The 114,768-nt window shown below is 68.0% G+C and carries 100 protein-coding genes, 4 tRNA genes, 4 pseudogenes and 1 riboswitch (1 of these 109 cut by a window edge); of the genes and pseudogenes, 53 read left to right on the top strand and 55 right to left on the bottom strand.

All coding sequences use genetic code 11. The features are described 5' to 3' along the window. A protein-coding gene (locus GR168_RS05415; RefSeq protein WP_159371837.1) for a dynamin family protein crosses the window boundary here: on the top strand, window positions 1–1,719 show its 3' portion. The gene continues 135 nt to the left of window position 1, outside the view; only the last 1,719 of its 1,854 coding nucleotides appear in the window; its start codon lies beyond the left edge, outside the window; the stop codon is at window positions 1,717–1,719. 45 nt (window positions 1,720–1,764) lie between these two features. Beyond that, a complete protein-coding gene (locus GR168_RS05420) occupies window positions 1,765–3,534 on the top strand; it encodes an Hsp70 family protein (protein ID WP_159370229.1) in 1,770 nt (589 codons plus the stop codon). Window positions 3,535–3,561: 27 nt separating this feature from the next. On the opposite strand, the gene GR168_RS05425 is transcribed toward GR168_RS05420, so the two are convergent. Continuing rightward, a complete protein-coding gene (locus GR168_RS05425; protein WP_159370230.1) occupies window positions 3,562–4,230 on the bottom strand; it encodes a hypothetical protein in 669 nt (222 codons plus the stop codon). A 305-nt stretch (window positions 4,231–4,535) separates the two neighbouring features. Here GR168_RS05425 and GR168_RS05430 point away from each other — a divergent pair, with 305 nt between their 5' ends. Together GR168_RS05430 and GR168_RS05435 are read left to right on the top strand one after the other, a co-directional pair. Next, entirely contained in the window at window positions 4,536–5,240 is a 705-nt protein-coding gene (locus tag GR168_RS05430) for a hypothetical protein (RefSeq protein ID WP_159370231.1), read from the top strand. A gap of 41 nt (window positions 5,241–5,281) precedes the next feature. Then, window positions 5,282–6,412 carry a DNA polymerase IV gene (locus GR168_RS05435; protein WP_159370232.1) on the top strand — a complete coding sequence of 377 codons (1,131 nt, stop codon included), beginning with the start codon at window positions 5,282–5,284 and terminating at the stop codon, window positions 6,410–6,412. 412 nt (window positions 6,413–6,824) lie between these two features. Here the strand turns inward: GR168_RS05435 and GR168_RS05440 are convergent, their stop codons facing one another. The 3 genes from GR168_RS05440 to GR168_RS05450 form a co-directional block, all read right to left on the bottom strand. Continuing rightward, window positions 6,825–8,201, bottom strand: coding sequence for an IS1380 family transposase (locus GR168_RS05440; RefSeq protein WP_275892326.1), 1,377 nt, complete (start codon window positions 8,199–8,201; stop codon window positions 6,825–6,827). Between the two features lie 460 nt (window positions 8,202–8,661). After that, on the bottom strand, window positions 8,662–9,861 hold the full coding sequence (locus GR168_RS05445; RefSeq protein WP_159370233.1) for a nucleotide pyrophosphatase/phosphodiesterase family protein: 1,200 nt from the start codon (window positions 9,859–9,861) through the stop codon (window positions 8,662–8,664). After that, window positions 9,858–10,709 carry a GNAT family N-acetyltransferase gene (locus GR168_RS05450; protein ID WP_159370234.1) on the bottom strand — a complete coding sequence of 284 codons (852 nt, stop codon included), beginning with the start codon at window positions 10,707–10,709 and terminating at the stop codon, window positions 9,858–9,860. The genes GR168_RS05445 and GR168_RS05450 overlap by 4 nt, the downstream gene beginning before the upstream one ends. 70 nt (window positions 10,710–10,779) lie before the next feature. Here GR168_RS05450 and GR168_RS05455 point away from each other — a divergent pair, with 70 nt between their 5' ends. The 4 genes from GR168_RS05455 (at window position 10,780) to GR168_RS05470 (ending at window position 13,559) form a co-directional block, all read left to right on the top strand. Next, window positions 10,780–11,295 carry a YtxH domain-containing protein gene (locus GR168_RS05455; RefSeq protein WP_159370235.1) on the top strand — a complete coding sequence of 172 codons (516 nt, stop codon included), beginning with the start codon at window positions 10,780–10,782 and terminating at the stop codon, window positions 11,293–11,295. 85 nt (window positions 11,296–11,380) lie between these two features. Beyond that, the gene (locus GR168_RS05460; protein ID WP_159370236.1) at window positions 11,381–12,112 is read left to right on the top strand and encodes a YcnI family protein; all 732 of its coding nucleotides are present in this window, start codon (window positions 11,381–11,383) and stop codon (window positions 12,110–12,112) included. Further along, window positions 12,105–12,653 (top strand): copper resistance CopC family protein, encoded by a 549-nt coding sequence (locus GR168_RS05465; protein ID WP_137809793.1) that lies wholly within the window; start codon window positions 12,105–12,107, stop codon window positions 12,651–12,653. The genes GR168_RS05460 and GR168_RS05465 overlap by 8 nt, the downstream gene beginning before the upstream one ends. Window positions 12,654–12,659: 6 nt before the next feature. Next, complete coding sequence (locus GR168_RS05470) at window positions 12,660–13,559, top strand: CopD family protein (RefSeq protein ID WP_159370237.1); 900 nt, start codon at window positions 12,660–12,662, stop codon at window positions 13,557–13,559. 247 nt (window positions 13,560–13,806) lie between these two features. Here GR168_RS05470 and GR168_RS05475 read toward each other — a convergent pair whose 3' ends face one another. Next, window positions 13,807–14,730: an alpha/beta hydrolase gene (locus GR168_RS05475; RefSeq protein ID WP_159370238.1), complete on the bottom strand. Its 924-nt coding sequence runs from the start codon at window positions 14,728–14,730 to the stop codon at window positions 13,807–13,809. Window positions 14,731–14,760: 30 nt separating this feature from the next. On the opposite strand from GR168_RS05475, the gene GR168_RS05480 reads away from it, so the two are divergent. Continuing rightward, window positions 14,761–15,654, top strand: coding sequence for an alpha/beta fold hydrolase (locus tag GR168_RS05480; RefSeq protein WP_203235898.1), 894 nt, complete (start codon window positions 14,761–14,763; stop codon window positions 15,652–15,654). A 109-nt stretch (window positions 15,655–15,763) separates the two neighbouring features. On the opposite strand, the gene GR168_RS05485 is transcribed toward GR168_RS05480, so the two are convergent. From GR168_RS05485 to GR168_RS05495, 3 genes are all read right to left on the bottom strand, one after another. Continuing rightward, window positions 15,764–17,023: an HNH endonuclease signature motif containing protein gene (locus tag GR168_RS05485; protein ID WP_159370240.1), complete on the bottom strand. Its 1,260-nt coding sequence runs from the start codon at window positions 17,021–17,023 to the stop codon at window positions 15,764–15,766. A 37-nt stretch (window positions 17,024–17,060) separates the two neighbouring features. Continuing rightward, complete coding sequence (locus GR168_RS05490) at window positions 17,061–18,299, bottom strand: ISL3 family transposase (RefSeq protein WP_203235899.1); 1,239 nt, start codon at window positions 18,297–18,299, stop codon at window positions 17,061–17,063. Between the two features lie 147 nt (window positions 18,300–18,446). After that, window positions 18,447–19,763, bottom strand: a complete 1,317-nt coding sequence (locus GR168_RS05495; RefSeq protein ID WP_238995027.1) for an IS256 family transposase — start codon at window positions 19,761–19,763, stop codon at window positions 18,447–18,449. An 802-nt stretch (window positions 19,764–20,565) separates the two neighbouring features. On the opposite strand from GR168_RS05495, the gene GR168_RS05500 reads away from it, so the two are divergent. Then, window positions 20,566–20,733, top strand: coding sequence for a hypothetical protein (locus GR168_RS05500; RefSeq protein WP_159370241.1), 168 nt, complete (start codon window positions 20,566–20,568; stop codon window positions 20,731–20,733). 454 nt (window positions 20,734–21,187) lie between these two features. On the opposite strand, the gene GR168_RS05505 is transcribed toward GR168_RS05500, so the two are convergent. The 3 genes from GR168_RS05505 to GR168_RS05515 all read right to left on the bottom strand — a co-directional run bounded on the left by GR168_RS05505 (window position 21,188) and on the right by GR168_RS05515 (window position 22,881). Further along, a complete protein-coding gene (locus tag GR168_RS05505; RefSeq protein WP_159370242.1) occupies window positions 21,188–22,027 on the bottom strand; it encodes an SGNH/GDSL hydrolase family protein in 840 nt (279 codons plus the stop codon). Window positions 22,028–22,279: 252 nt separating this feature from the next. After that, window positions 22,280–22,474 carry a hypothetical protein gene (locus GR168_RS23860; RefSeq protein ID WP_238995028.1) on the bottom strand — a complete coding sequence of 65 codons (195 nt, stop codon included), beginning with the start codon at window positions 22,472–22,474 and terminating at the stop codon, window positions 22,280–22,282. 331 nt (window positions 22,475–22,805) lie between these two features. Further along, a tRNA-Lys gene (locus GR168_RS05515) sits at window positions 22,806–22,881 on the bottom strand. Window positions 22,882–23,063: 182 nt separating this feature from the next. On the opposite strand from GR168_RS05515, the gene GR168_RS05520 reads away from it, so the two are divergent. From GR168_RS05520 to GR168_RS05530, 3 genes are all read left to right on the top strand, one after another. Next, window positions 23,064–23,136: transfer RNA gene (locus tag GR168_RS05520), tRNA-Glu, on the top strand. A gap of 47 nt (window positions 23,137–23,183) precedes the next feature. Next, a tRNA-Asp gene (locus GR168_RS05525) sits at window positions 23,184–23,260 on the top strand. Between the two features lie 33 nt (window positions 23,261–23,293). Beyond that, a tRNA-Phe gene (locus GR168_RS05530) sits at window positions 23,294–23,370 on the top strand. 600 nt (window positions 23,371–23,970) lie between these two features. Here GR168_RS05530 and GR168_RS05540 read toward each other — a convergent pair. Next, on the bottom strand, window positions 23,971–25,455 hold the full coding sequence (locus tag GR168_RS05540; RefSeq protein ID WP_159370243.1) for a PE-PPE domain-containing protein: 1,485 nt from the start codon (window positions 25,453–25,455) through the stop codon (window positions 23,971–23,973). Window positions 25,456–25,797: 342 nt separating this feature from the next. Further along, window positions 25,798–26,428 (bottom strand): annotated as a pseudogene (locus GR168_RS05545) (DUF222 domain-containing protein); the annotation flags it as partial. A 696-nt stretch (window positions 26,429–27,124) separates the two neighbouring features. Between GR168_RS05545 and GR168_RS05550 the strand changes: the two are divergent. Next, the gene (locus GR168_RS05550) at window positions 27,125–28,171 is read left to right on the top strand and encodes a hypothetical protein (protein WP_159371841.1); all 1,047 of its coding nucleotides are present in this window, start codon (window positions 27,125–27,127) and stop codon (window positions 28,169–28,171) included. Continuing rightward, window positions 28,168–28,770 (top strand): CoA pyrophosphatase, encoded by a 603-nt coding sequence (locus GR168_RS05555; protein WP_159370244.1) that lies wholly within the window; start codon window positions 28,168–28,170, stop codon window positions 28,768–28,770. Before GR168_RS05550 ends, GR168_RS05555 begins: the two co-directional genes overlap by 4 nt. A 4-nt stretch (window positions 28,771–28,774) precedes the next feature. Here the strand turns inward: GR168_RS05555 and GR168_RS05560 are convergent, their stop codons facing one another. Further along, a complete protein-coding gene (locus tag GR168_RS05560) occupies window positions 28,775–32,026 on the bottom strand; it encodes a BTAD domain-containing putative transcriptional regulator (RefSeq protein WP_159370245.1) in 3,252 nt (1,083 codons plus the stop codon). Window positions 32,027–32,100: 74 nt separating this feature from the next. Between GR168_RS05560 and GR168_RS05565 the strand changes: the two genes are divergently transcribed. From GR168_RS05565 to GR168_RS05590, 6 genes are all read left to right on the top strand, one after another. Beyond that, window positions 32,101–32,796 carry a hypothetical protein gene (locus GR168_RS05565; protein ID WP_065631737.1) on the top strand — a complete coding sequence of 232 codons (696 nt, stop codon included), beginning with the start codon at window positions 32,101–32,103 and terminating at the stop codon, window positions 32,794–32,796. Between the two features lie 125 nt (window positions 32,797–32,921). Beyond that, window positions 32,922–33,473: a YceI family protein gene (locus tag GR168_RS05570; RefSeq protein ID WP_159370246.1), complete on the top strand. Its 552-nt coding sequence runs from the start codon at window positions 32,922–32,924 to the stop codon at window positions 33,471–33,473. A 307-nt stretch (window positions 33,474–33,780) separates the two neighbouring features. Next, complete coding sequence (locus GR168_RS05575) at window positions 33,781–35,496, top strand: adenylate/guanylate cyclase domain-containing protein (RefSeq protein WP_058253918.1); 1,716 nt, start codon at window positions 33,781–33,783, stop codon at window positions 35,494–35,496. Window positions 35,497–35,616: 120 nt separating this feature from the next. Beyond that, complete coding sequence (locus GR168_RS05580; RefSeq protein WP_078113519.1) at window positions 35,617–36,507, top strand: oxidoreductase; 891 nt, start codon at window positions 35,617–35,619, stop codon at window positions 36,505–36,507. 89 nt (window positions 36,508–36,596) lie between these two features. After that, on the top strand, window positions 36,597–36,932 hold the full coding sequence (locus tag GR168_RS05585) for a hypothetical protein (RefSeq protein WP_159370247.1): 336 nt from the start codon (window positions 36,597–36,599) through the stop codon (window positions 36,930–36,932). Continuing rightward, entirely contained in the window at window positions 36,893–37,252 is a 360-nt protein-coding gene (locus GR168_RS05590) for a hypothetical protein (RefSeq protein WP_238995029.1), read from the top strand. Before GR168_RS05585 ends, GR168_RS05590 begins: the two co-directional genes overlap by 40 nt. A 20-nt stretch (window positions 37,253–37,272) precedes the next feature. On the opposite strand, the gene GR168_RS05595 is transcribed toward GR168_RS05590, so the two are convergent. Next, window positions 37,273–37,791, bottom strand: coding sequence for a hypothetical protein (locus GR168_RS05595; protein ID WP_058253916.1), 519 nt, complete (start codon window positions 37,789–37,791; stop codon window positions 37,273–37,275). Between the two features lie 390 nt (window positions 37,792–38,181). Here GR168_RS05595 and GR168_RS05600 point away from each other — a divergent pair, with 390 nt between their 5' ends. Together GR168_RS05600 and GR168_RS05605 are read left to right on the top strand one after the other, a co-directional pair. Continuing rightward, on the top strand, window positions 38,182–38,466 hold the full coding sequence (locus tag GR168_RS05600; RefSeq protein WP_065631742.1) for a GIY-YIG nuclease family protein: 285 nt from the start codon (window positions 38,182–38,184) through the stop codon (window positions 38,464–38,466). A gap of 41 nt (window positions 38,467–38,507) precedes the next feature. Continuing rightward, on the top strand, window positions 38,508–39,137 hold the full coding sequence (locus GR168_RS05605) for an alpha-ketoglutarate-dependent dioxygenase AlkB (RefSeq protein ID WP_159370248.1): 630 nt from the start codon (window positions 38,508–38,510) through the stop codon (window positions 39,135–39,137). A gap of 407 nt (window positions 39,138–39,544) precedes the next feature. Here the strand turns inward: GR168_RS05605 and GR168_RS05610 are convergent, their stop codons facing one another. Genes GR168_RS05610 through GR168_RS05620 form a run of 3 tightly spaced genes read right to left on the bottom strand, consistent with a single transcriptional unit; the run spans window position 39,545 to window position 43,420 of the window. Further along, window positions 39,545–41,263 carry a GMC family oxidoreductase gene (locus tag GR168_RS05610; protein ID WP_159370249.1) on the bottom strand — a complete coding sequence of 573 codons (1,719 nt, stop codon included), beginning with the start codon at window positions 41,261–41,263 and terminating at the stop codon, window positions 39,545–39,547. After that, window positions 41,260–42,846, bottom strand: coding sequence for an NAD(P)/FAD-dependent oxidoreductase (locus GR168_RS05615; protein ID WP_159370250.1), 1,587 nt, complete (start codon window positions 42,844–42,846; stop codon window positions 41,260–41,262). The genes GR168_RS05610 and GR168_RS05615 overlap by 4 nt, the downstream gene beginning before the upstream one ends. Next, window positions 42,839–43,420, bottom strand: coding sequence for a TetR/AcrR family transcriptional regulator (locus tag GR168_RS05620; protein WP_159370251.1), 582 nt, complete (start codon window positions 43,418–43,420; stop codon window positions 42,839–42,841). The genes GR168_RS05615 and GR168_RS05620 overlap by 8 nt, the downstream gene beginning before the upstream one ends. A 75-nt stretch (window positions 43,421–43,495) precedes the next feature. On the opposite strand from GR168_RS05620, the pseudogene GR168_RS05625 reads away from it, so the two are divergent. Beyond that, a pseudogene (locus tag GR168_RS05625) lies at window positions 43,496–44,478 on the top strand (LLM class F420-dependent oxidoreductase). A 394-nt stretch (window positions 44,479–44,872) separates the two neighbouring features. On the opposite strand, the gene GR168_RS05630 reads toward GR168_RS05625, so the two are convergent. Further along, window positions 44,873–46,039, bottom strand: coding sequence for a pyridoxal phosphate-dependent aminotransferase (locus GR168_RS05630; protein ID WP_159370252.1), 1,167 nt, complete (start codon window positions 46,037–46,039; stop codon window positions 44,873–44,875). A gap of 97 nt (window positions 46,040–46,136) precedes the next feature. Here GR168_RS05630 and GR168_RS05635 point away from each other — a divergent pair, with 97 nt between their 5' ends. The 3 genes from GR168_RS05635 (at window position 46,137) to GR168_RS05645 (ending at window position 48,625) form a co-directional block, all read left to right on the top strand. Then, window positions 46,137–47,810 carry a serine/threonine-protein kinase gene (locus GR168_RS05635; protein ID WP_159370253.1) on the top strand — a complete coding sequence of 558 codons (1,674 nt, stop codon included), beginning with the start codon at window positions 46,137–46,139 and terminating at the stop codon, window positions 47,808–47,810. 141 nt (window positions 47,811–47,951) lie between these two features. After that, window positions 47,952–48,224 (top strand): type II toxin-antitoxin system prevent-host-death family antitoxin, encoded by a 273-nt coding sequence (locus tag GR168_RS05640; protein ID WP_159370254.1) that lies wholly within the window; start codon window positions 47,952–47,954, stop codon window positions 48,222–48,224. Then, window positions 48,221–48,625, top strand: a complete 405-nt coding sequence (locus GR168_RS05645) for a type II toxin-antitoxin system VapC family toxin (RefSeq protein ID WP_137810536.1) — start codon at window positions 48,221–48,223, stop codon at window positions 48,623–48,625. The genes GR168_RS05640 and GR168_RS05645 overlap by 4 nt, the downstream gene beginning before the upstream one ends. A gap of 1 nt (window position 48,626) precedes the next feature. Here GR168_RS05645 and GR168_RS05650 read toward each other — a convergent pair whose 3' ends face one another. The 4 genes from GR168_RS05650 to allB form a co-directional block, all read right to left on the bottom strand. After that, entirely contained in the window at window positions 48,627–50,294 is a 1,668-nt protein-coding gene (locus tag GR168_RS05650; RefSeq protein ID WP_321179980.1) for a DNA repair helicase XPB, read from the bottom strand. 75 nt (window positions 50,295–50,369) lie between these two features. Continuing rightward, window positions 50,370–51,299, bottom strand: coding sequence for an oxygenase MpaB family protein (locus GR168_RS05655; protein WP_159370255.1), 930 nt, complete (start codon window positions 51,297–51,299; stop codon window positions 50,370–50,372). 55 nt (window positions 51,300–51,354) lie between these two features. Beyond that, complete coding sequence (locus tag GR168_RS05660) at window positions 51,355–53,703, bottom strand: helicase-associated domain-containing protein (protein WP_159370256.1); 2,349 nt, start codon at window positions 53,701–53,703, stop codon at window positions 51,355–51,357. A 63-nt stretch (window positions 53,704–53,766) separates the two neighbouring features. After that, window positions 53,767–55,140 (bottom strand): allantoinase AllB, encoded by a 1,374-nt coding sequence (gene allB, locus GR168_RS05665; protein ID WP_159370257.1) that lies wholly within the window; start codon window positions 55,138–55,140, stop codon window positions 53,767–53,769. Between the two features lie 309 nt (window positions 55,141–55,449). On the opposite strand from allB, the gene GR168_RS05670 reads away from it, so the two are divergent. Together GR168_RS05670 and GR168_RS05675 are read left to right on the top strand one after the other, a co-directional pair. Continuing rightward, on the top strand, window positions 55,450–56,961 hold the full coding sequence (locus GR168_RS05670) for an NCS1 family nucleobase:cation symporter-1 (RefSeq protein ID WP_159370258.1): 1,512 nt from the start codon (window positions 55,450–55,452) through the stop codon (window positions 56,959–56,961). Window positions 56,962–56,979: 18 nt separating this feature from the next. Next, the gene (locus tag GR168_RS05675; RefSeq protein ID WP_159370259.1) at window positions 56,980–57,702 is read left to right on the top strand and encodes an aspartate/glutamate racemase family protein; all 723 of its coding nucleotides are present in this window, start codon (window positions 56,980–56,982) and stop codon (window positions 57,700–57,702) included. On the opposite strand, the gene GR168_RS05680 is transcribed toward GR168_RS05675, so the two are convergent. After that, entirely contained in the window at window positions 57,699–58,307 is a 609-nt protein-coding gene (locus GR168_RS05680) for a TIGR03086 family metal-binding protein (RefSeq protein WP_159370260.1), read from the bottom strand. The genes GR168_RS05675 and GR168_RS05680 overlap by 4 nt on opposite strands. Window positions 58,308–58,408: 101 nt before the next feature. On the opposite strand from GR168_RS05680, the gene GR168_RS05685 reads away from it, so the two are divergent. Then, window positions 58,409–59,173, top strand: a complete 765-nt coding sequence (locus GR168_RS05685; protein ID WP_159370261.1) for an alpha/beta hydrolase — start codon at window positions 58,409–58,411, stop codon at window positions 59,171–59,173. Window positions 59,174–59,183: 10 nt separating this feature from the next. Here the strand turns inward: GR168_RS05685 and GR168_RS05690 are convergent, their stop codons facing one another. Together GR168_RS05690 and GR168_RS05695 are read right to left on the bottom strand one after the other, a co-directional pair. Next, window positions 59,184–59,594: an STAS domain-containing protein gene (locus tag GR168_RS05690; RefSeq protein WP_058251643.1), complete on the bottom strand. Its 411-nt coding sequence runs from the start codon at window positions 59,592–59,594 to the stop codon at window positions 59,184–59,186. 87 nt (window positions 59,595–59,681) lie between these two features. Continuing rightward, entirely contained in the window at window positions 59,682–60,137 is a 456-nt protein-coding gene (locus GR168_RS05695; RefSeq protein WP_238995030.1) for a hypothetical protein, read from the bottom strand. 94 nt (window positions 60,138–60,231) lie between these two features. On the opposite strand from GR168_RS05695, the gene GR168_RS05700 reads away from it, so the two are divergent. From GR168_RS05700 to GR168_RS05715, 4 genes and pseudogenes are all read left to right on the top strand, one after another. After that, window positions 60,232–60,624: a helix-turn-helix domain-containing protein gene (locus GR168_RS05700; protein WP_058251692.1), complete on the top strand. Its 393-nt coding sequence runs from the start codon at window positions 60,232–60,234 to the stop codon at window positions 60,622–60,624. A gap of 146 nt (window positions 60,625–60,770) precedes the next feature. Further along, window positions 60,771–61,088, top strand: a complete 318-nt coding sequence (locus GR168_RS05705) for an AraC family transcriptional regulator ligand-binding domain-containing protein (RefSeq protein WP_159370262.1) — start codon at window positions 60,771–60,773, stop codon at window positions 61,086–61,088. A gap of 23 nt (window positions 61,089–61,111) precedes the next feature. Next, window positions 61,112–61,339, top strand: coding sequence for a helix-turn-helix domain-containing protein (locus tag GR168_RS05710; RefSeq protein ID WP_159370263.1), 228 nt, complete (start codon window positions 61,112–61,114; stop codon window positions 61,337–61,339). 151 nt (window positions 61,340–61,490) lie between these two features. Beyond that, window positions 61,491–61,879: pseudogene (locus GR168_RS05715) on the top strand (DUF222 domain-containing protein); the annotation flags it as partial. A 65-nt stretch (window positions 61,880–61,944) separates the two neighbouring features. Here GR168_RS05715 and istB read toward each other — a convergent pair. Together istB and istA are read right to left on the bottom strand one after the other, a co-directional pair. Beyond that, on the bottom strand, window positions 61,945–62,730 hold the full coding sequence (gene istB / locus GR168_RS05720; protein WP_159370264.1) for an IS21-like element helper ATPase IstB: 786 nt from the start codon (window positions 62,728–62,730) through the stop codon (window positions 61,945–61,947). After that, complete coding sequence (istA, locus tag GR168_RS05725; protein ID WP_137811536.1) at window positions 62,727–64,238, bottom strand: IS21 family transposase; 1,512 nt, start codon at window positions 64,236–64,238, stop codon at window positions 62,727–62,729. Before istA ends, istB begins: the two co-directional genes overlap by 4 nt. A gap of 165 nt (window positions 64,239–64,403) precedes the next feature. Between istA and GR168_RS05730 the strand changes: the two are divergent. After that, a pseudogene (locus tag GR168_RS05730) lies at window positions 64,404–65,414 on the top strand (HNH endonuclease signature motif containing protein); the annotation flags it as partial. A 16-nt stretch (window positions 65,415–65,430) separates the two neighbouring features. Here the strand turns inward: GR168_RS05730 and GR168_RS05735 are convergent. From GR168_RS05735 to GR168_RS05770, 8 genes are all read right to left on the bottom strand, one after another. After that, window positions 65,431–66,417 (bottom strand): alpha/beta hydrolase, encoded by a 987-nt coding sequence (locus GR168_RS05735; protein ID WP_159370265.1) that lies wholly within the window; start codon window positions 66,415–66,417, stop codon window positions 65,431–65,433. 3 nt (window positions 66,418–66,420) lie between these two features. Then, window positions 66,421–67,071, bottom strand: a complete 651-nt coding sequence (locus GR168_RS05740) for a hypothetical protein (protein WP_159370266.1) — start codon at window positions 67,069–67,071, stop codon at window positions 66,421–66,423. A 73-nt stretch (window positions 67,072–67,144) separates the two neighbouring features. Next, the gene (locus tag GR168_RS05745) at window positions 67,145–68,083 is read right to left on the bottom strand and encodes a TAXI family TRAP transporter solute-binding subunit (RefSeq protein ID WP_068972647.1); all 939 of its coding nucleotides are present in this window, start codon (window positions 68,081–68,083) and stop codon (window positions 67,145–67,147) included. Between the two features lie 9 nt (window positions 68,084–68,092). Beyond that, the gene (locus tag GR168_RS05750) at window positions 68,093–69,484 is read right to left on the bottom strand and encodes an MFS transporter (RefSeq protein ID WP_137810527.1); all 1,392 of its coding nucleotides are present in this window, start codon (window positions 69,482–69,484) and stop codon (window positions 68,093–68,095) included. 115 nt (window positions 69,485–69,599) lie between these two features. After that, the gene (locus GR168_RS05755; protein WP_068972649.1) at window positions 69,600–71,042 is read right to left on the bottom strand and encodes a HAMP domain-containing sensor histidine kinase; all 1,443 of its coding nucleotides are present in this window, start codon (window positions 71,040–71,042) and stop codon (window positions 69,600–69,602) included. A 3-nt stretch (window positions 71,043–71,045) separates the two neighbouring features. Continuing rightward, window positions 71,046–71,708: a response regulator transcription factor gene (locus GR168_RS05760; RefSeq protein WP_159370267.1), complete on the bottom strand. Its 663-nt coding sequence runs from the start codon at window positions 71,706–71,708 to the stop codon at window positions 71,046–71,048. Window positions 71,709–71,745: 37 nt separating this feature from the next. Further along, entirely contained in the window at window positions 71,746–72,561 is an 816-nt protein-coding gene (locus GR168_RS05765; RefSeq protein ID WP_159370268.1) for a bifunctional allantoicase/(S)-ureidoglycine aminohydrolase, read from the bottom strand. Then, window positions 72,558–73,832, bottom strand: coding sequence for an aldolase/citrate lyase family protein (locus GR168_RS05770; RefSeq protein ID WP_159370269.1), 1,275 nt, complete (start codon window positions 73,830–73,832; stop codon window positions 72,558–72,560). Before GR168_RS05770 ends, GR168_RS05765 begins: the two co-directional genes overlap by 4 nt. A 153-nt stretch (window positions 73,833–73,985) precedes the next feature. Between GR168_RS05770 and GR168_RS05775 the strand changes: the two genes are divergently transcribed. Continuing rightward, entirely contained in the window at window positions 73,986–74,747 is a 762-nt protein-coding gene (locus GR168_RS05775; protein WP_058251688.1) for an IclR family transcriptional regulator, read from the top strand. Window positions 74,748–74,758: 11 nt separating this feature from the next. On the opposite strand, the gene GR168_RS05780 is transcribed toward GR168_RS05775, so the two are convergent. Both GR168_RS05780 and GR168_RS05785 read right to left on the bottom strand, forming a co-directional pair. Next, complete coding sequence (locus GR168_RS05780) at window positions 74,759–77,131, bottom strand: protein kinase (RefSeq protein WP_159370270.1); 2,373 nt, start codon at window positions 77,129–77,131, stop codon at window positions 74,759–74,761. Between the two features lie 126 nt (window positions 77,132–77,257). After that, window positions 77,258–79,372: a protein kinase gene (locus GR168_RS05785; RefSeq protein ID WP_159370271.1), complete on the bottom strand. Its 2,115-nt coding sequence runs from the start codon at window positions 79,370–79,372 to the stop codon at window positions 77,258–77,260. Between the two features lie 100 nt (window positions 79,373–79,472). On the opposite strand from GR168_RS05785, the gene GR168_RS05790 reads away from it, so the two are divergent. From GR168_RS05790 to GR168_RS05805, 4 genes are read left to right on the top strand one after another with little or no spacing between them, the layout of a single operon-like run. Beyond that, complete coding sequence (locus GR168_RS05790) at window positions 79,473–79,745, top strand: hypothetical protein (protein ID WP_058251633.1); 273 nt, start codon at window positions 79,473–79,475, stop codon at window positions 79,743–79,745. A gap of 5 nt (window positions 79,746–79,750) precedes the next feature. Continuing rightward, a complete protein-coding gene (gene moaC, locus GR168_RS05795; protein WP_159370272.1) occupies window positions 79,751–80,302 on the top strand; it encodes a cyclic pyranopterin monophosphate synthase MoaC in 552 nt (183 codons plus the stop codon). Next, window positions 80,295–80,786: a molybdenum cofactor synthesis domain-containing protein gene (locus GR168_RS05800; RefSeq protein WP_159370273.1), complete on the top strand. Its 492-nt coding sequence runs from the start codon at window positions 80,295–80,297 to the stop codon at window positions 80,784–80,786. The genes moaC and GR168_RS05800 overlap by 8 nt, the downstream gene beginning before the upstream one ends. Next, complete coding sequence (locus GR168_RS05805) at window positions 80,783–81,229, top strand: molybdenum cofactor biosynthesis protein MoaE (RefSeq protein ID WP_159370274.1); 447 nt, start codon at window positions 80,783–80,785, stop codon at window positions 81,227–81,229. Before GR168_RS05800 ends, GR168_RS05805 begins: the two co-directional genes overlap by 4 nt. Before the next feature lie 150 nt (window positions 81,230–81,379). Here the strand turns inward: GR168_RS05805 and GR168_RS05810 are convergent, their stop codons facing one another. The 5 genes from GR168_RS05810 to GR168_RS05830 form a co-directional block, all read right to left on the bottom strand. Then, the gene (locus GR168_RS05810; protein ID WP_058251629.1) at window positions 81,380–82,000 is read right to left on the bottom strand and encodes a transglycosylase family protein; all 621 of its coding nucleotides are present in this window, start codon (window positions 81,998–82,000) and stop codon (window positions 81,380–81,382) included. 6 nt (window positions 82,001–82,006) lie between these two features. Then, window positions 82,007–82,223: riboswitch (cyclic di-AMP (ydaO/yuaA leader) on the bottom strand. A 225-nt stretch (window positions 82,224–82,448) separates the two neighbouring features. Next, a complete protein-coding gene (locus tag GR168_RS05815; RefSeq protein ID WP_065631945.1) occupies window positions 82,449–82,697 on the bottom strand; it encodes a molybdopterin synthase sulfur carrier subunit in 249 nt (82 codons plus the stop codon). A gap of 11 nt (window positions 82,698–82,708) precedes the next feature. Continuing rightward, the gene (gene moaA, locus GR168_RS05820) at window positions 82,709–83,797 is read right to left on the bottom strand and encodes a GTP 3',8-cyclase MoaA (protein WP_058251627.1); all 1,089 of its coding nucleotides are present in this window, start codon (window positions 83,795–83,797) and stop codon (window positions 82,709–82,711) included. A gap of 13 nt (window positions 83,798–83,810) precedes the next feature. Continuing rightward, window positions 83,811–84,356, bottom strand: coding sequence for a flavin reductase family protein (locus tag GR168_RS05825; RefSeq protein WP_058251687.1), 546 nt, complete (start codon window positions 84,354–84,356; stop codon window positions 83,811–83,813). 5 nt (window positions 84,357–84,361) lie between these two features. Next, a complete protein-coding gene (locus tag GR168_RS05830) occupies window positions 84,362–84,571 on the bottom strand; it encodes a hypothetical protein (RefSeq protein ID WP_058251626.1) in 210 nt (69 codons plus the stop codon). Window positions 84,572–84,801: 230 nt separating this feature from the next. On the opposite strand from GR168_RS05830, the gene GR168_RS05835 reads away from it, so the two are divergent. Next, on the top strand, window positions 84,802–85,215 hold the full coding sequence (locus tag GR168_RS05835) for a cold-shock protein (RefSeq protein ID WP_004020198.1): 414 nt from the start codon (window positions 84,802–84,804) through the stop codon (window positions 85,213–85,215). Window positions 85,216–85,221: 6 nt separating this feature from the next. Here the strand turns inward: GR168_RS05835 and GR168_RS05840 are convergent, their stop codons facing one another. Together GR168_RS05840 and GR168_RS05845 are read right to left on the bottom strand one after the other, a co-directional pair. Further along, on the bottom strand, window positions 85,222–85,734 hold the full coding sequence (locus GR168_RS05840; protein WP_159370275.1) for a DUF2771 family protein: 513 nt from the start codon (window positions 85,732–85,734) through the stop codon (window positions 85,222–85,224). After that, a complete protein-coding gene (locus GR168_RS05845) occupies window positions 85,731–87,584 on the bottom strand; it encodes an MFS transporter (protein ID WP_238995079.1) in 1,854 nt (617 codons plus the stop codon). Before GR168_RS05845 ends, GR168_RS05840 begins: the two co-directional genes overlap by 4 nt. 240 nt (window positions 87,585–87,824) lie before the next feature. On the opposite strand from GR168_RS05845, the gene GR168_RS05850 reads away from it, so the two are divergent. Together GR168_RS05850 and GR168_RS05855 are read left to right on the top strand one after the other, a co-directional pair. Then, complete coding sequence (locus GR168_RS05850) at window positions 87,825–88,631, top strand: DUF3027 domain-containing protein (RefSeq protein ID WP_078113542.1); 807 nt, start codon at window positions 87,825–87,827, stop codon at window positions 88,629–88,631. Between the two features lie 17 nt (window positions 88,632–88,648). Beyond that, on the top strand, window positions 88,649–91,453 hold the full coding sequence (locus GR168_RS05855) for a hypothetical protein (RefSeq protein WP_159370277.1): 2,805 nt from the start codon (window positions 88,649–88,651) through the stop codon (window positions 91,451–91,453). On the opposite strand, the gene GR168_RS05860 is transcribed toward GR168_RS05855, so the two are convergent. Further along, window positions 91,410–92,006 carry a TetR/AcrR family transcriptional regulator gene (locus GR168_RS05860; protein WP_068971694.1) on the bottom strand — a complete coding sequence of 199 codons (597 nt, stop codon included), beginning with the start codon at window positions 92,004–92,006 and terminating at the stop codon, window positions 91,410–91,412. The genes GR168_RS05855 and GR168_RS05860 overlap by 44 nt on opposite strands. A gap of 89 nt (window positions 92,007–92,095) precedes the next feature. Here GR168_RS05860 and GR168_RS05865 point away from each other — a divergent pair, with 89 nt between their 5' ends. After that, window positions 92,096–93,235 carry an acyl-CoA dehydrogenase family protein gene (locus GR168_RS05865; RefSeq protein ID WP_068971693.1) on the top strand — a complete coding sequence of 380 codons (1,140 nt, stop codon included), beginning with the start codon at window positions 92,096–92,098 and terminating at the stop codon, window positions 93,233–93,235. 19 nt (window positions 93,236–93,254) lie between these two features. Here GR168_RS05865 and GR168_RS05870 read toward each other — a convergent pair whose 3' ends face one another. Continuing rightward, a complete protein-coding gene (locus GR168_RS05870; protein ID WP_159370278.1) occupies window positions 93,255–93,986 on the bottom strand; it encodes a hemerythrin domain-containing protein in 732 nt (243 codons plus the stop codon). A 111-nt stretch (window positions 93,987–94,097) separates the two neighbouring features. On the opposite strand from GR168_RS05870, the gene GR168_RS05875 reads away from it, so the two are divergent. Continuing rightward, complete coding sequence (locus GR168_RS05875; protein ID WP_159370279.1) at window positions 94,098–94,679, top strand: phosphatase PAP2 family protein; 582 nt, start codon at window positions 94,098–94,100, stop codon at window positions 94,677–94,679. 125 nt (window positions 94,680–94,804) lie between these two features. On the opposite strand, the gene GR168_RS05880 is transcribed toward GR168_RS05875, so the two are convergent. Continuing rightward, window positions 94,805–96,064, bottom strand: coding sequence for an HNH endonuclease signature motif containing protein (locus tag GR168_RS05880; protein ID WP_159370280.1), 1,260 nt, complete (start codon window positions 96,062–96,064; stop codon window positions 94,805–94,807). Window positions 96,065–96,381: 317 nt separating this feature from the next. Between GR168_RS05880 and GR168_RS05885 the strand changes: the two genes are divergently transcribed. The 4 genes from GR168_RS05885 to GR168_RS05900 all read left to right on the top strand — a co-directional run bounded on the left by GR168_RS05885 (window position 96,382) and on the right by GR168_RS05900 (window position 102,906). Next, window positions 96,382–98,952 (top strand): PQQ-binding-like beta-propeller repeat protein, encoded by a 2,571-nt coding sequence (locus GR168_RS05885; RefSeq protein WP_159370281.1) that lies wholly within the window; start codon window positions 96,382–96,384, stop codon window positions 98,950–98,952. A gap of 70 nt (window positions 98,953–99,022) precedes the next feature. Next, on the top strand, window positions 99,023–100,273 hold the full coding sequence (locus tag GR168_RS05890) for an acyl-CoA dehydrogenase family protein (protein WP_159370282.1): 1,251 nt from the start codon (window positions 99,023–99,025) through the stop codon (window positions 100,271–100,273). A gap of 13 nt (window positions 100,274–100,286) precedes the next feature. Continuing rightward, window positions 100,287–101,357, top strand: a complete 1,071-nt coding sequence (locus tag GR168_RS05895) for a phosphotransferase family protein (protein WP_068972497.1) — start codon at window positions 100,287–100,289, stop codon at window positions 101,355–101,357. Between the two features lie 22 nt (window positions 101,358–101,379). Beyond that, on the top strand, window positions 101,380–102,906 hold the full coding sequence (locus tag GR168_RS05900) for an amino acid permease (protein WP_159370283.1): 1,527 nt from the start codon (window positions 101,380–101,382) through the stop codon (window positions 102,904–102,906). On the opposite strand, the gene GR168_RS05905 is transcribed toward GR168_RS05900, so the two are convergent. After that, window positions 102,903–103,151: a DUF2530 domain-containing protein gene (locus tag GR168_RS05905; protein WP_159370284.1), complete on the bottom strand. Its 249-nt coding sequence runs from the start codon at window positions 103,149–103,151 to the stop codon at window positions 102,903–102,905. The two genes, GR168_RS05900 and GR168_RS05905, sit on opposite strands and share 4 nt — an antisense overlap. A 24-nt stretch (window positions 103,152–103,175) precedes the next feature. On the opposite strand from GR168_RS05905, the gene GR168_RS05910 reads away from it, so the two are divergent. Then, a complete protein-coding gene (locus tag GR168_RS05910) occupies window positions 103,176–104,744 on the top strand; it encodes an NCS2 family permease (protein ID WP_065630755.1) in 1,569 nt (522 codons plus the stop codon). A gap of 105 nt (window positions 104,745–104,849) precedes the next feature. Further along, a complete protein-coding gene (locus tag GR168_RS05915) occupies window positions 104,850–105,314 on the top strand; it encodes a MarR family transcriptional regulator (RefSeq protein WP_159370285.1) in 465 nt (154 codons plus the stop codon). Window positions 105,315–105,447: 133 nt separating this feature from the next. Here the strand turns inward: GR168_RS05915 and GR168_RS05920 are convergent, their stop codons facing one another. After that, window positions 105,448–106,671 (bottom strand): GNAT family N-acetyltransferase, encoded by a 1,224-nt coding sequence (locus GR168_RS05920; RefSeq protein WP_159371842.1) that lies wholly within the window; start codon window positions 106,669–106,671, stop codon window positions 105,448–105,450. An 80-nt stretch (window positions 106,672–106,751) separates the two neighbouring features. Between GR168_RS05920 and GR168_RS05925 the strand changes: the two genes are divergently transcribed. Together GR168_RS05925 and GR168_RS05930 are read left to right on the top strand one after the other, a co-directional pair. Beyond that, window positions 106,752–107,606 carry an RNA methyltransferase gene (locus tag GR168_RS05925; protein ID WP_159370286.1) on the top strand — a complete coding sequence of 285 codons (855 nt, stop codon included), beginning with the start codon at window positions 106,752–106,754 and terminating at the stop codon, window positions 107,604–107,606. Further along, window positions 107,603–107,902 (top strand): DUF2537 domain-containing protein, encoded by a 300-nt coding sequence (locus GR168_RS05930; RefSeq protein WP_058251607.1) that lies wholly within the window; start codon window positions 107,603–107,605, stop codon window positions 107,900–107,902. The genes GR168_RS05925 and GR168_RS05930 overlap by 4 nt, the downstream gene beginning before the upstream one ends. Here the strand turns inward: GR168_RS05930 and GR168_RS05935 are convergent. From GR168_RS05935 to GR168_RS05955, 5 genes are all read right to left on the bottom strand, one after another. Further along, entirely contained in the window at window positions 107,899–108,666 is a 768-nt protein-coding gene (locus GR168_RS05935; protein WP_068970273.1) for a hypothetical protein, read from the bottom strand. The genes GR168_RS05930 and GR168_RS05935 overlap by 4 nt on opposite strands. Next, window positions 108,667–109,632: a septation protein SepH gene (gene sepH / locus GR168_RS05940; protein WP_159370287.1), complete on the bottom strand. Its 966-nt coding sequence runs from the start codon at window positions 109,630–109,632 to the stop codon at window positions 108,667–108,669. Between the two features lie 233 nt (window positions 109,633–109,865). Next, window positions 109,866–111,011: a phosphoserine transaminase gene (serC, locus tag GR168_RS05945; protein ID WP_159370288.1), complete on the bottom strand. Its 1,146-nt coding sequence runs from the start codon at window positions 111,009–111,011 to the stop codon at window positions 109,866–109,868. Between the two features lie 999 nt (window positions 111,012–112,010). Beyond that, window positions 112,011–114,377, bottom strand: coding sequence for a hypothetical protein (locus GR168_RS05950; RefSeq protein ID WP_238995031.1), 2,367 nt, complete (start codon window positions 114,375–114,377; stop codon window positions 112,011–112,013). A gap of 29 nt (window positions 114,378–114,406) precedes the next feature. Further along, the gene (locus GR168_RS05955; protein ID WP_238995032.1) at window positions 114,407–114,730 is read right to left on the bottom strand and encodes an invasin; all 324 of its coding nucleotides are present in this window, start codon (window positions 114,728–114,730) and stop codon (window positions 114,407–114,409) included. Window positions 114,731–114,768 lie beyond the last annotated feature (38 nt).

The following is a 114,768-nucleotide window of genomic DNA, read 5'->3' on the forward strand; positions in this document are numbered from 1 at the left end:
CGCGTCCGCGACCGACCGGCACCGCAGGGGACCGTGGTCGTCATCGGCGAGGTCAGCCGGGGCAAGAGCTCGCTGGTCAACACGCTTCTCGGGGTCGGCGACCTCGCGCCCGTCGACGCCGAGATCACCACCTCGGTGTACGTCCGGTTCACCCCTGCCTCCGACGACCTGCCCGCCGGCACCGCGCTCGTCGAGTTCCCCGGTGCCGCCCACCGCATCCCGGCGACCGAACTGTCCGACTGGGTGACCGTCGGCGGACGCCACGCGGCCGGGGTGCCGGCAGAACGCCTCGCGCCTGGCACGCCCATCGATTCCGTTCTCGTACCGCCGGTCTCGGCCCGGGTGGGGGTCGACGCCACGGTGCTGCCCGGCGTCACCGTCGTCGACACACCGGGCGTCGGGTCGCTGGTCCCCGAACACGTCGAGGCCGCGGTCAGCGCGGCTCGCGGCGCGTCGGTGCTGGTGATGGTGTGCGACGCGACCGCACCGCTCAGCGCGCCCGAACTCGACTTCCTGCGCAGTGTCAGCGAGGAGGTCGCCTCGGTGGTGCTGGTGGTCACCAAGACCGACCTCGTGATGCGGCAGTGGCGGACGATCGTCGCCGAGAACCGAAAGCTGATCGGCGCCAACGCACCTCGCTTCGCGCACATCCCGATCATCGGCGTCTCCAACCGCATCGCCGCCCAGGCCGCGGCGATCGGCGACCCCGACCGTCGCGAACGGGCCCTCGCGGCGTCGGGCGTTCCCGAACTCGTCGACGCGCTGACCCCACTGGTCCGCGACGGGGCCGCGTCGCCGGTGCGCAACGCGCTGCAGCTGACATTCGCCGGGCTCGACGACGTCCGCACGCGCCTGGTCCTGGAGATGAAGGCCGCCACCGCGACTCCCGCCGAACGAGCCGACATCGAAGCCGAACGCGACCGGCTCCAGCGCCTCAAGGATCGTCGTCGGGAATGGCGGGCGCGACTCACGCAGGACATCACCGCGGCGTCGCTGCAGACCGACGACCTCATGCGGGACCGTTTCGACACACTGCTGGGCCAGTGGTCGACGCGCATCGACAAGTTGCGCTTCTACGAACCGCATCGGGCGGGCCAGGAACTGATCGCACAGATGACCGTCGACCTCGAGGCCGCCGCGCGTGAGGTGAGCGCCTCGTTCGTGGCCGGGATCGAGCGGATCGCCGACGCACTGTTCGCCGATGCCGCCATCTCCGACGAGCTGGTCGGGCAGATCGCCGGCAGCGCGGGCGAGCTCAAGCTCCGTGAGCAGGAGAAGATCTCGCCGTGGAAGAACATGGTCGACCCGATCCTGCTCTCCATCGTCGCCGCCGGCGGCCCGCTGGCGATCATCCCGGTGGTCAACGTGGTGGCGGTGCCGGTGTGGGCGGGCGTCGTCGTCGGGTTCCGGGCGTCGAAGGTCGGCAAGGAGAATCATCGCAAGTGGCTGACGAAGGCGGTCGCCGACATGAAGGCCGACGTCCGGTCGCAGCTGCAGTCGATCAAGGCGCAGGCCAGCGGTGACCTGCAGATCGCCTACGACGAACTGCTCGAGCGGCTCCTCGCGGAGTCGACGAAGATCCTGAACGACGCCGCGGCCGATGCCAAGAAGTCGGCGGCGGAGCGGGAGAAGATCGCGCAGGATCTCCGGAACCAGATCATCGCGGTCGACAACGTGCGCAAGTCGATCGCCCGGGTACTTCGAGCGCCCGCCGGATGAAACCCGCTGTCATGTGTAACGATCTGCACCTGAGGAGGTGGCCACGTGGCGCAGGAGAGCAGGCGGCGACTGTGTATCGACTTCGGCACCAGCAACACCGCGGCCGCGTACCGGGTCGGGTTCGGCGAGCCGGTCATCGTGCCGCTCGGCCCTGGTGGACCCGCGATGCCGTCGGCGGTGTTCGCGGCTGACGCGACCGTCGTGGTGGGTCACGACGCGGTGCAGCGGCGATTGCAGGCACCCGACGCCTTCGAGGACACCCCGAAGTCGCGTATCGACGACGGCGAGATCGAACTCGGCGACCGGTTCTGGCCGGTCGAGGATCTGATCGCCGCCGTGCTGCGGCACGTGCACCAGACCGCGTTGCGCCACAGCGGACTGCCGATGTTCGACTCGATCGTGCTGACCCATCCGGACCGCTGGAGCGAGCGACGCAAGAACGTCCTCCGGCGCGCGGCGCAGCGGGCCGGCATCCCCGCCGACGCACTGCGTGTCGCCTCCGAATCACTCGCTGCCGCTTGGTACTACGTGTACCGCGGACATGACGTCAGTGGTGGCGAACGGATGTGTGTCTTCGATTTCGGCGCCGGCACGTGCGACGTGGCGGTCCTCGTCCGCGACGGCGCCGAGGGCTTCACCGTCACCGGCTCGGGCGGCGACAATCACCTCGGCGGCCGGGACCTCGACGCCCGGATGATCCGTTGGGTGCACGACGAGGCCGCCGAACTCGACCCTGACCTCCCGAGCCGACTCCGGGCCCCGGCCGCCGCGATCGCCTTGGCCGATCGGGTGCGGACGGCGAAGGAAGCGCTGTCCGACACCGCGCAGGCCGTCATCGAACTCCCCGGCACCCGGCACACGCTGCTGCTGACGCGACGCGAGTTCGAGGCGATGATCGGATCGTTCGTGGAGCGGGCCGTCGAGCTGACCCGGGACGCGATCGCCCGGGCCGACGCCGCGGGCACCGGTCCGGGCGGGCCGGTCATCGTCTACGTCACGGGCGGGACCAGCAGCATCCCGATGTTGCAGTCCGCGCTGTCGTCGGTCGGCCGCGTCGCCCGGATCGGCGACCCGAAGGTCGTCGTCGCGCAGGGTGGGCTCCTCCGCTCGACCAACGTCGTCCCGGGAGCCGAGGCCAATGGGTTCGACGCCGGGCGCGAGACCGATCCGCGGCGGACCGTGGGCCCGGGGGTCGACACGTCGGGTCGTCGTATCGCGTTCCCCGCGTTGCCGAGTGGATCGGTGATCGCCGCCGTCTCGGTGCGCAGCGGCCAGCCCGTACGGGCGGGAGAACCGCTGGCGACCGTCGATTCCCCGGCCGGACGGGTGACGATCGACGCGCCGGTCGCGGGCACGGTGCACGGCCTCGACCTGCGGTCGGGCGCCGCCGTCCAGCCGGGTGCGGTGTTCGCGGCGGTCGGACCGGTGGACCTGCGGCCGGACCAGTGGCCGCAGCTGCACCGGATGCCCGCCGGCACATCCGCGGTACCGGCGCGGCCCGTCCCGCAACCCCTCGCCCCGCAAGCCCTCGCCCCCCAGCCCGTTGCCCCACCTGCCCACATCTCGCAACCCGGTTCGGCGCAACCGATTCCGGAATCGGGGAAGGTGAATGCGTTCGGGCTGGCGGGACTCATCGTGGGAATCCTCGGGTTTCCGCTGTGCCTGGGCACGATCGTCGGCCTGGTACTCACGGTCGTGGGCATCACGCGTGCCGGTGGCCGTCGCGATGCCCTCACCACGACGGCGCTCGTCATCAACATCCTGGGCGCCGTGGCCTGGGTGGCGTTCGTCATCTGGGCGGTCGTCAGCGGCTGACCCGCACGCCGCCGCGCAGGTCGTCGGTCAGGGGTGGCTGTCGATGTCGAACTGACGCCACGCGGCGTCCCACTCTCGTGACCGGTGCCGATCGGCGACGAGGCGCACGAGCACGGTCGAGCCCCACCAGACGAGCACGTCGAGCATCACCACCCCGGCACCGGCGATCAGGCCCTCCATCACGGCGTCGGTCGTGGTCACGGGCGGGCCCACCACCGCACCGGTGTCGTCGAGCCAGACGGTTCGGACCCGGCCGACGGCGTCGAGCGGCTCGGCCCCGACGGTCGCCGTGAGTCGGTGACCGTTCGGGTCCCGCCACGCCACGGTGGTGTGGTCGGTGGTGTTCTGGCCGCTGTCGTTCGGCACGTCGACGCTCGGCACGTCGGCGCTCGGAACACCGACGCCCGGGACGCCGGCACTCGATGCACCGATGCGTGGTTCCCCGATGCCCTCGACGGACGTGCGAATGATGGTGGCGCTGACTGAATGTCGGGGTCCCTGGTGCTCGATCGTCGCCTTGTGCGCCGCATAGGTGTTGCCCCCGACGGTCAGGGCGACCATGAGCCCGGCGAGTGCTGCGATCCACAACATCACGAGTGTCGCGGTTTCCAGGCGGTCGGCGCGGCGGACCAGGCCATTCGACGATGCGTGCATCACACGCCAGCAGTGGAGTTCGCGGGCGAGGAATCGCAGCATGTCCCCCTCCTGATGCCTGTCGCCCCTTACATGGTCGTTGCCGGGGGCTCGCCGGGACAGGGCCTTTGGTCCCGAAACGGGCGCAGCACCGGCGTGTTCAGTCATTCGACTCACAAACGATCCTAGCTCAGCGTATCCTCGCACTGCGCCGATGGCCGACATCGTGTGGGGGGTGCCGGGGCGTAGGGGGTCGACTCGAGGGGCGGGATCTCGCTCCTCGTCGGTGTCCACGATCGTCATGGTTCGGCAGGTCGTCGATGGTCGTGGTCTGAGTGGAGGGGTTGACGTTGACCAGCGTTTTGTCTGTGGGCGCATCGAGACGCGGTGCGCGCACGTTTCTCACGTCGTCGGCGATCGGCGAGGCGATCGACATCGAGGAGTCGATCGTCCTGACCGGGTACGCGGCGCTGGCCGAGAGTGCCGCAGACTTCGGGGTGACTCCGGATCTGATGCGTGAGGTCGACGCGGCGGTGCACCGGCACCGGGCGATCATCGCGCGGCTTCGGCTGATGCGAACCGAAGCCGTTGCTGCCGAACAGGTCTCGTCGCCGCACGACGAGGCGCTGGCCGTCCTGGGTCTCGGTGGTCCCGATGGTGATCCGATCGCCACGGACGTCGAGACGTCGAAGGCGGTGCGGGCGTACCGCGCCGCCGGCCACGACGGTCGGCGTCCGGCGCCGGTCGCCGTCGCGTACCTGCTCGCCGCGGCGCACGCGCTGACCGACCCGACGAACTGTGGGACCGCTTCGCCCGCACTCAATCTCATGCCCCCGCCGCTGCATCGGGATCGCGCACTCCTGGAGAAGGTGCTGACCCACGCCGTGGCGATGTCCGACCCGGCCACCCGTGCGGAGCTGGCCGCTCACATCACCGCTGCGAGTGCCGCGTTCGCCGACGCCGGCGGCGTGACCGACCGTTCCCTCTCCGTGCTGCGGTACAACCCGCACTCGTTGCGCACCTCGTGCCGGTCGATGGGTCTGGGCGAGGTCGACATCTGTATCGCCGGCTGATCTGATCGGCCACCGGGCGCGCGGCGATTACTCTGGGCGTCGTGACCACGTCGGTTTCGCAGCGTTATCGGTGGCTCCTGCACGTCGATCTCGACCAGTTCCAGGTCGCGGTCGAGCGGTTGCGGGCCCCCGAACTGGTCGGGGTGCCGGTGATCGTCGGCGGCAACGGCGATCCGACCGAGGCGCGCAAAGTGGTCACCTGCGCGTCGTATGAGGCGCGCGACGTGGGTGTCCGTGCGGGGATGCCGTTGCGGGCGGCGCACCGCAAGCTGCCCGACGCGGTGTATCTGCCGCTCGACATGGGCGCCTACGACGCGGCGTCCGCCGAGGTCATGGAGGTCCTGCGGGCCACCGGTCACCCGGTCGAGGTCTGGGGCTGGGACGAGGCGTACCTCGGGGTGAGCGCGCGCGGGGCGGAGGTCGACCCCTTCGACGACGCGGCCATCGTCGACCTGGCCGAACGGATCCGTTCGGAGATCCTCGACCGGTGCGGGCTCACGAGCTGCGTCGGGATCAGCGACAACAAGCAGCGCGCCAAGATGGCCACCGGATTCGCCAAGCGTCCGCCCGGCGGCGCGCGAAGCGGTGTCGACGCGCCGCGCGTGTTCGTGCTCGACGACCGCAACTGGCTGGAGCTGATGGGGGAGCGGCCCACCCGCGACCTGTGGAGCGTCGGGCCGAAGACGTCGGCAAAGCTCGCTGCCACTGGGATCACTACGGTGACCGAGCTGATCGCCACTGCGCGCGACGACTTGATCGCCACCTTCGGTCCGCACCAGGGCAATTGGCTGTACGTCCTCTGCCGCGGCGGCGGTGATTCGACGATCACCGCCGAACCCTGGCTGGCGCGTTCGCATTCCAAGTCCCGCACGTTCGCGACGGACCTCAGCGACGCCACCGAGATGCGCACCGCCGCCGCGGACCTCCTGCGCGAGTTGCTCGATCAGGTGGTCGGCGAAGAACGCCTGCCGTTCCGGGTCGCGGTGACCGTCCGCACCACCACGTTCTACACCCGCACCAAGTCGAGGAAGCTCCCCGCGCCCAGCCTCGACTTCCCCGAACTCGAGTCGGTGGTCGCCGACCTGCTCACCAAGTTCGACATCGACCGCCCGGTCCGCCTGCTGGGCGTACGCCTCGACCTGGTGACCGACGAGGAGGACGCCCCAACCTGAGGTGCCCCACCGCTCCCTGGTCCGAAAGAAGCGCATAACCCCTGCTCCCGAGCCCGACGGGGGAGCTGGGCCACTGCTCCCTGATACGAAAGAAGCGCAACCCCTGCTCCCCCTATCCGAAAGAACGACCTACCCCTTGCTCCCTGAGGAGCGCCCGGAGCTTGCGGAGGGCGCGTCACGAAGGGTCTTCGCAACCAGACTCACCAAGACCCTTCGTGACGCTCGCAAGCTCGCTCCTCAGCCTGAATCTTTCACGGGTGGGTAGGGTTTCGCCGATCGGTTGTCGGTGTCGCCTTTTGATGGTTGGTGCTGGTGTGTGGGCAGGGTGGATCGCCAGCGTTGGGTTCGCTGGTTGTTCGGGTTCTGAGGTGGGGTGGGCGGCGGTGACGGGGCGCGGTGACCGAGGGGCTGGTTAGGCGGTGAGGCGTTGCCAGCCGTGGCGTATGTGGTGGTTGTAGGGCCAGTCGGTGGGTAGTCGCAGGGTGGTGGTGCGGGCGTGGGTGATGATCTTGCCGCCGACGGTGAACAGGCGGTGGCGCAAGCGTTTGGGTTCCCAGCGGCGGATGGGGTCGTGGCGGTGGTAGCCGAGGGTTTGAGTCCAGGCAATGAGGTCGGAGGCCAGGGCGACGATATCGAGCCACAGTTGGTTTTTGGCGAATGAGTCGAACGGTAGGTTGGCCATGCCGGTGTCTTTGAGGCAGCGGATACGGTCTTCGGCGCGGGCACGTTGACGGTGACGCAGTTCCAGGATCGGCAGTGTCCAGCCGCGGCCGCGGGTGTTGGTGGCGAACACGGTGTAGCGGCGGCCCTCGATGTCGGTGATGAGGTGTTGGGCTCCGTTGTGGGGATATTCGCGGCGCGCGATCAGCCGCATCCCGGGTGGCCAGGGCTCGTAGGCGGTTTCGGTGTCACGGACCGAGCGCGGCATGTGGTCGGTGATCTCGGCGACCTGGGCATCAGCTCGTGGATCGGCGTCGTCGGTGTTGATCGCGGTCACCCAGGCGGCCTCAGGCAGCACGTCCAATGCGTCTTTGACCAGTTCGGAGATGGTGAACCCGACCGAGTACTGCAGGCGTTGCTCGGCCAGGTGGGCCAGGAACTTTTTGGCACACCCGGCCGAATCGGTACGTATGAGCACCTGGGCGCGTTCAGCGGCGGGCAGCTGGGCCAACGCCGCCTCGAGGGCCGCGATGTGCATGTCCGCACCTTTGGGTGAGGCACCTCCACGCCGCAGGTCCAGGTTCAGTGTTTCCCCGGTGCCGAAGGCGCCGTGGTCGACGAACGAACACATCGGGGAATGCCCGAACACCCGCTTATACGTTTTCTGGGCCTGTTCTTTGGCCGAGCCGGCGGTCACGGTCGTGGCATCGAGATCAACGATCACCAGCCCGCCATCGATGCTGCCCGCAGTGCCCTCCAACGGGCGGGCAATGCCCCACACCCGCTCCCGCGCCGCGGCGCGAGCCGCGCTGATCGCGGTACTGACCGCCTCGACATCGGTAGCCAGCCTGCTGATCACCCGCGAAATCGTCGGATCAGAGGCCACCTGCCCGTACAACTGTGGCTGAGCCCGGACTGTGGCCACATCGGCCACACAGTCACCACCGGTCGCCAAGGTGAGCGCCAGATCCAGCACGATCTTGGCCGGATCATGGACCGTCGCCGCGGTCCGCCACGGCGCCATCGCCGCGGTCAGCTCGGCTCCCAGGCCCGAGACCTGCACGGTTTTCGTCAGCAACACCCCGCCCGAGGTCGTCAGCACCGACTCAGTGCGCGTAGGGTCCACCATCAACTCGGGATACACGTTATTCTTCACCTGCGAGGTGCCTTTCTTCTTGTGACTATTTGTTTGTGGTGAATCAATAATCACAAGGCAGACAGGCACTTTCGCGTATCACACGCCGAACACCAGCAACATCAGTGAAATATCCAGGCTCAGGGAGCAGAGGTGGACGCTCGCAAGCTCGCTCCTCAAGGAGCAGTAGAAGGGCTGGTAACTGGGACATCCTCCTGATGTGGTCGTAGGGGCTTGGTTATCCCAACCACAAAAGGAGGATGTCAATGTCTCAGGTTAGTCGTTTGAGTCGGGAAGGCAAGCGTCGTAGTGATCGGTGTAGCCGAAAAGTTCGTCCCTCTCAGCACGATCGAAGGGCACTATGCCCTTCGGTCATGCTGAGGGCGACGAACTGTTCAAAGTCGCCTCCGCGGGGCGGCACGCTGGGTCGTCAACCGTCGCTGGGGCTTGCGCCTCAGGAAGCAGCCCGGGCCACGATGAGCGGCACGAGTTGTTCTGCGGTGGTCCAGGCGCCGTGGTGGCCGAGCATCATCGACTCCATCGTCTCGCGCTTGCTGCGGGTGAGGGTGGTGGCGCCACGGGCCACCGCGACGACGTCGCCGATGCGTTGTGCCACAGCGTCACTGACGATCGGTCCGAACCACTCTTCGTCGATGGTCTGCTCGCGCGAGACCACGTGCGCGGCGTCGCCGAGATACGACGCCCAACCGCTCAGCACGTCGTCGGCCGATCCCGGTGTCGCATAGACGTGCCGGACCCGCGCCTCGCCGGCCACCGCGTCGACGCCGTCGAGCAGGGCGGGGGCGGTGTCGATGTCGATCGCCCGGTCGGCGGTGATCATCCCGTGGTCACCGGTGACGAGAAGTGTTGCGCCATCGCCCAGTTCGGAGGCGAGGTCGGCGACCAGCCGTTCGACGATGCGCAGCTTCTCCAGCCACTCCGCCGACCCCTGGCCGTGGATGTGGCCCGCCATGTCGAGTTCGCTGTAGTAGGCATACACGAAACGCCGATTCCGACTCCGACGCCGCAGGGTGGTCAGCACGGCGTCGCGGATGCCGTCGGGCGTCACGGCGGGCAGGAACTGTCCCGACGCGCGAAAGGCCGCCATCGTCAGGCCGGTTCCGCGGAACTCGCCGGGCATCACATAGGTGACCCGGACACCCTCTGCGGCGAGCTCTTCGAGACTCCCGCGCTCGGTACGTACGAGGGCCGGGGGATAGGTCATCAACGCCGACGGTCCGGAGGCGTCGTCGAGCGTCCAGCGCAGCGCGTTGAGCACTCGTCGTGACCCGCGCGTCCGGCATTCGTCACCCGGGCGGAAGCTGTACCCGATGATCCCGTGCACTCCGCACGACGTCCCGCCCGTCAGGCTCAGGATGCTGGTCGCGGTCGTCGCCGGAAACCCGGCCCGCAGCGTCGTCGAGGTCAGTTCCCTGAGCGTCGGGGCATGCTCGGCATAGTCGTCCAGCAGGGTCGCGCCCAAGCCGTCGATGAGCAGCAGAACCACCGACTCACTCGGCGGGACAACGGGTCCCGCACCCTCGGACGGAACCCCGAGTGCACCCGCCACCGCCGGCAACACGTCGGCGAGCGTGTGCGGATAGCCGTGCCAGTCTGCGGGGGCCAGCTCCAGCGGACCCGCCACTTCTGTCACCGCGCCCCCGAACCGGCCGGTCCGAACACATAGTGTCCCGACCGCAGGAACCGGACCGACCGACGCGCGTCTCCCTCGACGAGCAATGGCGACAACGCATCTCGCAGCGCAATCCGCCACCGCGCGGCGTCGAGTGGCGCGCTGACCCGCATCGACTCGACGTCACGCGGAACCTCGACAACGGCGCCGGCATCCGGGGTGATGCGCTCGTGGTGCGCGACGGGATGGGATGGCCGGTCGACGTCGATGACCGACACGGCGCCACCGGCGAGCGCCTCGTCCACCGACTCCACCGATCCCTCCGACCTCGACGACCCGTCCGGCAACGACGGCGCGGCGGACTTCAGGTCCCACGCCACCAACACCCGGTCGGAGTCGGCATCGCCGCCCAGCTCGTCACCGAGTTCGCCGTAGAAATCCTCGTAGTAGTGCACGGGCTTCGCACCGAGCTTCGCGAGGTTGAAGTAGGCGTTCCGGGCGACCAGGGGATCGAAGGTCCAGGTGATCGTCGACAGTCCGCGCTCCAACGCCCAGCGACGCTGGTGCATCTTCAGCGCATGACCCACCTGATGGCCGCGGCCGCGGCGGGTGACCCCGGTGATGTGGCTGTGCAGGGTCTCGCCGACCGGTGCGCCGAAGAACGCCACGCTTCCGCCCGCGAGGTGGTCGCCGATGAAGGCGCCGGCCACGTAGTTGCCGGCGTGACTGAGCGCCCGCAGCATGTCGGTCCCCACGGGCCGGTTCGTCGGATCGGGCCGCCACACGTCGTCGAAGATCCGCAGGAGGTCCTCGAGCTCGTCGGGCGACGACAGTTCACGAACCTCCACACCGAGGGTTGCATCCGACATGGGGTCGATTCTGTCATCGCCCGGCGACACCGTGGTCGTGGTTCGACCAGCCCGATCTAGGATGAGCCCCATGTCCCACACCGCCCGACCGTCCGACGCGTTCGCGCGCGTCGCTGCGGCCGGTGTGGTCCCCGCGGTCGCGGTCGCCGCGCACGGTGCGGCGAGTGGGGCGATGCCGAGTTCGTCGGGCGTCCTGCTGAGCGCCGCGATCGGCGTGGTCGCGGCGATGCTGCTCGCGCCGCGCCGGGGACGGCTCACGACGGCGGCGGCGTCGACCACGCTGGTCCTGTCCGCGGCGCAGGCGGCGAGTCACTGGGCTCTCGCGCTCGACGCCGGGCACGCCGCCCACGACGCCTCGACGCTGCCGATGCTCCTCACCCACCTGGTGGCGATCCCGCTCAGCGCGGTCGGAATCGTCGCCGGTGCCCATCTCCTGGCGTCGATCGGCTCGGTGATCCGATCGCTGGTGCCGCCGGTCGCCCTCGCGGCACATCCGGCCGCTCCGGTGTTCTGGACGCCGCCTTGTGTTCTTGCCGCACCTGCGTTGTGCGGCACCGGTGTTCGCGGACCACCGGCTGCCTCCTGACGCGCCCGGGCCCCAGACCAGAACGGTGTGGGGTCGACGTGCGCGTGTACGAGGACCGGTCCCGACACATCGAAAGACACAATCCATGAAGCTCAGTTCCCCGCGGGCGACGATCGCCCGCCGCATCACCGCACCCGCCACCGCCGTCGCCCTCGTCGGCCTCGCCTCCTTCGCGGGTGCGGGTGCCGCGTCGGCGCACGTCACCGCCAACGCGCCGACGGTCACCCAGGGCGGGTACGGCGTCGTCACCTTCGTCGTCCCCAACGAGTCCGACGCCGCCGCCACGACCGCGCTGCGGGTGACGCTGCCCGGGCTGACCTCAGCCCGCCCGGAGGTGATGCCCGGCTGGAAGTCCGTCGTCACCAAGAAGGACGACAAGGTCACCGAGATCACCTGGACCGCCGATCCGGGATCACCGGGGGTGCCGGTCGGGCAGTTCGGCCAGTTCCGGTTCTCCGGCGGACCGTTCCCCGAGCAGGAGACCGTCGAACTCCCCGCGCTCCAGACCTACGCCGACGGTGAGACCGCCGACTGGAGTCAGCCGACCCCCGACGACGGCTCCGAGCCGGAGCTGCCCGCACCGACGCTGACCCTGCCCCCGGCCACGGGCGACGGGCATCACGGCGGCTCGCACGCCGCCTCGACGACGGGCACCGCCGACGCATCGGACACCTCCGAGTCGTCGGCATCGTCTGAGGACTCCGCCGCGCGCTGGCTCGGCGGGATCGGCCTGGTGGTCGGCACCCTCGGCGCGGTCATCGGCGTCGCGGCGCTGACAGCCCTGCGTCGCAATGGTCGTGGCGGCGGCGATGCCTGACCGTCGCGCGCCGGTTCGACGCGTCGTCCTGGTCCTCGCGACGCTGCTGTGTCTCGGGCTCGTCGGATCGTGGGCGGCCGCCCCGGCGTCGGCGCACTCGCGGCTGGTCTCCTCCGACCCCGCCGAGGGGGCGACGCTGCAGACCGGTCCGCAGACGGTGACGCTGACCTTCAACGAGCCGATCCAGTCGTCGTACGCGGTGCTCAACGTCGTCGGACCCGACGACCACTACTGGCAGAACGGCGACCCGACGGTCGACGGCCCCAACCTGCGTGTCGGGGTGCGCGAACTCGGCCCGGCCGGTGAGTACGTCGTCAACTACCGGGTGACCTCGGCCGATGGGCACGTCATCAGCGGACAGCGCACGTTCGAGCTCGCGGTCGCCGGCAACGGTGAACCCGGCCCGGCGATCGAAGCGGTCGATGCGTCGTCGGACGAGGGAATCCCGGTGTGGTGGTTCATCGCCGGCGCCGCCGTCGTCCTGATCGCCGGACTCGGTGTCGTGTTCTGGCTGAGCCGGCGACCCTCGACGCGGCGCTGACACCTGATGACCGTCCGCAACGGGTTGATCCTCGCGATGACCCTGGCCGGCGGTCTCGTGGTGAGCTGGTTGCTCGCCCGTCCCGACGGTCCGGATCTGGTCGCCGTGCCCACGACACTCGCGCTCGGCGTCTCCGTGACGCTGCTCGGTCTGGGGGCGCTCCCGACGGTCGACGCCGAGCCCTCGACCCGGGTGATCGGCCTGCTGGCCGGGGTGTGGGTATTGGCCGTGCTGGTCAGCGCCTGGGTGCGGACCGCCGATCGGGCGGGTGTCGAGGTGCTCGACGTGAAAGCCGGCGACTTCGGCGACGTGCTGTTCTCGGGTGCGCCCGAGATGGTCGCGCTGGTGGCCGGGGTCCTGATCCTCGCGTGGGTGGTGCTGGACCTGCTGACGGGGATCGAGATCCCTGTGCTCGTGGTCGGAGCGCTCGCGGCGATCGGGGTGCTGGCCACCTCGATCGCCGGGCACGCCGGCAACGACTCGTGGGGGCCGTTCCTCATCGGTGCCCACGCGCTGGCCGCGGCCTGGTGGTGCGGACTGCTCGCGGCGATGCTGCTCTCGGTGCGCGGCCGGTCGGGGTGGGCGCGCAGTCTGCCGGTCTTCTCCGGCCGCGCGCCCTGGGCCGTCGGGGTCCTCACGGTGACCGGCCTGATCTCCGGCCTGATCGAGGTCGACGGTCCGGCGAACCTGGTGAGCAGCGGTTACGGCCGGATCCTGCTCGCCAAGGCCGCAGTCCTCGCGATCCTCGTGGGTCTCGCAGTCTGGCACCGCCGGCGGTGGCTACCGGCCGTGCAGCGGCATCGCAGCAGCGAGCCCGCCTCCGTGCGCGCGGCTGTCGTCGAACTGGCGATCATGGCCGTGGCGCTGGGCCTCGCGGCCGGGCTGTCGGCGACCCCGCCGCTCTGAGCCGGTTGAGCCACCCCTTCCGCCGGCTGAGCCATCCCTTCCGCCGGCTGAGCCATCCCTTCCGCCGGCTGAGCTTGTCGAAGTCCCCCTTACCCGCTGGTTGAGCCGGCTCCGAGCGAAGCGAGGCGCCGTGTCGAAGCCACTTGCCGCGGTCACCAGGTGGCCTCGACGGGCGCGGCGTCCTCGCTGCGCTCGTTCGACGCTGCTCGACCAGCGGGGGTTGGATCGACCCTGCGCTACCCGCGGATCACTCGCCCAACGGCGGCCGCGATTGGTCCCACAGCGCGAGGAGTTCGTCGATGATGTCGGTCGCCATGTGCAGGGTGCTGAGGTGACTCTCGCCGGGCATCTCGAACAGCTTCGCGTCGGGGAGCAGCGACACCATGTGCTCGCCGTGGGCGTACGGGATGATGTGGTCGGCGTCGCCGTGCCACCAGCGCACGGGCACCGTGACGTCGCCGACCCGGAAGCCCCAGTCCCGCGCGAACACGACGACGTCGGCAAACGGTGCGTTCATCCGCCGGCTTCCGCCGTGGAGCAGGTCGTCGAGGAACATGGCCCGGAACTCGGGGCGCGCCAACAGTTCTCGGTCCGCCTGCGGGGACAGTCGACCGTAGATGGAGATCGCGGGTTCGGCGATCGGCCGGGCGAAGCCGAGGGCGACGCTGAGCACCTGGCCGATCGGCGCGCCGGCCACGCTGACGAGCGGTGCGAGCAGCGTGCCGAGTCGCATGGCCCCGCCCTCGATGCGGTCGGGTCCGACCGTCGGCGCGACACCGCCGAGGATGCCCGCCGCCGTCACCCGATCAGGCATGGCATGGGCGACCCCGAGCGCGTACGGCCCGCCGCCCGACAGCCCGATGATCGCGAAGTCGTCGATGCCCAGGGCCTCGAGAACCTCGGCGAGGTCGGGTGCGAAGGCGGCGACGTTGTCGTACCGATGCGGGGTCGACGACCCCACGCCCGGCCGATCGAGTCCGATCAGGCGGATTCCGCGTTCGAGCGCGTACCCACGAGCTTCGACGGGGATCTGGCGCCGCGCGCCGGGCGTGCCGTGTAACCAGACGATCGCCCGTCCGGTGGCCGAGCCGTACTCGGCGAATCCGATCCGACGATCACCGTCTGCGACGGCGATCGACCCCTCGATTTTCGGACGGGCGATGTCGATCATGTGATCAGCATCTCACGTACCGTTGGTGGCGTGATCCCCGAGTTCGTTCACGGCACCGCGCGCGCCATCCGCCACGTGTTCACCCCGTACCCGGCTCGGGACATCCCGGAGGGCCGGATGGTCGACCTCCCCGGGCGCGGGCGAGCGTTCGTCACCGACTCGGGCCCGCGCGACGCACCCCCCGTCTTCCTCCTGCATTCGGTGCTCACCACCGGGTTGCTCTGCTGGTACCCGACGATCCCGGCGATCAACGACCGCTATCGCGTCATCACCCTGGACGCGCGCTGGCACGGCCGCGGCATCGAGTCCGACACCTTCGACCTCCGTGACTGCGCCGACGACGTCGTCGCCCTCGCCGACGTCCTGGGTATCGACCGGTTCACGGTCGCCGGGTTCTCGATGGGCGGCGGCATCGCCCAGCTGGTGTGGCGACGCCATCCGGGACGCGTCGCCGGTCTGGTGCTCTGTTCGACCGGTCCGTACTTCAGCACGCACGATCCCCGGCACCGCGCGTCGTCGGAACGCATGGGACGCATCCTCCGCCCCGTCTACCGCATCCTGCCGCGGGTGTCCGACAAGAGCCTCGACAAAGCGGCCCACACCACCATCTGGGCGCTCCGGCAGTTCCTCTCGACGCCGCTGTCGCACCTCGGTGACTTCGGAAACGGGCTGGGGGAGTTCGACTCTCGCGACTGGCTCCACGAGGTCGACGTCCCGACCGCCGTCGTCGTCTCCATCCGCGACCGGGTCGTCGAGCCCGAACGGCAGCAGCTGCTGATCGACGGCATCCCCGGCGCACAGCGTTTCGAGGTCGACGGCGGGCACGCCTGCTGCGTCCTCGGCGCGCACTACTTCATCCCACCGTTTGCCGAGGCACTCGACGCCGTGGTGCCTCGGGATCGGTCGTCAGTGGCGGCGCACTGACAGAGCCGCCGTTCACACTGTGGAGTTGTCAAGGGACTGATGCGGTCCCGGGTGTGGCCCGGGTGCGGAAGGTGCTACGCGAAAGTCTGGTGGTCTGTGGCGGCAGCGGTCAGGCGGCGTCGTCGAGTCGCATGGTGCGTCTGTTGTAGGCGGGTAGTGGTCGGCGCTGCGGATCGATGGTCGCGGGTGGGACAAGCCAGGGATGACGGTCGAAACCCATCACGATGTCCCAGCCGTGGTGGTGGACCTGCGTATGGCAGCGCTGACACAGCAAACAGCCGTTGTCGAGGTCGGTGGGTCCACCGTCGGCCCACGACTTGATGTGATGCACCTGTGTATGGGACGGCGGCGCACCGCATTTGATGCAGCAGGCGTCGCGGATGATGATCGCTTTGCGGAGGTGTGCCGGATACAGCCGATGGGTGTGGCCCATCTGCAGTGGTACCCCCTCACTGTCGAGGATGATCTCCGTGAGCGAGCCGTCGCACGACGCCTGTCTTGCGGTCGCTTGGCTGACCGATCCGGTCCACGGCAGCGTGGCCGGGTCTCCGGTCGCGGGGATCGTCAGCATCAACTGGGTGCGCGGGGAACCAACGGTATCGATGCTCGCGCCGACTGCGGCTTGGTCGAGGATCAGTTCGAAGGCGTCGGCTCGGCGTTGCTCGGCGTTGCGCCGGTCCTCGGCGCCGTCGGGTTCGGGTCGTGGGCAGGATCGTTCGTCGATCATGGCCAGGAACTTCTCGCCTACGATCTGGGTGAGGTCGGCGCGGATTTCGACGCGGCCGTCGTCGGTGGTGTGGGCGTTCACCGAGTTCAGAGAGGGGTCGTCGGCTGCGGGAACACCGGTGTCGGAGGCGTCGGCGAGAGCGTTGGCGATCGCGCGGGCGTGTTTGAGGACCTGTGTCGGGGTCGCGCCGGACAACGCTTGTGCGATGAGTTCGCTTTCGTATTGGGGGCGGTCACCGTCGGAAAGCGGCTCACCACAACGCTTGTCGATCTCGTTCATCCCGCGGACGACGGCGTCGACGACCTCGCCGGTCAGCCGCCCGTCGGCGGCGTGACGGGTCAGGGCTGGTAGCGCGGGCAGGGCGTCGACACTGCGCATGGTGCGAAGAGCAGCGGCCGGTGCATGTCCTGACTCGATCAACAACTTCTTGGTGGTGCTGCCGGCTTTCTGAGCGACGCCGAGTTCGTCGAGTTGTGCTGCGTGGTTGACGATCTGGTGGTCGACGGTGTTGCGGATCAAGCGCAGCGTCTCGAGCGCGTCGAATGTTGATCGGCCCGTGGGGTCGTCGGCGGGTGGGGTGGTCTCGATGAGCTGATCGAGGAGAGTGGCGAGCTCTGGCATGACTCCAAGGTACCGGAACATTCGTGGATCTCCTGACCTGAAAGTGGGCGGTTTTCGGTCAGTTTCGATGTGGGAGTTCCGGGCATGCGCCGCCCCTGGTGAGGTTGGCCATCGCGATCAAAGCATCGGGAGTGTGAAATCCGTATGACCGCTTTGTCAATGACCGCAGATGGCAGTTCGTCGCCTCGACTCGAGCGTTGCTCATCTGACACGTGACCGCGTTGTAGATTTGCACCTCTCGTTTACGGATACTCGGCGCCAAGGTGCGAATCTCGGGTATATCGCAGGTCTCTGCCTTCCTCAACCAGCGCCGCAACGGCGCCCAACATGAGGAGTACGCACCTGAAAGTATGTGCCTTATTTCTTCTTTCATCTGATACGCACGGGCCAGCACACTGTTGGCATCGGCGACCACGATGGACTGCAGCCGCTCTTGACTCTCGGTGAGGTTGTCAGGATTCTTCAACAACGCCCACCTCAATCGGCCGCGTTCCACCTTTGACAAGCCAGCTATCCGGCTCATCACCCGAGACCGGCATCGATCCAGCGCCTGATTGACCCACTGCAGCACATGAAATGGGTCCATACACCAGTACGCTCCCGGCGCCCGCTCGGCGAGGACCGCACCGATGTACTCGGCGCCATCAGCACTGATGTGGGTGATCTCGCCGGCTCGCACATCACCCAGTTCATCGAAGAACCGCTCGATGGTCGCCTTCTTGGCGCCCTCACCAGCCCACACCAGTTGCCCTGTGTCATGGTTGACCACGACGACCAAGTACCGGCGGCCCTTGCGATAGGCGATCTCATCGATACCGATGCGCCGCAACCCGTTCAAGCGTTTGGTGAGTCCGACATGATCGTCGACCACACGCTCGACGATACGAGACACCGTCCGCCAGGAGACCCGCAGGTAGGCGCTCACCGCGGTCATCGGGGCGTGCGCACACATCCACGCGACGGTGTCGTCAAACGCCCTGGTCATCTTCACTTCCGGACGTGCCCACGGAACCAACTCAGTCTTCACACCATGGCGAGGGCACCGCACACGCGTCGCGGGCAGCTCGAGGAAACACCGCCAGCCGCCCATATCCAGATGCCGCCACAACCGCGGTGCCGGCGGCTGATCGTAACCCGGGCAGCGCTTCTTGCACTGCGGACACCGTGATCGTGCGTTCTTGTGCAGTTCTAGTGTCGCCACCATGACGTGCCCGCGATCATCCTCATCGAACCTGACACCCACGACACGGGCACGCTCGATTCCAAGCAACTTCTGCAGTACTCTGACAGTGCGCAACGCCCACTCCTCTAGGTCTTTTTCTTCGCAAGTCAAAACCTAAGCGAGACTGGGCGTTGCGTGCATTAGGCTCGCTAAAAGTAGCCCACTTCAGGGTCAGAAGAGCCTCGGGGAGTATCAGATTAACGGTGTAAGTGGCGTTTTCGGTTAGTTGTCTTCGCTGGCCGGCATGCGGTCGGCGAAGGTGATGACGAATGCGTTGAGTGCTGGTTTCCACCGCATTGTCCATCGTTTCTGTCCGGTGCCGGTCGGATCGAGCGACCGGGTCACCAGGTACAGGCACTTTAGCGCCGACTGCTCGTTCGGGAAATGCCCACGAGCCCGCACTGCGCGCCGGTAGCGGGCGTTGAGTGACTCGATCGCATTCGTCGAGCAGATCACCTTACGGACCTCGATGTCGTAGTCGAGGAACGGTATGAATTCTTGCCATGCGTTGCGCCACAACCGGATAGCTGCCGGGTACCGGTGCCCCCACTCGGCGTCGAACGCATCCAGCGCCTCGGCCGCGGCTGCAGCGGTGGGGGCGGTGTAGATCGGTTTGATCGCCTTGGCGATAGCATCGCGGTGCTGGCGGCCGGCATAGCGGAATGTGCCCCGGATCAGATGGATGACACACGTCTGCACCACCGTGTCGGGAAAGACCGCCCCGACCGATTGCGGCAGGCCTTTTAGCCCGTCGCAGACGAGGAAGAAGATGTCGGCTACACCCCGGTTCTTCAGCTCGGTAAGCACCGCCAGCCAGTACTTTGCCGACTCACCATCGCCTTCACCTGCCCACATCCCGAGCACGTCACGATGCCCGGCCAGATCCACCCCGATCGCGGCGTAGATCGGCCGGGGCCCTACCTGCCCATCGCGGATTTTGACATGGATGGCGTCGATGAACACCGCGGCGTAGACGCGTTCGAGCGGACGGGCATGCCAGGTGGCCATCTCTTCGAGCACCCGGTCGGTGATCCGGCTGATCGTGTCTTTGGAGACCGCAGCACCGTAGATGTCGGCGAAATGGGCGCTGATTTCACCGGTGGTGAGCCCACGGGCATACAGCGACAACACCACCTCATCCACATCAGTCAAGCGGCGTTGGCGCTTCTTCACGATCTGCGGCTCGAAGGTGCCCGCCCGATCCCGCGGGACATCGATCTCGACCTGCCCACACGCATCAGTCAGCACGGTCTTCGACCGAGACCCGTTGCGCGAGTTGCCACTCCCGCGACCACGCTGGTCGTGCTTGTCGTAACCGAGATGCTCAGACATCTCTTCATCGAGCGCCGTCTCGAGCACCGTTTTGGTCATCGCTTTGAGCAACCCATCCGGACCGGTCAGGCGGACCCCGGCCTCCCGGGCCTGGCGGACCAGCTCGCGGGCTACCTCGAGTTCATCGACGCTGCGGTCCGCAGGCACCTCGACGATCCCGTCATCGTGTTCATCAGATGGCTCCACAGCCACCAGAGTGTCGGTCATGATGCGACCTTCCTGCCCCCGACACACCGAGGGCGGTAAGGCCACTTACACCGTTCTCACGACAGTCCCGAGCCTCGCGCCATGAGCTGACGTGAGCATGGTCGGGAGGGCTGGCCGCTGCGGCCATTCGAACCGATGTGTTTCGTCGCGGGTGAGCGCAGTTCGCTGGGTCGTGTCCGCAACGGCTCGCGGTCGAGCGGGGTGACGATATGGATTCTGCGTACGAGGTTGTCGTCGCGGGCGATCGAAACTAACTGCGAAAGAGTCCCGACGCGGTGATTGATGGTCGCCGGTGAAGTTGCCGGGTCCATCCCGCAACCACGCACACACATCTCTTCAAGCGGCGGTCAGAGGCCACCACGGGCGGACTGCGAAAGGCGCCCCGCAGAAAGCGGGGCACCTTTCGATGAGTCCTAAGGATCAGCCTGGCAGCAAGCTGCCAAGACTTCCCCACGCCCCGTCGTCCTCGGCGGGGTCTCCCGGGCCAGGGCCGGTTGCTTTCACGACAAAGGTCTCCGTGTGAACTGTGTCATCGCCGGCATAGTTTCCCTGGTCGTCGTAGGGCGTGCACTGGCCTGCAATTGTGTACGTACCCGGCTGCAGAGTGATAGTGATCGTTCGCGGTGTGAAGTAGTGCGGAAATGCTTGAGCCACGCCTCGGAACCGCACAGTGTCTGCTAGTGCCGGCGAATGTGACAGCAGCTGATCGGTGCCGGTCCAGACTAGTTCTCCTACCGGGGGTGCTACGGTCCCCGACGTAACAGCCATCGCGTTGCACACATTCAAGCTCGGCGGTGTCAGCGTGATGATCGCATCCTGCGCGGTGGCGCTGACCGAAAAGATGTCTGCTTCGGCTGCAGTCGCGCTGCCAACGCCCATGGAAGTAACCACACCCGCAGCGGCGATCGCGGCAGCGGTCATTGAGAACAAGCGCATCACGTTTGGACTCCTCATTGTTGGTTCTCTCTGAACTCGTCCACTTTGTCAATACAGTGATCGGCTTAGATAGCGTCCGATCATACGAAAGTGCAGGGGCCGCATCACCTGACGTCCAGGTCGATGGCCGCCGCTCATCCGCCACTAACACATGTTCGGGTGCCCCGGGTCGTCGTCCGGTTGAAGCAACCCAGACGGTTAGCCTGACCGGCCCACGGTTCGGTGCACACTGTCTGTGTTGCTCGTGCGCAAACACCGAGCCCACCGGCCTATACGAACCGTTTCGGCAGTATCGCGACTATCGCAGTAAGACCGTCACCTTTTTGTAGTCACAATTGTCCCACCGGTATTGCCGATTGTCCTGAGCCTGCGTATCACGGAAGGCCGGCGTCCGACGGACGACAAGGATGGGGTACCGCGCCCTTCACTCCGAACGACAATGCGTCGGCGACCGTATTCGGTTCGCGTTCGAAACACTGGCCGCGGGATCAGAGTGCTCGCGCGATCAGATTCGCAATCGCACGGCTGCCGAGGGGCGTCGGGTGGCGGGGTTGGGTCTGGGACTGCGAGGCGTTCCCTTCGAACCAGCGGGTTGCGCCGGCGCATGCGTCGTGCCCGACGGCGGCGGAGGCGACGTCGACGAAGGTCGTCGACCGGGTGACGGCAGCGGTTCGGAGGATGGCGTCGAATCGTTTGAAGAAGGTCTGGAGGTACACGGCGTCGGCGTTGCTGATGTTCGCCTGGCCGGGGCAACCTGTTCGGCCGTAGTAGCCGCCGTGACCGACGAGGACCACGCGAGCGAGGGGCGCGCGGGCGGCGATGGTGCTCAGAGTTGCGCCGATCTTCGGTGCGACTGCGGTGAGGGCCGAGGTCATCCGGTCGGCCATCGCTCGATCGTGTCGACACCGGGCGTCCTGGCCGAAGCTTGGCGTGAAGCAGGAGGAGACGATCGACCACCAGCGGAGGTCGTTGCCGCCGATCGAGAGAGTCACCAGTCGCGTGGACCACGACAGTGCGTTGATCTGGACCGGCCGGGCGCCGAATGATGTCGACTGTCGGCGGGTCGTGACGTCTGCAGTGGTGGCGTTCACGCAGGCAACAGAGGTGTAGCTCATCTGGAGCTGGGAGGCGAGGTGCGTCGGGTAGGCGTCTCGAGTACGTCCGCACCCGTCGGGATGCTGTGCTGAGGTCAGCGTCGGCGCTGCGGCGCGTGAATCTCCCAAGGCGACGTAAGCGGGTGCCGCCGGCGCGGCGAGAACCGACGGTACCGACATGCAGCTGATCGCGATGGCGAGAACGGCGACGAGTGCGAGGCGGAATCGGGTCACGGCAGGAGTATCCCAGCCGTGTCGGTGAACGTTACGAGAGGCCTGACGGTGAGAGTGCCGTAGTAATTAGGCCCGCGATGCCCTGCTGCCTAGCGGGGTCGGGTGGCGGGGTTGGGTCTGGGACTGCGAGAAGTTCCCCTCGAACCAGCGTGCTGCTCCGGCGCATGCGTCGTGCCCGACGGCAGCGGAGGCGACGTCGACGAACGTCATCGATCGCGTGACGGCGGCTGTTCGGAGGATCGTGTCGAATCGTTAGAAGAAGGTCTGTAGGTACGCGGCGTCGGCGTTGCTCATGTTGGCCTGGCCGGGGCAACCTGTTCGGCCGTAGTAGCCGCCGTGTCCAACGAGGACCACACGGGCGTTGGGGGCGCTGGAGGCGATCTTGTCCAACGTCGTACCGATCTTCGGTGCGACTGCGCTCAGGCCGGAGTCGATTCGCCGTGCCATGACCCCGTCGTGGCGACACCGGGCGTCCTGGCCGAACGTGCGCGTGAAGCAGGCCGAGATCAGCGACCCGTCCGGCACTCGGGCCGACGTGCGGGTGGGTGCAGCGGCGCGGGAATCGCCCAGGGCGACGTACTCAGGTGCGCTCGGAACGGCCGATGCCGGTGGTGCGACGATGCAGCTGAGCGCTGACGAGAATGGCAACAACCGCCAAACGGGTTCGGATCACGCGGAGAGTATCCACGGCATTTCACCGAAACTGGCTGTGCTGTCCGGATTTTCGTCCGTTCGGAGGAATTCGGCGCCAGGCGTGTCTCGAACATCGTCGCCCTCGTGGTGCCCCCACCAGGGCTCGAACCTGGGACCTGCGGATTAAAAGTCCGTAGCTCTACCAACTGAGCTATAGGGGCAGGGCCCCGGCAAGCCGGGGCGTCGATGAGTTTACAACGTGTGCAAACGGTGCGAACGAGACCCTCGGTGTGCGTGTCGTCGAGCTGGCCGCGATGCTCCGTTTACGGGTCTGACCAGTCGATTTGTGGTTTGCGCGAGACCTGTCATAAGCTATGCGAGCTCCCAACGGAGAACACGACCGGCCCCCTTCGTCTAGCGGCCTAGGACGCCGCCCTTTCAAGGCGGTAGCGCGGGTTCGAATCCCGTAGGGGGTACGCCTGCGCGGCACTCGGTAACGAGGATCGCGCAAATAATTTAACAAGGCCCTGTGGCGCAGTTGGTTAGCGCGCCGCCCTGTCACGGCGGAGGTCGCGGGTTCGAGTCCCGTCAGGGTCGCCAAAGGTTTCGGTTCATCGTCAACCGGTACCTTCCGGCCAGGTAGCTCAGTTGGTACGAGCGTCCGCCTGAAAAGCGGAAGGTCGTCGGTTCGATCCCGACTCTGGCCACCACAACGATCCCCAGCAGTCTGAGACTGCTGGGGATTTTTTTGTTTCGACAGATGCGGCGTCGTGGGCAGTGCTGGTTCGGGCTGTGTTGGCCGAATCACTCACGGCGACAACGGATTCACCCGAACAGACGACCGTCGGCGGGCTGCGAACCGTGATCTACCTTGCATGATGGTCGCGTGAACGCGATACCGGGGGTACGCCGCGTCTGCCCTCACATGACCAATTCCCGGAACAACCCAGCCACGGCTCGGCGCGGCATGCTGCCGCCGCGAGTTCCAGTCCACCGACCTACCGGTACGAGTACAAAGACCCGTACGCACCCATGTCGACCGCCAAGCAAGTGGTGCTCGGGTGCGCGATCTCGTTGGTGCTCATCGCCTTTGCGGTGGCAGCGTTCCTCATCGGACAGGGGTGATGGGGTCTTTGCAGGGCGCGGCTCTGCTCGACGAATAGAGCCCGCCGCGGGGCCGAGGGGGTGAGTTGACTCGGCCCCGCGCCGGGTCTCGTAGCCGGTCCCTCCGGAGGCGGGGGAGCGGCGATACCGCCAGAGTGGTCTCTTCGTTGACGCCGAACGCTGCGTTGCGCGGTGGGTGTCGGCTGTCAGGCTGCTGCGGTGGACTCGCCGTCGCCCGAGTCGGACGACGAATCGCTCTCGGTCTCCGTGTTCGACACGTCTGACGAGTCCTCCTCGGATGTGGACGTGTCGGTGGAAGCGCCGTCGGCAGAATCGGTGTCAGCGGCATCGGTGTCGGCTGCGTGCCGCCCGCTGCCCGTGAGGCGATGCCGGCCGCCCTCTGATGGGGTCGCCTCGGGGGTTGGCGTGTCAGCGTCGGCAGTCTCAGGCGCGCGATGACGACCGCCTGACAAGACTTCGGCGTCAGAGGCCGGGACGTCAGCGCCAACAGTGGGCGCCGGCGCCGGCGATTCGGTTGGCGGATCTTCGGAGTCGGCAGAGTCCACAAGACGGGCGACGGTTGGTAGGTCGTCCTCAGACGACGACTCGACCGGCACCGCGGCGTTCGACTCGATCGGCGTCACCAGCGGGTAGAAAGCGTTGTTGACCGCGTCCCATCGCTCGAGATCGGCCTCGCTCGGTTTGATGCCCACCGCATCGTTGAGGATCATCGCGACCAGCGTGAGCGGGTGGTGTTTCGGCTGGTAGACGACGTAAGTCGTATTGCCGTCGCGGCTTTTCATCGTCGTCGGCGCTGTGGTGTAGTCGATGAGATTGCCGTAATTCTCTTCGCCCAGGCCCGAATGGATCGCGATGAATCCCGCCGCGTTCACGAGCAGCGAACTCACCGGCCTGAGCGTTCGCCACTGGAAGTTGGCAACCGGATCGCCGACCACGATGACGGACACCACGGGGAGATCGTCGCCGGTGGCACCGGGATCGCGGGCTCCGTTGCTCTCGGCGCCGAACAGCTCGAACACGGAACCGGCGACGTTGTTGTCGGCCCACGCCTTCAGGCCCCACGGGCTCCGCGGGTCGGAGATGAGCAGGATCATCGAGTTGTCGACGTCGATCCCGTTGGGCTGACCGACAGCGACCTCCGCAGCATTGCCCAGAGCTTCAGCTCCCTGCGAGTAGCCGGTGTAGACGATGTAAGGCGGCCCGTCGGTCTGCTGTGCAAACGCCCGCATTACTTTGAGATTGTTGTCGACGGCGACGTCCCGAGAGGCGTCGTAACTTGGGGCGAAGAACGGCAGGATTGCGCCGGACCGGCCGGAGATCAACGGGCCGAGTGCTTCTGGATAGTCGATGACCAGCGTCTGACGACCCGCACGAAGGCCCCTGATGCGCGGATACATGGAGCCGTCGTCGGTTCCTGGGGTCACCACCACGATAGTGTCACCGTTGACATGGGGGAACGTCGTCGATAACCAGTCAGGACCGAGCCCGTCGTCGGGTTCTGCTGGGCGGAACACACCGTCGTCGTTCAGCTCGTCGATGGTGTCGAGCGTCTCGGCCGAAAGGGCCGGTGCGGCCGCAGCGGTCGCGGGCAGGGCCATCGGGACGACCATGCCGAGGCACAGCGCACAACCCACTGTGGACGCGCGCAGCGTCCGTCGAAAACCGTTCATGTGTTTCGCCCCCACTGGCAGTCCGCCAAGCTGGCCACCGGCCATCGGCATGCTTGATTTGGTTTCAAGAATCATGAAATCCGGTCAAGTGTCCATGGCCGCGCGACGCTACAGCAACTTACCGACCGGTTTTCACCCGTTCAGGGGAACGACGTGTCTTCAGAAGGGTGGTGGGTCGAGGCGGTCGAGATCTTCGCGGGCTTGCTTGTTGCGGAAAGTGTCTTCCAGCGTTTCGGCGTCCCCGGGCAGGGTGACTCCTTCGGGGGTCTCGTATTCGGTGACCAGGTGTCCGTCTTCGTCGCGTATTGCACATCGACCCAGTCCCCGTGGTTTTGAGGAGGTGACTGGGACGTTCTCCGCCGACATGACGGAGGTGAGTTCGGCGGTGCCGTCGGGCAGTTCGTGGGTCCACACCCCACGCTGATCCATCGCGTCTTTGCGGCGTTGGCGTACCGCGTCCGGATCGTGGCGGAAGACGAGGCGGTCGACCATGTCCCGCAGGCGCGCCCGGTCCCACACACCCTTGCGGGCGCACAGTATCGGCGATCTAGGCATCCAACGCGGGCGTGATGGGGTCGTCGGTGGGGATCAGTTCGGTGCGGGAGATGACCAACCGGATCTGCCCTTGCGACAGAATCCCGTCGCGCAGGGTGTCGGCAACCTCGGGGAGCCGGTCACGTAGTGCGACGGCCTCGTCGATCAGGGTTTCGGCGCGGCGTCGCGACACCCCGGCTTGGCGGGCGATGCGGGCGGCGCAGTCAGCGTGGCCGTCCATCACGAACCCCGACGCGCTGGTGGTGATCAGGCGGTCGGTCATCACCGCGATCGTCTGATAGCGGTGCCAGGCCAGATAGGACTCGCCTCGTCGGGTGGCGTCGAGACCGGCCATCAACATCACCATGTCGGTCTCGGCGGCGTGGGCAGGATCGACCCCGGCGGTGTACTCGCTCGGTAGATCGGTCCACGCCTTCACTACGCCCCCCGACGCTTGTTTCGTCACCCCGGTGACCGGGGCGTGTTCTGTTACAGACCAATCTAAACCCGACCACCGACAATTCCGGATGAGCCTCCACAGCGCATCATCGTCGTTGACGAAATAATCCCTGCGAGTAGCGATATGGTGCCGTCCGGGTGGGCGCCGGTTGAGATCGTCGGGTCGCCAGGTGGTTTCGACACGGCGCCTCGCTTCGCTCGGGGCCGGCTCAACCAGCGGGGGTGGGCGCCTCGCTTCGCTCGGGGCCGGCTCAACCAGCGGAGGGCAGGGGTGGTCGCCAAGTGGTTTCGACTCGGCGCCTCGCTTCGCTCGGGGCCGGCTCAACCAGCGGGGGTGGGCGACTCGCCCAGCGGCTCGTTGCCGGCTCAACCAGCGGGGGTGGGCGACTCGCCTGGCGGCTCGTTGCCGGCTCAGCCAGCGGGGGAAGAGGTGGTCGCCAGGTGGTTTCGACACGGCGACTCGCCTAGCGGCTCGTTGCCGGCTCAACCAGCGGGGGTGGGCGACTCGCCTAGCGGCTCGGTGCCGGCTCAACCAGCGGGGGTGGGCGCCTCGCTCCGCTCGGGGCCGGCTCAACCAGCGGAGGGGTGCCGGCTCGACCAGCGGCAACGGCGCAATCGTGCCGCTTCCGTTCGTCGGACCGGCCATACTCATTCGATGAGAACTCGCACGACCAGGGTGGTCGTCCGCAGCGTGTACGGCACCGCGGCCGTCGAGTGGTTCTTGATCCTCGCGATCGCGACGATCATCGTCACGCGCCTGTATCTGCACCTCACCGGATATCCACAAGTCGGAAGCGGAACACTGCACATCGCACATGCGCTGTGGGGTGGCGCGCTGATGATGCTGGCGCTCATCACCGGATGGCTGTTCCTCGGGGCGACGGCGCGGATCATCGCGATCGTGCTGGGCGGTATAGGTTTCGGGCTGTTTCTCGACGAGGTCGGCAAGTTCGTCACCCGCACCAACGACTACTTCTACGGGCCGTCGGCGGAGATCATGTACGTGCTCGTCGTGATGATCCTGTTGATCAGCCGCGTCGTCCGGGATGTCAAGCGGCCCACCGGCGCCGAGGCGCTCGCCAATGCGGCGGTCATCGCGGCCGACGGTGTCGCGCACGGGCTTCCGGAACGTCGTCGACGCCAGGCCGAAGAGTTTCTCGTGGTGGCCGAGGGCAAGGGGCTCGACGCCGAGACGATCGGTCACATCCGAGCGCTCCTCGAATCGAGCGAGGGTACGCCGGACCGGTTGATGCGACTCCGCGACCGGGCGGTTGCCCTGATCCCGGACTTCTTCCGCAGTCCCCGATGGATTCCGGTCGTCGGGTGGGGGTTGGTCATCGCGGCCGCACTCACCGTCATCGTCGGCGTGCTGAGCTTCTACTTCTCCGGCGACCGTAGCGAGGAACTCGACATCTACATCGAGCTCACCGGCAGCACGCCCGCCACCTGGATTCTGTTGATCAGCGGGATCGCGACACTAGCCCTGGCGCTTCCGGCGATGGTCGCGCGCCGGCGCGGTGTGGAGCCGGCCGGGCCGCTACGAGGGCTGCGTATCGCCGCCCTGGTGTTCATGCTGTCGAACGCTCTCGTCGACTTCGCGCTCGAGGGCTTCGGTGCCCTGTTCAATCTCGCCCTGGGTTTGTTCGCCCTCAGCATCGTGAGTTACCACCTCGCGCAGGCGTCCGTCGCGTCGGACGGCAGTCGTGATCAACTGAGGGTGTGACTCATCTCGATCGGACTGTGGCCGCCGCGCGTGTCGAGGGCTTCGACCGGCGGACCGCGGACGTCCCGGGCGCACGGGCCGCCTCGGTCGTCCTCGCGGTAGCGGAGAAGGACGGCCGTCAGGGGATCTGGCTGTGCAAGCGTCCCACGACGATGCGACGCCACGCCGCCCAATTCGCACTCCCCGGTGGCCGGCTCGACCCCGGTGAGGACCATGTCACGGCCGGCCTGCGCGAACTCGACGAAGAACTCGGCATCGAGCTGCCGCCGAGCTCGGTGCTCGGGGCGCTCGACGACTATCCGACGCGCTCGGGTTTCGTGATCACCCCGATCGTCTGCTGGGCCGAGGAATACCAGGAGCCGACACCCAACCCCGACGAGGTGGCGCTGCTGTTCTTCGTCACCTTCTCCGAACTGCTCGTCGAACCGCGGTTCCTCACGATCCCGCAGTCGGATCTCCCGGTCATCCAGTTGCCCATCGTCGGCTCCCTCGTCCACGCCCCGACCGCCGCGGTGATCTACCAGTTCGCCGAGGTGGTCCTGCGGAACCGGCAGACACGGGTCGACGGCTTCGAGCAGCCGGTCTTCGCCTGGAAATAGCCGCTCAGCCGGTGACGAGTCGCTGCTCGGCCCGACGCACGTAGGGCCGGGCTCCCGTGTCGCGGGCCACCCGGACGGCATCCTGCAGGTCGGCGGTTCCATCCAGCCCGACGACCTCGCGCGCGGTTCCGCGGTACAGCCTCGCGGGTCCCAGACACACGAGTCCGGGCCATTGCACCACCAGGCCCGACGACCAGTCGGCGGTGAACGGCTCGATGCGGCGGCAGATCTCACCAGCGGCGTCGCGGTGACGGGAATCGCGAGACACCGCGTAGAGCGTCTCGATGAGCAGTGGAACGCGCGCCACCACGCGCGAACCGGCCCACTGGTCGGCGTCCGCGGTCAGCTCCGTCGCGAGTTCGAGGGCACGGTCGAGGTCGCCGCTCTCGGCGGCGCCCAGTGCGATCACCAGGGTGAAATCCTCGTCCACCTCTTCCGCGAGCGCATCGAACGGCGGCAACGCCGAGGCGAGCTCGCCGCGGTGCCACGCGGCGATCGACGCGCTGGTCGCCATCGACGACTCGGCGAGAAGTCGTGCACGGTCGGACAGCCCGCCGACCGTCGCAGCGAACCTCTCGGTCAGTGCCGTGCTGGTGTCGTAGTCGCCACGTAACAGCGCGATCATCACCTGCCACCACAACTGCATCGTCTCCACATCGGTACCGCCGATACGTCCGGCGAGCCGGGTGAACTCGGTGGACAGGCGTCGCGCCAGACGCAGATCAGCCGCCTCCAACGCGCAGACGCGTTGCAGATGCAGAGCGGTGGCGCGTCTGTGGAGGTCGCCGGCCGATAGTTCATACAGCTCCCGGGCGATCTTGCGTCGATCCGCCAGACGGTCGGGAACCCACCGGACGAGGAACTCGGCGAGGTCGATCTCGAAATCCACGGCACCGCTGTCGTGGACGACACGTGCGGCACCGAGATGGTCGTCGGCGCCCGGCAAGCCGAGGACGGTCAACCGGGCTGCCTCCGACGCATGAGGGCGCGCAACCACTTCGGGGTCCAAGGCCTCACCGTGCGTCAGTGCCTCGCGGGCGAGAGCGGCATGGTCGGTCTGGACGACGCCGTAACCGGACCAGTAGCCCGCGACCCCGTTCGGTGCCGACAGCAGTGCGGTCTCGGCGAGCGCGGGCCAATCCCGCGTCAGCCGACTCACCGTCGCCGCCGATTCGAAAGAGTCCGCAGCCGAATCGAACTCCCCGATGCGCAGCGCGGCGGCGCCGGCGATCCGGCGCAATTCGACGGTCGAGTGGGAGTCGAGTCCGGGCAGACCGAGACCACGTCGTGCCAGGTCGAGCGCACGATGATCGGCCGTTGCCGAGAGTGCGCGGTGAGCCGCCCCGATGCATGTGCGAGCGGCGACGGCGGTCGAGTCCTCGTCGACGGCGCACTCGACGCGGTGCACGGCCAGTGACTCGAGATCGTCGGGACGCACCGCTTCGAACGCAGCGGCGAGCCGCGCGTGAGCCTCGATCCGTTGCTCGCGCGAGAGGTTGTCGGCGAGACCCTTCGTGACGCTCGCAAGCTCGCTCCTCAGGGGGCTGGTGGTGATGCTCGCAAGCTCGCTCCTCAGGGGGCTGGTGGTGATGCTCGCAAGCTCGCTCCTCAGGGGGCTGATGAGCCCGCTGCGGACTGCCTCGTCGGCCACGCCCTCACCGAGGGTGCGGGCCACCTCGGTGAACACATCGTCGGGGAGATCGCCGCCTGCGATCGTCACGGCCGTGACGAGCGCACGAGCGGCAGGGGAGAGATCGTCGAACCGCGTCGAGTACATCGATCGGGCGGGATGGTCCCGGTCCGGCGGCGCCCCGGTCCAGGCGATGGCGCACAGTTGTTGCGCCACAGCAGGATTGCCGAATGACTGCGCGACCAGCGCGTCAGCGTCGACCCGGTCCGTGTCACCGAGCTGCTCGAGACGCCGAACGATCAACGCGCGCATGTCGTCGGAGCCGAGTTCGGTCAGACGCACCTCGGCGACCGGCCCGTGCCGGTTCAGTGTCGACCGGAGGATCTCGACGGGCTCGGCGTCGGGGTCGCGGCAGGTGACCAGGACCGTCATCGGTGCCTGTCCGATACCTGCAAGCACGCGTCCCAGCACAAGAGCCGAGTCGGCGTCGAGCCACTGGGCGTCGTCGACAAGTAACACCGACCGCCCGTCCTCGGCGACGTCGGACCAGATGCGGGCGGTGAGGTCGGCGACGATTCGCGCCGTCGGGACGGAGACCGGGGACTCGCCGAAGAGTTCTTCGAGGCCGCCGAACGTCGGTCCGGGCGGGCCGGGTCGGCCGATGAAACGGCGGGCCGCGGCACTGTGCCGTGCGATGAGGTGCTCGACCAGCGCGGTCTTCCCGATGCCCGACGGGCCGATGAGGACCACACCCGCGGGACGGTCCGCGCCGGTTTGCCAGACCTGTTCGAGCACTGCGTGTTCGGCGACTCGGCCGATGAGTTCGCGTACCGGCTGCGGCGTGGCGGAGGTGGCGGAGAGCGGCGAGACCGCGGGAGACGGGTCGAGCAGGTCGTCTTCCAGCGCGACCGTGTCGGGATGCGGATCGAGACCCAAGTCGTCACGGAGGGCCTGCCGGAGTCGGCGCAGTACGCCGAGGGCGTCGACCGTGCGTCCGTCGTCGTGCAGCGCACGGGCGAGGGTCCGCGCGGCGCCCTCGCGGTAGGGGTGCCGTTGACACAGCGGCGTCAGCAACGCGACCGAGCGACGGTACTCGCCGACCGTGCGCAGCGCGTCGGCTGCGGTCTCGGTGAACTCGGCACGTATCTCCGCGAGCCGGACGAGTTCGGGTGCGATGTCGGCGATGTCGGCGATCTCCGGAAGCGGTTCGCCCCGCCATAGGTCGAGCGCTCGGCACAACACCTCGGCGCCGGCCCGGGGGTCGGACCGGATGAGCTGCAATCCCTCCTGGCCGAACTGGTCCAGCAGATCGAGGTCGGTGACTGCGCCGTCGCAGTGCAGTAGGTATCCCGCGGGGACGGTGTCGATGCGGACGACGCCGGTCGGGGCGAGCGAGCGTCGAAGCCGGGACACATACCCGTGCAGCGTGCTCGCCGCCGACGCCGGTGGACGACCACGCCACAGGAGCTCGGTCACCCGCTCAGGCGAGCACGCGGTCCGTTCCGCGGCGAGGATGGCAAGCAGCTCGGCGTGCTTGCGGGCTGTCATCGGGATCGGCGACCCGTCGGCAGCGGTGACCGACAGTGGACCCAGGACCCGGATCGCCAGATGTGGTTCAGAAGCCAACTCACGCGCCGTTCGTCGGGTCGCACCAGTCGCGCACAAGGCTAACACCAGCGCGGGTTGTCAGCGTTGCCGTCATGACAACCACTGCACACACCCAGAACCAGAACCACGACGCGTCGGATGGCGACACACCCGGCCCGTTCCGCAGCCCGAGCTGGCCGGTCCTACGCCATCTCAGCGGCGGGGCCCTGACCCTCGGCGGAGTCGCCTGCATCGCCGGCGGGACGTTGCATCCCATCGTCGACGGCGAGGCCCACTCCGTGGAGGCGCTGCAAGCGGTGGGCTCACCGTGGGCGCAGATCCTGCTCGCCGTCGGCACGACGCTGCTACTGCTCGGCCTGCCCGGGATGTACGCGTGGCTGGCACCCCGGATCGGGATCGCCGGGCTGATCGGCCTCGTCGCCTACGCGGTCGGCAATCTCGTCACCGCGACCGGGCACCTCATCGTCGAGCTGTTCGTCGCGTACCCGTTCGCGAATGACCCGGACAAGGCCGCGCTCATCGCCGCCGACGACTCGATGCTGGGCACCACCGCGTTCGAGCTACTCAACACGGTCGGCGGGCTCGTGATGCTGGTCGGTATGGGGATGTTCGGCGCCAGCCTCATCCGCAACCGGGCGGTCCCGCTCTGGATCGGCATCCTCACCGTCGTCGGCATGGTCGGTTTCATGCTGCCGATTCCCGCGGTCGCCGGAATCTCGGGATTCATCTACGAGGCGCCGCGTGGAATCGCCATCGCCGCGATCGGAGCACTGATGGTTCGCCGGTGATGTAGATCACAACGCCGGTGGGGATGAAATCGGACCGCGGTCCGGTTAGTGTCTGGTGATGGGTCGCGAAGGCCCACCAGCCATCGATCGAGACCCGAACCGAAAATTTCTGGAAGGACCACGACATGACCTCCGCCACCACCGTCAAGGCACCCATCCCCGCCGGCACCTGGATCATCGACACCGTGCACTCCGCGGTGAACTTCTCCGTGAAGCACCTCATGGTCAGCAAGGTCCGCGGCAGCTTCGACACCTTCTCCGGCACCATCACCGTCGACGAGAACGGCACCCCCGCCGTCCAGGCCGAGATCGACGTCACCTCGATCAACACCCGCAACGAGCAGCGCGACGGCCACATCAAGTCCGCTGACTTCTTCGACGCCGAGAAGTACCCGAAGGCCACCTTCGTCTCCACCGGCGTCCGCCAGAACGGCGACGACTACCTCCTCGACGGCGACTTCACCCTCAAGGGCGTCACCAAGCCCGTCACGCTCGAGCTCGAGTTCGAGGGCACCAACCCCGGCATGGGCCAGGGCGCCGTCGCCGGCTTCGAGGCGAAGGTCGTCATCAACCGCAAGGACTTCGGCATCGACATCGAGATGCCGCTCGAGGGCGGTGGCGTCGTCGTCGGCGACAAGATCACCATCACGCTCGAGATCGAGGCCCTGCAGGCCTGATCCGCACGATCCCCGATGGACCGGCACCGTGAGGTGCCGGTCCATTTGTGGTTTCGACACGCCGCGTGGCCGCTTCGCGTCCGCGTGGCGGCTCGACCAGCGGGGGATGGCCGCGTGGCCGCTTCGCGTCCGCGTGGCGGCTCAACCAGCGGGGGATGGCCGTGTGGCCGCTTTGCGTCCGCGTGGCGGCTCAACCAGCGGGGGATGGCCGTGTGGCCGCTTCGCGTCCGCGTGGCGGCTCAACCAGCGGGATGGTCGGCTCTCCCTTGGGTAGGCTTCGGGGAACGCCGTCAGGCAGGAGAAGCCGATGGGACGACCACGCCGGACCCGTCGTGGTGTGCCGTGGACACGTCTGCGTCGACGCACCGCGGGTTTCTTGTGGGGTACCTCGACGGTTCCGAGCCCCCGGGGATGGGCCCGGATCGGCCCGCCCATGCGCAGCAAGATCGCCCTGCACGCCACCGTCACCGCGATGACCGCCGTGATCGCCAGCAATACAGTGATCGGCGTCGAGACCTTCTTGCTCGTCCAACTCGCCTTCAACGGCGGCCAACTCACCTTCGACGAGACGCTGGGCGCGCCGAATTTTCCCGTGGTCGTGGGTGCGATCATCGTCGGCATCCTCACGAATCTGCTGTTGGGGATGCTGGCGGTCCGGCCCCAGCTGCGCTGGTTCATCAGCTGTCAACCCGCCGACCATGCCCGTCGACGCGCCGTACAGCGGATACCGATCGTGCAGCTCGGAGTCACGGTCGTCTCCTGGAGCGCGGCGGCGCTGTTCTACGTGTTCATCGCCGAAGAGCTCACGACCGCGACCGTCGCCGGCGTCGCGGTCGCATTCGCGCTGGCCGGTATGTCGAGTGCCTGTCTCACCTATCTGTTCGCCGAACGCGCCGCCCGCCCCCTGGCCGTCGTCGTCCTCGAGGACTTCCCCACGAACCACGTCATGAACGGTGTGCGCGTGCGGATGCTGGCCGTGTGGGCGGTGAGCTCGGCGGTGCCGATGGTCGGTTTGTTGACGGTCAACGCGGGGCGCTGGACCGGTCTGCTGCCCGATGTCTACGGCGCGGTCGACTGGACGACCGTGATCCTCTGCCTGGTGGGCCTCGCATCCGGAGCCCGTGTCATCGCGCTTGTGGGGCAGGCGATCACCGATCCGCTGACGGAGATGCGCCGGGCGGTGCACCGCGTGGACCACGGTGACTACAAGGCTCGCGTGCCCGTGTACGACTCCTCGGAACTCGGTGTGCTGCAACACGGTTTCAACAGGATGGTCGAGGGTCTCGCCGAACGGGACCGCATGCGTGAGATATTCGCGCGACACGTCGGCGACACCGTGGCCGAGCTCGCGATCTCCGACGGTGTCGGCATGCACGGCACCAATACCCGCGTCGGCGTCCTGTTCGTCGACATCGTCGGATCGACGGGGCTGGCGCAGCAGCGTAGTCCCGACGACACCGCAGCCCTGCTCAATGCCTTCTTCAGCATCGTCGCCGACGTCGTCGATCAACATTCCGGCTTCGTCAACAAATTCGAGGGCGACGCCGCGCTCGCCGTCTTCGGTGCGCCCGTCGAGATCGACGACCCCGCGGGCGCCGCGCTCGGCGCCGCCCGCGACCTCGCCGATCGGCTCGCCAGCAGCCTCGACATCCGTTGGGGGATCGGCGTTTCCTACGGCGAGGCGTTCGCCGGCAACATCGGCGCCGAACGACGCTACGAGTACACCGTCATCGGCGACCCGGTCAACGAGTGCGCTCGACTGTCCGACATGGCCAAGACCGGACGCATCCCGGCTCTGGCCAGCGGCGCGGCGATCGACGCCGCCGGCGAGGAAGCGCAGGAGTGGAAGCTGCTCGGCACGCGGATCATGCGCGGCCGCTCCGAGCCCACCGCCTTCCATGCGCCGATCGAACTCGTCGAGCGGTTGGGGACGTCGACCAACCTCATCGCGGAATTGCTACGGCCCGCACGTCGCATCGTCGGCGCCAACCCGTTGCGGCTGACCACATTCTTCGGCGGGTGAAGCCTTCGCTGCGCTCGGCGGAAGAGATGAATCGTTGACGCCGTCCCTATGCGTCAATAGCGTGGGCCGCACGGTCCCGGTTAGGTTGCCGGGCATGACGACGCATCCCAGGGGGTCGCGATGAGTGGTTGGACGACAGCGGACGTGACGGACCAGACGGGCCGGACGTTCGTGGTGACCGGTGCCAACAGCGGACTCGGGTATCAGACCGCGAAGGTGCTCGTCCGCGCCGGTGCCGAGGTGGTGCTGGCGTGCCGCAACACTGCCAAGGCCGATGCCGTGGCGTCGGAGCTGGGGCCGAAGGCGACCGTCGCCAAACTGGACCTCGCCGACCTCGAATCCGTGCGCGCCTTCGCCGCCGGGGTGACCGGCGCCGACGTGCTGATCAACAACGCGGGACTGATGGCGGTCCCGTTCCGACGCACCACCGACGGTTTCGAGATGCAGATCGGCACCAATCATCTCGGGCATTTCGCCCTCACGGCGCTGCTGCTGCCGAAGATCACCGAACGGGTGGTCACCGTGTCGTCGACGATGCACCAGATCGGCGACATCCAACTCGACGACCTGAACTGGGAACAGCGCCGCTACCGGCGCTGGCGGGCCTACGGCGACTCCAAGATGGCCAACCTGATGTTCGGCAAGGAGCTCGCCGCACGGCTGGCGGCGGCCGGGTCGTCGAAGAAGTCGTTGATCGCCCATCCGGGTTACGCCTCAACGGAATTGCAGGGCAGAAGCGAGAACTTCTCCGACTTCTTCGCGAAGCTGGGCAACAAGCTGCCGATCGCCCAGCCGGCGGCCGACGGGGCGCTGCCCCAGCTGTACGCGGCGACCCTGCCGGATGCGAGATCCGGGACGTTCTACGGGCCGACGCAGTTCTTCGGGATGCGCGGCGCCCCCGGACGCAGCGATTACAAGAAAGCTGCCGACGACGTCGAGTTCCGGACCGCGCTCTGGGAGGAATCGGAGCGGCTCACGGGGGAGAAGTTCGACGTCGGGGCCGTCGGCTGAGCGTAGCGTCGAATGGCTCCGATCCCACGAACGGACGAATCATGTTTGAGGTAGAGAACTTCGGACGCTGCATGGCTTAGATTCGCGGCATGACCCTCTCGAAACGTTCCTTGCGCATCATGCTGGCCGGAGCGGCATGCGTCGCCGGCGCGACTTTCTCCACCGTCGCGGCCCCGTCGGCATCGGCCGAACCCACCGGTTGCGTCGCCGGGGCGGCCGTCGTCGTCGCCGCGTCGTACTGCAGTGGCGGTACGGGGGAGCACCGGGTGCAGGCAGCATGTCTGGACTCGACCATGGTCGCGACACTCACCAACGCAAACGGCCCCTGGCGCGCACCGGGGCAGCTGTCGGTCGTGACCATCGGCGCTCAGACGAACGTCGGGAAGTGCATACTCCCGGTCATCGCGATCACCGGCGTGCGGTGATCCTGGCGCGCACCCTGGTTGTCGGCGCCCTGTGCGTCGGCAGTGCTGCGCTGTCGGCGGTGTCCGCGTCCTCGGCATCGGCCGAACCCACCGGTTGCGTGGCGGGGTCGGCGATCGTCGTCTCGGCGTCGTACTGCAGTGGTGGCACCGGTGAGCACCGGGTGGAGGCGGGCTGCATCGTTCCGGCGCTCTACGCCACGACCTTCGAAGCGTATGGGCCCTGGAGAAGCCCGGGGCAACTGTCGGTCGTGACCACCGGAGCGCCGACGAGAGCGGGGGAGTGCATTCTCCCCATCCAGGTCTTCGTCGGGGTGCGCTGAACCGGTTGAAAAAGGCCCGACTACTGGACGCTGAACGCGATGCTGTTCGACGCGCCCGAGATGGTGTCGGTGACGCGGATCGTGAAATCGCCTGCGCCCTTGAAGAAGTAGGACTTCACCGCGGTGCAGTCCTGGGTCTTGAACAGCGAGGCCTGCTTGGGGACCTTCGGTCCGGACAGGCGGACCTCCATGCGGCACTCGTTGCCGTCGACGATCGGCCCGGCGTCGATGATCGAGTTCCAGCGCACGCCCAGACGCGAGTTCTTCGGATAGGTGTTGGGCACGACGGCCGCGGTGTTGTTCGGTGTGTACACCCAGACGTTGATCGACTTGATGCCGTTCGGTGCGCCGGGGCGGCCGAGCTTGCCGTAGTGCGTGACCTTGTCGCCGCCGGACGAGCCGAGCGCGGCGCTGCCGGAGTCGAGGCTGCCGCTCGCGCTTCCGAAGAGTGTGTCGAGCGGGTTGGCGGTCGCCGGTGCGACGGGCAGTGCCAGTGCGGCGGTGGCGAGCAGGGCGGCGGCGATACGGGTGCGCTTCATCGACTTCTCTCGGTCCTCACGTTTATAACGAAATGATTAAAGCACGAGGATCGGCGTGTGCGTAGACAACTGCCCCCGCTGGTTGAGCCGGCCCCGAGCGGATCTGCTGGACAGAGCAAGCGACGAAGGAGCGCGTCGAGGTCGATGCGCCGTGTCGAAGCCACCCCCGCTGGTTGAGCCGGCCCCGAGCGGAGCGAGGCGCCGTGTCGAAGCCACTTGGTGACCGCCCCTGCTGGTTGAGCCGGCCCCGAGCGGAGCGAGGCGCCGTGTCGAAGCCACTTGGTGACCGATCCGCGAAACCTGCCAACGACCCTGTGGACAGACTCGCCACGATCCGCTGGCTGTGGAGGCATCGACCGATTTGTCGCAGCAATCCTCGACAGTCACACCATGAGTGGCTTTCTCTACATCCTCGAATGCTCCGACGGCACGCTGTACGTCGGGAGTACTCGGAACGTCGAGCATCGAGTCGACCAGCACCAGACCGGAAACGGCTCGCGCTACACGCGTCCTCGTCGGCCCGTCCGGCTCGTATTCCAGCAGGAGTTTCCCAACATAGGCGAGGCTTACGCGGCCGAGCGCCGTGTCCACGGCTGGTCTCGCGCGAAACGGTCCGCCCTCGTCGCAGGACGGTTCGACCTGCTTCCGGAACTGTCGCGCACGAATCCTGGGTAAAGCACTCGAACACACGTGCGACCTGGGTGTAGCCTGAAGTCATGTCTCTCGGCACCCAGGGCTCTTTGTTCTCCGAGCAATCAGCGGAGCCGACGCTCGGCGACCTGTCGACATCGATCTCGCGCCGTCCGCTGACCGAGGGTGCGTGGGTCGACCTGTGTCCCGGTTGGATCAGTGGTGCCGACGAGCTCTTCGACCGCCTCCGCGAATGCGTCCCCTGGCGGGCCGAGCGTCGTCGAATGTACGAGCGGGTGGTCGAGGTTCCGCGGCTCGTCTCGATCTACCAGGCCGATGACCGATTCCCCGACCCGATCATCACCGGCGCACGCGCCGCACTGACCGAGCACTACCGCGACGAACTACCCGAGGGTTTCGCGACCGCCGGGATCAGCCTGTACCGCGACGGCAACGACTCGGTTGCGTGGCACGGCGACCGCATCGGTCGGGCGTCCACACACGACACGATGGTCGCCATCATCTCGCTCGGTTCACCTCGGCCACTCATGCTCAGACCCCGCGGTGGCGGTCGGTCTCTGAAGTTCACCCTGTCGTCGGGCGACCTGCTCGTCATGGGTGGCAGTTGTCAGCGCACCTGGGAGCACGCCGTGCCCAAGGTGCGCGGCGTCGGTGCCCGTATCAGCATTCAACTGAGGCCGCCCGGAGTGTGGTGATCTGGCCGATCAACGCCGACCGGGCGCGGCGCGGACGCCGCGTGCGTTGAGGTCACTTCGCATGATCGGTCGCCAAGTGGCTTCGACTCGGCGCCTCGCTTCGCTCGGTGCCGGCTCAACCAGCGGGGGTTGGCCGAGCGTCGCGGGGAGGTCGCGTGCGTTGAGGTCACTTCGCATTATCGGTCGCCAAGTGGCTTCGACTCGGCGCCTCGCTTCGCTCGGTGCCGGCTCAACCAGCGGGGGTTGGCCGAGCGTCGCGGGGAGGTCGCGTGCGTTGAGGTCACTTCGCATGATCGGTCGCCAAGTGGCTTCGACTCGGCGCCTCGCTTCGCTCGGGGCCGGCTCAACCAGCGGGGGCAGTCACCCAGTGGCTTCGCTCGGTGCCGGCTCAACCCGCGGGGGTCGGGTCAGCCGGCGCGTGTGGCGTCGGAGACCGGCGTGATCGGGAGGCGCAGCGCGCCGGGCGCGTGGGCGGGGACCGTCGGGTGGTGGGGCTCCACCGGCTCGACGGGCCGGTACGCCGCACCGAGCTCAGGCCGCGGGTCGGCCTCGCCGGCATTGGGCCACATCGCCAGGGCGCGTTCGGCCTGCGCGGTGATGGTCAGCGACGGGTTGACGCCGAGGTTGGCCGAGACGGTCGCACCGTCGACCACGTGCAGCCCCGGGTGGTTGAACACCCGGTGATACGGGTCCACCACGCCGTCGGCCGCCGACCGTCCGATCGAGCAACCACCTAGGAAGTGCGCGGTCATCGGGATGTTCAGCAGATCGACGATGGAACCGCCGGCGTCGCCGTCGATCTCGCGTGCGACGGCGCGCACCGCCTCGTGCCCCTCCGGAATCCACGTCGGCGGGGGATCGCCCTCGCCCTGCCGGCTGCGCAGCATTGGGCCGAAACGACCTCGGCGGGAGAACAACTCGAGCGAGTTGTCGGCGGTCTGCATGACGAGTGCGATGATGGTGCGCTCCGACCAGCGTCGTACCGAGAGGCCGCGCAGCGTGATCACCGGGTGACGGACCATCTCGATCAGCGCCTGCAGCAGTCGCGGCAGCGGACCACCCCCGTCGACGAGGATGGCCTGCAGCATGCCGATCAGGTTGCTGCCCTTGCCATATCGCACGGGTTCGATGTGCGTGTGGTCGTTGGGATGGAACGACGACGTGATTGCGACACCCTCGGTGTAGTCGATGTCGAGGTCGCGTGCGGTGGCGGCCAGGACCGCCTCGGAATTGGTGCGGACCACCTTGCCCAGGCGAGACGACAGCCCGGGCAGGTGGCCGCCCTGCTGCATGTCCAGCAGCAGCTTGTTGGTGCCGTAGGTGCCGGCGGCGAACACCACGTGATCAGCGGTGAAGGTGCGGCGCCCACGGCGCGACCAGCGTCGGCCCGACCGGTGCGACTCCACGACGTACCCGTCGCCGGAACGCGGCCGGACGGTGTCCACGGTCGTCATCGGGATGATCTCGGCACCGGCCTGTTCGGCCAGGTAGAGGTAGTTCTTGACGAGCGTGTTCTTCGCTCCCACCGGACATCCCGTCATGCAGGCGCCGCAGTCGGTGCACCCGGTGCGTGCCGGGCCGGCGCCGCCGAAGAACGGGTCGTCGACCGTCTTGCCCGCCTCGCCGAAGAACACGCCGACCGGGGTGTGGACGAAGGTGTCGCCGACGCCCATCTCCTCGGCGACCTTGCGGATCACGCGGTCGGCGGGCGTCACCTTCGGATACGTGGTCACGCCGAGCATGCGTGAGGCCTGGTCGTAATACGGGTCGAGCTCGGATGCCCAGTCGGTGATCGATCCCCAATGCGGGTCGTCGAAGAACGCCGGCAGCGGACGGTACAGGGTGTTCGCGTAGTTCAGCGATCCACCGCCGACGCCCGCACCGGCCATCACGAGCACGTCGCGCAGCAGGTGCATGCGCTGCACCCCGAACAATCCGAGCGCGGGTGCCCAGACGTAGTCCTTGAGGCGCCAGCTCGTCTTGGGCAGGTCGCCGTCGGAGAAACGCCGACCGGACTCGATGACCGCGACGCGGTAGCCCTTCTCGGTGAGTCGCAGGGCCGCAACCGATCCGCCGAAACCGGAGCCGATGACGATGGCGTCGTAATGGTCAGGGGTGGAACTCACGGTGCGACGGTCCTCTCGGTGTCGGATTCGGTGGCGTCGGATGCCGTGTCTGCTCCGGTGGTGACGGCCTGGTCGACGGGTGCGGCGGGGATCGCGGCGTCGAAGCGGTGGTCGGTGGGTTCGAAGGACGACATCATCCGGCGGAAGTCGCTCGTGAACTTCGGCCACATCACCGAGTTGCGACCGGTGGAGTCGAGGTACCAGCTCGAGCAGCCACCCGAATTCCAGACGGTGCGTTCGAGTTCGGGATCGAGTTCGGAGTTGTAGCGGTCCTGTGCATCCTCGGTGACCTCGAAGGTCGACCGGCCGCTACGCGAGAGTTCGGCGAGGGCCTTGCTCATGTAGTACGCCTGCGGCTCCAGCATCAGCACGATCGAGCTGTGACCGAGATTCGTGTTGGGGCCGTACAGGAAGAACAGATTGGGGAAGCCGTGGACCTCGACCCCGCGGTAGGCGCGTGGTGAACCCTTCCACGCCTGGGCCAGCGTGCGGCCGTCGCGCCCGGTGATCGCCGACGCGATGGGCGGCTCGGTGGGGGTGAACCCGGTCGCGAAGACGACCGTGTCGACCTCGTGCTCGCGACCCTGATCGTCGACGGCGCCGCGTGCGGTGAGACGGGTGATCGCGCCGGTGACGGTCGCGTTGTCACGCTGGAGTGCGGGGAACCACTTGTTGGTCAACAACATCCGCTTGCAGCCGATGGTGTAGTCGGGGGTGAGCCGACGGCGTAGCGCACGGTCGCGGACCTGGACACGCAGCTGGGCCAGCGCGATGGTCTTCGCGATCGGCAGCAGCTTGGGATTGCGGGCCATCATGAGGACGTAGGCCTCGCGATAGGTCCACACCATCCGCCGGACCAGGCGGTGGATACCGGGAACCCGACGATAGAGCGCGCGTTCGAGGGTGCCGATGTTGCGGTCCAGACGCGGGACGACCCAGGCGGGGGTGCGCTGGAAGACCGTGAGATGCCCGACCTCGTCCACGATCTCGGGCACGATCTGGATTGCCGACGCGCCGGTGCCGACGATTGCGACGCGTCGACCGTGCAGGTCGTGGGAATGATCCCAGTCGGCGGAGTGGAACATCGTGCCGGTGAACTCGTCGGCGCCGGGGACGGTCGGCAGGCCGGGTTCGGACAGCGCACCGGGCGCCGCGACCAGGTAGCGGCACCGGATCTCACCGTCGGTGGTGTCGACGACCCACTCCTGCGTGCCACCGTCCCAGCGCGCCGACGTCAGCGCACAGTTGTATCGGATCTGATCGGCGAAATCGACTGCGACCGAGCGTAGATACCGATGGATCTCGTCGCGACGACCGTAGGTGTGCGACCACTCCGGGTTCGGCGCGAACGACAGCGAGTACAGCGACGTCGGGACGTCGCAGGCCGCGCCCGGGTAGTCGTTCTCGCGCCAGACGCCACCCGCGCCGTCGCCGCGCTCGATTGCCAGGGTCTGCAGCTGCGGATGGTCCTTTCGCAGACGATGCAGGGCGGCGAGGCCGCCGAATCCGACGCCGACGACGAGGACGTCGACGCGCCGGGGCAGCGTGTTCTGCTGCGGGAGAGTCGGACTGGGTTCAGTCATGAGACAGGAGTTCCTTCCATACGGGCAGGAGTCGGTCGAGCAGCGCGCGGTCGGCGTCGGGCGAGCGCAGGATGCGCGACACCGCGAGTCCGCGTGCGAGTTCGATGGACAGTTCGAGTTCCGCGGCGGTGTACCGGTCGCCGAACAACTCGGCACAACCGACGGCGAGGGCGTCGGAGACCTGTTGTTCGAGCGGGATGATCGCGGTTCGTAGCCCGACGTCGCAGCGGGCGGCGACCCACAACTCGAGAGCGGCGTCGAACAGTGGGCCGCTGAACGCCTCGACGAGGATCTCGAGTCCCTCGTCGCCCGTGCGGGGCCGCGACAGGATCTCTGCCAGTCGCCGTTCGACGAGGTGCCCGACCGCGGCGACCACCAGTGATTCCCGGGTGGGGAAGTGATGCAGGAGCGCCCCGCGGGAGATGCCGGCGCGGCGGTTCACCTCCTGCGTGGTGGTGGCTGCGTAGCCGACGTCGACGAGGGCGTCGACGGTCGCGTCGAGGATGAGCGCACGGGTGGTCGCGGTGCGTTCGGCCTGCGTACGACGACGTGGGGCTCGGGTGGGCTCGGTCACATCAGCGACGATAGCACAAACAGTCCGGACTGCTTGTAAGTTTGTGAAGAGTTTTCCACCGGTACGTTGGACCTCATGCGATTCGGACTCTTCATTCCCCAGGGCTGGCGTCTCGATCTCGTGGGTGTGGAACCCGCGGACCAGTGGGGGGTGATGTCGTCGGTCGCCGACCGCGCCGAGTCGGGCGGCTGGGACTCGATCTGGGTGTACGACCACTTCCACACCGTCCCGCTGCCCACCGACGAGGCCACGCATGAGGCGTGGACTCTCGTGGCCGCCCTGGCCGCCACCACCAGCCGGGTCGACATCGGGCAGATGTGCACCGCGATGGGCTACCGCAACCCGATGTACCTCGCCAAGGTCGCCGCCACCGCGGACCTGATCTCCGGCGGTCGCGTGCAGATGGGCATCGGTGGCGGCTGGTACGAACACGAATGGCGTGCATACGGTTACGGATTCCCGTCGGCGGGTGAGCGGCTGGCGCGGCTCGACGAGGGCGTGCAGATCATGAAGCAGGCCTGGGAGACCGGACGGGCGACACTCGACGGCAAGCACTACACCGTCGACGACGCCATCTGCGCCCCCAGCCCACGGCCGGGCGGCTGCCACTATGGATCGCGGGCGGCGGGGAGAAGAAGACGTTGCGGATCGCGGCGAAGTACGCCAACTACACCAACTTCGACGGCACGCCGGACGGGTTCGCGCACAAATCGTCGGTCCTGCAACAACATTGCGCCGACCTCGGACGCGACTTCGAGTCGATCACCCGCTCGGCCAATTACAACGTGATGCTTGGCGAGACCGAGGCCGACGTGGAGCGCAAACTTGCCGATCTCGAAGCCCGGCTGAGCAAGATCGTCGGGCCCGACGCGGCGTCCGGCAGTCTCGGCGCGTTCCGGGGGATGCCCGCGGTTGGGACGCCCGAGCAGGTCGCCGAGAACCTTCGCGGGCTCGCCGACGCTGGAATGTCCTACGGGATCTGCTATTTCCCGAACATCGCCGTCGACCGCGAGGACCTCGAGATGTTCGAGCAGCGGGTGATCCCGGCGTTGCGCTGAGCTTCAGGCTGTCGGGTCACCAAGTGGCTTCGACTCGGCGCCTCGCTTCGCTCGGGGCCGGCTCAACCAGCGGGGGTGGTCACCAAGTGGCTTCGACTCGGCGCCTCGACCTCGACGCGCTCCTTCGTCGCTTGCTCGGCCCGGCGGCTGCGCTCGGTGCCGGCTCAACCAGCGGGGGTGGTCGCCAGGTGGCTTCGACTCGGCGCCTCGACCTCGACGCGCTCCTTCGTCGCTTGCTCGGCCCGGCGGCTGCGCTCGGTGCCGGCTCAACCAGCGGGGGTGGTCGCCAGGTGGCTTCGACTCGGCGCCTCGCTGCGCTCGGTGCCGGCTCAACCAGCGGGGGCGGGGCCGGTTGAACCAGCGGGGGGTGCCCGCTCGACCAGCGGAGGGGGAGTCACAACCGGCGCAACCGCTCGGCGGCTTCGGCGATCACCTCGTCGCGTTTGGCGAAGGCGAACCGGAGCATGTGGTGCCAGGGTTCGCGGTCGTCGGTGAACACACTGACCGGCACCGCGGCCACGCCGATGCGTTCGGGCAGCGATCGGCAGAACTCGATGCCGTCGTCGACGCCGAGGGGACGAGGGTCGGCACAGACGAAATAGGTTGCCTCGCTACGGTGTACGACGAAACCGGCGTCGGACAGCGCGGTCGAGATCAGGTCGCGTTTGGCCTGCAGCCCCCGCGCCGACTCGCGGACCCAGTCCAACTCGTGCTCCAGCGCGTGTGCCACCGCGGGTTGGAACGGCCCGGAGCCGACATAGGACATGTATTGCTTCGCCGTCCGCGCCGCGCCGACGAGCTCGGGCGGACCGCTCACCCAGCCGACCTTCCAGCCGGTGCAGTTGAAGGTCTTGCCGGAGCTGGAGATACGCAGCGTGCGTTCCCGCATACCCGGTAGCGCCGCGAGCGGGGTGTGCGTCCGTCCGTCGAAGACGAGGTATTCGTAGACCTCGTCGGTGACGGCGATGACGTCGTGCTCGACGCACAGCCGTGCGATCTCGGCGAGGTCGTCGGTCGACAGCACGGTCCCCGTCGGATTGTGCGGGCTGTTCACCACCACCATCGACGTCTTCGGCCCGAAGGCCGCGGCGAGCCGCTCGCGATCAAGACGGAAGCCGTCGCCGTCGGGGACCAGCGGCACGACGCGCCGCACACCCCCGGCCATCGCGACAGCGGCGGCGTAGGCGTCGTAGTAGGGCTCGATCATGATGACCTCGTCACCCGGCTCCACCAGACCGACGACGGCACCGGCGATCGCCTCGGTCGCGCCGACCGTGATCAACACCTCGCGATCGGGGTCGTACTCCAGGCCATACCGGTCACGCTGCTGCCGCGCGACCGCGTGCCGCAACTCCGGCACACCGATACCCGGCGGGTACTGATTGCGACCGTCACTGATGGCCTCGCGCGCGGCATCGAGCATCGATGCCGGCCCGTCGGTGTCGGGAAAGCCCTGTCCGAGGTTCACGGCGTCGTGCTCGACGGCCAGCGCCGACATCTCGGCGAAGATCGTCGTGGTGAACGGACGCAGGCGGTCGACTGTCCGGTTCGCGGATGACATGTTCCCACAGTGGCACAGGTCCTCTCTTCAACGGTCGCGGTGGGCGCTGCGGGGGTGACAGACTGACCCCAGTCGCCGACACGGGTGAGGAGGAGCGATGCCGCGCAATCCCGGCGAGCACTTCGCCGGCTACACCATCATCCGACTCGTCGGCCGGGGTGGCATGGGCGAGATCTACCTCGCGCGGCATCCCCACCTGCCGCGGAACGAGGCACTGAAGGTGTTGCCCGCCGATCTCAGTCGCGACCCGATGTACCGGCAGCGGTTCGTCAAAGAGGCCGAGCACGCGTCGAGCGTCGTCCACCCGTCGATCGTGACGATCTTCAATTCCGGTGAGTACGACGGCCACCTGTGGATCGCGATGGAGTACATCGACGGCATCGATGCGCTGAAGCTGCTTCGGCAGAACCCGCGGGGACTCGACACCGCGACGGTGATCGCGATCGTGCGCGCGGTGGGCGCCGCGCTCGACCGGGCCCACGCGACGGGGCTGCTTCATCGCGACGTCAAGCCGGCCAACATCCTGCTGCAGGGCGCGGGTGGTCCGGAGCCGCGCGTGTTGCTCGCGGACTTCGGGATCGCCAAGTCGGAGCAGGACGTCAGTCATCTCACCTGGACCAACGTCTTCCTCGGCACCGTCGCGTATGCCTCACCCGAACAGTTGCTCGGCGATCCGGTCGACGGTCGCGCCGACCAGTACGCGCTCGCGGCCACCGTCTTCGAACTGCTCACCGGGCGGCCGCCGTTCCAGGGTGCCGGCACCGCCTCGATCATCGCCGGCCACCTGCAGGCGATGCCGCCGCGACCGTCCACCCTGCGTCCGGGTATTTCGGGCGATGTCGACGCGGTGTTCGGTCGCGCCCTCGCGAAAGAGCCGGACCGCCGGTACGGGTCGTGCCGCGACTTCGCCGTCGACCTCGAACGCGCGCTCACCGTTCCTCAGCTGTCCAAGGAGCCGACGGTGCGCGCGCCGTCGCCCGTGCCGCCGGTTCCGGCGGCCCCGCCCGTTCCGGTGAACCCCGTGTCCTATTCCCAAGGGCCGCAGCAGTATTCGCCGTATCAGTCGCAGCCGGGGACCTACCCCGGCGGGTTCCCCTCGCAGGGTGGCTACGCGCCACCACCGAAGAAGCGGTCCGGGCTGCTGATCGCACTGGGGTCGCTCGCGGCCGTCCTCGTGCTCGCGATCGCGGCCGGGGTCGTCTACGTCGCGACGCAGGTGTCGAGCGCCCCGACCGCGAGCGACACCTCCACATCGCGGTCCACCACGGCCGCTGGGCCGCAGACCCCGACCTCCGGTGCCGGCACGTCTGCTCCCCGCACCACCGACTCCTCGACGTCGGCGGTCAACGGACCGGGGGACGTGCAGGTCGGCGAGTGCATCGGCATCGCGACCGACTCCGCGTCGTCGACGAGCGTGAACGCGTCGAAGGTCGACTGTGACTCGGCCGGTCTCAACTTCTACACCGCGTCGAAGATCGCCGCGTCGTCGTCGTGCGCGAGCCCGCAGAACTCGACGCTCACCTTTCCGGGTAGCTCCGACAAGGTCTGTCTCACACCGAATTTCTACGAGGATCTGTGTTACCTGGTGCCGCTGTCGGGCGGCTCCCTCGCCGACTACCGGGAAGCCCCCTGTACGAGCGCCGCAACGGCGCAGACCGTCCTCGCCCGTGTCACGACGCGGTCGGATGCGTCGGTGACTTGCTCGGGCGAGGAGACGACATGGGTCTTCTACGAGCCGGAGTCGATCGGGTACTGCCTCGTAGAGATCTGACCCTTCGTGACGCGCCCTCCGCAAGCTCCGGGCGCTCCTCAGGGAGCAGGGGGCAGGTCGTTCTTCCGGATCAGGGAGCGGAAGGTGAGGCTCCTCCGGAAGCACGGGGTCAAGTAGCACTTCAGGTGCTACCCTGCAGGAATGAGGACAATCGGTATCCGCGAGCTCAGGCAGCACGCCTCGCAGTATCTGGCGCAAGTCGAGGCCGGGGAAGAGTTGGCCATCACCAACCGAGGCCGCACGGTTGCGCGGTTGGTCCCGGTGTCTGCGGGGGAAAGAAGTAGAGAAGCGCTCATCGAGGCCGGGATACTCGTGCCGGCCCGCAGTGCGGGCGGCATAACCGGGCTGCACCCCGAGACGTTGCCGACGCGCGCGCTCACCAAAGTCCTCGACCAGGTTCGCGAGGATCGTTGATCTATCTCGACACCTCAGCGATGGTGAAACTCGTGGTGCGCGAGGCCGAGACCGCACCGCTGATCGAGTGGTTCGCGCTGCGTCCAGGGGTCCCGACCGTGACGAGTGCGCTGGGACGAGTCGAATTGATGCGCACCGCGTTGCGTGATGGCAGCCCGGGCCTTCATGAGCGAGCGCGTGATCTCCTCGATGCTCTGGACGTGATCCCGCTGAGCGCCGCCGTCATCGACATCGCCGAATCGATCGGCCCGTCCTCGCTGCGCTCGCTCGACGCCTTGCACTTGGCCTCGGCAACCGTGATCCGCGCCGAGATGACCGCGTTCGTCGCCTACGACCAACGACTCACGGCGGGTGCGTCTGCGCTCGGTTATCCGGTGGTCGCTCCAGGCGCCGAGTTGTGACTCAGCCGGCTGAACCCTCACCGATCGTCGGGCCCAGGAGGTCGTCGGCGTCGGTGATGCGGTAGGCGTATCCCTGCTCGGCGAGGAACCGTTGGCGGTGCGCGGCGTAGTCGGCGTCGAGGGTGTCGCGCGACACCACCGAGTAGAAATGCGCCTGTCCGCCATCGCGTTTCGGTCGCAACAACCGGCCGAGCCGCTGGGCCTCCTCCTGGCGTGACCCGAACGTCCCCGACACCTGCACCGCGACCGACGCCTCAGGCAGGTCGATGGAGAAGTTCGCCACCTTAGACACGACAAGGGTCTGCAACTCGCCGGAGCGGAACCGGTCGAACAGGACCTCGCGTTCCTTGTTCTTCGTCGAGCCCTGGATCACCGGGGCATCGAGTTCGCGGCCCAGTTCCTCGAGCTGATCGATGTAGGCGCCGATGATCAGGGTCTGCTGACCCCGGTGCTTGTCGAGGATCGCCTTGACCACGTTGACCTTGGTGTGGGCCGTCGAGCAGAGCTTGTACTTCTCCTCGGGCTCGGCGACCGCGTACTGCAGACGCTCCTCGTCGGTCAGCGTCACCCGGACCTCGACGCAGTCGGCCGGCGCGATCCACCCCTGCGCCTCGATGTCCTTCCACGGGGCGTCGTAGCGCTTGGGTCCGATCAGGCTGAAGACGTCGCCCTCGCGGCCGTCCTCGCGGACCAGGGTCGCGGTGAGGCCGAGTCGACGACGCGATTGCAGGTCGGCGGTCATCCGGAAGACGGGTGCGGGGAGGAGATGGACCTCGTCGTAGATGATCAGACCCCAGTCGCGGGAGTCGAAAAGGTCCAGATTCTTGTACTCGCCCTTCGACTTCCGTGTCATCACCTGGTAGGTGGCGATCGTGACGGGACGGATCTCCTTGCGCTCGCCCGAGTACTCGCCGATCTCCTCCTCGGTGAGCGTCGTGCGCGCGATGAGTTCACGTTTCCACTGGCGGCCGGCGACCGTGTTGGTCACCAGGATCAGCGTCGTCGCGCCGGCCTTGGCCATCGCCGCCGCGCCGACCATCGTCTTGCCGGCACCGCAGGGGAGCACCACCACGCCCGAGCCGCCGGCCCAGAACGAGTCGGCTGCCATCTCCTGGTAGTCACGCAGCTGCCAGTCGTCCTGGGCGAGGTCGATGGCGTGTGCCTCGCCGTCGACGTATCCGGCGAGGTCCTCGGCCGGCCAGCCGACCTTCAGCAGCACCTGCTTGAGGCGACCCCGCTCGGACGGGTGCACGATGACCGTGTCGTCGTCGATGCGCGCACCCAGCATCGGGGCGACCTTCTTGTTGCGCATCACCTCGATGAGGACCGCCTGGTCGAGGCTGACGAGGGTCAACCCGTGCGCCGGATGCTTGACCAGTTGCAGGCGACCGAACCGGCCCATGGTGTCCACGACGTCCATCAGCAGCGGCTGGGGCACCGCGTACCGCGAGTACGTCACGAGTGCATCGACGACCTGTTCGGCGTCGTGACCTGCGGCGCGGGCGTTCCACAGCGCGAGGGGGGTGACCCGGTAGGTGTGGACGTGCTCGGGGGCGCGTTCGAGTTCGGCGAAGGGTGCGATCGCCGCGCGCGCCGCCGCGGCGTCGGGGTGATCCACCTCGAGCAGCAGCGTCTTGTCGGATTGCACGATCAGGGGTCCATCGGTCACCCGCTCCATTGTCCAGATCGCACCGACGATTGTCAGCGTCGGGCCTGCGCTGTGACGCGAGAGACCCCGGCGAAGTCAGAAGACGGGGATGCCGAGCTTGCGACGGACCCGCAGGTCGATGATGTTGAGCCGGAAGATCCCGCGCAGAACGGGTGCCACCAGTGGGTCGACGCGGCGGAAGCCGGCAAGCGCCCGCTGATAGCGGCGTTCGTCGCGTTCGGTCCACCGCCACCGCATCATCGTGCGGAACTCCGGCGGCAACCCGGCCTTGATCGCGTAGGCGAGCGACGGCCCGATCGCGGCGTGGAGCAGCGTGCCGAGCTTTCCGACCCGGTACTCCAGGAAGGACAGGTCGGCGAGGCTGCGGAGCTCGTCGCGCACCGGGTCGTCGATGCGCAGTGAGGACAATTCGGCGTTCCAGTAGACGAGCAGTTCGTCGTAGGTCGCCGGCCACTTGTCCCGGGGAACGTTGAGTGCGGTGCCCAGCGGGTGCGCCTCGTCGAGCACCATCTGCTTCTCCTCGGCGCTCAGCGGACCATAGAGCAGTTCGTACTGGTCGATGAAGTACTTGAGCAGACACACCGCGACCCACAGCTGCAGACGCGAGTCGTTCCCGCTGTAGCGGACGGGACTCGACTGGGTGGAGTACACCTCGTCGTGGATGCGGCCGACGGCTTCGTGGATGTAGGCCTTGTCGTCGTCGGAGCCCATCAGTGCGACGGCGAGGAACGTGCCGGTGGTGCGCCCCCGTTTGATGGGCCGCTTGATCGCGTTGCCCGACGGCACGCGGCTCTCGTGGACGCCGTACCCGACCTTCGGGTTGGCGAGCTGCATGATCACGTTGGTGCCGGCGAGAGAAGGCCCGATGGCGGTGACCAGATCGGCGGGTCGGGTCACCCGGGGGCGCTTGCGCGAGGGTTTCATCCGGGTGACGAGGTCGTGCTGATACGTGTCAGCCACGCCGCCGGGTGGTTGTCCTGCGGAGATCTCGCGTGCCGCGGTCATACCCGAGGGTACCAAGGATGAGACGTCTGTCACATGATGTCTCTATCGCCAGGGTTCAGGTGTCGAGCAACTCCACGCTGGTGAGCCGGTGCAGCGAGAACCGCTGCTCGTCGTCGTTGCCCTCCTCGACGGCCACGAGCTGGCCCGCGCCGAGGATCTTCGGGGTCACCACATGCCGGCTCGCCGATCCCTGTGCGTCGACGTATCCCACGCGCAGCCTGCGGTTGGCGCGCAGTGCGAGCTGGATGAGCGCGGTGGCGGATTCGCCTCCGCCGCTCGCACGCACCGGGGTCGTCGTGACGGCGCCGCGCACCGGGGTCGCCGCCGCCGCCCGGTCGGTCGAGCGGATGCGGGTCACCACCGACCGCAGCTGTGCCTCCGACGGCGCGTTCCGGCGTGGCTGGGCCTGCCGACGTGCCCGCGACACCGAAACCCGGCTGCCGCGTTCGCGGAGGTCGACCAGGGCTCCGGACGAATCTTCGCCCGCCGGAGCGAATCCCGCCGCCCGCAGCTGATCGATGACGTCGCGGACCTCCGACGGTGACACCGCGACCGTGGGGGCCAGCGCGCGAAGCGCAAGCGGTTCGGCGGCCGCACTGCGCAGCACGGCGGCGAGCACCGTCGGGTCCTCGCAGCGGATGAACGCCGACGCGACGCCCACGCGCAACTGGCCGTGGCGTCGTGCGACGTCGTCGATGAGATACGTGAGCGATTGTGGCACCGGGGTTCTCGAGTGCTTCGTGAACATCGAGAGCAGTTCGTTGCTGCTGCGGCCCGCGTCGAGCGCCCGGCGCACGCTCTCCGGCGAGACCCGATAGACCGACGCCGCACCACCGGACTCCAGATCGGCGACGAGCTCCACCTGTTCGGCGAGTTCGGGTGTCATCGGGCCGGGGACGGTCAGCGTGAGATCGGCCTGGGTCAGGAAGTGGTCCACCGGTTCGGGCAGGGACTTGCGCATCGCGGCGAGCACCGCTGCGTCGACGTCGGCGGGGTCGGAGTCCGGCGACTCCTCCACTGTGTACGCGCGACCGACGGTGGTCAGGGCATCGTGCGCGACCATGCCCAATTCCCGTGCCTCACGCAAGGTCTCGGCGACGACGCGGCGGCTGAAGCGCCGGATCTGACGGGGGCGGTGCCAGTGCAGGTTCGCGAGGAGGGTGTCGGCGGGGACGCACACCGCGGGGTCGGCGTGGGCGAGGGTGGACAGGATGAGCTGACGCTGCACCGGGGCGTAGGCGTCGTGGAGGTCGGAGCCGAGCGTCGGCAGCGCGTTGCCGTCCCGATCGGGTTCGCCGACCTGCCAGGCGCGGCGCGGCATGTGCATCCAGGCGTCGGCCAGCGCGAGCCACTGGCGCTCGCGCGGCTGGTGCAGCCAGGTGTCGGCGGTGGAGGTGGGCGCGAAGGACTGTTCGCCGGAATCGTTGGGCGGCGGGGGATCCGGGAAGCCCGCGTCGATGAGCCGGAGATAGGCGGCGAGTTCGACGAGGAACGCCACCCGCTGTGTCTCGAGACCGGTCAGCTTAGCCAGACGACGGAGCTCGCGGACGCCGAGCGCGCCGGAGCGGAGCACCGCCGCCGGCGTCGCGCCGAGGACCGCGATCAGCTGGGTGAGGTGACGGATGAGTTCGAGTGCCTCGCCGCCGGCTGCGGCGTCGACCGCCTTGGCCCCGAAACGTGGCTTCGCGCCGGGTTCGTGGAGCGGTGGCGGCTCCAACACGTCTGTGCGCCAAGCAGGTTCCTCGCGGAGCACGGCGCCCACCATCGGCGGTAGCTCGACGGTCTGATCGTCGATGCGCGCGAGGAGGCCCGACGAGATCAGTCGGGCGACGGGGGAGGACGGGTCGGCGTCGTGTGCCGCGTCGCGACTGCGGCCCAGGGCCGGACCGCGGGCGAGGGTGTGCAGCAGACCGAGGGGCCGCTCGTCGAGATCGGCGATCATCGCCGCGATCTCCTCGCCCGACCGCCCGACGAGCGGACCACTGAGGTGCTTGGCCTTCCACGGCATCGCGGAGTCGACGTGTTCACCGGCGCCGAGGGAGGAGTCCTCGCCCCAGAGGATCGCGCGGCGTCGGAGGAGATCGAGACGGGCGCGCACGGCCGCCGCATCGGCGCGGCCGGACAGGGCCTTGACGATCGTCGCGACCGACGGACGCCGCGACTTCTTCGGGCTGCGGCTGTGGCGGGCGGCGACCTCTTCCAGGACCGCGACGGCAAGGACGTCGAGATCCTCGCCGGCCAGGGCCAACGACGCCGCCGACAGCGCCCGTTGCGCCAGTACCCGCGTCCCCGACGGCGTCGGTGAGGCGAGGTCGGGGCGTTCGAGGAGGAGCTCGGTCAGCGCGTCGTCGGAACGCGCGGCCAACTCATCGGCCAGGCCGGTGTGCTGGTCATCCGAACTCATTCGGCCCAGCTTACCGGGGGCTCAGGCAGCGGGGACCGGGGCTCAGGCAGCGGGGACCGGGGCTCAGACGTCGCCGCGGCGGAGCATGCGACCGCGGGCGGTCTCGAAGTCCACCTTCTGCCCGCGAACCCAGGTGCCCCTGACCACGCCGGCGAGCGCACGGCCGTCGTACGGGCTCACCGGATTCTTGTGGTGGAGGCGGTTGACGTCGACGATCTGCGCGGACTCCGGCTCGAAGATCGCGAAGTCGGCGTCGCAACCGAGGGCGATGCGGCCCTTCGTCGGCAGACCGGCGAGGTCGGCGGGCTTCGACGCCATCCACTCGATGACCTGCGGCAGATCGATGCCGCGCTTCTTGGCCTCCGACCAGATGAGCGACAATCCCAGCTGCAACGACGCCACGCCACCCCAGGCGACCCCGAAGTCGCCGTTCTCGGGATCCTTCAGGTCGACGGTCGACGGGGAGTGGTCGGAGACGATGCAGTCGATGGTGCCGGCCAGCAATCCCTCCCACAGCAGTTCACGGTTGCCGGCCTCGCGGATGGGCGGGCAGCATTTGAAGGCCGTCGCGCCGTTGGGCACCTCCTCGGCCAGCAAAGTGAGGTAGTGCGGGCAGGTCTCGACGGTGATCTTCACCCCGTCGCGCTTCGCGCTGGCGAGCATCGGCAGGGCATCCGACGACGACAGGTGGAGCACGTGGGCGCGCACGCCGGTCCAGCGCGCCCGCTCGATCACCTCGGCGATCGCCAGGTTCTCGGCGCCGCGCGGGCGCGAGGCGAGGAAGCGGGTGTACTCATCGCCCTCCGGGGAGGGTGCCTTGTCGATGGCGCGCGAGTCCTCGGCGTGGACGATCATCAGCGAGTCGAACTCGGCGAGCTTCGCCATGTCGGCTTCCATCTCGTCGGCCGTCAGGTGTGGGAACTCGTCCACACCCGAGTGCAGCAGGAAGCACTTGAAGCCGAACACGCCGGCGTCGTGCAGGCCGCGCAGGTCGTCTTCGTTACCCGGGATGGCGCCACCCCAGAAGCCGACGTCGATGTGTGTCTTTCCCTGCGCCGCAGCCCGCTTCTCGGCCAACGCGTCGACGTTGACGGTCGGCGGGATCGAGTTGAGTGGCATGTCGATGAGGGTGGTGACGCCACCGGCTGCGGCTGCCCGGGTGGCCGAGTCGAAACCCTCCCACTCGGTGCGTCCGGGCTCGTTGACATGGACATGTGTGTCGACCAGCCCGGGGATCATCACCTGGTCGTCGGCCAGTTCGATGACCTCGGTGCCGGCCAGGCCACTGCCGAGCGGTTCGATGGCGACCACTCGACCGTCGCGGATACCGATCTCGCGCGCAACGATGCCGGCGGTGGTGAGCGTCTGTTCACCCCGCACCACCAGATCGAACGGTGTGTCGGACGAAGTGCCCGGGGCATCGGGTGCTGCGGTCATGGGGCGGGACTCCTTGTTCGGCCGTGTCCTGGGTCAATCGAACTGCTGGGTCAATCGAACTGCTGGGTCAATCGAACTGTTGGCTCAATCGAACTGCTGGGTCGCAGACTAACCCAGGTCATTCCTCATCATGGAATGAACTGTCGCTATTTCGGAACTCAACTCGCGAGTAGGGCAGGGTCATGCTATTGACAACGCCCCGGGCTGTCAGGCTAACTGTCACGAACGCGGAATCTTCATTCCACATCACGGAACTTCCGCGAGTGTAGGAGCGCGGTCATCGATGACCGTCCGACCGAAAGTGCAGAGATGAGCACTGAGCAGCACACGATCCCCGTCGGCGGCGACGCGTCCGGTGTCACCGGCGCCGTTCCGGCCGGGCTGAGCCCGAAGCTGTACAACGATGACCTGGCGCCGACCAGTCGCGTCGGACGGCGCTGGAGCGCGTACAACATCTTCACGCTCTGGGCCAACGACGTCCACAGCCTGGGGAACTATGCCTTCGCGATCGGCCTCTTCGCGCTCGGGCTCGGCGGATGGCAGATCCTGGCGGCGCTGGTGCTGGGTGGGGTCTTCCTGTTCCTGCTCCTCAACCTCTCGGGGTTCATGGGCGAACAGACGGGTGTGCCGTTCCCGGTGATGAGCCGCATCTCCTTCGGTATCCGCGGGGCGCAGATCCCCGCCCTCATCCGCGGTGGTGTGGCGATCGCATGGTTCGGCATCCAGACCTACCTCGCGTCGGTCGTCCTCCGGATCATGCTCATCGCGTTGTTCCCCGGCGCGGCAGATCTCGACACGAACCGCTTCCTCGGGCTCTCGACCCTGGGCTGGATCTCCTTCGTCTCGCTGTGGGTGATCCAGGTGATCATCGTCAGCTACGGCATGGAGATGATCCGCCGTTACGAGGCCTTCGCCGGTCCGGTCATCCTGATCACGATGGTCGCGCTCGCCGTCTGGATGCTGAGCAACGCGGACTGGACCATCGCCTGGTCGACCCCGGACTCGCTGACCGGTGTCGACATGTGGCTGCAGATCATCGGCGGAGCCAGCTTGTGGGTGGCGATCTACGGCACTTTCGTCCTCAACTTCTGCGACTTCACCCGCAACGCGGAATCGCGAAAAGCGATCGTGCGCGGCAACTTCTGGGGCATCCCGCTGAACATGCTGCTCTTCGGCGCCATCGTGATCACCCTCGCCGGAGCCCAGTTCCGCATCAACGGCACCGTCATCGAGTCGCCGTCGGACATCGTCCAGACCGTTCCCAACACCTTCCTGTTGGTGCTGGCCTGCCTCGCGCTGCTGATCCTCACTGTCGCCGTGAACCTCATGGCCAACTTCGTCGCGCCGATCTATGCGCTGTCCAACCTGTTCCCGCGCCACCTCGACTTCCGGCGCGCGGCGCTCGTCGCCGCGATCATCGGCTTGGTCATCCTGCCGTGGAACCTCTACAACTCGCCGGCGGTGATCAACTACTTCCTCGGCGGACTCGGTGCCCTTCTCGGCCCGCTGTTCGGTATCGTCATGGCCGATTACTGGCTCGTCCGCCGTTCGCGAATCGACGTGCCCGCGTTGTTCACCGAGGCGCCGGGTGCCGCCTACCACTACCGGAACGGGGTCAACATGCGGGCGATCCTCGCGCTCGTCCCGACTGCGGCCATCGCCCTGGTGATGGCCTTCGTCCCGGCCTTCGAGGTGATCTCGGAGTTCTCCTGGTTCATCGGCGCCGGTCTCGGTGCGATCGTGTACCTGGCGGTCGCCGACCGTCGCGGTCCGTTCGCCGAGGTGTCGGGCGAGTCGATCTCCGTCGCCAGCACTCACTGACCCACAAAGGACATCACCGTGCGCATCCTGGTCGCCAACGTCAACACCACCGTGTCGATGACCGAGGCCATCGCCGACTCGGCCCGCTCGGTCGCCTCCCCGGGGACCGAGATCGTCGGTATCACACCGCGATTCGGCGCCGACTCGTGTGAGGGGAACTTCGAGTCCTATCTCGCCGCGATCGCCGTGATGGACGCGATCCTCGCCTACCCCGAACCGTATGACGCCGTCATCCAGGCCGGTTACGGCGAACACGGCCGGGAGGGACTGCAGGAACTCCTGGACGTCCCCGTCGTCGACATCACCGAGGCCGCGGCGTCGACGGCGATGTATCTGGGACACCGGTTCTCGGTGGTGACGACGCTGGACCGAACGGTTCCGCTCATCGAGGACCGGCTCAAGCTCGCCGGCCTCGACCAGCGTTGTGCGTCGGTCCGGGCGTCGGGACTCGGTGTGCTGGAACTGGAATCGGACCCCGAGCGGGCGGTCCGGGCGATCGTCGAGCAGTCCATCCGCGCGGTGGCCGACGACCACGCCGAGGTGATCTGCCTGGGCTGCGGCGGGATGGCCGAGCTCGAGGAACAGGTACGCGAGGCGACCGGGGTCCCGATCGTCGACGGCGTGCGGGCGGCGGTCACGATCGCCGAGGGTCTTGTCCGAATGGGGCTTTCAACCTCGAAGGTCCGGACTTACGCCCCGCCGCGGGAGAAGAAGATCACCGGCTGGCCGTTCAACCGCTAGTCCTGGCCGGTACCGTTCGGCCACCGCGGGTCGCGCCCGGCCAGGCCCGCGAGACGGTCGACGAGCGGTGCGTCATCGGGCACCGCGATCACCGGTCCGAACATGCCGTCGCGTTCTTCCTGCGGTTGCGGCGGATGGTGGAAGTCGAAGACGACCTGGAGGATCTCGTCGGGGATGTCGAATGCGATGTCCGCGGCGCGCGCGACATCCCAGCCGTGCAGGACGAGCTCCGACAGCGCCACCATCCCCATGATCTCGGCCGGCAGGTCGACACCGCCGGCCTGGGTCATGCCGTCCCAGGCGGCGGGGTCGTTCCACGAGTCCGCGAGCTCGCGGACGTGGCGGTGGAGATCATCGCGCCACTCCGATGAGAGTCGGCTCTCCGCCGGGTCCGGCGGCGTCGAGGTCAATGGACCGAAGTCCTTGCGCGCCGCGGCCGCGAACGCCTGCGAGAGTCCATCGACATGGGCGAGCAGCGCGGCAAGTGCCATGTCGGGACACGGGGTCGGACGGTCCAGTTCCGCGTCGGTGATCCGGGCGGTGTAGGCGAGCATGTGATCGGCGGCCTCGGATATCAGACGCGCCTGGGTCGTGTCGGTGGGCATGCGTATCCCTCTCGTCGTCTTTCGAACAGTCACCGGGACCGACTCGCTCGACGCCGATTTCTCATCGGTCGCGCGCATCGATGTCCCCGTATTGTGGTTACGTGACGTCTCCGACACGCGAGTACACGACCATCAGCCATCCGGAACCGAACACCCGTGTGTGGCATGAGATCCAGGGTGACGGGCAGCCGGTCGTGCTGCTGCACGGCGCGTTCTCCGGCGCGTCGTCGTGGGGTGGGCAGGTACCCGCCCTCGTAGAGGCGGGTTGGAAGGTGTTCTGTCCCGAGCGCCACGGCCATGGTCACAGCCCGGACGTGACCGACGAGTTCCACTATTCGGACATGGCCGACGAGACGATCGCCTATCTCGACGAGGTGGTGGGTGGTCCAGCCGAGATCGTCGGGTGGAGTGACGGTGCGGTGGTGGGCGTGCTGGTCGCGCTGCGTCGGCCCGATCTGGTCCGTCATCTCGTCTTGATCGGCCAGTACTACAACAGTTCGGGCCGGGCGGTCGGCGGCATCCTCGACGCGCTCGATTCCGCCGACGACGAGCTGATGGAGTTCTTCGCTGCCGACTACGCGTCCGAATCCCCGGACGGGGCAGAGCATTTCCAGGTCGTCTTCGACAAGACGATGGCCATGATCAACTCCGAACCCGAGATCGATCTCGGTGATCTGGCCGCGATCACTGCACCGACGCTGGTCATGCAGGGTGACCGCGACGAGGTGACCCTCGAGCACAGCCGCGACGTCGTCGCCGCCATTCCGGGTGCCCGGCTGGCCGTGATCCCCGGGACGCACCTCATCCCGATCGAGGCCCCGCAGGCCGTGAACGCGATCCTTGTCCAGTTTCTCGGGGCGGAGTGAGCCGGCGCCCTCAGTCCGGGACCATCGCCGAGAACGCGTCGGCCAGGGTGGGGTAGAGGTCGAGAGTGTCATCCAGGCCCGTCAGCCGCAGGGGCCGAGTGATGGCGGGATGCCCGCCGACGACGCCGAACCGGCCGCCGGCCGGGGTGACGGACGCGTGTGCGGCGAGGAGCGCGGCGATGCCGGACGACGCGAGGAAGTCGGTGGCGGTGAGATCGATGATCAGCCCTCGGGGTTGCTCGCTCACTGCTTCCAGAACGGCGGCACCCAACTGCGGGACGGTGAGCAGGTCGATGCTGCCGTGCACAGTCAGGATTATGAGTTGATCGCGCTGCGTCGAGATCACTGCCAGCGCGCGACCTGCCCGGGACGCGTCCTGGTCATCGTCGACGACCACCGGTTCGAAGCTGTCTGCCCTCATGTAGCCCTGCCTCCCTGTTCGCTCGAAGTCGCCCGTCCGTGAGATGGCAGCGCCTCGAGGTCCGCCTGGTGGCGTCGGCAGTTGGCTTCACCGGTGCCTTGGTGTGTCCTCGATATGACGTTCGGCGCCGTCGAAGACGCGGATGGCTGCGTGCCCCTCCCCGAGCACCGCGACATACCCGGCGACAGCTACTGCGCTGATGAGGAGCAGGTACCAGCCGGCAGCGTGATCGAAGGCCAGCAGGTAGAGCGCGGTCAGTGTCGCGGCGCAGATCGCCGCGGCCGGCAGTGCCGGAAGCCATCGTCTGTCTCGCAGGACGAGTATCGCCGCCTGACACTGCACGGCGATCTGCATCAGGGCCAGGAGCGCCCCGGCGCCGGCCATCCCGAGCAACCCCGGCAGTGTTCCGGTGTCGGAGAGGGCCGCAGTCGCGACGGTCGCGAGAATCGCGACCGAGCCGAGGGCTGCTCCGACCGGCGGGGAGGTGAAGCGCGCGAAGTCCTGGTCTACAGAGTTCTCGGGGTTGTCGACGGAAAGGTGCATGACTTCTGTCTAACGCCTGATGCACTTCGGCGGTAGTATGCACAATATTGTCCATATGGACGAGGATGTCCACGCCGACGGCAGGGGTCTGACGATGGAGAACGAGGGCGAGTCCGTTCTGCGCGACCCGGTTCGACGTGCCTACGAGGTGTGCCCCGTCGAGGTGAGCGTCGCCGTGCTCGGCGGTTCCTGGAAGATGACCATCGTCAAGAACCTTCTCGAGGGGCCGTTGCGATACGGCGCCCTCGGGCGGGCAGTCGGTCCGGTCACGCCACGAGTGCTCACCCGCCAGCTACGTGAACTCGAATGCGACGGCATCGTGCAGCGCACGGCCTATCCCGAAGTCCCTCCGAGAGTTGAGTATTCGCTCACCGAACAGGGACGGGCGCTGCGCCCCTTCGTCACCGCCCTCAACGAGTGGGGGAAGACCTACGCGACCGAGGTGATCGAACCCAAGGTCGCGCAGCGGGAGAGTGCGGCGAGCTGAGTCGAGGTCGGAGTTGGTCCGAGGAGGTGTCAACACAGCGGACCTCCCGGCGACTGCGGCAACCGCCGCGCCGGCGACCTCCGAGCCACCGAGTCATTGAGCCCTTCGCTCCACGTCACCGTACGAAGCGTCGGGTCTCAGAAGGAATGACCGCTGGGACGAAAGCCGAATCCGGGCTACAACCGGCCGATCTGGAGGACGACGATCTCGAGGTCGAGGCGGTTCAAGAGTTGGCCGTTGCGCGCAACCTCGTCGAAACCTGCGGCGTTCGACCCGGTCTCGGCACCGAGATGGCGACGCGCCTCTCGCTCACCAACTTCGGTTTGCTCGGATTCGCAATGCTCAGCAGTGCGAATGCACGGGAGGCGCTTTGGGTCGCCCCGCAGGCGCTACAGATAGGCAACCGGTTCGTCGACATCAGCGTCGACATGAGTCAGTCGGTCGGACATATCGAGTTGCTTTGACGAGACACCCTGCCCGTCTGAACATGGGCCGCCGAACACTGCATCGACGCCTCGAACAGGAGGGGACAACCTTTCGGGTCCTGACCGAGGAGGTTCGTCATGAGGTCGCGGTCGACTTACTCGGCGTCCTCGGCGTCCTCGGCCTCACCGTTCAGGAGGCCGCCTCGCGTCTGGGCTACTCGATTGCCGCGGCCTCCAGCCGATCCTTCACCCGGTGGACGGGCAACCCTCCCAGTACTTATAGAAGGTGATCCCGAAGTGTTCCGCGGAACACTCTCGACCTCGGGTTGAGGCTCGAGGAATTGTCGGTGCCTGGCGATACCTTGTTCCTGTACTTCTCGCTCGGTTCAGGGGGTTGCGTTGGGGTTCAGTGCTTTTCGTTGCGGTGGAGATGCGTCGTCGATGTTCGATGGTGCGGATCCTGAGTCGCTGACGGATGAGGTGCTCGAGGCGCGGGTGCTGGGTATGCCGCTCGGATCACGGCTTTGACAGCGGACTTCCTTGAACTGGTGGCAGAACTGGATGGGCGGGAGTCGTGGCGGGGGCCGGGGATTCATTCGCTGGCGCACTGGTTGTCGTGGAAGGCCGGCATCGCACCGCGAACGGCGCATGAGCAGTTGAGGGTCGCCAAGGCGATACGGGAATTGCCGGTGATCCGCACGGCGTTTCGCGAGGGTCGGTTGTCGTATTCGAAGGTCCGCGCGTTGACGCGAGTCGCCACGCCGGAGCGTGAGGCGGAGTTGGTGAATCTGGCGTTGTCGACGACGGCGAGTCAGTTGGATCGGGCGGTGTCAACGGCCAGTTTGATGTCCCCGCTGGTGGCCAGGTGAAAGTCCCCACCCTGTGCGGGATGTTCTTAGGTTGGCGGTACCTCCGTTCGGTGTGTCATGCGGTAGGAGTCGCCGTCGGTGATGACGATGGTGGCGTGGTGCAGGAGCCGGTCGAGGATGCTGGCGGCGGTGGTGTGTTCGGGGAGGAATCGTCCCCATTGTTCGAAGGGCCAGTGGCTGGCGATCGCGAGTGATCGGCGTTCGTAGGCGCCTGCGACGAGTCGGAACAGCAGTTGGGTGCCGGTGTCGTCGAGTGGGGCGAATCCGATCTCGTCGAGGATGATCAGGTCTTGGCGCAGTAGGGTGTCGATGGTTTTACCGACGGTGTTGTCGGCCAGCCCGCGATACAGGGTTTCCACGAGGTCGGCGGCGGTGAAGTACCGCACTTTGTGCCCGGCGTGCACTGCGGCGATCCCCAGCCCGATCAGGGTGTGGCTCTTACCGGTCCCGGCCGGGCCAATCAAGGCCAGGTTATGTTGAGCCCGAACCCATTCCAGTGACGACAGGTAGTCGAAAGTGTTGGCCGGGATAGAGGATGCGGCCACGTCGAACGATTCCAAGGTTTTGGTGACTGGGAACCCGGCAGTTTTGAGTCGGTTGCGGATGTTGGAGGCATCACGGGCGGCGATCTCGGCCTCGACCAGTGTTCGCAGTACTTCTTCGGGTGTCCATCGCTGAGTTTTCGCGGTGAGTAGGACCTCGGGTGCGCTACGGCGGATCGAGGCCAGTTTCAATCGGCGTAGCGCCAGGTCAAGGTCGGCCGGTAGCGGTGGCACTGTCTGAGGTGCAACAGGTTTCGACGTTGTGGTCATGACACCTCCTTGTCGCCGGCGCCGAGTTTGTAGGCATCCAGCGAGCGGGTGGGCGCGGTAGGCAGATGCCCGAGCAGTGCTGTGCCGGCCGGTCGCGGGTTGGGGGTGCCGGCTCCGGCATCGAGGATCGAACGCACATCGGCGGCCTTGAACCGTCGGAACGCCACCGCCCTGGTCAGGGCGGTGAGCACCTGTTCGTGGCCGTGGGAGGTGATGAGTCCGAGGATGTCATCGAGTTCACCGGCCAGGCGGGTATTACCGATCGCCGCGGCACCGACTAGGAACTGCTCGGCTGGTTCTCCGAGATCGCAGAACTGTTTTTCGGCAGCAGTTTTCGGTCGTGGTGCACGACTAAGGGGTGTGCGTGGCCCGCCGTAATGATCGTCGTTGAGGACCACCTCTCCTGGGGCAGCCAACGCATGCTCGGCGACCACCTCGCCCGAGGCGGGCTCGGCGATCAGGAGCGTTCCACCGTCCTGGAGGAGGGTCACGGTGGCGCCGATGAGCCGGTTAGGAACCGAGTAGCGGGCCGAGGCATACCGGATACAGGAAAGACGGTCGACTTTACGGGTGACAGGCGGCGGGCCGACCTGAGCACGCAGAGACGGTAACGCCGCCAACACTTTCCGTTCACTCACCAGCTGGTCAGTGGGCACCGTCAGCGTATCGCTGTGGCGTCGAGTGTTGACCTCGGCACACCAGTCCCACGCAGCCCGGTTCGCCAGATGCACATCCAGCTGCACGTCGTCGCGACCCGCGGCGATCTTGGCTTCGGTCCACAACGGCTGCGCCAGATCCGACTGCGCGTACCCGCACAGGTTCTCCACGATCCCCTTCGACTCCGGATCGGCGCCGTGACAGAAGTCCGGGGCGAACCCGTAGTGGGTGGCAAACCGCACATACGTGGGGGTGGGTACGACAACGTTGGCGACGACTCCACCTTTGAGGCAGCCCATCCGATCAGCAAGTACCTTGTTGGGCACTCCACCGATCTCCTCGAAGGCTTCAGCAATGAATCCGAGTGTGGTGGTGGCTGTTTCGTTGGTGGCGAACCGAACGAACCGCCAGCGTGAGAACGCCAGCACCGCGCAGAACATGTGTAACCCGCCGATCACCGCCCAATCGATGACCAGGTAGTCACCCGGAGCCCACACTGCCGGGCGACGGCCGCGGTGATGCTCACGGCGCCACTGCGTTTTCTCCTGGGCGACCAGACGACGGAAATTCCGCGCCGACCCCTCATATCCTGCCGCTCGCGCTACCGGTAGCAGCCGTTTGGCAGTGATCCGGCCGTGTGACCGCGCGACTCGCTGCGCGACGAGCTGGGCCACCGCATCGTAGTTGCGGGCCCGTTCCTTGCGATCGGGTGGTTGATCGTCGGCTTCGAACCGATCGACCACGCGCTTGACGGTCTTGTGGGTGGTGCCGCACACCTCGGCTGCGGCGCGATAGCTTCCGAGTTCTCGGTAAGCAGAAATGATGTCCATACGGTCCTTCGCAGACTTCAATGGAACTCCCGGGCGGTGATGGTGATCGGTTGGCACCTTCACCGTCATCGCCTGGGCCTTCAGTTCCGGGTCGACACGACGAACACAGGGTGGGGACTTTTATCTGGCCACCAGCGGGGACCTCGACCTGGCCACCAGTGGGGACTTTCTCATGGCCATGGACAGGCGGTACGGGCGATGGGCCAGATCGACCGCAACTGTGGCGTCGAAGAGGAAAGCCGGCCACCGGTGGAGTCGACCGGTCGGTGGACGTGGAACGATGACGGGTCGTTGTCGGTGTCGTTGCGGTTGAGTCCGTTGGATGGTGCGCGGTTCCTTGCTGGGTCGGTGCGGGCGGAGTATGAACGCACCCGGACCTGCGACGATCCGGATCTGCCTACCGCAGGGAGTGTTCCGCGGAACACTGAATCAGGTTCAGAATCCGAAAATTCGGAGGTGGTTCCGTCTCGGCGTCGGGATCTGTGGCGGCAGGTGCCGTCGAATGTGGCGCCGGCGGTGGTGGCGATGGCCGACATGGTGCATGACGGGATCGCGATGCCCGATCTGGCGCCGGGTGCGGAGATCCTGATCCATGCCGGTGAGGGGGTGGAGTCGGCTCATCTCGATGATGGTCCGGCGTTGTCGGAGGCAGAGGTGGCCGAAGCCCGGTGCGGGGCGTCGACTCGGGAGGTGGTGAGCCGCGGAATGCCTGGGCGGCCGGGAAAGTTGGCGTTGTTGGGGGTGGGGCGTCGGAAGCGGGCGCCGAACAAGGCGTTGGTGCGGGCGTTGTTTGTGCGGGATCGGTGTTGTCAGGTGCCGGGGTGTGGTCGGACGCGTCATCTGCATGCCCATCATGTGGTGTTCTGGTCGGCGGGTGGGCGGACGGATCCGGACAATCTGATCTTGTTGTGTGGGTCGTGTCATCGGGCGTTGCATCGGGGGGAGTTCGCGATCACCGCACACGGTGAACAGCGGTTCAGCTTTCATCGCCCGGACGGCACCGAGATCGACGTGGCGCCACAGACTTCGAAGCCGCCGGAGTGGCAGCCGAACCCTCGAATCGATACAGAGGCGACGGTCCCGATCGGCGGTGGTCGGATGGATCTGGGTTACACCACCGAAGTGCTGTACGCGGTGTGGGAATGGAGGCAGCACAACGAAACTCGCTCGACACCATGGGGTCGAGCGGCTGCGTAGGACCCCGGGGCACCAGCTACTCGTCGCGCAATTCGTCGATGTCGGCTCGCGCGATCTCGGTGAGCCGGTCGAGGATTCGTGTGTAGGCGGGGGACTGGCGATGGACGAGTGAGGTGTGCGTTTCGCCGTCGAACAGGTGTAGATCAGTCGAGCCACCAGCAGCGTCGAGGGCGCGCGTGTACCGGCGGGAGGTGTCCGGATCGACATCGGTGTCGGCCAGTCCGTGGAACAGGGTGACCGGAAGCGCGGGGTCGAGGTTGCGGATGGGATCCACCGAGTCATAGCGGTCGGGGACCTGTCGTGGTGTGCCGCCGAGAACATGGGTGATCACCCGGTTGTTGCCGTGGTCGACGGCGTAGCGCATGTCCAGTGGGCCGGAGATGGACACCGCTCGGGAGGGAACGAACTCAGGCCGCGAGCCCACCTCGTCGTCGGTGAGGCGATGACGGGTGCCGCCCCACACGGCCAGTTGCGCACCGGCGCTGTGACCGACCACCAGCTCGTCGTCGATTCGCAACTGCGGGTAGGTCTCGGCCATCGCGGGCACATGGTCGAGTGCTCGGGCCACGTCGTGGAAGGTCGTGGGCCACCCTCCGCCGGTGCCCAGACGTCGGTACTCCACGTTGTAGACGGCCAACCCGCGGTTGGCGAGATCCCTGGCCATCTCGTCGAATTGCTCTGCACCGGCCCCGCTTTCCCAACCGCCACCGTGGATGATCGTCACCAGCGGCAGCGAGTCGTCGTCGCGGGCGCCCGCAGGCAGGTACAGATCGGCCCAGTTCTCGGCGGGGTCGGCATCGTCGGAATCGAGATACTCGACGCGGACGACGTCGAAGGATTCGGTCCCCGCGGGGACCGGGGGAGCCGTCGCGGGTCCGTGCGCAGCCGATGGCGTACCGAAAGACGGTGACGGGGTTGACGACTGCTGGTCCGGCGGAGTCGAGCAACCACCGGCCACGAGCGCGATCACGCCCACGGCCACCGTGACGATCCGACGTCTCATCGGTTATCGCAGACCGGAGGGCACGATCTTGCCGTTGACCGTCACGGTCACCTCGCCGGTCTCGGTGTTCTCGGAGATCTCGCCGTGCTCGAAGGTGACCACCTCGAGGTCGCCGTCGACCGTCACGTCGCTCGTGGGCACACCGAGCGGTCCGGCCGAGCCGTTGGAGCCGAGGAGCAACGGGGTGCCGTCCGGGGCGCGCTCGGTGTTCCAGGCGTCCCGGATCTTGCCGGAGGTGACGATGTACCCAGGCGTTGCGGGGTCGCTGTTCCTCGCGATGATCACGCCACCGCGGAACTGTTGGTAGACAACGCCACTCTCTCGTGTCCCCGCGTTGTGATCCCCGGTCAACGGCTTGCCCAGGGCGGCCCGCTGTGCCTCGGTCGCCGACGCGTACTTCGTTGCGATCGGACCGGTGAGGGTCACCTCGACATCGTCCTCGCCCATGACCGTCGTCTCGGTGGGCTTCGCGTTTTCCACGACAGGAACGGGGCCCGTCGTGTCGCCGGCCGCTGAGGTCGTCGTCGAACCCCCGGTCGTCGAGGCTCCGGAGGGTGACTCGTCGGCGTCTGACGTGCCGCAACCGGCGGCGATCAGTGTGATCGCGAACAATCCGGCGACCAACTCGGAGCGGCGGGATGCCACCAGTTTCATGTGATCCTCTCGACCCTCGACTCGTCGGCCTAGGTGTATCACGGACCGCGACCCGTCGCCGAGCGGCTGCGGTTCACCCGTGCCGACGGCGGTACTCGCCCGCGGCACCCGGATGCAGGGGGATGGGTCCGGTGAGGATCAACGACTGCGCGTCGAGGAACTGGCTGCCGATCGCCTGGGCGGGCACGAGGTGAGCAGCCTGGTCGAGCAGGACGTCGGCGATGGCCGCGGCGGTCGCATCCGGCACATCCCGACGGGCGAGCAGGAGATTCGCGACCCCGACGGTGGTGACCGCCGGGTGCCGGCCGTAGATGTCGGCGGGGATGCGTACGGGCTCGTACGCGGGTCCGAATCGCTGCCTCAAGCCCGCGACCACGTCACCGAGGTCGAGCAGGACGATCGGCACGCGCGGGTCGGTGAACGCCGGGGTCGGCAGACCGCCCGCCCACATGACGGCGTCGACCTCTCCCGCGGCAAGGGCGGCGCCGGCGTCGGCCATCGTCTGCTGGACCGGGCGGATGTCACGGCCGGTATCGAGGCCGGCCGCGGCGAGTACCCGCTCGGAGAGCCCGGCGGCGCCGGACCCCGGTGCTCCGACACTCACCGACCGCCCGCGCAGGTCGGCGACCGTCGCGATCCCGGACCCTGTGCGGACCGCCACCTGAAAGTAGTTCTCGTACACGCATCCGAGCGCCGTCAGCTGTGGGCCCGCGCGCTCGATGGCCGTGTCGCTGAGACTGATGGCGAGTTCCGCGGAACCGTTCGCCAGGGCGTCGAGGTTCTCGGCCGAGCCGCCGGACTGCCGCGGGCGGATCTCCAGCGCGCCGGACCGGTCGGCCGCCGCGGCGAGGAGACCGGCGAACTCCCAGAAGAAGCCACCGGGCTCGCCCGCCGCGAGGCGGACCGGTGCGCCGCGTTCGGTTTCGCACGCGGTCAGGAGAAGCAGCGCGCCCAGGCCGGTGGCCCCGCGGAGCATAGTCCGCCGGTCCACCGGCCCGCGCGCGAACGACATGATGACACCTTAGGCCCGCCGGGCAACGGCCTCTGCGTCGAGGAAGGCCCGCCCCTGCTCGCGATCGAGTGGGGTCTCCGCCTTGTTGCGCAAGACGAAAATGTAGACCATCAGCGACACCGCGATCACGACGGTGACGTAGGCGATGAACCACGGGACATGACCGCCGTTCTTCGCGGCCTGGTAGATCAGCGGCGCGGTGCCGCCGAAAGCCGAGTTCGCGAGCGCGTAGCCCAGACCCACTCCCAGCGCGCGAACGTGAGAGGGGAAGAGCTCCGCCTTCACGATCGCGTTGATGGAGGTGTAGCCGGTGAGGATGATGTAGCCGACTGCGAGCAGGGTCAACGACGTTGCCACCGAGGTGGTCTGGGGCAGGTAGGTGATCAGGACGTAGGTGTACAGGACACCGCCGACGCCGAAGAAGATGAGGACGGGTTTGCGTCCGACCTTGTCGCTGATCATCCCGCCGATCGGCTGCAACACCATCAGGAAGATCAAACCGATGAGGTTGATCCAGGTCCCGGTGCGACCGTGGTCTTCGTAGGCGGTCTTGACGATGGCCGGTGCGTTGACGCTGTAGGTGTAGAAGGCGATGGTGCCGCCGATGGTGACCAGGAAGCAGACCAGCAGAGGGCGCCAGTAGTTCAGAACGAGTTCGCGAATCGAGCCGGACTCGGAGTCGGCCCCGCTGCGGACGGCCTCCAACTGCTCCGGGGTGAGCGACTCGTCCATGCTGCGGCGCAGCCAGAAGACGACCACCGCGGCCACGCCGCCGATGAGAAACGCGATACGCCAACCGAAGTCGGAGATCTGGTCCTTGTCGAGGAAGCCCTGCATCACCAGCAGGGTGAGCTGCGCCAGTACGTGTCCGCCGATGAGCGTGACGTACTGGAACGACGAGAAGAAGCCGCGACGCTCCCGGGTGGCCGCCTCGGACATGTAGGTGGCCGACGCGCCGTACTCGCCACCGGTCGCGAATCCCTGTACCAGTCGACAGAGCACCAGGACGACCGCCGCCCATACGCCGATCGACTCGCGACCCGGTGTCAACGCGATGACCAATGAGCACGCCGCCATCAGCGACACGCTGAAGGTCAACGCGGCCCGGCGGCCCCGACGGTCCGCGTACCGACCGAAGAACCAGGAGCCGACCGGCCGCATCAGGAAGGTGACGGCGAAGATGGCATACACGTAGACGGTTGAGTTCTTGTCGGCCGAGTCGAAGAACTGGCTCTCGAAGTAGGTCGCGAAGACGGTGTAGACGTAGACGTCGTACCACTCGACGAGGTTGCCGGACGACCCGCGCAGGGTGTTGAGCACGGCACGACGCGTCGCCGCGGCCGACGACGTCGGCGGTGCGCTCCGGGCGTTCGCGGGTTGCCGGGTGGGCGAGTCGGTCATCAGGGTCCTCCAGGTCGTCGAACGTGCACCCGACCCGGTCCGGCGTCGGTGCCCCTAACACTGTGAACGCAGTCACAGGCGGAACGGAAGCCGATCGCGGTTTCCTAACACTCCCTTAGGACAGGTCGTCCACGGCCTCGTGGAATGGGACGTCGGAGGCCGGGATCCAGAGGTCCACCCGCAGTCCCGCGGGGCGTCCGGCGGTCACCTCCAGTTCGCCGCCGGCTCCTTCGACAAGGGCCGCGGCGATGGCCAATCCGAGTCCGGAGCCCGGCCCGCTGCCGGACGACGCGCGGAAGAACCGCTCCGTGATGTGTGGCAAGTCGTCGGCCGTCACGCCCTGTCCGGTGTCGGCGACCCAGACCCGGATACGCGCTCCCTCGGATCGACAGCCCAGCTCTACGTGGGCACCTTCCCCGGCGTGGTTGACCGCGTTGCTCATCAGGACGTCCATCGCCCGGATGAGGTCGTCCTCGTCGAGCGCGGCGATCACCGACCCGGGCCGGGGCGGCGAAGTGATCGACGCCGACATCCCCGCGTCGGCGAGCGCGTCCGCCCAGAAATCGTGGCGCTCGACCAGCACGGCGGCGACGTCGCAGACCCCTGTGGTGGAACCGGCGGGCCGCGACTCGGCGGTGGCGAGGACGAGGAGGTCGTCGACGATGCGGTCGAGCCGGTCGATCTCCACGACGGTCTTCCGATGCGATTCCAGCGAGCGGCCGGTCAATCCGAGGCCGAGGGTGTCGAGGCGAAAGCGGACCGCCGCCAACGGATTACGAAGTGCGTGCGCGGTGTCGGCGACCAGGCGGCGCTGGGCGGCGGTGGCGTTCTCGACGTCGTCCGCCATCGCGTCGAAGATCCGGGCCAGCTCGCGGACCTCCGGTGGGCCGGTGTGGCGTTGACCGGGCGATCCGCCCGGGGTCGTGTCGTTCGCCGACGGGCCGCTGTCGATGATCGAGGCGCGCAGCGAGCGCACCCGTGCCGACAACGCCGTGAGTGGGCGAACTGTCCACCGCGACAACGCAACCGCGATCATCGACCCGATCACGAGCATCGCGAGGGCCCCGGCGGCGATCACGGCCCACGTTCTGACGACATCGCGTTTCGCCGCCGTCGTCGACGCCTCGATGACGACCGCGCCGTCGACCTGGGTGCCCGTGCCGATCGGCATGGCCACGAGTACCGAGTCGGGCGACCAGGGCGTCAGCCCCGACGCGATCCGCGTGCGTTGATTGCGCAATGCCTCGGAGACGGCCTCGGCGACCGCGGGTGACCGGGCTGCGAGGCCGGCCGAGGCGCGCGTCGTGCCGGCTCGATCGACCACCACCACGCCTTCGTCGTAGAGGTCGCGGTAGCGCTCGGCGGCCCGCTGGAGTTCCGTACCCCGCATCTCCGGGTCCCGATCGGCGAGGTCGGCGAAGTAGACCGCGGACGCGGTCCGGCTCTCGGTGAACCGTTGCAGCCGTTCACGACTCGCCGTCGTCGCGAGGGGGACCGCCAGACCCAGGACCACGATCGCCGAATAGACGACGAGCACGAGCAGCACGCGCCGCCACATCGTTCAGGAACCCCAGCGGTAGCCGTACCCGCGGATCGTCTCGATCACGCCGGGCCTGCCGAGCTTCGCCCGGAGCGCGGTCATGTGGACGTCGAGGCTGCGCGAGATGGCGACGTAGGCGTCGCCCCAGATCGCATCCATCAACTGTTCGCGGCTCACGGCCTCACCCCGGCGGGTGACGAGGTGCGCGAGGAGTTCGAACTCCTTGGGGGTGAGGGCGACGTCGGTGCCGGCCACGGTCACCAGTCGCGCGTCGAGATCGACGACGATGTCGCCGGTGGCGATCTGTCGCGCCGCGGGTGCCGGTGCGTCGGCGGTGCGCCGACGGGCGGCCACTTCCAGGCGCGCCATCAGCTCGCCGAGGCGCGCAGGTTTCACCACATAGTCGTCGGCACCCCCGCGGAGTGCCCGCACCACCGACCGCTCGTCCTGCCGCGCGGTGAGCACCACGACCGGCATCTCACTCACCGCCCGCAACCGGCGCAGCACGGTCAGCCCGTCCTCGTCGGGCAATCCCAGGTCCAGCAGTGCGAGGTCGAATTCCCGGTGACCGAGGAGGAGATCGGCGCCGCGACGCATGCGACGGGGCTCGTGGCCGACCTCGTTCAGGGCGTCCACGAGCGCGTCGCCGACCCCGTCGTCGTCTTCCACCACCGCGATACGCATCGTCTCTCACGGTACGACAGGAACCGGAGGCGACCACTCAGAGCACGATCTGCCGATTCACGTCCTTGTACAGGAGGTACCGGAAGTTCGACGGCCCGCCGGCGTAGCAGGCCTGCGGGCAGAAGGCGCGCAGGGACATGTAGTCGCCCTCCTGGACCTCCACCCAGTCCTCGTTGAGCCGGTAGACGGCTTTGCCCTCCAGGACGTAGAGGCCGTGTTCCATCACGTGGGTCTCGGCGAAGGGGATCGACGCGCCGGGCTCGAAGGTCACGATGTTGACGTGCATGTCGTAGGCGAGATCCAGCGGATCGAGCATTCGTGTTGTGCGCCAGGCGCCGTCGGTGTCGGGCATCGGGGAGGGCTCGATGTCGCGCTCGTTGCCGAACTTCGGGGCCGGCTCGTGACCCGCGATGGGCTCGTAACGCTTACGAATCCAGTGGAAGGAGACGGGGACGTCGCCGCGGTTGTGTGCCGACCACGGTGTGCCCGCGGGCAGGTAGCCGAAGCCGCCGTCGGTCAGGACGTGTTCCTCGCCCGCGATGGTCACGGTCAGCGATCCGGCGGTGACGAAGACGAAACCCTCGACCTCCGACTGCGGTTCGGGCGCAGCCGATCCGCCGCCCGGGGCGACCTCGACGATGGTCTGGGCGAAGGTCTGCGCGCCACCGGGTACCGGGCGGTTGAGCACCCAGGCGCGGGTGTCGGTCCACTCCGGGAAGACCGAGGTGACGATGTCGCGGAGCACGCCGCGCGGGATCACCGTGTACGCCTCGGTGACGACCGCGCGGTCGCTCAGCAGGTCGGTCTGCGGCGGGAGTCCACCGGCGGGGGTGTAGTACTGCGTCGCGTTCATCGGGTTGTCCTCTGTGAGTGGGGGAGTGCGAAGTCGCGCACCTTCTCGATGGGCAGATCGGTCGCGGTCTCGACCTCGTCGACGGTCAGTGCGCCGCACACCTCGCCGCGTCGGATGAAGCCGGCGAGTGCGCGGGCCGTCGCCGGTTCGTCGAGCACCGACGACTCGAGCTTGTGCGCGTAGTTGCGCAGACGCACTGCGGCGGAATCGAATCCGTCGCGATAGAAGGCGTATGTGGCCAGGAAGCGGGTGACGAGCTGCGCGGGGTGGAGGTCCCACCCCTGATAGAAGCCGCGCTCGAGGTGGCGCCGGACCAGTCGCGCGTGCAACGCCCAGCCGGCTTCGACGGCCTCGGCGTCTCCGACGGGGAGGATGTTCGTCGATCCGTCCGACAACCGCACATCGGTGCCGGCCGCGGCGAGTTGCATCACGGCCTTCGCGTGGTCGGCGACGGGATGTTCCATCGACTGATACGCCGCGGCGATGCCGAGGGACGCCGAATAGTCGTAGGTTCCGTAGTGCAGTGCGGTCACCCGGCCCTCGCCGGCCTGGATCATCGCCGCCACGGCCGCGGTGCCGTCGGCGCTCATCACCGACTGCGGGGTCTCCACCTGGATCTCGAAACCGATGCGGCCGTCGGAGAGTCCATGGACTCGCTCGAGTTCGCGGGCGACGGCGACCATCGCGACGACCTGATCGGTCGAGGTGACCTTGGGCAGCGTGAGCGTCAAACCCGCCGGGAGGTCCCCGGTGTCCGCGAGGCCGGCGACGAACAGGTCGAGGGTGCGCAGGCCGCGGGCGCGGACGTCGGCCTCGAAACACTTGAAGCGGATGCCGAGGAACGGCGGTGAGGCGTCGCCGGCCGCCCGGATCGCGGCGACGGCGGCGCTGACGTGCGCGTCCTCCTCGTCATCGGCGCGGACACCGTAACCGTCCTCGAAGTCGATGCGCAGATCCTCGATGGGCTCGGTGCGCAGCTTGTTCTCGACGAGATCCGCGAGCGCGGTGGCCGCCGAGTCGGTCCGGGCGACGGTCGAGCGGGCGATCGCGGCGAGGCCGCCGTGGTCGGCGGCTGCCTCCAGGGCGGAATGGCCCCACTCCCGGGCGAGCTCGGCGGTGTACCGGTCGGCGGGAACGTAGACCGTGTGGACCGGCTGCCGGCTCCCGTCGTCGCCCGGATACCGATCGGATAGCACCGCGTCCGACGGTGCGAGGGCGGCCTCGATCTCAGCGAGGAAGGTCGCGCCGAGGCGACCGGGTTGCACGCTCATGGCGCCCCTTCGTGTCGGATCAATGGAAATCAAATTCCGCAGAGCGGAGTTTACTCCAGAACTGTCGGATGCGACCACCCGTGTGCGCAGACGGTCCCTGATTGTGGTTTCACATCATGGAACGTAGCGTGATGCCGGACTGTGGAGGTGGCGATGGCGGGGAACTCCGGCGGTGTGCAATCCGTCGAGCGCGCATTCGAACTGCTCGAGCTCATCGGGCGCGCCGGCGGCGAGTGCTCACTGAGCCATCTGTCGGCGGAGTCCCCGCTGCCGCCCCCGACCATCCACCGGCTGCTGCGAACACTCGTGGGAATCGGCTATGTCCGGCAGCTCCCGAACCGGTCGTACGCCCTGGGCCCCCGGCTCATCCGACTCGGCGAGGTGGCCAACCGGCAGCTCGGCGCGGTCGCCGCACCCGTCCTCGCCTCCCTGGTCGGCGAACTCAGCGAGACCGCCAGTCTCGCCGTCCTCGACGGCGACATGGTCATCTACGTGGCGCAGGTTCCGTCCCCGCACAGCATGCGCACCAACAACGAGGTCGGCCGTCGGGTCACGATGCACAACACCGCGGTCGGCAAGGCCGTGCTCGCCGAACTCGACGACGCGCGCATCCTCAAACACGTCACGCAGGCCGGGCTCACCCCCGCCACCCAGTGGAGCGTCACGTCGCTGTCGGGTGTGTTCGCGGCCGTCGAGCAGGTGCGGGCGAGCGGGGTCGCCACCGACGAACAGGAACACGAGGTCGGCGTCTGCGGGATGGCGGTCGCCGTCCCCGGTGCGCCCACGCCCATGGCGGTCGGGATCTCCGGGCCGGTCGCCCGGTTCGACGACGGGCTCCGGGCCCGCGCGGTCGGGGCGCTCCGCACGGCCGCGGAGACCGTCTCCGAGGCGCTGATCGGGTCGCGCGAGTCCTAGGGGCGGGGCGGCTAGATGGTCAGTTTCGTGGGCGTCGTGCGGTTGGCGCCGTCGCCGCTGGAACCATCGCCGACCTGACCGTCGTTGTTGAATCCCCAGCAGTACACCGACGCGGCCGCCATCGCGCACGACGTCCCGTTGCCGGTCGAGATCGAGGTGACGTCGGTCAGCGTCGAGACCTCGCGGGGGATCTTCACCGACCCGCCGGACGAGCCGAGCTGGCTGCGGTCGTCGTCTCCCCAGCAGAAGGCCCGGTTGTCGGCGACCGCGCAGGTGGTGCCCCAGTCGGTGGAGATGGCCGAGACGCCGCTCAGATTGCCGACCTGAACGGGGGCCTGGCGGGTCTCGGTGGTGCCGTCGCCGATCTGGCCGTAGGCGTTGGAACCCCAGCACCACGCGTCGCCACCGGCGACCGCACAGGTCGTCTGGAAGTACGTGCTGGTGTTGGTGTTCGGATCGTCGTCGTCGGATGCCTCGTGGTAGCCGCCGACGGTGATGTCGGTGACGTCGGTCAGCGCGCCGACCTTCACCGGCGCCGAGCGCGCCGTCGTGCTGCCGTCACCGATCTGTCCGTTGTCGTTGGCGCCCCAGCAGAACGCCGAGCCGTCCGACACCGCGCAGGTGGTGCCGTAGGCGGTGGTGATGTCGGTGACGACGCCGAGTCCGGGAACCTTCGTCGGTGCCGAGACCGGGTCGGTGCCACCGCCGGTGCCGAGCTGGCCGTATTCGTTGTTGCCCCAGCAGTAGGCGTCGGTGCCGGCGACAGCGCAGGTGGTGCCCCAGCCGGTGGAGATCGCCTTGACGTCGGAGATGGCGCCGACCTTGGTCGCGGAGTCCACCGTCGAACCGCTGGAACCGTTGCCTACCTCGCCGTAATGGTTGTTGCCCCAACAGAATGCGTCGCCGGCGGCGATGGCGCAGGCCGTCGAGACGTAGGCGTTCTCGCCGGTGAGGTAGCCGCCGGTGGTGACCGCGGTCGCGTTGGCGACCCCGGTCACCGCCACCGGTCGGGTGTGCGGCGTCGTGGAACCGTCGCCGAGCTGACCGGAGTCGTTGTCGCCCCAGCAGTGCACGCTGCCGTTGACCACGGCGCAGCTGCTGCCGAAGTTCGTGCTCACCACCGGCTGCGCGACGGTCGCCTTCTCCGGGTCGGCGACGGTGCTGCCCAGGACGGCCAGTCCCACGACGGCGGCGACCACCAGCAGCAGCACGGCGCCGAGGACGCCGGCGACGATGAGGCCGGTCCGCTTCTTCTTTTTCGGCGGGACCGGCGGCATACCCGGGTAGCCGACCTGGGGATGCCCGGGCTGCGCGTGCGGGCCCGAGAGGTGAGGGGCCGAGGAGTACATCGGCTGGGGACCCGACGGCTTGTTCATCAGCGGCTGCGGGCCCGACGGCCCGGTCATGGTCGGCTGCGGCGGCGGGGTGTACTGGCCATGGGGTGGGCCGAACTGCTGCTGGGGTCCCGAGGGGTGACCCGTGGACGGGCCGCCGGTGCCACCGCCGACGAGGGTGGGCGGCGGAACCGAACCCGCGATCATCGTGTCGCCCTGCGCGGCAGGGGATTCGAGCGCCGACTTCAAGGCGGCCGCGAAACTGCGGCAGTCGGGATAGCGGGATGCGGGATTCTTCGACAGGGCGCGCTGGAACACCGGGTCGAGGTGCGCGAGGTCGCCGCGCAGCTGGCCGATGTGGGGAACCGGGCGTTGGATGTGGCCCAGCATCACCGACGGTTCGGACTGTCCGACGAAGGGCGGCTGCCCCGCGAGCATCGCGTAGGCCGTGCAGGCCAGCGAGTACTGGTCCGACCGGGCCGTGGCGTCGGCGCCCTCGAGTGTCTCCGGGGCCGAGAAGGCGACCGTCCCGATGAACGAATGGGTGCCGGTCAGGTTGGCCGAGCCGGCGAGCTTGGCGATGCCAAAGTCGAGCACGAGGGCGCGTTCGACGGCGTTCGTCGCCGGGTCGCGCGTGACGAGGATGTTGGCGGGCTTGATGTCCCGGTGCACCACGTGGTGGCGGTGCGCGTAGTCGAGGGCGTCGGCCACCTGTCCGACGACCGTCGACACCTCCGCCGGCGTGAGACGTTCCTCGGTGAGGTCCTTGCCCTCGACGTAACTCATCGAGAACCAGGGCGAACCGTCCTCGATGCCGTACTGGTGGATGGTGATGATGCTGCGATGGTCGAGCTTCGCGGTGGTGCGGGCCTCGTTGGTGAAGCGCTGGTTGAACCCGGGCTGGGCACTGACCGCCGTGGAGATGACCTTCAGGGCCTCTCGCCGCTCGAGTTGCAGGTTCTCGACGAGGTACACCTCGCCCATACCGCCCGCGCCGAGCTGGGAGACCACGCGATAACCGGCGATGTGGGTGCCGGGACTCAACGGCACGGCGTCACCTCTTTCTGGCTTGGCGGGAGAGCGGCTGCCAAATGGCTGCTCTCGCAGACGTATGCAGGGACGATACCGAACCGGGAAAGGTCCGGGGCACCCTTCAACCGGATGACGGAGCCGACGCTAGAACGTGACCTGAGTGGGGGTCAGACGGTCGTCGGTGCCCCCGATGCCGAGCTGTCCGGTGGCGTTGAAACCCCAGCACCACAGGTATGACGACGCGAGCGCGCACGTGGTTCGTTCGCCGGTGGACACCGCGCCGACATCGGACAATCCGTTCACCCGGGTGGGCGCCGGCCGGTCGGTCAGGGTGCCGTCGCCGACCGAGCCCCAGGCATTGGCGCCCCAGCAGTACGCGACCCCGGCCGCGAGTGCGCAGGTGGTGTTCGACGTGCCGGTGCTGATGGCCTCGACTCCGTCCAGGCCGGACACCGGCGTCGCCGTGCGTCGGCCGTAGGTGGTGCCGTCGCCGAGTTGGCCGAACGCGTTGTCGCCCCAGCAATATGCACTCGCCCCGGCGATCGCGCAGGCGGTCGCGGCGCCCGCCGAGACCGACGTCGCGCCGTCCAGGTCGGCGACCCGGGTCGGGCGGGCGCGGTTCGTGGTCGTGCCGTCGCCGACCTGTCCGTTGTCGTTGAGCCCCCAGCAGTAGGCGTCACCGGTCGCGACGGCACACGTGAAGTTCACGCCGACGCTGATGGCGGTCACGTCGTCGAGCCCGGCGACCCGGACCGGCCGGTACTGATTCGCGGTCGAACCGTCGCCGAGCTGGTCGAAGTCGTTGGTGCCCCAGCAGTACGCCGAGCCCGCCGAGATCGCGCACGTGGCCCAGTTGGCGGTCGAGATGGCGGTGACATCGGCGAGACCGGCGACCCGGGTCGGCGTCAGCCGCGCGTCGGTCGTGCCGTCGCCGATCTGCCCGTAGTCGTTGTTCCCCCAGCAGTACGCGAGTCCCTCGGCGATCGCACAGCTGTTGGGTCCACCGGTGCTGATCGCGGTGACGCCGCTGAGATCGGCGACCGGCGTGGGAGTCTGGCGGGTGTCGGTCGTGCCGTCGCCGAGTTGGCCGGCCGCGTTGTCGCCCCAGCAATAGGCGGTTCCGTCCCGGATCGAGCACGTGGCACCGAGCCCGGCGCTGAGCTGGGCGCCGGCATCGGCCGCCGCGATCGGCGACGACGGGGCGTCGGACGCGTCCCCGCCATCGCCGCCGCCGAGGGTGAGGACCCCGATCGCGACGACGACGGCCAGCACCGCGACCACGGCGACCGCGGCGAGGGCGAGCGGCCACCGTCGCCGGTGGGAGGGCGTCGGGGGCGCGGGGGATGGGGAGACCCACGGTTGGGTCGGTTTGGCCGGCGGCGGCGGGGTGATGACCTGGGTCGCAGCCACGGGCGCGGGTGGCCGGTTGTCGGAGTGGGTTCGCCCCAGCGCGGCGCGCAGATCCGCGGCGAACGCACCGCAGGTGGGGTAGCGGTCGAGGGGGCCGCGCGCGAGCGCACGGTCGAAGACGGGATCGAGGGCGGCGAGCTCGGGGCGGTGGGTGCTGATCGGCGCCGGGCGTGTCGTGAGCTTGGCGACGATGTGACGGGTCTGCGTGTCGGCGTCGAACGGGGTTGCGCCGGAGAGCAATTCGTAGGCGGTGCAGGCCAGCGCGTACTGATCCGATGCGGGGCCCGCGGGTTTGCCGTCGAGGATCTCCGGCGCGGCGTAGACGAGGGTGCCCACGAACGACGACGGCGCCGTCAGAGTGGTCGCGGTGGTGAGCTTCGCGATCCCGAAGTCGAGCACGACGACGCGGTCGAGGGCGTCGTCCATCGCGCGGCGCGTGACCATGATGTTGCCCGGTTTGATGTCGCGGTGGATCACGCCGTGCTCGTGTGCGTAGTCGAGGGCATCGGCGACCCGGGAGACGACGGCCACCACCTCGTCCGGGCGGAGCGAGGCGCGTCGGAGGTCACGGCCGTCGAGGTAGGCCATCGTGAACCAGGGGTCGCCGTCGGCGACGCCGTAGTGGTAGATCGTGACGATCGACGGATGGTCGAGGGCGGCCGCGGTCTGTGCCTCGCGACTGAACCGGCGCGCGAACTCCTCGTCGACGGTCTCGGCGATCGAGATCACCTTGAGGGCCTCGCGCCGACGAAGTTGCGGATTCTCGACCAGGTAGACGGTGCCCATTCCGCCGCTCCCCAGCCGCGTGATCACCCGGTAGCCGGCGACCTGGACCGGTTGGGCGACCATGGGCGCCTCCTGGGGCGTGACCTGTGTTGCGACGACCATAGCCCCGGCACGGGACTTCCGCCCCGGACACGGGTCTTGTTCATTCGAACGGCATGGCACAATGCACGACGTGGCAAACAAATCTGGCGCTGAAACACCCTCCTCCGGCGAAGCGGGGGCCGGCACCGGCAAGGTCGTCGAATCTGCCAAGGGCAAGAAGCACTACGTCGACAACGGCTGGCCGCAGGACGAGAACGGCGACGCCGCCGAGCACGCGGTCTCCGAACTCGCGACCCACATCTCGGGTGCGTTGTCGCCGTTCGGCGACACCGAGTTCCCGCTTCCGGTCGACGACCTGCCGTTCGTGCAGTCGAAGACCATCGTCAACCGCTGACGTCGATGCCGCCCACCGGGACTGACGAAGGTGGGTCGGACGCCCGGGACACCGGGCCGGTCGGCGGCTCCCGGTTGAGTCATCTGGACGAGTCCGGAACGGCCCGCATGGTCGACGTCGGCGCCAAGCCGACGACGAAGCGTCGCGCCGTCGCCGCCGGCACGTTCCACACCACCGCCGAGGTGATCGGTCTCCTCAGCGAGTCGCGGCTGCCCAAAGGAGATGTGCTGGCCACGGCGCGCATCGCCGGGATCATGGCGGCCAAACGCACCGACGAGCTGATCCCGCTGTGCCATCAGCTGGCGTTGTCGTCGGTGGAGGTCGACTTCGCGATCGGCGCCGACACCATCGAGGTCACCGCGACCGTGGCCACCTCCGGACAGACGGGTGTGGAGATGGAGGCGTTGACCGCGGTCGCAGTCGCCGGGCTGACACTCCACGACATGGTCAAGGCCGTCGACCGACGGGCGCAGATGGACGGGATCCGCCTCCTCGCCAAGACCGGCGGCAAATCCGGCGACTGGTACCGCGAACCGTCTGACCCGGCTCATGACTGACCGGAATCCTTCCCGCGTGGCGCGCGTCGTCGTCGCGTCGAACCGCGCCAGCAGCGGTGTCTACGAAGACCGGTCCGGACCGATCATCGAGGCCTGGCTGGTCGAGCAGGGTTTCACCGTGGACGAGTGCGACGTCGTCGCCGACGGCCCGCCGGTCGGCGAGGCCCTCCGCGCCGCGATCTACGCCGAGGTCGACCTCGTCATCACCACGGGCGGAACGGGTTTGACGCCCACGGACCGGACTCCGGAACAGACCCGCCCGCTCCTCGACGTCGAGATCCCGGGTCTGGCCGACGCCATCCGCTCGGCCGGGCTGCCGACGGTGCCCACCGCGGTCCTCTCACGCGGACTCGCCGGAATCGCCGGGACGACCCTCGTCGTGAACCTGCCCGGTTCGACCGGCGGGGTCCGCGACGGGCTGGGCGTCCTCGCCGGGGTCGTCCACCACGCGCTCGATCAGATCCGCGGAGGCGACCACCGATGACCCGAGAGGCCGGCTCGCACGTGGTGCACACCGCGGTCGTCGACGAGCCGATCACGCTGGCCGACCACGAGGCGATGGTCATCGACGCCGCCGACGGCAAAGCCGGTGCGGTGGTCGGGTTCGTGGGCGCGGTCCGCGACCACGACGGCGGCCGCACCGTGACCGCGCTGCATTACTCGGGGCATCCCACGGCGACGAAGGTCCTGGCCGAGGTCGTCGCGGAGGTCTCCGCGGTCGACGGGGTGCGCGCGGTCGCGGTGTCCCACCGGGTCGGCGACCTCGTGATCGGCGACATCGCGTTCGTGGTCGCGGTGGCGGCCGACCATCGTCGGGCGGCGTTCGAGACCTGCTCGCGCCTCGTCGACGAGGTCAAGGCCCGCCTGCCGGTCTGGAAACACCAGTTCTTCGACGACGGCACCGACGAATGGGTCAACTCGGCCTGACCCCGCCCCCCGCTGGTTGAGCTGACCCCCGCTGGTTGAGCTGACCCCCCGCTGGTTGAGCTTGTCGAAACCAATGGAAAAGGGCCCCGCACGGATGGTCCATCGTGCGGGGCCCTTCGTCTGGGTCCCAGATCAGGCGTCGAGCGGCGATCAGGGGTTGGGCAGCAGGTGCTTGTTGTCGTTGAACAGCTTGATCTGGTCCTGGTTCAGCGTGACGCCGCTGTCCTTGGCCGCCTGCCAGAGGTTCTTGATCTCGGGGCTGACACCGGCCTCGGTGAGGGCGTCGGTGACCTGGTTGGCGACGTCCTCGGTGGTCTTCGCCAGGTCGACGCTGCCGTTGCCGCCGGGGAGCACCGGGGCGATCTCACGCGGGGTGTCGGTCGGCGCGCTGCGCGGGGTCGAGCCCGACAGGCCGGTGCCACAGGTGGGCCAGGCGCCCTTGCCCTGCGAACCGAGCACACGCTCGGCGACGACGATCTGCTCCTCGCGGGAGGCCTGATCGGCGGTCGGGGCGAACTCGCCGCCGCCGTGGCCGGTCCAGGTGCTCGGGGAGAACTGCAGGCCGCCGTGATAGCCGTTGCCGGTCGCGATGGCCCAGTTGCCACCGGATTCGCACTGCGCGACCTGGTTCCACTCGGCGTCGGTGGCCGCATTGGCGGTACCGGTGCCCAGGAGGGCTGCTCCGCCGCCGAGGACCGCGCCGGTGAGGGCGACCTTGGTGATGGTCTTGGCGGCCGTGCTGGTCGTCTGCTTGCGATGACGTCCGGACATGTCTGTGTTTCCTCTCTCCACGCGCCTACGAAGTCAGCTGTCGGGTTCGAGCGAGAGGTGCTCGGTCCCGGGTCGTCGTGGTGGTCGCCGCGACTTCCGGGACTTAACCCCGAGGACACCTGGTGTGGTGCCCGGTCTCAGGGGATGAGGTTGGGTCCCCCGTCCTCGTTCCTAGATTGCTTGTCGTTCCCACCGGCGGAACGAGGCTCGGCGCGGCCGGTGGGACGTTATGTCTTGGTTGCTGTGTCGTGACCTCCGAGGAGGACGCTTCGAACAGTACGTCGTTTGTTGGACTGAATCACCTGCTTGGACGCAAGCGATTTTCGGCCCGGATCCGGGTCTTCCGACCCACTCCGGCCGTCATCCCAGTTCAACGGGTTAGTGGCCGTCCCGTGCCCATCCTGTTACCGCGCCGTGATGTGATTAAGGTCACAAGCCGGGTGTGGCGTCAGCCACCGGCAAACGGGGGGAGGACGTCGAGTGTCGCGCACGTGCCGAGCGCACGCGTCCGATCGGAGAACGCGATCTCGTCGCGCAGATACGAGCAGCGTTCGAGAACCGTGGCGAGGGAGGGGTTTCCGGCGGCGAGGATGCCCTCGAGGGCGCCGAGCGGGGTCGACGGGTCGACGTCGATCACCTTCTCCTCGGCACCGGCCGCGGCGCGCGCGGCCGCGAAGAAACGAACTGTGAGCTGCATCGGACGCGAGCCTAGCCGCCGATCGCCGACATCGGCCGATCCGGTTGGGTGAAGCCCGCCGCGTTCACCTCGTGGCCCGCCGCCTTCGCCCACATGTTCGCGCGCCACAGGCGCGCGAGGGCGGCGTCGATCTCGTCGTCGGGGAGGGTGCGCAACGCGTGCCGCACGTCGGTTTCCGACGTCGCGAACAGGCAGTTGCGCAGTGATCCGTCCGCGGTGAGCCGGGTGCGGTCGCAGTCCCCGCAGAACGGCCGGGTGACCGACGCGATCACCCCGACGCGTGCCGGGCCGTGCGCGCCGCGGTGGCCGTCGACGAGCCACGTGGCGGCGGGCGCGCTCCCACGTGGCGCAGGGTCGGGCAGCAGGGTGAACCGCTTCCGCAGGGTCGCGAGGATCTCCTGTGCGGTCACCATCTGTGCTCGCTGCCACGCATGGTCGGCGTCGAGTGGCATTTGTTCGATGATGCGCAGCTCGTAACCGTGCTCGAGACAGTAGGCGAGCAGGTCGGGGACTCCGGGCAGGTCGCTGCGGTCGGGTACCACGGCGTTGACCTTGACCGGGTCGAGCCCGGCGCGGCGGGCCGCCGCCAGGCCGTCGAGCACATCGGACAGACGGTCCCGGCGCGTGATCTCGGCGAAGCGGGCCGGGTCGATGGTGTCCAGCGAGATGTTGATACGGCCGAGGCCGGCGTCGACCAGACCGCCGACCCGCCGGGTCAGTCCGAGTCCGTTCGTCGTCATCGCGATCTCGGGCGACTGCGGGAGGCCCGCGACGGCGGCGATGACGTCCTCGAGGTCGCGGCGCAGCAGTGGTTCGCCGCCGGTGAATCGGATGCGCTCGATTCCCAGGTGGCGCACTGCGACGGTGAGCACCCGGATCAGTTCGTCGGTGGACAGCACCTGGTCGGTGGGCATCCAGTCGAGGCCCTCGGCCGGCATGCAGTACGAGCACCGCAGATTGCAGCGGTCGGTGACCGAGACGCGGAGATCCTTCGCGACCCGACCGAAGGTGTCGAGCAACGGCCCGTCGGTGGGCGCGTCGGAGGTCGCTGCTTCCCGCGGGGAGCGGGGCAGCGGCAGTCCGAGGCCGACCGTGCTCATGGTGCTGGGCGACTCACTTCCGGGTCGGGTCCGTGCGCGCCTCCAGGGCGCGGAAGGTGCTGGCGTGGAAGACCAGGGGCTCGATGTCGGGATCGGCGCGCAAGGTCTCGATCTCCAGCAACACGACGGTGTGGTCGCCGGCCTGGATCTCGTTGTGGATCGTGCACGACAGGTGGGCGGCCGCGTCGGGCACGAAGACCGCCCCGCGATCGGTGCTCAGCGGCGTGATGCCGTCGAACCGGTGCTCCGACGACCCGGCGAGTTGCTTGCAGAGTTCGATCTGGTCGCCGGCGAACACGCTGACCCCGATGGCCGGTGCGGTACGGATCCGCGGCCAGGTCGTCGAGGTGTTCTGGACGCAGACCGAGACGAGCGGCGGGTCGAGCGACACGGTGGTGAACGAGCTCGCGGCCATTCCGATCAGCGTGGTCGAATCCCCGTCACGCTGTTCGCAACACACCGCCACGACGCCCGACGGGAAACAGCTGTACGCGTCACGCAGCGCCCGCCCGTCGGAGACGGGGGAGAGGTCGGGGGTGGTGTCGATGGTTGTGGTCACGGTCCTCACCTGGCTCGGCGTCCGGCACGGAGTGCGTACACCAGGCCCAGGACGAAGCCCAGCGGTGCGCACATGGTCAGCAGATAGACGGCGGTCGGCGCGGTGTCGCCGCCGGTCACCAACGGTGTCAGGAACAACGCCACGATCGCCAGAATTCCGATCATGAACACGACCCCGGCAGCCTGCAGCAACCGCGGGGAGGATGTCTTCTGCATACCCGCCACGGTAGTGCAACGCGCGCCGGTGCGACGCCGCGCGATCCGTGCCCGCCGGGTAATGGTGTGACCGCGCGGTGGGGCGTTGGCTAGGATGGTCCGAAGCAGGCGCCTTGCATCCGTCTGGGCTCGCACGGTCTTCCGCCGTACGGGCCGCGAGATGGGTGACGGCGTCTTTTGTCGTGACGGGTCGTTTTTCGACAGATCTAGAACAGATGAGGGTGAGCACAGTGCCGACCGGCAAGGTGAAGTGGTACGACGCGGACAAGGGCTTCGGCTTCCTCTCCCAGGAGAGCGGTGAGGACGTCTACGTCCGTTCGGCAGCGTTGCCCGACGGAGTCGAGGCGCTCAAGCCGGGCCAGCGCGTCGAGTTCGGCATGGCCGCCGGTCGTCGCGGCCCGCAGGCGTTGAGCGTGAAGGTGCTCGAACCGGCACCCAGCGTCTCCAAGAACGTGCGCGAAGCCGCCCGCAAGGACGTGAAGCGGCACACCCCCGACGAACTGCACGGGATGGTCGCCGACCTCATCACCCTGCTCGAGGGCAAGGTGCAGCCGGACCTGCGCAAGGGGCGTTACCCCGACCGTAAGACCGCACAGCGGATCTCCGAAGTCGTGCGTGCCGTCGCGCGGGAGCTCGACTCCTAGGACCGACTACGCGGCGGGCGCGGTCTGAACCGCGAGCTCGCCGCGCGGCAGGATGTCGTCGGCGGGGGTGAGCCGCGCCGACGCCGAGATCACGGTGAACCCGACCAGCACCCGGTCCGGTTCCGACCGGAGCGTCAGGGTGAAGGTGTCGTCCGCACCCTGCTGCTGCTCGTCCTCGACGATCCCGCGCGGAGTCTGATAGACCGCCGCGAGGTTCCACGGACCCTGCGCGATCTCGCTCGAGACCGTCAGCATGATCGTCGAACCCACCGGCACCGGTACGGTCGCGGTCTCGTTCGGCGCGGTGATCTCGGGATCGCACGCGGTCAGCATCAGGTCGCACCACCAGCGCGGATCGACGGTGTGCAACTCATCGCCGACCGCGACGTGCAGGTAGGGCTGATCGTCGTGCGCCGCGTTGCGGGTCAGCAGGAACACCGACGTCCCCACCACCGCGACGAACAGCACGACGACGATCGCGATGATCGACAGAGCCTTCTTCTCACCACTGCTGATCACTGACGACGTTGTCCTGTCTGGTTGGGCGGCGGGTGATCGCCGGGGCTGTACGGGCGCTCACCCCGGGTCTCGAACGGGGCGGTCGACGGGGTCCGGGTGGGCATCCGGGCGGTCGAGGGCCGCGCGGCGTGCGGTCGGGTGTCGGCGTCCGCCGGACCGGTCCGGGTGGCCGATCGGGCTTCTGCCGCGCGGAAGGCGACGGTGGGCGCGGCGTGGTCGGGGCGTCGACCGCCCAGACCGGGGACCAGTGACTTGCCGCGGGTGGTCATCACCGTCTGCAGCAGCCCGAGGCCGAGCAGTACCGAGACGACCGTGAACCCGATCCACAGGGTCGGCGGCAGCAGCACCCCGAGCGAGGCGCCGAAGACCCACGACAGCTGCAGCACCGTCTCCGACCGGCCGAACGCCGAGGCGCGGGACTCGTCGGGCAGGTCGTCCTGGATGGACGAGTCGAGGCACACCTTCCCGATCGCGCTGGTGCCGGAGGCGACCAGGGCTGCCACGGCGGCCGCGGCGATGTTGCCGAAGATGGCGGCCAGGACCGCGACGACGAAGCAGGCGGCGGTCGCGCCGACGACGATGTTCGGCGGGTTCTTCAGCTCGAGGCGGGTGCCGACGCCGTTGCCGATCATGTTGCCGACGCCGGCGGCGGCGCCGACCGCGCCGAGGAGGAGCAGCTGGGTCCAGTCGGAGGCGTCGCCCTGCTGGGCCTTGGCGTAGAACGCCACGAACAGCGTCAGGAAGCCGGTCAGGATGCGGATCGTGCCGTTGCCCCACAACCCGGCGACGACCTTGCGTCCGAGTGGCTGGCGCATCTTCGCCGCGAGCATCTTCGCGCCGTCGCGAGCGCTCGTCGGCTGCTCGGAGTCGCCGGGAGCCGACCGCGCGGGCTCGCCGTGGTACGTGAGGGTCGTCGGGATCTCGCCCTCGGTGGACTCGACCCACGCCGGGATGCGCATGCACAGATAGGCGCCCGCGGCCGCGACGACGGCCAGCCACACCATGGCACCCGGCAGATGCAGCGGGAGCAGCTGGCCGAGGAGGAACTCGATGGCCGCGGCGACCGCGCCGCCCACGACCGTGCCCCCGATGAGGCCGAAAGTGGTCAGCCGTGAATTGACCCGGGGAAGGTCGATGGTCGGCGGCACCACACGCGGCGTGACGGCCGACTTGAGGACGCCGAACGATTTGGACAGCACCAGCAGACCGAGGGCACACGGATAGAGCACCCATGGGTCGTATTCGAGCTGCTGGGTGATGTCGTTCCACTGGACGTTGGCCATGATGAGCAGGGCCAGGACGACGCGCAGGCCGAAGGTCGTGGCCATCGCGATGCGGCGGCCGCGCTGCAGTCGGTCGAGGAGCGGGCCGATGAGCGGAGCGATCAGGGCGAACGGCGCGATTGTCAGTGCCAGGTACAAGGCCACATTGGTCTTCGACTCACCGGTCGCGGCGGCGAAGAACAGCGTGTTCGCCAGCGCGACGGCCATCGCGGCGTCGGCGGCGAAGTTGGCGATCACCGGCAGCGTCAGCGCGGTCAGGCCCGACTGGTCGGCGCCGTCGGCGGTGGCCGCCCGGTGGATCTTGCCGATCCCCCTGCCGGTCAGCTCGCGACTCCGCATCGCCGCGACCCGCATCACCGTCAGCTTCTTGGGTGTACGGCTTCCACCGTTCTGGGGCCCGTGGTCGGTCGGCATCGCCCGGGTCGCCTCGTCGGCCGGCGGACGGGCGCGGTCGTCGAGCGGCGGGAGATGCGGATTGTGGGTCGGCGGGGGGAGGTAGGCGTTGCGGCCGGGACCCGGCCCGGACGGCGGCTCTCCCCATCCCGGCGCCGGTCGCCGGGTCCGCATCTGCCGCGTCTCGTCGGCCGGATAGTTCGTCGAACCGGGGTGCTGCGCGGCGCGTCGTGCACGACCGGCGGGTGGCGGTTGCCGAGGGTGCTGGTCGGCGGGACCCCTGGGGGCCCCGCGCCCCTCGTCGTGTCGGGAACTCCGTGGGATCACGCAGACGATTGTTCCTCATCTCCGACTGTGGTCGCTTGAAGCGGGTCGGTTGTGTGGCACACGTCGGCGGTATTGCACACTGGAGCGGTGACTCAGGTTGGTGACGGCGAACGGCACGGTGAGACCGAACGGCTGCTGGCAGCCGTCGACATCGCGCGTTCCGCGCTGCTCGATGAAGGTCAGCGGCCCGGAGCGCACCGGCGCAGTGTCGCCGAGGGCGACTGGGCCGCCGCGCACTACTTCGATGCCGAGCTCACGGGCTACCGGGGGTGGCAGTGGTGCGTCGTGCTGGCGGGTTCCCCGGGCAGCGACGAGATCACGCTCAGCGAGGTCGTGCTGCTTCCCGGTGACGGCTCGCTGCTCGCGCCGCCGTGGGTGCCGTGGTCGGAGCGGGTCGCGTCGGGCGATCTCGCACCGGGCGATCTGCTCGCCGCCGAACCCGACGACCCGCGTCTCGTGCCGAACCAGATCGACACCGGCGACGAGTTCCGATTCGAGTCCGAGTCCGTGGAACCCGACGACATCGGTCAGGTCGCGGGCGAGCTGGGGCTCGGCCGCAAGAGACTCCTGAGCCCGGAGGGACGCGCCGAGGCTGCGCAGCGCTGGTACGACGGCGACTTCGGTCCCGGCTCGGAGATGGCGCAGGCCGCGCCGTACTCGTGCTGTACCTGTGGTTTCTACGTCCCGCTCGCGGGTGCGCTGCGCGCCGGCTTCGGCGCCTGCACCAACGAACTGGCGGCCGACGGGCGCGTGGTGTCGGCCGAATACGGATGCGGTGCGCACTCGGACGTGCAGGGCCCCAAGGGGAACGGATCGCCCGCGTACGACGCCTACGACGACGGCGCGATCGAGGTCGTCGAGATCTCCCGGGACGCGGAACCGGCCCGGACCTGATCCGGCGCGAACCGACCGTGACCGACGATCCGTTCGGCACCGCGACATTGCGGTCGTCGACCCTGGATGCGTGGGCGGCGTCGCCGACCCGGTTGGCCGAGGACGCGGCCGCCGAAGCGGATCTGGTGACCGTCGGCTACCGGGATCGACTGCTGACCGAACTGGCCGCGAACGCCGCCGACGCGGCCGCGGCGGCCGGTGTCGCGGGGCGGCTGGCGGTCTGGGTGGACGGCACCGAGTTGCATGTCGCCAACACCGGCGCCCCGCTGACCGATGCGGGGGTGCGTTCACTCGCCGCGTTGCGGGTGTCGGCGAAGACCGCGGACGACTCGGGCGCCCGGCAGATCGGGCGGTTCGGGGTCGGCTTCACCGCCACCGCGACGGTCGCCGATCGCATCGAGATCCGTTCGCGCAGTGGGTCGGTGGTCTTCGACCGGGCGGACACGATGGACGCCGCGCGAGCTGCCGGGATCTCCGTCGACGGGCCCGCGGACGTGCCGGTGCTGCGGCTGGCGTGGCCGACGGATCAGACGCCGACCGATGGCTTCGACACCGAGGTGGTCCTGCACCTCCGCGAGGAACCCGGCCCGCTCCTCGACGCCATGCTCGGCCAGGCGCCGGATCTGGTCGTCGAACTGACTGCGCTGCAACGGATCAGTGTCGGTGATGTCGAGGTGTCGGCCGAACGGTCGGCGGGGCCGGACGTCGACGACGATGCCGCGCGCTCGGTCGTGACGACGGTGTCCGTCGTCGGTCCGCCGGACGCGACCGGCCTGCCGTCGACGCGCCGATGGCTCGAGGTCGCCCGGGGCGGCACACGCTGGCTCGTCGACGCCGACGGTGAGCCCGCGGCGGCCGGCGAGGTCCTGCGCGCCCCGACGCCCACCGACATCGAACTCAGCCTGCCGTGCCGGTGCATCACCGACCTGGCACTCACGCCAGATCGACGGCACCTCCATCCACGTACCGAGATCGGCGACGCAGCAGCGGGTTACGTCGATCTCGTCCGGCTCGTCGAACCGGTGCGCAGGGTCGAACTGGTACCCGAACTGCATCTCGCGCGTAATCCCGACGACGCGCGCCTGATCGAGGCGGTTCGTCGCGAACTGCGGGATGTCGCGTGGCTTCCGGCGGCGGCCGGTGCCGACCTGGTGCCACCGCGCGGGGTGATGCTCGTGGGGCTGACCGATCGGCTCGCGGAGATCCTCGGCGACCTGTTCGGTGACCTGATCCACCCAGATCTGTCGCTGACACAACATCTCCCGACGCTGGGCCGGCTGGGTGTGTCGGAGCTCGGGCTCGCGGGGCTCGCCGAACGTCTCGTCGGCGTCGACCGTGAACCGTCGTGGTGGCACGACCTGTACGCCGCCCTTGCGCCCCTGGTGTCGACCGGCCGCGAGGTGGAAGAACTCGGCGCCCTGCCGATCCCGAGATCGGACGGACGGATGGCGATCGGGGTGCGTGGACTCTTTGTCAGTGACCGGATCTCGACCTCCATGCGGTGGATCCCCACCGTGCATCCCGAGGCGCGCCACGAACTGCTGACCCGACTCGGCGTCGCGGATCTGACGGTCGCGCAGGCAGTCTCGGACCCGGCGTTGCGCAGCCTCGTCGACGATGTCGACTTCGACTCGGCCGGCCCCGACGATGACCGGCTCGCCGTCGAGGTGTGTGCGGTGTTGCGAGCCGATCCGGAAGCACCGGTTCCCTCGTGGCTCTCGGCGCTCGCCCTCCCCGACGCCGACGGCGAGTTGCGGCCGGCCGACGAACTCCTGCTGCCGGGCAGCCCGCTGCTCGAGGTCCTGGTCGACGATCACCCGTTCGGTGTGGTCGACGCCGAGGTGGTCGCCGAGTGCGGCGTCGAGGAACTGCGGCGGATCGGCGTCGGCTGGGGTTTCGTGACCGTCGACGACGACCTGCCCGTCGCGCCCGAGCATGACCTGCCCGACGAGGAGGACTGGTGGGCCACCCTCCCGGACGCGCCCGAGAAGATCAGTGCAGTACGGGATCTCGACTTGATCGAGGACCGGCGCTGGCCGGAGGCGTTGACCATGATGGCCACCGACGAACGGATCCGGCCGCTGCTCGCCGACCGGACGGGTTACACCGCGTGGTGGTTACGACGCCATGCGGAGATCGACGGTCTGCTGCTGGGGGAGTACCGGTCGCCGTCGGATGAGGTTCTCGAGAACATCATCGATCCCCTCGACCACCCGTATGCCGACGAGCTCGCCGGCACCCTCGCCCGGCTGGAACCCGACTCCGCCGACGACGCGACGCTGCTGCTGACCCGGCTCGGCGATCGGGAACGTGTGATCAGTGCGGGCGCAACGGTGTCCGTGCATGCCGCCGTCGTCGCGGCGTGCCGGAGCGGCACCGTCGATGCGCACGACGTCGAGGTGCCCGAGCGGGTGCGCACCCTCGCCGGCACAACCGCCGACCGCGCGATGGTCGTCGACCGGCCGTGGTTCCTGCAGACGCTGGCCGACGACGAGGCGGTACTCGCCGGACCCACCGTGGTCTCGGCCGACGCCGACCTGCTGGGCACGCTGCTCGACCTGCCGCTCGCGAGCGAGGAGTATTCGGCGACGGCGTCCGCGCCGGGGGAGGCAGTCGGCTGGGCGCACCCGGCGGTGGTGCGCTTCGGGGCGTCGCGGGGGATCGAGATCCCGCACGGCGATGTCCGGCTACACGACGAACTGTGGATCACACTGCATAGCAACGACAATGACACCGATCGCGAGGTGCGGGTCGACTGGTGGGTCGACGACGCGGGTGTCACCCACCTCGAGCGTCCGGACCGGCGTCGATCCCCGCGGTGAGGATCGACGCGAGCTGGCGGTAGGCGGCCGCGTCGTCGAGTCCGGTCGCGGCCCACACCTCGCGACGCTGGATCCGGCTCATCATCGATGAGGCGAGGTCGGCGGCGAACGCGGCGTCGACGTTGCGGAACTCGCCGGCCGACACCCCGTCGGCGATGAGCGCTTGAACCCGGGACGATGCCGCCGCGGTGTTGCGCTCGTACAGCGCGCGTGCCGGTTCGAACGCGTCGAGATCGCGCATGAACGCCTCCGAGGCCGGTGCCAGCGCCTCACCCACCGCCACCAGGTAGACGATGACCCGTTCGCGCGGACTCGACGACGCCGCGACACGTGACTCGACTTGTTCGGTCGCGCTGCGGAAGAAGTGCGTCACGGTGGCGGTGACCAGTTGTTCCTTGCTGGCGGCGAGGGTGTACAACGTCGACTTCGAGCAACGGAGTTCGGCCGCGATGGAACCGATCGACAGGTGCGCGAACCCCTCGCGCAGGATCAGCTCGAGAAGGGCGTCGAACAGCGCGGCACGTCGGCGGGTGGCGAAACCCTGGGTGGCCATGCGTGCTCCCTTCCGGCTGTACGTACGCTGCCCGAAATAGTACTGTGCAGAAGACCTGAGTACTAGTTTCGTAACCCTGGAGGTCTGGAATGCCGGTCGATCGCCTGCTCCCCAACGACGAGGCGCGCGACCTGATCGCGCTGGTCCGCGACATCGCCGACAAGCGCATGGCGCCGATCGTCGACCAGCACGAGAAGGACCGTCGGTACCCGGACGGGTTGTTCGCCGAACTGGGTGAGGCGGGGTTGCTCGGGCTGCCCTACCCGACGGAGTGGGACGGCGGCGGCCAGCCGTATGAGGTCTACCTGCAGGTGCTCGAGGAGCTCGGCGCGCGCTGGGCTGCGGTCGCCGTGGCGGTCAGCGTGCACGGGCTGGCCTGCCATCCGCTGTTCAACTTCGGCACCGACGAACAGAAGCAGCAGTGGCTGCCGGACCTGTTGAACGGCAAGCTGATCGGGGCCTACAGCCTGAGCGAACCCCAGGCCGGCTCCGACGCCGCGGCCCTCGCGTGCCGCGCGGTATCGACCGACGGCGGCTACTCGATGACGGGTTCGAAAGCCTGGATCACGCACGGCGGCATCGCCGATGTGTACAACGTCTTCGCCCGCACCGGTGAGGGTTCCAAGGGGGTGTCCTGCTTCTTCGTCGCCCGGGACACCGAGGGGCTCAGCTTCGGCAAGCCGGAGGACAAGATGGGTCTGCATGCGGTCCCGACGACCGGCGCCACCTACGACGACGCGTTCGTCGAGGAGGGACGCCGGCTGGGGGCGGAGGGGCAGGGGCTGCAGATCGCCTTCTCCGCGCTTGATTCCGGACGCCTGGGCATCGCTGCGGTGGCCACGGGGCTGGCGCAGGCGGCGCTCGACGCCGCCGTCGACTACGCGCAGGAACGAGCCGCGTTCGGCCGCAAGATCATCGACCACCAGGGGCTGTCGTTCGTGCTGGCCGACATGGCCGCCGCGGTCGACTCGGCCCGCGCGACCTACCTCGACGCCGCTCGACGCCGCGATGCCGGCATCGACTACACGCGAGCGGCGGCGACCGCCAAACTGGTGGCCACCGACGCCGCGATGAAGGTCACCACCGATGCGGTCCAGGTGTTCGGCGGTTACGGCTACACCCGCGACTTCCCGGTCGAGCGCTACATGCGCGAAGCGAAGATCACCCAGATCTTCGAGGGCACCAACCAGATCCAGCGGTTGGTGATCGGTCGGTCGCTGGCGCGGTGAGTTCGCCGGCCGTCGGTGTTCAGCGCGGGTTGTAGTAGAACGCGCGGTCGTCGAGGCGCCGGAATCTCGGTCCGCCGAGTCTGATCATCAGCCGCAGGATGGCGGGGATGCGGGCGTAGACCGCCTCGCGGTCGGGACCGGTCAGCCCTTTCGCCATGAGCGGGCACGTCCGCAGGGTCTCGGCCAGACCGGCGCGCTTGCTCATCTTCTCCTCGAAGGCGTCCCAGTCCTGCGGCGTGAGGCGGCGCTGCACGATGGCGATCGCATCGGTCTCCTCATGGGCCAGGTGTCTGCCGAGGACCTCCTGGGCGCGGTGCAGCGCGTCCGCGAGGGTGACTCGGGTCTGTTCGTCGGCGCGTTCGCTCATCCGCGCGAAGCCGGCCGCGCACTCCTCGAGCAGCGGATCGATCTCGTCGTGCTCGTCCTCCATCGCCTGCAGGATCTCCGCCTCGGCGTTGTCGCACCGCTCGAGCAGCAGCGGCCACAGTTCCAGGTCCTCGCCGGTGTGGTGGTGGTGCAGCGCATGGGCGAACATCGCCCATCGACGGGAGAGCGCACGCCAGGTCCCCGCGTCGTCGACGGGGGTGGCCGGAACGGTGGCGGCGAAGTCGGCGAGGTCTCGCCGGAATCCGTGGTGCAGGACGTACATCATGAACGGGTCGAGCGGTCCGTCGGGAGCGGCCGCCTGGCCGGGGAGCCGGAGCTGGATCGGGTGAGCGGTGTGGGCGGGGTGGGCGGGGTGGGTCGTCATCGCGAGGGTCCTCATCGATACGTGGTCGGGCGGGTTCGAGGACCACAGTGGGCGGTGACGCTTGCGATGTGCTTGAGGGCGACTTGGGCGACGCCTGGATAGGGTGGCGGGATGTTCATCTCTCCGACGACGATCGACGAGAACATCCTGAACTGGGTGGTCGAGAACCGGTCGGAGCCCTGGGTCTCGATCGCCGAAGTGGTGACGGTGCTCGGCAACACGGTGACGATGTTGGTGCTGACATGTGCGGTCGTGGTGACACTCGCCGTGACCCGGCACCGAGTCGACGCGGTCTTCGTCGGCGCCGGAGTGCTTTTCGGATACGGTCTGATGCAGGCACTCAAGTACTCGTTCGCGCGGGACCGGCCACCCGTCGAAGACCGTCTACTGAACATCGACACCTTCTCGTTCCCCTCCGGGCACGCGATGATGACGATGGTCGTGTTCGGGCTGTTCGCTGTCGCCGCGTTTCGCTCCTCGCCCTGGGTGCGGGCGCATCGCTGGATCCTCGTGATCGCCCCCGTGCTGTCGATCCTCGTCGGCCTCACCCGAATACAACTCGCCGTGCACTGGACCACGGACGTCGTGGCCGGATGGTTGTTCGGGGCGATCTGGGTGGTGTTCTGTACCTGGATACTGCTCCAGTACGAATCACGCCGCCGCTCTGGTGGTCTCGTCGGGAACCGGCAATAGGTCACGCCCAGCGTGGTACCCCGGCCGGGTTCACTGTGGAGTTGTCAAGGGACTGATGCGGTCCCGGGTGTGGCCCGGGTGCGGAAGGTGCTACGCGAAAGTCTGGTGGTCTGTGACGGCAGCGGTCAGGCGGCGTCGTCGAGTCGCATCGTGCGTCGGTTGTATGCGGGTAGTGGTCGGCGCTGCGGATCGATGGTCGCGGGTGGGACAAGCCAGGGATGACGGTCGAATCCCATCACGATGTCCCAGCCGTGGTGGTGGACCTGGGTGTGGCAGCGCTGACACAGCAAACAGCCGTTGTCGAGGTCGGTGGGTCCGCCGTCGGCCCACGACTTGATGTGGTGAACCTGGGTATGTGACGGTGGTGCACCACATTTGACGCAACACGCGTCGCGGACGATCACCGCCTTACGTAGGTGCGCCGGATACAACCGATGGGTGTGACCCATCTGCAGCGGTACGCCCTCACTGTCGAGGACGATCTCGGTCAGGGATCCGTCGCAGGAGACCTGCTTCGCGGTGGCATGGCTGACCGTCCCGGTCCACGGCAGCGTTGCGAGTTCTCCGGTGGCGGGGATGGTCAGCAGCAGTTGCGTGCGTGGACTTCCGACGGTATTGATGGTCGCGCCGATCGCGGCTTGGTCGAGGATCAACTCGAAAGCGTCGGCACGGCGCTGCTCGGCGGTGCGACGATCTTCGGCGCCGTCGGGTTCGGGCCGTGGACACGATCGTTCGTCGATCATGGCCTGGAACTTCTCGCCGACGACCTGGGTGAGGTCGGCGCGGACTTCGACGCGGCCGTCGTCGGTGGTGTGTGCATTGACTGAGTTCAAGCTTGCATTGTCCGACGCCGGGACTGCTGTCTCGGAGGCGTCGGCGAGCGTGTTGCCGATAGCCCGCGCATGCCTGCGCACGTCTGTCGGCGTAGCACCTGAGAGCGCTTGGGCAATTAGTTCGAATTCATATCGGGAACGTTCATCCTCGGAAAGAGCGTCGCCACAACGTTTCTCGATTTCATTCATGCCTCGCACGATGGCATCGACGATCTCGCCGGAGAGTCGCCCGTCGGCGGCGTGACGAGCCAGCGCGGGCAACGCCGAGAGGGCATCGACACTCCGCATGGTGCGAAGAGCAGCGGCCGGTGCATGTCCTGACTCGATCAGCAACTTCTTGGTGGTGCCGCCGGCTTTCTGAGCGACGCCGAGTTCGTCGAGTTGTGCTGCGTGGGTGACGATCTGGTGGTCGACGGTGTTGCGGATCAAGCGCAGCGTCTCGAGCGCGTCGAATGTTGCTCGGCCCGTGGGGTCGTCGGCGGGTGGGGTGGTCTCGATGAGTTGATCGAGGAGAGTGGCGAGCTCTGGCATGACTCCAAGGTACCGGAACATTCGTTCGATTTCGAGGGAATTCCACAGGCCGAGAACCGCGAATTCATCGACTGTGCAGCGCTTTTCGTTGACTGGGCGCAGATCGTTGACAGTGATGAACTTCAGTCACACCCGTTTCGATTCCCGGTCGAAAAGTGGTGGGTTTGTCACGAACGAAGGCCTCGACGGTCGCTCGGCGAGCGCCAGTGTGCTCAGCCGGCGGGGCGCACCGGGCTCGCTGTGCAGATGCGGGAGCTGCTCGGTCGGCGTGAGCGGCCGCCGAAATTCCCCCGGGTGGGGGACAGTCGAACCGCGTCGGACTGGGATTCACTGGACGGATGTCGAATGCGGGGCCACCCGACGATGACGCGACCGTGCCCGGACCAGCCGACCGGGACGAGTCGCCGACGACGATCCAACCTGCCCGCCCGACGGTGGTCCCGGGGGTGTCGCTGAACAAGGCCCCGGCGCCGGACCCCTACGCCGCCACGCAGACGGGCCCGACGCCGCAGTACCCACCGCCGTATCAACAGCCGCCGACTGGCTATCCGCCGCCGGCCGGATTTCCCCAGTACGGCTACCCACCGCCGGGTTACCCACGACCGGGGTACCCCCAGCCCGGATATCCCCAGCCCGGGTACCCGCGCAGGTCCAATCGGCGCGCGTACCTGATCACGGGCGTCGCGTTGGTCTGTGTCCTCGCGCTGGTCCTCGGGGGCGTCGTGTGGTGGAAGGTGTCCTCGTCGAGTGGCAATTCCGACGAAACGCCGGACCTCGTCGCCGGTCAGCTCACCGGTTCGTTCCCGACCGCGCCGAGTCCAGCCTGGAGCGTCGACGCGAGTTCGTTGGGTGGTACGGGGTACGTCTCCGGTCTGCCGCTCGAGGCGACGTACAGGACTCAGGGTGCGGTCCACGACGACCACACATTGGTGACGCTCGTGCAGGTAGGTGACTCCACGAACGGCCCGGCACTGCGGCCCATCGGGATAGACGCCGAGTCCGGCCGGGCGTGGTCGTTCGACGAACCCGTGTCCGGGTGCTCGGCCTCCATCGTGGACAGCACCATCGCCTGCCTGGGTCGGGGCGCCGCGTATTTCGTCGACGTTCGGACAGGTCGCGAGATCGGCCGTGCTCCCGCTCCGCCGCAGGCGTTCGGGATCGCGTTCAACGGTAGAGCGGCGTTCGTCCGCGACTTCAGTGGTGGCAACGAACGCCAGGTCGTGTTCCACAAGGTGACACCAGGAGGCGTGGAGTGGCAGCGAACGATCGACCTGCCCGAAGCGCTTCCGAGCGGGGACGCCTCGCAGTTCATCGCCACCGACGAGCTCGTCGCGAGCGCCGACGGCGTGGTCGCCGTCATCTCGGCCGACGACGGCCGGGAGATCTTCACGAGTCCGGGCCGGACCGGGATGTCGCCACGCCCGGACGGATCGATCCTCGTGGTGACGGGCAGCATGACAAGCGGCACACCGACGAATGGTCCGGTCGTCGTGGTCCGGCCGGACGGCACCACCAGCGACTTGGCGGGTATGAGCGTGGAGTCCGCTGCTGTCATGACTCCGACTCAGAGCGGGCGTGTGCTCATCGACGGTGCATACACCGACGTCGCGGACGGCGCGCGGATCTGGACGACGACTGATCTCCCGGCCCACACCTCGCCGACCGTCGTGCTGGCCGATGACCGTGAAGTCGTGTGGACGACGCACGACGCTGTCACCGCAGTCGATGCCATCTCCGGCCAGACGTTGTGGACGACTCCGACCGGGCCGGTCTACGGGTCGACCGGCCACGCCGTCACCGACGGCGAACGCCTCATCGCGCCCATGGCCGACGGCGGCGTGACCGCCCTGGATCTGGTGGGCGGTGCGCCGGTGTGGTCGGTGCCCCCGTCCACGATCGGCAACACCCCCGCTGCGGGTGTCACCGAACCGCGTCCGCCGCTGACGTTCGCCGTCGGCGACCGCCTGATCACGATGACCGCGACCACGATCACCGGCTTCGCGCCCACCGGTCCGGAGGCCATCGTCCCGGGCACGACTCGCGCGGCCGGAACCGCCGACGGCGGCGAACCCGAGTACGTCACGCCGTGCGGGGCGCCCCCGGTGTTCACGCCGCAGTCGTTCCGCACGTCGGCGGGTGGGCTGGGCGTGACGATGAAGGTCACCGCGAAGTGTCCCGGCGGCGACGTCCTGTACGGGCCGCAGACACGCATCACCATCTCCGACGGCAGCGGCATTGTCGCGTCGGGGAACTTCGACTTCCAGCGGGCGCCGGTCGCGGTGCCCTCGCTCGACGGGGCGGGCGAGGCGCTGACGATGGAACTCACCTATCCGCCCGGGAGCTTCTTCCGGCTGCCGGACACGCTCGGTGCCCAGGGGAGCGCGGCCGGCGGCGGCCGCTACCTCGTCGACTGCGACAAGGGCCCGACCTCCGGGGCCGCGCCGAAGCTCGCGACTCCACAGTCGGGAACGGCCGCGTCGTCGACCGCCACCGGGCCGTCGTTCCCGGCCGGAGCCGACGTGACGGCGAGCAGCGTCAGCGCCCTGCGTCTGCAGGCCGACGCCGATCGGGCCTTCATCGTGGCGAACCTGAACAACCGGTGGGTGGCGCAGCTGAGCTCCAAACGGACGGGTCTCGTTGCCGAGGGGCGGACCTGGACCGACCAGGCCATCCTCGACGAGTTCCTGGCACTCCGGTTGCGGTTCAACGACGTTCGGCTCCTGTGGAGCGACGAGTGGCCGGTGTTCTCGTACCGCGGCTGGTGGGTGACGGTGGCCGCGGCGACCTTCCCGGGCCCGGTCGAGGCCAACAACTGGTGTCGCGCTCAGGGATTCGGCCCGGACAACTGCTTCGCGAAACTGGTGAGCACCACGGCCGGACCGGAGCGGACGACCCTGTACTGGAAGTGACGGTGCCCGACGCCGCGCCGGTTTGTTCGGAACGATGACGGGTAATCGGTTCATCGCGATACGGTCGGGTATGGATTTCTCTCCGTCAGCGCGGTCGGCCGAACTCACCGAACGCGTGCGCACCTTTGTGACCACCGAGATCGAGCCGGTCGAACCCGAGATCCATCGGGACATCAAGACCCGCCGCGACGAGAACGGCAACCCGTGGACGCCGTCGCCGATCATCGCCGAACTGCAGAAGAAGGCCCGCTCGGAGGGACTGTGGAACCTCTTCCTGCCCGCCGAGCACGCCGGCCGCTATGCCGCCGACTTCGGCACCGACGGCGGGGCCGGGCTGACCAACTCCGAGTACGCGCCGATCGCGGAGGCGATGGGATCGTCCGGGCTCGCGCCGGTGATCTTCAACTGCAACGCCCCCGACACCGGCAACATGGAGGTGTTGCTGCGCTACGGCACCGACGAGCAGCGCAAACAGTGGCTCGAACCCCTTCTGACCGCCGAGATGCGCAGCGCCTTCTGCATGACCGAGCCGGCCGTCGCGTCGTCGGACGCCACCAACATGGCTGCGACCGCCGTGCTCGACGGCGATGACGTCGTCATCAACGGGACCAAGTGGTTCTCCACCGGCGTCGGCCATCCGGACTGCAAGGTCCTCATCTTCATGGGCGTCACCGACGCCGAGGCCGACCGGAAGTCGCGGCACACGATGGTGCTCATCCCGATCGACGCCCCCGGCGTCACGATCGACCGGATGCTCACCACCATGGGGTACTTCGACGAGCCGTTCGGCCACGGCGAGGTCAGCTTCGACAACGTGCGCGTCCCGGCGTCGAACATCCTGCTCGGACCCGGCCGCGCCTTCGAGATCGCCCAGGGCCGGCTCGGTCCGGGTCGCGTGCACCACTGCATGCGGGCGATCGGACTCGCCGAGCGGGCGCTGGAACTCGGTGTGCGTCGCGCACTCTCGCGGGAGGCGTTCGGCAAGCAACTCGCCCGGCTCGGCGGCAACAGCGAGCGCATCGCCGACGCTCGCATCGCGATCAACCGGTCGCGGCTCCTCGTCCACCACGCGGCCTGGTTGCTCGACCAGGGCATGTCCCGCGAAGCCCTGTCGGCGGTCAGCGAGATCAAGGTCGAGGTGCCCAACATGGCACTCGACGTCATCGACCTCGCCATCCAGTTGCACGGCGGCGCCGGTCTCACCGACGACTTCCCGCTCGCGCAGGCCTGGGTGGGCGCGCGGTCGCTCCGACTCGCCGACGGCCCGGACGAGGTGCACCGCAACGTGGTTGCGCGCATCGAGTTCGGCAAGTACCGCTGATCGGGGGACGAGGATGACCAACGAGGTGGCCGGTGCGGGCGAGGTCCGCACCGAGGATGCATTCGACGTCGAGGCGATGGCCAAGTGGCTGGAGGCCAACGCCGCGGACCCGACCGGTCTCGACGCCGTGCCGGAGGTCCGTCAATTCGGCGGTGGCGCTTCCAATCTCACGTATCTGCTGCGCTATCCGTCCAAGGACCTGATCCTGCGGCGGGCGCCCCGGGGTACCAAGGCGCGGGGCGCGCACGACATGGCACGCGAGTACCGGATCCAGTCCGAACTCGCGACCGCCATCCGCTACATCGCGCCGATGATCGCCTTCTGCGACGACGAGTCGGTCCTGGGCGCGGACTTCTACGTGATGGGCCGCATCGACGGTGTCATCCCGCGGACCGAGTGGCCCGCCGACGTCCCGCTCGACGCCGAGCAGGCACGCCGGCTCTGTCTGAACTTCATCGACACCCTGGTCGAGGTCCACTCGGTCGATCCGAGCACGACCGGACTCGCCGATCTCGGCAAGGGGCCGGGTTATGTGCGACGGCAGGTCGAGGGCTGGTCGGCGCGATTCCGCAACGCGCACACCGATGACGTGCCCGACTTCGAGTCGACGATGACGTGGCTGGCCGACAACCAGCCCGACGACGTCGCCAACTGCGTCATCCACAACGACTTCAAGCTCGACAACGTCGTCCTCGACAAGGACGATCCCACGCGGGTGATCGGCATCCTGGACTGGGAGATGGCAACCCTCGGCGATCCCCTGATGGATGTCGCGGGTTCGATGGCCTACTGGATCCAGGCCGACGACCCGGATGCCATGCAGCTCATGCGACGTGTCCCGACGCACCTGCCCGGCATGCTCAGTCGTGCCGAGTTCGTCGAGAACTATTGCGAGCGCATGGGATTCGACATGACACCGGAACGCTGGCGCTGGTATGAGGTGTTCGGACTGTTTCGGGCGGGGGTGATCGCCCAGCAGATCTACTACCGCTACTACCACGGCCAGACCACCAACAAAGCGTTCGAACGTCTCGGATACGCGGTCGGGATCATCGCGCAACGGCTGGACGACCTGCTCGTGTAATCGCCCGACGAAAGGGACCGCCATGGCGGAGGACGTGGTCACCCCGGCGGGTGCCGGCAGCGGATCACCCGACGAGATCCGCACCAGCGGGTACCGTCCGGAGCTGCGCCGGACGCTCGGCGGGTTCGCGGTGTTCGCGATCTCCTTCGCGTTCATCTCCGTCGCGGTCGGGATCTTCGCCACCTACGGCAGCGTGCTCACCACGGCGGGTCCGGTCGGGATCTGGTTGTGGATCGTCGCCGCAGTCGGCCAGACCCTGATCGCGCTGGTCGTCGCCCAATTCGCCGCCCGGATCGCACTGAGCGGGTCGTCGTATCAGTGGGCGTCGAGGCTGGCGAACCCGAAGATCGGCTGGTTCTTCGGCTGGCTGAGCTTCTGGTACCTCGCGATCGGCGTGGTCGCCATGGACAACGCGCTGGCCAGTCAGGCGCTGATGCCGCTCGCCGGGATGGCCGAGGATGAGGACGTCGCCCGCGTCATCACCCTTGTCGTGCTCGTCATCCAGGCCGTGCTGGTGATCGCGTCGACCCGGTTGCTCGGCCTGTTCACCTCCGGCGCGGTCGCGGTCGAGTTGGCGATCGTGGCGATCCTGATCCTGGTGCTCGCGGCGGTGATGGTGTTCAGCGGAAGCGGTCACCCGGGCAACCTGGTGTCCGAGGGGGTGGCCGCCGGTGCACCGGATTACTGGGCGATCGGTGGCGGGGTGATGGCCGCGATGGTCATGGGACTCACCACCCTGGTCGGGTTCGATTCCGCGGCCAACCTCGCCGAAGAGGCGAAGGATCCGTTCCGCAGCGTGCCCCGGGCGATCGTCGGATCAGTGGTGGCCGCCGCGGTCCTGGGACTGGTCTTCCTCATCGTCCTGACCACGGCGATCGAGGACCTCCGGGCGGTCACGGCCGACGGGTCGCCGGTCGCTGCGATCATCCGGGAACAACTCGGGCCGGTCGCCGAGCGAATCCTGCTCGCCTGCATCGTCTTCGCGATGTTCGGCGCCGGCATGGTGGTGATGGCGGCCTGCGCCCGGCAGGTCTTCGCGATGGCCCGCGACCGGCGCTTCCCGGCGCACCGGCTGATGGCCAGGGTCAACCCCCGGACCCAGACCCCGGTGCCGGCGACGCTGCTCATCCTCGGCGTCGGGGTCGTGCTGATGGTGGCCCTGCCCGGGGCGGCGCTGATCGAGCTGATCATCGCATCGACGATCCTGCCCGCGCTCATCTACGGCGGGACCGTCGTGCTGTACCTGGTCGTCCGAAAGCGTCTGGAGCGCAAGTCGGGTGGGTTCAGTCTCGGACGCCTCGAGATGCCGGTCGCGGTCGCCGCGCTGATCTGGGTGGGGGTCGCCCTGTTCGTACTCGTCACACCCGACGACGCGCGGGTTCCGACCCTGATCGTGCTCGGGCTGATCGCGGCGGGCGGCCTCTACTTCGTCGCCCTGCTGTTCGGACCCGGTCGCGTCCTCGAACACGAACCGGGGGTCGACGAATTCGCCGCGGCCGCAGAACCGGACAGGGCAGAACCGGACAGGGCTGAACCGGACAGAAGCTAGTCGAGACCTTCCTGCGCACCTCGATCACCGCGTCGGACACCGGCGCGCTGGACGAGGACGATCGTCGTCCCGAGCAGACCGACGGCCAGGCCCACCAGGCACACCGGCAGCGCGCGGTCGCCACCGAGATCGGTGACCGCGACGATCACGGTCGCCACCACCCACCCGATCATCCCGACCACGATCACCGGCTCCGGGGCGCGCAACGCGCGGGGGAGTTCGGGGATCTCGAGTGTCGTGGACATGGACAACAGGGTAGCTTTCGGAACGTGCCACACGATGAGCCGAGTGAGTCTCGCGATCTGAGGTCCTCCGACACCCCGGGTGCGGACATGTCGAAGGGGAACCTCCCCACGGAGCCCGACTTCCCCGCGACCACCCCGGGGCCGGATTCTGCGGTCCCGCGCGGCCCGCTCGACCGGTTCTTCAAGATCTCCGAACGCGGTTCGACGATCAACCGCGAGTTCCGCGGTGGCCTTGTCACGTTCTTCACGATGGCCTACATCGTGGTGCTCAACCCGATCATCATCGGCGGTATCCCGGGCGGGGACAAGAACACCGACGTCCTGGGCAACGTCCTGCCGCTGGCGCAGGTCGCCGCGGTCACCGCGCTCGTCGCGGGCGTGATGTCGATCCTGTTCGGCCTGGTCGCCAACTATCCGTTCGCGATCGCGGCGGGTCTCGGCATCAACAGCCTGCTGGCGGTGTCCATCGCGCCGCAGGTGACCTGGCCCGAGGCAATGGGTCTGGTGGTCGTCGACGGCATCATCATCGTCCTGCTGGCCGTCACCGGATTCCGCACCGCGGTGTTCAACGCGGTACCCCCCGAACTGAAAGCCGCGATCGCGGCGGGGATCGGTCTGTTCATCGCCTTCATCGGTTTCGTCGACGCGGGATTCGTCAAGCGCATCCCCGATGCCGCCGGCACCACCGTCCCGGTGCAGCTGGGCAGCGACAACTCGATCTCCACGATCCCCACACTGATCTTCGCGGTCGGGGTGCTGCTGATGGGCGTCCTGGTGGTGCGTCGGGTCCCCGGTGGCCTGTTGATCGGTATCGCCATCACGACGGTGCTGTCGATCGTGCTGGAGCGGATCTTCGATTACGGGTCCAGCGTCGACAACCCCTCCGGCTGGGGTCTCAGCGTGCCCGACATCCCCAGCGCCCTCGGCGGTCTGCCCGATCTCAGCCTGGTCGGTGACGTCGACCTGTTCGGCGCGTTCACCCGGATCGGTGTGCTCGCGGCATCGGTGCTGGTCTTCGCGCTGGTGCTCTCCAACTTCTTCGACGCCATGGGCACGATGACCGGCCTCGGCAAGGAGGCCGGGCTCGCCGACGAGAAGGGCAACCTGCCCGGTATCGGCCGAGCGCTCGTCGTCGAGGGGACCGGCGCCATCGCCGGCGGTGCCGCCTCGGCGTCGTCGAACACGGTGTTCGTCGAGTCTGCGTCCGGTATCGCCGAAGGTGCGCGCACCGGCCTCGCCAACGTGGTGACCGGAATCCTGTTCCTGGTGGCGATGTTCCTGACACCGCTCTACGAGGTGATCCCGCTCGAGGCGGTCGCCCCCGCGCTGGTGGTCGTCGGCGCCATGATGATCGGCCAGCTCACGTCCATCGATTTCAAACGGCTCGACTACGCGCTGCCGGCCTTCCTGACGGTCGTCTCGATGCCGTTCACGTACTCGATCGCCAACGGTATCGGCATCGGCTTCATCAGCTGGGTCGTGATGGCGACCGCGGCGGGCAAGGCCCGCACTGTGCATCCGTTGCTCTGGTTCGTCGCCGCGATCTTCGTCGCCTACTTCGCGCGCGGACCGATCTCCGACCTCATCGGCTGACGGACTTGGTCGTCTGTCCGGGTTTGCCCGTTTCGGTGTCGTCCACCCGGTTCAATTTCGTCGCGGACGGGCAGCGAGGCCGATTTCCTGGCCTACGATTTGGCAATGCATGCACCTTATGGTGACGGAAGTCTGTCCGGTGACCTGTCCCTCGCCGTGGTGCGCCTGGCGCGCCGACTCCGAGGTCGGCGGGAGAACAAGCTGGTCTCGCTCACTCAGCTGTCCGCCCTCAACACGCTGCACCACGAGGGCCCGATGACACCAGGTGCGCTCGCGGCCGCCGAGCGGGTTCGCCCGCCGTCGATGACCAGGGTACTCGCCTCGCTGTCGGATCTCGGGATGATCAAGCGCGAACCCCATCCCACCGACGGCCGTCAGGCCATCGTGACGTTGTCCCCGGAAGGCGTCGAAGTCGTGACCGACGAACTCGCCGCCCGCAAGGCATGGTTGAGCGACCGCCTCGCGGAACTGTCCGCCGAGGAGCGGGACATCCTGCGCGAGGCCGTGCGCATCGCCAACAAGATCCTCGGGCAGGCCGACACCGACGTCCCGCGCTCACGCGCGATCTAATCCCGCTCCCTGAGGAGTCCCGGAGCTTGCGGAGGGACGTCTCACCGCTCCCTGAGGAGTCCCGGAGCTTGCGGAGGGACGTCTCTCCGCTCCCTGAGGAGTCCCGGAGCTTGCGGAGGGACGTCTCGAAGGGTCAGAAGAACGTGCCCGAGAAGGGGGCGCGGTCGGTCATGAACGCGTGGTCCAGCGCGCGCAGCGTCGCCGGGGAGTCGACGCGCAGGCGTCCCGCCGCCGCGAAGGCCGAGGGCCGGATCCCGCCGAGATAGATGCTCGACAACACCGAGATGTCGAGCGAGACGGTGGGCGTCGCTCCCGACTTCGCCGGCGCGACGATCGCCCCGCCCTCGCGTACCGAGATGTCGAAAACGCCTCCGTGCCCGCGGAATTCGTCGGTCACCTCGATCACGGCGTCCAGGTCGGCGGCATAGTGACGGGCGCCGAGGGCGGCCGGGACGTCGAGGATGCGCAGCCACATCGTGTCGGCGGTCCCGGTGACCGACACCGACCGCGGATTCACGAGTTTCTGCGACAGCGGGTCGTCGACCGGGATGGTCGCGGTGAGCGAGGGAATGAGGTCGAGGCTGATCAGGACGCGCCACAGATCGGTGTGTGCGTCGTCGGTGACCGCGAAGACCTCGTTGACCTCGCCGCGCACCGCGCCGGTCTCGTCCTTGTAGATGCGGTAGCTCGCGTAGCCGTCGGCGTGCAGCAGGTAGTGCAGACCGCTCGCCGACAGCGGCCGCTCCGACGCCCGGTCGGCCAGGATGGGATTCCACCAGGCGGGGGTGCGGGTGAGCGCGCCCGGGGTGGTCAGCGTCCACCGTGCGTGGAGGTCGGGGATCGCGGCGGCCACCGCGTCGGCGTCGGCATACCGGACGGTGGCATCGTCGGGCTGGGCCGCGCGCATCTGGGCGCCCGGGCTCAGCGACACCGAGTTCGCGAAGCATGCCGGTCCGAAGCCGAAGCGTTCGTAGATGGTGCCCTCACTCGCGGTGAGGATTCCGAAGGTGTACTTCTCCGATTCCCACTGCTCGACGAGTTCGGTGAGCATGCGGCGGAGGATGCCACGCCGCCGGTGGGTCGACGCCACCGAGACCCACGACAGTCCGGCCGCGTCGGACACGCCACCGCCGGGCAGTGACATCGACATCCGATAGAACATCGCCACCCCGACGAGGGGCTGCGTGTCCAACCCGGTGTCGCGCACCAGCACGACGTCGTCGTCAGCGACCTTGCCGCGCAGATCGGCGACCTCGTCGTCGGGCAGCGGGTTGCGCATGGCGAACGCGCGGGCATCGGTGGTGATGATGTCGGCCCAGTCCGCGTCGGTGGCGCGTGCGAGGGACAGACGTGACATCGGAGTCGAATCGCTGGTCACGCCCTCCACAGTTTCACACCCGTGCGCTGCCGGTTTCGTCCGGGTGGCAGACTGTTGCGGTGCCCGGGCTCGCAGTGAACGTGATCGACATCGACGACCCGGAGGACCCGCGCGTCGACGACTTCCGCGACCTCAACTCCGTCGACCGACGGCCCGATCTCCCGGTTCTGCCCGGCGGGCGCCCGGGCCGCGGTCTGGTCATCGCCGAAGGTGTTCTCGTCGCCCAGCGGATGATCGCGTCACGGTTCGCGACCCACGCCTTCCTCGGTGTCGCGAAACGCCTCGAGGAGTTCGACGCCGATCTCCGTGATCCCGGGCTGGCCGGTGTCCCGTTCTTCCGCGCCACCGCCGAGGTCATGGCCGAGATCGTCGGCTTCCACCTCAACCGCGGCGTGCTCGCCGTGTCGCGCCGACCGCCCGTGCTCACGGTGCCGGAGGTCCTCGAGAGCGCGCGGACCGTTGCGATCCTCGAAGGTGTGAACGACCACGAGAACATCGGGTCGATCTTCCGCAACGCCGCCGGATTGGGCGTCGACGCAGTGCTTTTCGGTCAGGGTTGCGCCGACCCGCTGTACCGCCGATGCGTGCGGGTGTCGATGGGCCATGCACTGCTCGTGCCGTTCGCGAGGTTCGACGACTGGCCGCGCGGCCTGGACCTGGTGCGGGAACGCGACTTCCAGCTGGTCTCGTTGACGCCCGATCCCGCCGCCGTGACCCTGGCCGAAGCCGTCACCGCCGAGAAGGTCGGCTTCCTGGTCGGTGCGGAGGGCCCCGGTCTCACCGCGTCGGCGATGGCGGCCACCGACGTGAAGGCGCGCATCCCGATGAGCCGGGGCACCGACTCGCTGAACGTGGCGACCGCTGCGGCCGTTGCGTTCTACGAGCGCGCCCGGTCGGGCACCATGGGATCGTGACCGTCGAGCGGGAGGGTGTCGAACCGACGCCGTGGGCCCTGGGGCTGATCGTCGGCGCCTCGTGCGCCCTGTTCGCCGCATTCGTCTTGGTCGGCGTCTACCTGCTCATCGGCGAGATCCTGCGGTTCCTCGGAATCGCCGCCGTACTGGTCGTCGCGGGCGGACTCGGGTGGACCCTCTGGGAGTTCCGGGCGCGGCCCGTGTGGCGGTGGGTCGTGTGGGGATTGCTGCTCGGCTTCCTCGCCGGGGTCGCGTCGTCGATCGCGCTGCTCGCGCTGGGACGCCCCGCACCCTAGAACCCGAAGTACTCGCGGATGCGCCCGCGCTTGCGAGCGTCCTGACCTGGCGATCCCGTCCGCTCCCGGGCGCGCGAAGCCGTTGCGGCGCGGTAGTTCTCGTAGTCGGCCGCGGTCGGTTCGTATTCGGTCGGATGCAACGCGAAGCAGGTGACGGTGATCTGGGCCGGGTCGAGATCGGACTCCGCGAGCGGGTGGGTGTAGCGGAACCCGAGCCACGCACGGTTCGATTCCTCGGCGAGGTGCGCGGGATGGAAGGGGAGCGACATGGGTGCGGTGGGCACGCCCTCGGCGTGGCTGAGCGGGTGTTCGCCACCCCAGAACGGCTTCTCGAACGTGAACGGCAGGCCGTGGTCCTCGTGGATGGTGACCGGGTCGGCGGCGAAGGAGCGTCGAAGCGTCCCCGACTCCCACCGGGCGAACACTCCGAGTGAGGAGTCGGGCTCGGTGTAGAGGAGGGTCGTGGTCGCGCTGGGGCGGATCCGCGCAAGCGCGCGGGTCAGCGTCGACGGCGTGGTCGTCTCGAACAGCGAACACGACACGACGGCGAGCGGACCGTAGAACCCGGCGTAGACGTGGGTGTCGCGGACCGCGGCAGCGGATGCGAGATCGGTGTCGACGAGCGGGACCAGGACGCTGTCACCGAAGACGGTCGTCGCAACCTGCTGGGCGTGCTGGGAGTCGTTGGCCGGATGCGAGCGGAGAATCGCGGCCGGGTCGTCGGTGTCGATGAACCAGACCGTGGCCGCGCGCGCGGAGGACACTCAGCTGTTCCCGTTGCTGCGCACGCCGAGCAGGACATCCTCCCAGGCCGGGACCGCCGGTTTACGTGCCTTCTTGCGGCGCGGACGTTCGGGGCCGGACGACGGTGCGGGCACAGATTCGTCGGCGTCGGCGTCGTCGGCGGTGGGAGTGACTGCCGCGTCGTCCGTGTCCGAGGCTTCGGCGGTGGCGGCGGACGGCTCGTCGTCGAATCCGAAGTCGAACGGCACGGCGCCGTCGTCCTCGGCCGCGGTGCGGCGGTCGTGCCGGGCGCGCTGCGCACCGATGATCGAGGCTGCGTCGATGGTGACCTCTTCGCGTCCGTCCGGGGTCGTCTCGACCGCGACTTCGGGGGTGGCGACCGGGGTCAGCCGACGACGGGGCGCGATGGTCTCGGGATGGGTGAGTTCGTCGGCGAGGTCGTCGAGCGGGTCGACGCTGCCACCGTGCGATCCCGGCTGGTAACGCCAGTGCGCCAGGTTGTCGGTGCGTCCGACGCTCCACGCGACCTGAACCACCCAGTACCCGTCGTCGCCCTTCCATGCGTCCCAGTCGGCGTCGTTGGGATTCTGGCCGTAGGCGAGGAGTCCCTCGGCAACCGATTCGACAAGGGTCGCCACTGCCGGGCCGTCATGGCGGATGGGATGCGCGGCGCCGGCGAGTTCGGTGGCGCGGCTGCGTTCGAGGAGGACCGGGTGGGCGAAGCGTTCGATCTTGTCCACACCCACCCCGGCTGCGGCCGCCACCTCGGCGACGGTTGCACCCGCTCGGATTCGTGCCTGGATCTCGCGTGGCCGCAATGCACTCTCCATCTCGATCTCGATCTGTCCCAGTCGTGAGATGTCGCCGCGGGCGGCGGCGCGGAGGCGTTCGTCGGAGGCGATCCGGAATTTCTCGCCCGATTGCGGGTCCTGGCAGATGACATGGGAGCCGTCGGTTTCCACCCCGACGACGCGGAGCTCACGCATCTGCTCCTCCTCCGGTCGGTGCACGCATTGGGGTCACATTAACTCACCGATCTGCCGGTTCACTGTGGGACACGCGGCAAAACCGCAGTTCAGCACGCGTGGGGCGCAAGCGACGCCAGCGATCGATGCGTCATATGTGGTCTGTGGGAACCAGGCTACCGGTTCGGTGAAGCACCACCGGCGCGCCGCAACGATCTGTGCGGCGCGCCGGCGACGAGGTGTCGAGCAGGGGATCAGAGGCGCTCGACGATGTAGTCGATGCACTGGGTGAGCTTGCTGACGTCCTCCGGCTCGATGGCCGGGAACATGCCGATGCGCAGCTGGTTCCGGCCGAGCTTGCGGTACGGCTCGGTGTCGACGACCCCGTGCGCGCGAAGGATCTTCGCGACGGCCGCGGCGTCGACATCGTCGTGGAAATCGATGGTGCCGACGACCTGGCTGCGGTTGGTCGCCTCGGTGACGAACGGCGTCGCGAACTCGCTCGCCTCGGCCCACTGGTAGAGACGCGAGCTGGAATCGGCGGTGCGCGAGACGCACCAGTCGAGGCCGCCGTTGTTGTTCATCCACTCGATCTGGTTGGCGAACAGCAGCAGCGATCCGACGGCCGGGGTGTTGTAGGTCTGGTTCTTGCTGCTGTTGTCGACGGCGGTCGGCAGCGACAAGAACTCCGGGCACCAGCGATCGGTCTCGGCGATCTCGGCGATGCGTGCGAGCGCGCGCGGGCTCATCAGCGCGACCCAGAGCCCGCCGTCGGCGGCGAAGCACTTCTGCGGCGCGAAGTAGTAGACGTCGGCGTCGGCGACGTTGACGGGCAGACCGCCCGCGCCCGAGGTGGCGTCGATGGCGATGAGCGCGTCATCCGAACCGGCGGGACGGACGACGGGCACCGCGACGCCCGTCGAGGTCTCGTTGTGTGCCCAGCCGATGAGGTCGACGCCGCCGAAGTCGTCGACGGTCAGCGCGGCCGGGTCGGGCGCGGTGCCGGGGTCGGTCGAGATGACCGCGGGCGAGTCGAGGAAGGGGGCCTTCTTCGAGACCGTCGCGAACTTCGACGAGAACTCGCCGTAGGTGAGGTGCAGCGAACGCTGCTTGATCAGGCCGAACGCCGCGGCGTCCCAGAATGCCGTGGTGCCGCCGTTGGAGATCACGACCTCGTAGCCCTCGGGCAGCGAGAACAGGTTCGACAGACCCTCGCGGATCGAGCCGACGACGTTCTTCACCGGTGCCTGACGGTGGCTGGTGCCGAACACCGACGCGCCGGTGTCGACGAGGGACTGCAACTGCTCGGGGCGAACCTTCGACGGCCCGCAACCGAAGCGGCCGTCCGACGGCAGCAGGTCGGCGGGCAGGGTGATGGATGCGGTGGCGGCTTCGCTCATGACGGCAATTCTAGGGAGTGGCCCCGGCCACCTCGGGTTCGGTCCCTGCAACCCGGCGAACGGTGCGGGTTCTGGGTCGAATGGCCGCCGCACAGAGACGCTGGCTTCACCGAAAGCTGCGCTGGTTGCGTCCCGACCCCGGGCAACCAGTTGCATATCTCCGTCGTAGTCAGGGTGAAGGCCATGTGGGGTACTGCGGAAGCACAGGAACGAGGTCTCGCTGGACGGGTTCCAGTGAAACCGAAACGGTATCGGCAGTTAGATCGGAGTCGCGGTACGCAGGATGACTTCGTGCCAAGGCAAGCCCATGATCCGCGCATCGTGATAGTCGTGCGTCGTCGAACCGAACGCCCTTATACGAAACTTGCCACGGAAAAAAGGCGTCAAATCGAGGAGCTCGGTCACCAGTTTCATGAATGTCGCCACGCGGACGGTCAGCGCGTGGGTCCTTGGCATCTGCTGGACGGACGGCGTCTATCTCGAAACCCCAACCTGCAAGGGGGCCGCCTACTTTCGGATCGTCCGCGAACTCCGCAACGAAGCCGAAATTGTATAAACATCCAATTGCCTTGATGCTGGTCGGTGTCGACTGAATTGACACCAAATGCATGAAAATCGTTCCGCTGCGCGCGGTTAGGTTCCCAGGGTCACCGCTGAAGTCGTCGCCTCCGAACCTCTCGTATGCCTCGGCGGCAGCGCGTTCCGCGCCGGGGTAGTTGCGGGAACCTGGTACACCTAGCAGCGAAGCGGCTTCACCTGTGGCTCGGACCACCTCGCCCTGGCGCGAGAACAGGCTGATGCCTGGTTCTGCCGACCAGACGACCGTGAAGTTGCCAGCGAGATCTGACGGGAACCTGTAGTCGCGGGCGTCAACAGATCGAGGTTCAGTGACTGGTGTGGCATGTTCTGAGCTTGAGAGGTTCGCTGGTACGTCTGGGCCCGCACAGGCTGCGACAAGGAGTGCCATCGCTGGGAGAAGTGCTGCCGCTTTAGCCAGTTTCATTCTCGAGTTCCGTCCAGAATCCATTCCCGATACGTCGCTAAATCGGACCCGTCATACCGGCTGTTCTCTGGCGTCAAACCTTCCTCTACGCCTTCGTCCCAGTAGTCGGCTTCACCGCCCGGCGCGAACTCTTTCTGGTACTTGGTCGCCAGTACGGTTCTGATCGCTTGATCCAGCTGACTAGCATCACCGTTTGACTGTGTCAACATATCGGATAGTGGTTTGAGAGTGCCGCTTGAGTCGTACCATTCAGCAGGTCCCGAAACACCCGAAGTCGTGAGCATGGAGTAAGCGAAAGATAGCTTTTGCGATTCGCTGTCACCAACTCCGAATGCTTTGTCAGCTGAGGGGAGATTGAATGGAACGTCGTCGTTGATTTCGGGCCCGGAAATCCAGGGGGCCACGCCACCAATGAGGGCGGATGGTACCGCGCCGTGTGGGACCAGCGTCAAGGCGTAACTGGCGGAGGAAAGTATCTTAACGGTGTTCTGAGTCGCGGCTTCTGATCGCTGGACCTCGTTGTCGCGATCGAGTTCTTGATCATATTGAGCACCGTATATTCCGGACTGTCCTAATTGCAGCAATTCGCCGCTGGTCAGGCCGAGGCTCTGAGCCAGGTGTGGTTCGGAGAGAACCAAGGAAGCGTTCATATTGGCGCGGGCGAGTAGGTCCCGATATAGCTCAGTCGCTGCGTTTATCCCGTCGGGATTTTCGTCTGTAGGGTCGCCACCGTTGGGCGAGTCGTCTGACGCGATCAGGCTAAACATGCGGATCGCTCGTGCTCGGAATTCGTTGGGTCGTTCGTGGTCGGCAAGCTCAAGATCGGGATGACCGTGTATCTGCGGTGATGAATCGGGATTCGCGAGGTAATTGAGGTAGGGTAGCGAGGCCTTTCTGAGTGCATCTGCCAGGTGAGGGTTGATCTTTCCTAACGCATCCCCGTCGTCATTGGTGTTCATCAGGCCCTTGAAGTTGTTGTTGCCGTCTGTAGAGGTTGCGAAATCCCACAGACCAGCGTATGCGCGGTCGGCTTGCGCAATCTTTGCAGGATCTCCCGTGCTGCTGTACTCGTGGATCCAGTCGACCAAGCCGCTAGCAGTATGGCCGTGGTCGTCCCAGTCGTGTCGCATCACGTGACCGACGGTCTCGTCTCGGTCATAATCCGCCAGTTTGGCGCCATCCGAGTACTCACCGGTGAGAATCGCCGTCGCCGACTCGTGGTTCCTGGTCCCGACTTCGAGGAACTGTCGGATGGTCGACTCGTATGTACGCTTCAGCTCATTTGGATCGGTTTCGAAAGCCCCGTAGGCGACTTCAGGTCGTTGACCGTCACCGCCGATGTCGCGCGACGCTCCCGCGGCGCCTCTGCGAATGAGCTCGGTGCCCAATCTCTCCCCCGGGGGAACGGAACCAGAGTTGCCTAGCAGGCTCGCAAAGGGAACGTCTTGGTATCTCAGGGTCGCGCCGTCGCTTGCACGGTTCTCGGCCCAGTCCTGCACCCAGCCGGGCAGGTACTGATACCCGGTATTCGCGCCGACGTTCTCGTTCGACAGGGTGAGGAGACCTTGGCCGAGCGCCTTGGACCACGAGTCTCCGACGGGTGTGTGCATGCCGTCGAACTTGGACTTCAAGTCGAAGAGCCCTTCGGAGCCCACAGAGCCGTAGAACGTGTGCAGGTACTCCTGGACACCACGCGGGACGTCGTCCAGCTTCTCGCCGTTCATCAGACGAACGATCTGCTCGTCGCTCAGACCCGCGGCTCGCAAGTTTCGTCCGACCGCGGCAGCCTCTTCGTCGGTCCAGCCATCGGCGGCCAGCTGGCCGTGACGACGCCCGTCCTGCGCGCTGAGCGTGAGCGCCGGCGGTGCGATGGTGTCGAGATTCCCCACCGCGGTCCGGATCAGCGCGGCGTGGTCCGATGCTATGGCGGCCAGCTCGTCGGCTTTCCCCTTAACGTAGCTGGTCATCTCGCGTTCCTTGTCGGCTATCTGACCAGGAGTGAGGTCGTCGTCCTCCTTCGGGACGTACCGCATCTGCCAAGCCGGGTCGGACTCGCTGATGAGCACGAAGCGCTGCATCGAGGCGCCTAGCAGGGCGCCGTTCACGGCAGTCTTCGACGAGTCGATTGCCGAAGCGGCATTGTTCAGCGCCGTCTGGAGGTCGTCGACCTTGCCGGCGACCTTCTTTGCCCATCCGTTCTGGTCGCTCGCCCGCGCATTGGCCGCAGACCTGGCGCCGCCGGCCCAGGACGTGTTCGGCACTTGGTCAACCGTTCGTTCCGCAGCCTCAGAGTTCTCGCGGATGGCGTCGGAGAGTCCGGTCAGCTTTGCTTCCGCCAGCTCCCACGGCCGCCACGAATCCATGATCACCTTGGTGAGAGCCGGGCTCCCACTCATCGGGGCGCCTCGCTGTCCGGGAGCGCGGACAGCGTCCGGAACTTGGTCGCGTTCTCGTCGTCGACGTCCACTGCGATCGTGCGAGCCGCACGCACCGCGGAGGCGAACGTCTCCCACTGCCCGGATACGGCGGTCTGTGCCTGCGTCAGCTTCGCGGTGGCGTCGGCACCCGCGCCGACGAGCGGTGAGTTCGGCATCGCTGAGCTGATGGTCGCGCTGATGTCCGGCCGCGGCGCGGACTCGATGAAGTACCCCATGCCCTCGAGTGCACCTGCGACGCCGTCCATCGCACCTGAGTTGACGACAAAATCCCCGCTCATCGTTCCCCCGACAGTCGTTGTGAGCACGTGACTTGGGG

This window comes from Gordonia sp. JH63 (genome assembly GCF_009856645.1).
Taxonomy (GTDB): domain Bacteria; phylum Actinomycetota; class Actinomycetes; order Mycobacteriales; family Mycobacteriaceae; genus Gordonia; species Gordonia hongkongensis.

Excerpts from the sequence above, each read along its gene's own strand:
- GR168_RS05425 (WP_159370230.1), bottom strand. The coding sequence starts at position 4,230 with ATGCTGCGATTCCTCGCCCGCGAACTCCACTGCTGGCGTGTGATGCAC.
- GR168_RS05440 (WP_275892326.1), bottom strand. The coding sequence starts at position 8,201 with ATGGTGGACCCTACGCGCACTGAGTCGGTGCTGACGACCTCGGGCGGG.
- GR168_RS05450 (WP_159370234.1), bottom strand. The coding sequence starts at position 10,709 with ATGTCGGATGCAACCCTCGGTGTGGAGGTTCGTGAACTGTCGTCGCCC.
- GR168_RS05455 (WP_159370235.1), top strand. The coding sequence starts at position 10,780 with ATGTCCCACACCGCCCGACCGTCCGACGCGTTCGCGCGCGTCGCTGCG.
- GR168_RS05460 (WP_159370236.1), top strand. The coding sequence starts at position 11,381 with ATGAAGCTCAGTTCCCCGCGGGCGACGATCGCCCGCCGCATCACCGCA.
- GR168_RS05465 (WP_137809793.1), top strand. The coding sequence starts at position 12,105 with ATGCCTGACCGTCGCGCGCCGGTTCGACGCGTCGTCCTGGTCCTCGCG.
- GR168_RS05470 (WP_159370237.1), top strand. The coding sequence starts at position 12,660 with ATGACCGTCCGCAACGGGTTGATCCTCGCGATGACCCTGGCCGGCGGT.
- GR168_RS05475 (WP_159370238.1), bottom strand. The coding sequence starts at position 14,730 with ATGATCGACATCGCCCGTCCGAAAATCGAGGGGTCGATCGCCGTCGCA.
- GR168_RS05485 (WP_159370240.1), bottom strand. The coding sequence starts at position 17,023 with ATGTTCCGGTACCTTGGAGTCATGCCAGAGCTCGCCACTCTCCTCGAT.
- GR168_RS05495 (WP_238995027.1), bottom strand. The coding sequence starts at position 19,763 with ATGACCGACACTCTGGTGGCTGTGGAGCCATCTGATGAACACGATGAC.
- GR168_RS23860 (WP_238995028.1), bottom strand. The coding sequence starts at position 22,474 with ATGGCACGGCGAATCGACTCCGGCCTGAGCGCAGTCGCACCGAAGATC.
- GR168_RS05540 (WP_159370243.1), bottom strand. The coding sequence starts at position 25,455 with ATGAACGGTTTTCGACGGACGCTGCGCGCGTCCACAGTGGGTTGTGCG.
- GR168_RS05565 (WP_065631737.1), top strand. The coding sequence starts at position 32,101 with ATGACAACCACTGCACACACCCAGAACCAGAACCACGACGCGTCGGAT.
- GR168_RS05570 (WP_159370246.1), top strand. The coding sequence starts at position 32,922 with ATGACCTCCGCCACCACCGTCAAGGCACCCATCCCCGCCGGCACCTGG.
- GR168_RS05575 (WP_058253918.1), top strand. The coding sequence starts at position 33,781 with ATGGGACGACCACGCCGGACCCGTCGTGGTGTGCCGTGGACACGTCTG.
- GR168_RS05580 (WP_078113519.1), top strand. The coding sequence starts at position 35,617 with ATGAGTGGTTGGACGACAGCGGACGTGACGGACCAGACGGGCCGGACG.
- GR168_RS05585 (WP_159370247.1), top strand. The coding sequence starts at position 36,597 with ATGACCCTCTCGAAACGTTCCTTGCGCATCATGCTGGCCGGAGCGGCA.
- GR168_RS05595 (WP_058253916.1), bottom strand. The coding sequence starts at position 37,791 with ATGAAGCGCACCCGTATCGCCGCCGCCCTGCTCGCCACCGCCGCACTG.
- GR168_RS05600 (WP_065631742.1), top strand. The coding sequence starts at position 38,182 with ATGAGTGGCTTTCTCTACATCCTCGAATGCTCCGACGGCACGCTGTAC.
- GR168_RS05605 (WP_159370248.1), top strand. The coding sequence starts at position 38,508 with ATGTCTCTCGGCACCCAGGGCTCTTTGTTCTCCGAGCAATCAGCGGAG.
- GR168_RS05615 (WP_159370250.1), bottom strand. The coding sequence starts at position 42,846 with ATGACTGAACCCAGTCCGACTCTCCCGCAGCAGAACACGCTGCCCCGG.
- GR168_RS05630 (WP_159370252.1), bottom strand. The coding sequence starts at position 46,039 with ATGTCATCCGCGAACCGGACAGTCGACCGCCTGCGTCCGTTCACCACG.
- GR168_RS05635 (WP_159370253.1), top strand. The coding sequence starts at position 46,137 with ATGCCGCGCAATCCCGGCGAGCACTTCGCCGGCTACACCATCATCCGA.
- GR168_RS05640 (WP_159370254.1), top strand. The coding sequence starts at position 47,952 with ATGAGGACAATCGGTATCCGCGAGCTCAGGCAGCACGCCTCGCAGTAT.
- GR168_RS05655 (WP_159370255.1), bottom strand. The coding sequence starts at position 51,299 with ATGACCGCGGCACGCGAGATCTCCGCAGGACAACCACCCGGCGGCGTG.
- GR168_RS05660 (WP_159370256.1), bottom strand. The coding sequence starts at position 53,703 with ATGAGTTCGGATGACCAGCACACCGGCCTGGCCGATGAGTTGGCCGCG.
- allB (WP_159370257.1), bottom strand. The coding sequence starts at position 55,140 with ATGACCGCAGCACCCGATGCCCCGGGCACTTCGTCCGACACACCGTTC.
- GR168_RS05670 (WP_159370258.1), top strand. The coding sequence starts at position 55,450 with ATGAGCACTGAGCAGCACACGATCCCCGTCGGCGGCGACGCGTCCGGT.
- GR168_RS05680 (WP_159370260.1), bottom strand. The coding sequence starts at position 58,307 with ATGCCCACCGACACGACCCAGGCGCGTCTGATATCCGAGGCCGCCGAT.
- GR168_RS05690 (WP_058251643.1), bottom strand. The coding sequence starts at position 59,594 with ATGAGGGCAGACAGCTTCGAACCGGTGGTCGTCGACGATGACCAGGAC.
- GR168_RS05695 (WP_238995030.1), bottom strand. The coding sequence starts at position 60,137 with ATGCACCTTTCCGTCGACAACCCCGAGAACTCTGTAGACCAGGACTTC.
- GR168_RS05700 (WP_058251692.1), top strand. The coding sequence starts at position 60,232 with ATGGAGAACGAGGGCGAGTCCGTTCTGCGCGACCCGGTTCGACGTGCC.
- GR168_RS05705 (WP_159370262.1), top strand. The coding sequence starts at position 60,771 with ATGACCGCTGGGACGAAAGCCGAATCCGGGCTACAACCGGCCGATCTG.
- GR168_RS05710 (WP_159370263.1), top strand. The coding sequence starts at position 61,112 with ATGGGCCGCCGAACACTGCATCGACGCCTCGAACAGGAGGGGACAACC.
- istB (WP_159370264.1), bottom strand. The coding sequence starts at position 62,730 with ATGACCACAACGTCGAAACCTGTTGCACCTCAGACAGTGCCACCGCTA.
- GR168_RS05735 (WP_159370265.1), bottom strand. The coding sequence starts at position 66,417 with ATGAGACGTCGGATCGTCACGGTGGCCGTGGGCGTGATCGCGCTCGTG.
- GR168_RS05740 (WP_159370266.1), bottom strand. The coding sequence starts at position 67,071 with ATGAAACTGGTGGCATCCCGCCGCTCCGAGTTGGTCGCCGGATTGTTC.
- GR168_RS05745 (WP_068972647.1), bottom strand. The coding sequence starts at position 68,083 with ATGTCGTTCGCGCGCGGGCCGGTGGACCGGCGGACTATGCTCCGCGGG.
- GR168_RS05750 (WP_137810527.1), bottom strand. The coding sequence starts at position 69,484 with ATGACCGACTCGCCCACCCGGCAACCCGCGAACGCCCGGAGCGCACCG.
- GR168_RS05755 (WP_068972649.1), bottom strand. The coding sequence starts at position 71,042 with ATGTGGCGGCGCGTGCTGCTCGTGCTCGTCGTCTATTCGGCGATCGTG.
- GR168_RS05760 (WP_159370267.1), bottom strand. The coding sequence starts at position 71,708 with ATGCGTATCGCGGTGGTGGAAGACGACGACGGGGTCGGCGACGCGCTC.
- GR168_RS05765 (WP_159370268.1), bottom strand. The coding sequence starts at position 72,561 with ATGAACGCGACGCAGTACTACACCCCCGCCGGTGGACTCCCGCCGCAG.
- GR168_RS05770 (WP_159370269.1), bottom strand. The coding sequence starts at position 73,832 with ATGAGCGTGCAACCCGGTCGCCTCGGCGCGACCTTCCTCGCTGAGATC.
- GR168_RS05775 (WP_058251688.1), top strand. The coding sequence starts at position 73,986 with ATGGCGGGGAACTCCGGCGGTGTGCAATCCGTCGAGCGCGCATTCGAA.
- GR168_RS05785 (WP_159370271.1), bottom strand. The coding sequence starts at position 79,372 with ATGGTCGCCCAACCGGTCCAGGTCGCCGGCTACCGGGTGATCACGCGG.
- GR168_RS05790 (WP_058251633.1), top strand. The coding sequence starts at position 79,473 with ATGCACGACGTGGCAAACAAATCTGGCGCTGAAACACCCTCCTCCGGC.
- moaC (WP_159370272.1), top strand. The coding sequence starts at position 79,751 with ATGCCGCCCACCGGGACTGACGAAGGTGGGTCGGACGCCCGGGACACC.
- GR168_RS05800 (WP_159370273.1), top strand. The coding sequence starts at position 80,295 with ATGACTGACCGGAATCCTTCCCGCGTGGCGCGCGTCGTCGTCGCGTCG.
- GR168_RS05805 (WP_159370274.1), top strand. The coding sequence starts at position 80,783 with ATGACCCGAGAGGCCGGCTCGCACGTGGTGCACACCGCGGTCGTCGAC.
- GR168_RS05810 (WP_058251629.1), bottom strand. The coding sequence starts at position 82,000 with ATGTCCGGACGTCATCGCAAGCAGACGACCAGCACGGCCGCCAAGACC.
- GR168_RS05815 (WP_065631945.1), bottom strand. The coding sequence starts at position 82,697 with ATGCAGCTCACAGTTCGTTTCTTCGCGGCCGCGCGCGCCGCGGCCGGT.
- moaA (WP_058251627.1), bottom strand. The coding sequence starts at position 83,797 with ATGAGCACGGTCGGCCTCGGACTGCCGCTGCCCCGCTCCCCGCGGGAA.
- GR168_RS05830 (WP_058251626.1), bottom strand. The coding sequence starts at position 84,571 with ATGCAGAAGACATCCTCCCCGCGGTTGCTGCAGGCTGCCGGGGTCGTG.
- GR168_RS05845 (WP_238995079.1), bottom strand. The coding sequence starts at position 87,584 with ATGCGGACCCGGCGACCGGCGCCGGGATGGGGAGAGCCGCCGTCCGGG.
- GR168_RS05860 (WP_068971694.1), bottom strand. The coding sequence starts at position 92,006 with ATGGCCACCCAGGGTTTCGCCACCCGCCGACGTGCCGCGCTGTTCGAC.
- GR168_RS05865 (WP_068971693.1), top strand. The coding sequence starts at position 92,096 with ATGCCGGTCGATCGCCTGCTCCCCAACGACGAGGCGCGCGACCTGATC.
- GR168_RS05870 (WP_159370278.1), bottom strand. The coding sequence starts at position 93,986 with ATGACGACCCACCCCGCCCACCCCGCCCACACCGCTCACCCGATCCAG.
- GR168_RS05875 (WP_159370279.1), top strand. The coding sequence starts at position 94,098 with ATGTTCATCTCTCCGACGACGATCGACGAGAACATCCTGAACTGGGTG.
- GR168_RS05880 (WP_159370280.1), bottom strand. The coding sequence starts at position 96,064 with ATGTTCCGGTACCTTGGAGTCATGCCAGAGCTCGCCACTCTCCTCGAT.
- GR168_RS05885 (WP_159370281.1), top strand. The coding sequence starts at position 96,382 with ATGTCGAATGCGGGGCCACCCGACGATGACGCGACCGTGCCCGGACCA.
- GR168_RS05890 (WP_159370282.1), top strand. The coding sequence starts at position 99,023 with ATGGATTTCTCTCCGTCAGCGCGGTCGGCCGAACTCACCGAACGCGTG.
- GR168_RS05895 (WP_068972497.1), top strand. The coding sequence starts at position 100,287 with ATGACCAACGAGGTGGCCGGTGCGGGCGAGGTCCGCACCGAGGATGCA.
- GR168_RS05900 (WP_159370283.1), top strand. The coding sequence starts at position 101,380 with ATGGCGGAGGACGTGGTCACCCCGGCGGGTGCCGGCAGCGGATCACCC.
- GR168_RS05905 (WP_159370284.1), bottom strand. The coding sequence starts at position 103,151 with ATGTCCACGACACTCGAGATCCCCGAACTCCCCCGCGCGTTGCGCGCC.
- GR168_RS05915 (WP_159370285.1), top strand. The coding sequence starts at position 104,850 with ATGCATGCACCTTATGGTGACGGAAGTCTGTCCGGTGACCTGTCCCTC.
- GR168_RS05920 (WP_159371842.1), bottom strand. The coding sequence starts at position 106,671 with ATGTCACGTCTGTCCCTCGCACGCGCCACCGACGCGGACTGGGCCGAC.
- sepH (WP_159370287.1), bottom strand. The coding sequence starts at position 109,632 with ATGCGTGAGCTCCGCGTCGTCGGGGTGGAAACCGACGGCTCCCATGTC.
- serC (WP_159370288.1), bottom strand. The coding sequence starts at position 111,011 with ATGAGCGAAGCCGCCACCGCATCCATCACCCTGCCCGCCGACCTGCTG.
- GR168_RS05950 (WP_238995031.1), bottom strand. The coding sequence starts at position 114,377 with ATGGATTCGTGGCGGCCGTGGGAGCTGGCGGAAGCAAAGCTGACCGGA.
- GR168_RS05955 (WP_238995032.1), bottom strand. The coding sequence starts at position 114,730 with ATGAGCGGGGATTTTGTCGTCAACTCAGGTGCGATGGACGGCGTCGCA.